108 protein-coding genes and 1 pseudogene (1 of these 109 cut by a window edge) are annotated in these 110993 nt (G+C 63.3%); 52 read left to right on the top strand and 57 right to left on the bottom strand.

The genetic code is table 11. The features are described 5' to 3' along the window. Nucleotides 1-271 carry the 3' end of an amino acid permease gene (locus tag OSW16_RS11560; RefSeq protein ID WP_241805863.1) on the top strand. It extends 1139 nt beyond the left edge of the window, so only the last 271 of its 1410 coding nucleotides appear in the window; the start codon falls outside the window, past its left edge; its stop codon occupies nt 269-271. Nucleotides 272-274: 3 nt separating this feature from the next. Here the strand turns inward: OSW16_RS11560 and OSW16_RS11565 are convergent, their stop codons facing one another. Beyond that, nucleotides 275-454 (bottom strand): hypothetical protein, encoded by a 180-nt coding sequence (locus tag OSW16_RS11565; protein WP_267823218.1) that lies wholly within the window; start codon nt 452-454, stop codon nt 275-277. 103 nt (nt 455-557) lie between these two features. Between OSW16_RS11565 and tam the strand changes: the two genes are divergently transcribed. After that, the gene (gene tam / locus OSW16_RS11570; protein WP_267823221.1) at nt 558-1334 is read left to right on the top strand and encodes a trans-aconitate 2-methyltransferase; all 777 of its coding nucleotides are present in this window, start codon (nt 558-560) and stop codon (nt 1332-1334) included. Here the strand turns inward: tam and OSW16_RS11575 are convergent. Then, the gene (locus OSW16_RS11575; RefSeq protein ID WP_267823223.1) at nt 1318-1698 is read right to left on the bottom strand and encodes a DUF2784 domain-containing protein; all 381 of its coding nucleotides are present in this window, start codon (nt 1696-1698) and stop codon (nt 1318-1320) included. The two genes, tam and OSW16_RS11575, sit on opposite strands and share 17 nt — an antisense overlap. Nucleotides 1699-1980: 282 nt before the next feature. Beyond that, entirely contained in the window at nt 1981-2850 is an 870-nt protein-coding gene (locus OSW16_RS11580; RefSeq protein ID WP_241805859.1) for a LysR substrate-binding domain-containing protein, read from the bottom strand. Between the two features lie 241 nt (nt 2851-3091). Here OSW16_RS11580 and OSW16_RS11585 point away from each other — a divergent pair, with 241 nt between their 5' ends. The 5 genes from OSW16_RS11585 (at nt 3092) to OSW16_RS11605 (ending at nt 9279) form a co-directional block, all read left to right on the top strand. Further along, nucleotides 3092-4408, top strand: a complete 1317-nt coding sequence (locus OSW16_RS11585) for an MFS transporter (protein ID WP_267823225.1) — start codon at nt 3092-3094, stop codon at nt 4406-4408. A 14-nt stretch (nt 4409-4422) separates the two neighbouring features. Continuing rightward, complete coding sequence (locus OSW16_RS11590) at nt 4423-5814, top strand: FAD-dependent oxidoreductase (RefSeq protein WP_267823227.1); 1392 nt, start codon at nt 4423-4425, stop codon at nt 5812-5814. A 95-nt stretch (nt 5815-5909) separates the two neighbouring features. Then, on the top strand, nt 5910-6620 hold the full coding sequence (locus OSW16_RS11595) for a YebC/PmpR family DNA-binding transcriptional regulator (RefSeq protein ID WP_267823229.1): 711 nt from the start codon (nt 5910-5912) through the stop codon (nt 6618-6620). A 189-nt stretch (nt 6621-6809) separates the two neighbouring features. Beyond that, nucleotides 6810-7754, top strand: coding sequence for a LysR family transcriptional regulator (locus OSW16_RS11600; RefSeq protein ID WP_241805856.1), 945 nt, complete (start codon nt 6810-6812; stop codon nt 7752-7754). A gap of 112 nt (nt 7755-7866) precedes the next feature. Continuing rightward, a complete protein-coding gene (locus tag OSW16_RS11605) occupies nt 7867-9279 on the top strand; it encodes a DOPA decarboxylase (protein WP_267823231.1) in 1413 nt (470 codons plus the stop codon). Nucleotides 9280-9314: 35 nt separating this feature from the next. Here OSW16_RS11605 and OSW16_RS11610 read toward each other — a convergent pair whose 3' ends face one another. Continuing rightward, on the bottom strand, nt 9315-10688 hold the full coding sequence (locus tag OSW16_RS11610) for an MFS transporter (protein WP_267823234.1): 1374 nt from the start codon (nt 10686-10688) through the stop codon (nt 9315-9317). 538 nt (nt 10689-11226) lie between these two features. Between OSW16_RS11610 and quiC the strand changes: the two genes are divergently transcribed. Together quiC and OSW16_RS11620 are read left to right on the top strand one after the other, a co-directional pair. Next, nucleotides 11227-13134, top strand: coding sequence for a 3-dehydroshikimate dehydratase QuiC (quiC, locus tag OSW16_RS11615; RefSeq protein ID WP_267823236.1), 1908 nt, complete (start codon nt 11227-11229; stop codon nt 13132-13134). A gap of 171 nt (nt 13135-13305) precedes the next feature. Then, nucleotides 13306-13977, top strand: coding sequence for a TetR/AcrR family transcriptional regulator (locus tag OSW16_RS11620; RefSeq protein WP_241805852.1), 672 nt, complete (start codon nt 13306-13308; stop codon nt 13975-13977). Between the two features lie 7 nt (nt 13978-13984). Here the strand turns inward: OSW16_RS11620 and OSW16_RS11625 are convergent, their stop codons facing one another. Further along, nucleotides 13985-14992, bottom strand: coding sequence for a GlxA family transcriptional regulator (locus OSW16_RS11625; RefSeq protein WP_267823239.1), 1008 nt, complete (start codon nt 14990-14992; stop codon nt 13985-13987). 139 nt (nt 14993-15131) lie between these two features. On the opposite strand from OSW16_RS11625, the gene OSW16_RS11630 reads away from it, so the two are divergent. The 4 genes from OSW16_RS11630 to OSW16_RS11645 all read left to right on the top strand — a co-directional run bounded on the left by OSW16_RS11630 (nt 15132) and on the right by OSW16_RS11645 (nt 18728). Further along, a complete protein-coding gene (locus OSW16_RS11630) occupies nt 15132-15611 on the top strand; it encodes an FAD/FMN-containing dehydrogenase (protein ID WP_267823240.1) in 480 nt (159 codons plus the stop codon). Between the two features lie 53 nt (nt 15612-15664). Continuing rightward, a complete protein-coding gene (locus tag OSW16_RS11635; RefSeq protein ID WP_241805850.1) occupies nt 15665-15877 on the top strand; it encodes a PLDc N-terminal domain-containing protein in 213 nt (70 codons plus the stop codon). A 120-nt stretch (nt 15878-15997) separates the two neighbouring features. Continuing rightward, entirely contained in the window at nt 15998-16492 is a 495-nt protein-coding gene (locus OSW16_RS11640) for a GNAT family N-acetyltransferase (protein ID WP_267823243.1), read from the top strand. Nucleotides 16493-16628: 136 nt separating this feature from the next. Continuing rightward, on the top strand, nt 16629-18728 hold the full coding sequence (locus OSW16_RS11645) for a putative bifunctional diguanylate cyclase/phosphodiesterase (protein WP_267823245.1): 2100 nt from the start codon (nt 16629-16631) through the stop codon (nt 18726-18728). A 25-nt stretch (nt 18729-18753) separates the two neighbouring features. Here OSW16_RS11645 and OSW16_RS11650 read toward each other — a convergent pair whose 3' ends face one another. Beyond that, on the bottom strand, nt 18754-19578 hold the full coding sequence (locus tag OSW16_RS11650) for an aldo/keto reductase (protein ID WP_267823247.1): 825 nt from the start codon (nt 19576-19578) through the stop codon (nt 18754-18756). A gap of 229 nt (nt 19579-19807) precedes the next feature. Between OSW16_RS11650 and OSW16_RS11655 the strand changes: the two genes are divergently transcribed. Further along, entirely contained in the window at nt 19808-20686 is an 879-nt protein-coding gene (locus OSW16_RS11655) for a DMT family transporter (protein ID WP_267823249.1), read from the top strand. Nucleotides 20687-20704: 18 nt separating this feature from the next. On the opposite strand, the gene OSW16_RS11660 is transcribed toward OSW16_RS11655, so the two are convergent. Further along, nucleotides 20705-21607 (bottom strand): LysR family transcriptional regulator, encoded by a 903-nt coding sequence (locus OSW16_RS11660; protein ID WP_267823251.1) that lies wholly within the window; start codon nt 21605-21607, stop codon nt 20705-20707. Between the two features lie 376 nt (nt 21608-21983). Here OSW16_RS11660 and katG point away from each other — a divergent pair, with 376 nt between their 5' ends. The 3 genes from katG to OSW16_RS11675 all read left to right on the top strand — a co-directional run bounded on the left by katG (nt 21984) and on the right by OSW16_RS11675 (nt 27136). After that, nucleotides 21984-24242: a catalase/peroxidase HPI gene (gene katG / locus OSW16_RS11665; protein WP_267823253.1), complete on the top strand. Its 2259-nt coding sequence runs from the start codon at nt 21984-21986 to the stop codon at nt 24240-24242. 239 nt (nt 24243-24481) lie between these two features. Further along, entirely contained in the window at nt 24482-25693 is a 1212-nt protein-coding gene (locus OSW16_RS11670) for a M24 family metallopeptidase (RefSeq protein ID WP_241805843.1), read from the top strand. A 108-nt stretch (nt 25694-25801) separates the two neighbouring features. After that, nucleotides 25802-27136 carry an MFS transporter gene (locus OSW16_RS11675; protein ID WP_267823255.1) on the top strand — a complete coding sequence of 445 codons (1335 nt, stop codon included), beginning with the start codon at nt 25802-25804 and terminating at the stop codon, nt 27134-27136. A 4-nt stretch (nt 27137-27140) separates the two neighbouring features. On the opposite strand, the gene OSW16_RS11680 is transcribed toward OSW16_RS11675, so the two are convergent. After that, nucleotides 27141-28133, bottom strand: a complete 993-nt coding sequence (locus tag OSW16_RS11680; protein WP_267823257.1) for a GlxA family transcriptional regulator — start codon at nt 28131-28133, stop codon at nt 27141-27143. A gap of 156 nt (nt 28134-28289) precedes the next feature. On the opposite strand from OSW16_RS11680, the gene pssA reads away from it, so the two are divergent. Both pssA and OSW16_RS11690 read left to right on the top strand, forming a co-directional pair. Then, nucleotides 28290-29618: a CDP-diacylglycerol--serine O-phosphatidyltransferase gene (gene pssA, locus OSW16_RS11685; protein WP_267823259.1), complete on the top strand. Its 1329-nt coding sequence runs from the start codon at nt 28290-28292 to the stop codon at nt 29616-29618. Between the two features lie 83 nt (nt 29619-29701). Further along, nucleotides 29702-30868, top strand: coding sequence for a GGDEF domain-containing protein (locus tag OSW16_RS11690; RefSeq protein ID WP_267823261.1), 1167 nt, complete (start codon nt 29702-29704; stop codon nt 30866-30868). A gap of 229 nt (nt 30869-31097) precedes the next feature. Here the strand turns inward: OSW16_RS11690 and ppnN are convergent, their stop codons facing one another. Continuing rightward, nucleotides 31098-32471 (bottom strand): nucleotide 5'-monophosphate nucleosidase PpnN, encoded by a 1374-nt coding sequence (ppnN, locus tag OSW16_RS11695; RefSeq protein ID WP_267823263.1) that lies wholly within the window; start codon nt 32469-32471, stop codon nt 31098-31100. A 50-nt stretch (nt 32472-32521) separates the two neighbouring features. Next, nucleotides 32522-33583, bottom strand: coding sequence for a YeiH family protein (locus OSW16_RS11700; protein ID WP_267823265.1), 1062 nt, complete (start codon nt 33581-33583; stop codon nt 32522-32524). 110 nt (nt 33584-33693) lie between these two features. Here OSW16_RS11700 and OSW16_RS11705 point away from each other — a divergent pair, with 110 nt between their 5' ends. Next, entirely contained in the window at nt 33694-34563 is an 870-nt protein-coding gene (locus OSW16_RS11705; protein ID WP_267823267.1) for a LysR substrate-binding domain-containing protein, read from the top strand. 142 nt (nt 34564-34705) lie between these two features. Here OSW16_RS11705 and OSW16_RS11710 read toward each other — a convergent pair whose 3' ends face one another. The 3 genes from OSW16_RS11710 to OSW16_RS11720 form a co-directional block, all read right to left on the bottom strand. Beyond that, the gene (locus tag OSW16_RS11710; protein ID WP_267823269.1) at nt 34706-34996 is read right to left on the bottom strand and encodes a stress-induced protein; all 291 of its coding nucleotides are present in this window, start codon (nt 34994-34996) and stop codon (nt 34706-34708) included. A gap of 180 nt (nt 34997-35176) precedes the next feature. Further along, nucleotides 35177-36376, bottom strand: a complete 1200-nt coding sequence (gene pncB, locus OSW16_RS11715; RefSeq protein ID WP_267823271.1) for a nicotinate phosphoribosyltransferase — start codon at nt 36374-36376, stop codon at nt 35177-35179. After that, nucleotides 36373-37023: a nicotinamidase gene (locus OSW16_RS11720; RefSeq protein ID WP_267823274.1), complete on the bottom strand. Its 651-nt coding sequence runs from the start codon at nt 37021-37023 to the stop codon at nt 36373-36375. The genes pncB and OSW16_RS11720 overlap by 4 nt, the downstream gene beginning before the upstream one ends. 138 nt (nt 37024-37161) lie before the next feature. Here OSW16_RS11720 and OSW16_RS11725 point away from each other — a divergent pair, with 138 nt between their 5' ends. Then, nucleotides 37162-37866, top strand: coding sequence for an NUDIX hydrolase (locus OSW16_RS11725; RefSeq protein ID WP_267823276.1), 705 nt, complete (start codon nt 37162-37164; stop codon nt 37864-37866). A gap of 297 nt (nt 37867-38163) precedes the next feature. Here the strand turns inward: OSW16_RS11725 and feoB are convergent, their stop codons facing one another. Both feoB and OSW16_RS11735 read right to left on the bottom strand, forming a co-directional pair. Further along, entirely contained in the window at nt 38164-39990 is a 1827-nt protein-coding gene (gene feoB / locus OSW16_RS11730) for a ferrous iron transporter B (RefSeq protein ID WP_267823278.1), read from the bottom strand. Further along, entirely contained in the window at nt 39990-40241 is a 252-nt protein-coding gene (locus OSW16_RS11735) for a FeoA family protein (RefSeq protein WP_267823280.1), read from the bottom strand. The genes feoB and OSW16_RS11735 overlap by 1 nt, the downstream gene beginning before the upstream one ends. A gap of 158 nt (nt 40242-40399) precedes the next feature. Between OSW16_RS11735 and OSW16_RS11740 the strand changes: the two genes are divergently transcribed. Then, complete coding sequence (locus OSW16_RS11740; protein WP_267823282.1) at nt 40400-41173, top strand: transporter substrate-binding domain-containing protein; 774 nt, start codon at nt 40400-40402, stop codon at nt 41171-41173. 55 nt (nt 41174-41228) lie between these two features. On the opposite strand, the gene OSW16_RS11745 is transcribed toward OSW16_RS11740, so the two are convergent. Together OSW16_RS11745 and OSW16_RS11750 are read right to left on the bottom strand one after the other, a co-directional pair. Next, nucleotides 41229-42641, bottom strand: coding sequence for a purine-cytosine permease family protein (locus OSW16_RS11745; RefSeq protein ID WP_267823284.1), 1413 nt, complete (start codon nt 42639-42641; stop codon nt 41229-41231). 287 nt (nt 42642-42928) lie between these two features. Beyond that, entirely contained in the window at nt 42929-43381 is a 453-nt protein-coding gene (locus OSW16_RS11750; protein WP_267823286.1) for an Lrp/AsnC family transcriptional regulator, read from the bottom strand. A gap of 109 nt (nt 43382-43490) precedes the next feature. On the opposite strand from OSW16_RS11750, the gene OSW16_RS11755 reads away from it, so the two are divergent. Both OSW16_RS11755 and OSW16_RS11760 read left to right on the top strand, forming a co-directional pair. Continuing rightward, a complete protein-coding gene (locus OSW16_RS11755; protein WP_267823288.1) occupies nt 43491-44105 on the top strand; it encodes a LysE family translocator in 615 nt (204 codons plus the stop codon). Nucleotides 44106-44201: 96 nt separating this feature from the next. Continuing rightward, nucleotides 44202-46367: a response regulator gene (locus OSW16_RS11760; protein WP_267823290.1), complete on the top strand. Its 2166-nt coding sequence runs from the start codon at nt 44202-44204 to the stop codon at nt 46365-46367. 6 nt (nt 46368-46373) lie between these two features. On the opposite strand, the gene OSW16_RS11765 is transcribed toward OSW16_RS11760, so the two are convergent. From OSW16_RS11765 to OSW16_RS11810, 10 genes are all read right to left on the bottom strand, one after another. Continuing rightward, complete coding sequence (locus OSW16_RS11765; RefSeq protein ID WP_267823293.1) at nt 46374-48557, bottom strand: ATP-binding protein; 2184 nt, start codon at nt 48555-48557, stop codon at nt 46374-46376. Nucleotides 48558-48659: 102 nt separating this feature from the next. After that, nucleotides 48660-49223, bottom strand: a complete 564-nt coding sequence (locus tag OSW16_RS11770) for an NUDIX hydrolase (protein WP_241805825.1) — start codon at nt 49221-49223, stop codon at nt 48660-48662. Nucleotides 49224-49225: 2 nt separating this feature from the next. Continuing rightward, on the bottom strand, nt 49226-49990 hold the full coding sequence (locus tag OSW16_RS11775) for a GntR family transcriptional regulator (protein WP_012314143.1): 765 nt from the start codon (nt 49988-49990) through the stop codon (nt 49226-49228). A gap of 88 nt (nt 49991-50078) precedes the next feature. Beyond that, nucleotides 50079-50468 (bottom strand): carboxymuconolactone decarboxylase family protein, encoded by a 390-nt coding sequence (locus OSW16_RS11780; RefSeq protein WP_012314144.1) that lies wholly within the window; start codon nt 50466-50468, stop codon nt 50079-50081. A 101-nt stretch (nt 50469-50569) separates the two neighbouring features. After that, entirely contained in the window at nt 50570-51055 is a 486-nt protein-coding gene (locus OSW16_RS11785; RefSeq protein ID WP_267823299.1) for a flavin reductase family protein, read from the bottom strand. 13 nt (nt 51056-51068) lie between these two features. Then, nucleotides 51069-52550, bottom strand: a complete 1482-nt coding sequence (locus OSW16_RS11790) for an aldehyde dehydrogenase (RefSeq protein WP_267823301.1) — start codon at nt 52548-52550, stop codon at nt 51069-51071. Beyond that, nucleotides 52547-53380 (bottom strand): alpha/beta fold hydrolase, encoded by an 834-nt coding sequence (locus tag OSW16_RS11795; protein ID WP_241805822.1) that lies wholly within the window; start codon nt 53378-53380, stop codon nt 52547-52549. Before OSW16_RS11795 ends, OSW16_RS11790 begins: the two co-directional genes overlap by 4 nt. Nucleotides 53381-53448: 68 nt before the next feature. Further along, nucleotides 53449-54045 carry an amino acid synthesis family protein gene (locus OSW16_RS11800; RefSeq protein WP_003256068.1) on the bottom strand — a complete coding sequence of 199 codons (597 nt, stop codon included), beginning with the start codon at nt 54043-54045 and terminating at the stop codon, nt 53449-53451. Between the two features lie 279 nt (nt 54046-54324). Then, nucleotides 54325-55368: an LLM class flavin-dependent oxidoreductase gene (locus OSW16_RS11805; RefSeq protein WP_241805821.1), complete on the bottom strand. Its 1044-nt coding sequence runs from the start codon at nt 55366-55368 to the stop codon at nt 54325-54327. 66 nt (nt 55369-55434) lie between these two features. Continuing rightward, nucleotides 55435-55920, bottom strand: coding sequence for a flavin reductase family protein (locus OSW16_RS11810; RefSeq protein WP_012314149.1), 486 nt, complete (start codon nt 55918-55920; stop codon nt 55435-55437). A gap of 317 nt (nt 55921-56237) precedes the next feature. On the opposite strand from OSW16_RS11810, the gene OSW16_RS11815 reads away from it, so the two are divergent. Further along, complete coding sequence (locus OSW16_RS11815; RefSeq protein ID WP_241805820.1) at nt 56238-57644, top strand: purine-cytosine permease family protein; 1407 nt, start codon at nt 56238-56240, stop codon at nt 57642-57644. Between the two features lie 270 nt (nt 57645-57914). Here the strand turns inward: OSW16_RS11815 and OSW16_RS11820 are convergent, their stop codons facing one another. From OSW16_RS11820 to argC, 3 genes are all read right to left on the bottom strand, one after another. Next, nucleotides 57915-59540 carry a methyl-accepting chemotaxis protein gene (locus tag OSW16_RS11820; protein WP_267823330.1) on the bottom strand — a complete coding sequence of 542 codons (1626 nt, stop codon included), beginning with the start codon at nt 59538-59540 and terminating at the stop codon, nt 57915-57917. A gap of 480 nt (nt 59541-60020) precedes the next feature. Next, a complete protein-coding gene (locus OSW16_RS11825; RefSeq protein ID WP_267823332.1) occupies nt 60021-60707 on the bottom strand; it encodes a GNAT family N-acetyltransferase in 687 nt (228 codons plus the stop codon). A gap of 80 nt (nt 60708-60787) precedes the next feature. Continuing rightward, complete coding sequence (gene argC, locus OSW16_RS11830; RefSeq protein WP_267823335.1) at nt 60788-61729, bottom strand: N-acetyl-gamma-glutamyl-phosphate reductase; 942 nt, start codon at nt 61727-61729, stop codon at nt 60788-60790. A 124-nt stretch (nt 61730-61853) separates the two neighbouring features. On the opposite strand from argC, the gene OSW16_RS11835 reads away from it, so the two are divergent. Together OSW16_RS11835 and OSW16_RS11840 are read left to right on the top strand one after the other, a co-directional pair. Continuing rightward, a complete protein-coding gene (locus tag OSW16_RS11835) occupies nt 61854-62735 on the top strand; it encodes a LysR family transcriptional regulator (RefSeq protein WP_267823337.1) in 882 nt (293 codons plus the stop codon). A 129-nt stretch (nt 62736-62864) separates the two neighbouring features. Beyond that, nucleotides 62865-63128, top strand: coding sequence for a hypothetical protein (locus OSW16_RS11840; RefSeq protein WP_241805815.1), 264 nt, complete (start codon nt 62865-62867; stop codon nt 63126-63128). 126 nt (nt 63129-63254) lie between these two features. Here OSW16_RS11840 and OSW16_RS11845 read toward each other — a convergent pair whose 3' ends face one another. Together OSW16_RS11845 and OSW16_RS11850 are read right to left on the bottom strand one after the other, a co-directional pair. Beyond that, nucleotides 63255-63905 (bottom strand): TIGR04211 family SH3 domain-containing protein, encoded by a 651-nt coding sequence (locus OSW16_RS11845; RefSeq protein ID WP_267823340.1) that lies wholly within the window; start codon nt 63903-63905, stop codon nt 63255-63257. A gap of 258 nt (nt 63906-64163) precedes the next feature. Continuing rightward, nucleotides 64164-65381, bottom strand: coding sequence for a hypothetical protein (locus tag OSW16_RS11850; RefSeq protein ID WP_267823342.1), 1218 nt, complete (start codon nt 65379-65381; stop codon nt 64164-64166). Nucleotides 65382-65632: 251 nt separating this feature from the next. On the opposite strand from OSW16_RS11850, the gene OSW16_RS11855 reads away from it, so the two are divergent. Next, on the top strand, nt 65633-66112 hold the full coding sequence (locus OSW16_RS11855) for a VOC family protein (RefSeq protein WP_267823344.1): 480 nt from the start codon (nt 65633-65635) through the stop codon (nt 66110-66112). 36 nt (nt 66113-66148) lie between these two features. Here the strand turns inward: OSW16_RS11855 and OSW16_RS11860 are convergent. After that, nucleotides 66149-66739: pseudogene (locus OSW16_RS11860) on the bottom strand (FAD-dependent oxidoreductase); the annotation flags it as partial. A gap of 261 nt (nt 66740-67000) precedes the next feature. On the opposite strand from OSW16_RS11860, the gene OSW16_RS11865 reads away from it, so the two are divergent. The 4 genes from OSW16_RS11865 to OSW16_RS11880 all read left to right on the top strand — a co-directional run bounded on the left by OSW16_RS11865 (nt 67001) and on the right by OSW16_RS11880 (nt 69073). Further along, nucleotides 67001-67888: an EamA family transporter gene (locus OSW16_RS11865; protein WP_267823346.1), complete on the top strand. Its 888-nt coding sequence runs from the start codon at nt 67001-67003 to the stop codon at nt 67886-67888. Nucleotides 67889-67980: 92 nt separating this feature from the next. Next, complete coding sequence (locus OSW16_RS11870) at nt 67981-68301, top strand: YbjQ family protein (protein WP_267823348.1); 321 nt, start codon at nt 67981-67983, stop codon at nt 68299-68301. A gap of 141 nt (nt 68302-68442) precedes the next feature. Continuing rightward, nucleotides 68443-68631, top strand: coding sequence for a hypothetical protein (locus OSW16_RS11875; RefSeq protein WP_012314238.1), 189 nt, complete (start codon nt 68443-68445; stop codon nt 68629-68631). Between the two features lie 142 nt (nt 68632-68773). Beyond that, nucleotides 68774-69073, top strand: coding sequence for a hypothetical protein (locus tag OSW16_RS11880; protein WP_241805809.1), 300 nt, complete (start codon nt 68774-68776; stop codon nt 69071-69073). Between the two features lie 57 nt (nt 69074-69130). Here OSW16_RS11880 and OSW16_RS11885 read toward each other — a convergent pair whose 3' ends face one another. Then, complete coding sequence (locus OSW16_RS11885) at nt 69131-69463, bottom strand: hypothetical protein (protein ID WP_241805808.1); 333 nt, start codon at nt 69461-69463, stop codon at nt 69131-69133. Between the two features lie 298 nt (nt 69464-69761). Then, nucleotides 69762-70901: a class C beta-lactamase gene (gene ampC / locus OSW16_RS11890; protein WP_267823352.1), complete on the bottom strand. Its 1140-nt coding sequence runs from the start codon at nt 70899-70901 to the stop codon at nt 69762-69764. Nucleotides 70902-71018: 117 nt separating this feature from the next. Between ampC and OSW16_RS11895 the strand changes: the two genes are divergently transcribed. Next, nucleotides 71019-72011, top strand: a complete 993-nt coding sequence (locus OSW16_RS11895) for a bile acid:sodium symporter family protein (protein WP_372490440.1) — start codon at nt 71019-71021, stop codon at nt 72009-72011. A 53-nt stretch (nt 72012-72064) separates the two neighbouring features. Here the strand turns inward: OSW16_RS11895 and OSW16_RS11900 are convergent, their stop codons facing one another. Further along, nucleotides 72065-72649 carry a DUF4157 domain-containing protein gene (locus OSW16_RS11900; RefSeq protein WP_267823356.1) on the bottom strand — a complete coding sequence of 195 codons (585 nt, stop codon included), beginning with the start codon at nt 72647-72649 and terminating at the stop codon, nt 72065-72067. After that, entirely contained in the window at nt 72636-73199 is a 564-nt protein-coding gene (locus OSW16_RS11905) for a TetR/AcrR family transcriptional regulator (protein WP_267823358.1), read from the bottom strand. Before OSW16_RS11905 ends, OSW16_RS11900 begins: the two co-directional genes overlap by 14 nt. Nucleotides 73200-73286: 87 nt before the next feature. On the opposite strand from OSW16_RS11905, the gene OSW16_RS11910 reads away from it, so the two are divergent. Together OSW16_RS11910 and OSW16_RS11915 are read left to right on the top strand one after the other, a co-directional pair. Beyond that, entirely contained in the window at nt 73287-74018 is a 732-nt protein-coding gene (locus tag OSW16_RS11910; protein WP_267823360.1) for an SDR family oxidoreductase, read from the top strand. A gap of 27 nt (nt 74019-74045) precedes the next feature. Then, the gene (locus OSW16_RS11915; RefSeq protein WP_267823362.1) at nt 74046-74639 is read left to right on the top strand and encodes a 2-hydroxychromene-2-carboxylate isomerase; all 594 of its coding nucleotides are present in this window, start codon (nt 74046-74048) and stop codon (nt 74637-74639) included. A 57-nt stretch (nt 74640-74696) separates the two neighbouring features. Here the strand turns inward: OSW16_RS11915 and OSW16_RS11920 are convergent, their stop codons facing one another. The 4 genes from OSW16_RS11920 to OSW16_RS11935 all read right to left on the bottom strand — a co-directional run bounded on the left by OSW16_RS11920 (nt 74697) and on the right by OSW16_RS11935 (nt 78183). Continuing rightward, nucleotides 74697-75242 carry a cupin domain-containing protein gene (locus OSW16_RS11920; protein ID WP_012314247.1) on the bottom strand — a complete coding sequence of 182 codons (546 nt, stop codon included), beginning with the start codon at nt 75240-75242 and terminating at the stop codon, nt 74697-74699. A gap of 74 nt (nt 75243-75316) precedes the next feature. After that, complete coding sequence (locus OSW16_RS11925) at nt 75317-76519, bottom strand: MFS transporter (RefSeq protein WP_267823366.1); 1203 nt, start codon at nt 76517-76519, stop codon at nt 75317-75319. 87 nt (nt 76520-76606) lie between these two features. Continuing rightward, nucleotides 76607-77140: a cytochrome b gene (locus OSW16_RS11930; RefSeq protein ID WP_267823368.1), complete on the bottom strand. Its 534-nt coding sequence runs from the start codon at nt 77138-77140 to the stop codon at nt 76607-76609. Continuing rightward, nucleotides 77137-78183: a catalase family peroxidase gene (locus OSW16_RS11935; protein ID WP_241805799.1), complete on the bottom strand. Its 1047-nt coding sequence runs from the start codon at nt 78181-78183 to the stop codon at nt 77137-77139. Before OSW16_RS11935 ends, OSW16_RS11930 begins: the two co-directional genes overlap by 4 nt. Nucleotides 78184-78312: 129 nt before the next feature. Between OSW16_RS11935 and OSW16_RS11940 the strand changes: the two genes are divergently transcribed. Beyond that, a complete protein-coding gene (locus OSW16_RS11940) occupies nt 78313-78834 on the top strand; it encodes a sigma-70 family RNA polymerase sigma factor (RefSeq protein WP_241805798.1) in 522 nt (173 codons plus the stop codon). Continuing rightward, entirely contained in the window at nt 78831-79580 is a 750-nt protein-coding gene (locus tag OSW16_RS11945; protein ID WP_267823371.1) for an anti-sigma factor family protein, read from the top strand. The genes OSW16_RS11940 and OSW16_RS11945 overlap by 4 nt, the downstream gene beginning before the upstream one ends. A gap of 334 nt (nt 79581-79914) precedes the next feature. Here OSW16_RS11945 and xthA read toward each other — a convergent pair whose 3' ends face one another. Then, nucleotides 79915-80727, bottom strand: a complete 813-nt coding sequence (gene xthA / locus OSW16_RS11950) for an exodeoxyribonuclease III (RefSeq protein ID WP_241805796.1) — start codon at nt 80725-80727, stop codon at nt 79915-79917. Between the two features lie 163 nt (nt 80728-80890). Between xthA and OSW16_RS11955 the strand changes: the two genes are divergently transcribed. The 3 genes from OSW16_RS11955 to OSW16_RS11965 are packed head-to-tail and all read left to right on the top strand — an operon-like array spanning nt 80891 to nt 87006. Continuing rightward, nucleotides 80891-81541, top strand: a complete 651-nt coding sequence (locus tag OSW16_RS11955; protein ID WP_267823373.1) for a GNAT family N-acetyltransferase — start codon at nt 80891-80893, stop codon at nt 81539-81541. Nucleotides 81542-81592: 51 nt separating this feature from the next. Continuing rightward, nucleotides 81593-83335, top strand: a complete 1743-nt coding sequence (locus tag OSW16_RS11960) for an autotransporter assembly complex protein TamA (RefSeq protein ID WP_241805927.1) — start codon at nt 81593-81595, stop codon at nt 83333-83335. Continuing rightward, entirely contained in the window at nt 83332-87006 is a 3675-nt protein-coding gene (locus tag OSW16_RS11965; RefSeq protein ID WP_267823376.1) for a translocation/assembly module TamB domain-containing protein, read from the top strand. Before OSW16_RS11960 ends, OSW16_RS11965 begins: the two co-directional genes overlap by 4 nt. Before the next feature lie 9 nt (nt 87007-87015). On the opposite strand, the gene OSW16_RS11970 is transcribed toward OSW16_RS11965, so the two are convergent. The 4 genes from OSW16_RS11970 to OSW16_RS11985 all read right to left on the bottom strand — a co-directional run bounded on the left by OSW16_RS11970 (nt 87016) and on the right by OSW16_RS11985 (nt 89479). After that, the gene (locus OSW16_RS11970) at nt 87016-87573 is read right to left on the bottom strand and encodes a DUF2589 domain-containing protein (protein ID WP_267823378.1); all 558 of its coding nucleotides are present in this window, start codon (nt 87571-87573) and stop codon (nt 87016-87018) included. A 72-nt stretch (nt 87574-87645) separates the two neighbouring features. Beyond that, a complete protein-coding gene (locus OSW16_RS11975) occupies nt 87646-88302 on the bottom strand; it encodes a DUF2589 domain-containing protein (protein ID WP_267823380.1) in 657 nt (218 codons plus the stop codon). A gap of 63 nt (nt 88303-88365) precedes the next feature. Beyond that, on the bottom strand, nt 88366-88746 hold the full coding sequence (locus tag OSW16_RS11980; protein ID WP_241805791.1) for a Mor transcription activator family protein: 381 nt from the start codon (nt 88744-88746) through the stop codon (nt 88366-88368). A gap of 232 nt (nt 88747-88978) precedes the next feature. Further along, nucleotides 88979-89479, bottom strand: a complete 501-nt coding sequence (locus OSW16_RS11985; RefSeq protein ID WP_267823382.1) for a hypothetical protein — start codon at nt 89477-89479, stop codon at nt 88979-88981. Nucleotides 89480-89629: 150 nt separating this feature from the next. Between OSW16_RS11985 and OSW16_RS11990 the strand changes: the two genes are divergently transcribed. Continuing rightward, complete coding sequence (locus OSW16_RS11990; protein WP_016394938.1) at nt 89630-89818, top strand: hypothetical protein; 189 nt, start codon at nt 89630-89632, stop codon at nt 89816-89818. A gap of 36 nt (nt 89819-89854) precedes the next feature. On the opposite strand, the gene OSW16_RS11995 is transcribed toward OSW16_RS11990, so the two are convergent. Further along, the gene (locus OSW16_RS11995; RefSeq protein ID WP_241805789.1) at nt 89855-90229 is read right to left on the bottom strand and encodes a fe2+ zn2+ uptake regulation protein; all 375 of its coding nucleotides are present in this window, start codon (nt 90227-90229) and stop codon (nt 89855-89857) included. Between the two features lie 220 nt (nt 90230-90449). Here OSW16_RS11995 and OSW16_RS12000 point away from each other — a divergent pair, with 220 nt between their 5' ends. Continuing rightward, nucleotides 90450-92741 (top strand): acylase, encoded by a 2292-nt coding sequence (locus tag OSW16_RS12000; RefSeq protein ID WP_267823943.1) that lies wholly within the window; start codon nt 90450-90452, stop codon nt 92739-92741. A 114-nt stretch (nt 92742-92855) separates the two neighbouring features. On the opposite strand, the gene OSW16_RS12005 is transcribed toward OSW16_RS12000, so the two are convergent. Continuing rightward, nucleotides 92856-93578: a UDP-2,3-diacylglucosamine diphosphatase gene (locus tag OSW16_RS12005; RefSeq protein WP_241805788.1), complete on the bottom strand. Its 723-nt coding sequence runs from the start codon at nt 93576-93578 to the stop codon at nt 92856-92858. Next, nucleotides 93575-94075, bottom strand: a complete 501-nt coding sequence (locus tag OSW16_RS12010) for a peptidylprolyl isomerase (protein WP_267823387.1) — start codon at nt 94073-94075, stop codon at nt 93575-93577. The genes OSW16_RS12005 and OSW16_RS12010 overlap by 4 nt, the downstream gene beginning before the upstream one ends. 248 nt (nt 94076-94323) lie before the next feature. Here OSW16_RS12010 and OSW16_RS12015 point away from each other — a divergent pair, with 248 nt between their 5' ends. Together OSW16_RS12015 and cysS are read left to right on the top strand one after the other, a co-directional pair. Continuing rightward, the gene (locus OSW16_RS12015) at nt 94324-96027 is read left to right on the top strand and encodes a glutamine--tRNA ligase/YqeY domain fusion protein (protein ID WP_267823389.1); all 1704 of its coding nucleotides are present in this window, start codon (nt 94324-94326) and stop codon (nt 96025-96027) included. 9 nt (nt 96028-96036) lie between these two features. Then, a complete protein-coding gene (gene cysS, locus OSW16_RS12020; protein WP_267823390.1) occupies nt 96037-97419 on the top strand; it encodes a cysteine--tRNA ligase in 1383 nt (460 codons plus the stop codon). A gap of 235 nt (nt 97420-97654) precedes the next feature. Here the strand turns inward: cysS and OSW16_RS12025 are convergent, their stop codons facing one another. The 5 genes from OSW16_RS12025 to OSW16_RS12045 all read right to left on the bottom strand — a co-directional run bounded on the left by OSW16_RS12025 (nt 97655) and on the right by OSW16_RS12045 (nt 101857). After that, nucleotides 97655-99046, bottom strand: a complete 1392-nt coding sequence (locus OSW16_RS12025) for a sensor histidine kinase (RefSeq protein ID WP_267823392.1) — start codon at nt 99044-99046, stop codon at nt 97655-97657. Continuing rightward, nucleotides 99024-99704 (bottom strand): response regulator transcription factor, encoded by a 681-nt coding sequence (locus tag OSW16_RS12030; RefSeq protein ID WP_241805783.1) that lies wholly within the window; start codon nt 99702-99704, stop codon nt 99024-99026. Before OSW16_RS12030 ends, OSW16_RS12025 begins: the two co-directional genes overlap by 23 nt. Before the next feature lie 206 nt (nt 99705-99910). Next, a complete protein-coding gene (locus OSW16_RS12035; RefSeq protein ID WP_267823394.1) occupies nt 99911-100930 on the bottom strand; it encodes a branched-chain amino acid aminotransferase in 1020 nt (339 codons plus the stop codon). A gap of 190 nt (nt 100931-101120) precedes the next feature. Continuing rightward, nucleotides 101121-101483, bottom strand: a complete 363-nt coding sequence (locus OSW16_RS12040) for a hypothetical protein (RefSeq protein ID WP_267823396.1) — start codon at nt 101481-101483, stop codon at nt 101121-101123. Continuing rightward, on the bottom strand, nt 101480-101857 hold the full coding sequence (locus OSW16_RS12045) for a glyoxalase superfamily protein (protein WP_267823398.1): 378 nt from the start codon (nt 101855-101857) through the stop codon (nt 101480-101482). Before OSW16_RS12045 ends, OSW16_RS12040 begins: the two co-directional genes overlap by 4 nt. Nucleotides 101858-102186: 329 nt before the next feature. Here OSW16_RS12045 and OSW16_RS12050 point away from each other — a divergent pair, with 329 nt between their 5' ends. The 8 genes from OSW16_RS12050 to ureG are packed head-to-tail and all read left to right on the top strand — an operon-like array spanning nt 102187 to nt 107735. Beyond that, the gene (locus tag OSW16_RS12050; RefSeq protein WP_267823400.1) at nt 102187-103020 is read left to right on the top strand and encodes an urease accessory protein UreD; all 834 of its coding nucleotides are present in this window, start codon (nt 102187-102189) and stop codon (nt 103018-103020) included. Between the two features lie 9 nt (nt 103021-103029). Next, nucleotides 103030-103332 (top strand): urease subunit gamma, encoded by a 303-nt coding sequence (locus OSW16_RS12055; protein WP_241805779.1) that lies wholly within the window; start codon nt 103030-103032, stop codon nt 103330-103332. A 19-nt stretch (nt 103333-103351) separates the two neighbouring features. Next, nucleotides 103352-103669, top strand: a complete 318-nt coding sequence (locus OSW16_RS12060; RefSeq protein WP_267823945.1) for an urease subunit beta — start codon at nt 103352-103354, stop codon at nt 103667-103669. Then, entirely contained in the window at nt 103666-105369 is a 1704-nt protein-coding gene (gene ureC / locus OSW16_RS12065; RefSeq protein WP_267823402.1) for an urease subunit alpha, read from the top strand. Before OSW16_RS12060 ends, ureC begins: the two co-directional genes overlap by 4 nt. A 10-nt stretch (nt 105370-105379) precedes the next feature. Further along, the gene (gene ureE / locus OSW16_RS12070) at nt 105380-105865 is read left to right on the top strand and encodes an urease accessory protein UreE (RefSeq protein ID WP_267823404.1); all 486 of its coding nucleotides are present in this window, start codon (nt 105380-105382) and stop codon (nt 105863-105865) included. A gap of 15 nt (nt 105866-105880) precedes the next feature. Then, complete coding sequence (locus OSW16_RS12075) at nt 105881-106426, top strand: HupE/UreJ family protein (RefSeq protein ID WP_267823406.1); 546 nt, start codon at nt 105881-105883, stop codon at nt 106424-106426. Then, nucleotides 106426-107100: an urease accessory protein UreF gene (locus tag OSW16_RS12080; RefSeq protein WP_267823408.1), complete on the top strand. Its 675-nt coding sequence runs from the start codon at nt 106426-106428 to the stop codon at nt 107098-107100. Before OSW16_RS12075 ends, OSW16_RS12080 begins: the two co-directional genes overlap by 1 nt. An 11-nt stretch (nt 107101-107111) precedes the next feature. Next, entirely contained in the window at nt 107112-107735 is a 624-nt protein-coding gene (gene ureG, locus OSW16_RS12085; protein ID WP_119688944.1) for an urease accessory protein UreG, read from the top strand. Here the strand turns inward: ureG and OSW16_RS12090 are convergent. The 3 genes from OSW16_RS12090 to OSW16_RS12100 form a co-directional block, all read right to left on the bottom strand. After that, nucleotides 107698-109278, bottom strand: coding sequence for a sensor domain-containing diguanylate cyclase (locus tag OSW16_RS12090; protein WP_267823411.1), 1581 nt, complete (start codon nt 109276-109278; stop codon nt 107698-107700). The genes ureG and OSW16_RS12090 overlap by 38 nt on opposite strands. Nucleotides 109279-109409: 131 nt before the next feature. After that, the gene (locus OSW16_RS12095) at nt 109410-110132 is read right to left on the bottom strand and encodes a DUF899 domain-containing protein (RefSeq protein WP_267823413.1); all 723 of its coding nucleotides are present in this window, start codon (nt 110130-110132) and stop codon (nt 109410-109412) included. A gap of 119 nt (nt 110133-110251) precedes the next feature. Beyond that, nucleotides 110252-110917 carry an HAD family hydrolase gene (locus tag OSW16_RS12100; RefSeq protein ID WP_267823415.1) on the bottom strand — a complete coding sequence of 222 codons (666 nt, stop codon included), beginning with the start codon at nt 110915-110917 and terminating at the stop codon, nt 110252-110254. Nucleotides 110918-110993 lie beyond the last annotated feature (76 nt).

A 110993-nucleotide genomic window follows, 5' to 3' on the forward strand; every position in this document is an offset into this window, starting at 1 on the left:
CGGCATGATCGCTTTGCTGGTGTACCTGGTCATTGCCTTCTCGCAGCTGCGCATGCGCCGCAAGCTGATTGCCGAGGGCAAGGAAGTCCGTTTGAAGATGTGGCTGTTCCCGTGGCTGACCTACCTGGTGATCGCCTTCATCGTCGCCGCGCTGGTGACCATGGCTTTCATGCCTGACTACCAGATCCTGGTGATCTCCACCGGTATTGCCGCGGCCGTCGTTGTGGCCATGGGTGTGGTGCACCAGATGCGCAGCGCCCGTAAGCACTAAGCGCTAGTGCTTGCCCGAAGCGGCCGGCTCCCTCGTGGACCCGGCCGTTTCGCGTTGATGGGCGGGGGTTTTCTCATCCGGCATGTGAAAGCGCCCGTTCATCCAGGGTGAGCCGAGCAGGGCGGCGGCAGCCATCAGGGCCAGAAGGGCCAGGGCCAGGAAGGGTTTCATCGGCATACGCATAAGAGGACTGACTTCAAGGATCCGCGAACAGTTCCCTCGACAGGGCCCGTACAGGCGACAGATGGCTTATGCTGAGCACATTGCCCGCCAAAAGGAGCCCCTCATGGCTTGGTCCGCCACCCAGTATTCCCTGTTCGAAGACGAACGCACCCGTGCGGTGCGCGACCTGCTTGCCGCGGTGCCGCCACGCCCGGTGCGCCATGCCACCGACCTGGGGTGCGGCCCAGGCAATTCCACCGAAATACTGTTGCAGCGCCACCCCGACGCCCAGGTGACGGCCCTGGACAGCGACCCGGACATGATCGACAAGGCCCGTGCACGCCAGCGCTTGCGCATCCCCAGGGTGCGTTGCGAAATCGCCGATATCGCCCAGTGGGCCGCCCCCGAACCGCAGGATCTGATCCTGGCCAACGCTTCACTGCAATGGCTGCCTGACCACGGTTCGCTCTACCCGCACCTGGTGCGCCAGCTCAGTGAGGGTGCAAGCCTGGCTGTGCAAACCCCGGACAACCTTGACGAGCCGGCCCACCGCCAGTTGCGCGAGATTGCCGGTCGTGGCCCTTGGGCCGATAAATTCGCCGACCTGAGTTTGCCGCCCCGGCATAACGCGGCGTTCTACTACGACCTGCTCAGCCCGCTGTGTACGCGGGTGGACGTATGGCGCACGACCTACCATCACCCGTTGACCGGTGGCGCCGAGGCGGTGGTGGAGTGGTTCAAGGGGTCGGCCCTGCGGCCTTATCTGGCCAGGCTGGACGAGAAAGAGCAGGCGGACTTCCTGCAGATGTACCTGCAGGCCATGCAGCACGACTACCCGGCGGCCACCGACGGCAAGGTGCTGCTGCCGTTCCCGCGGCTGTTCGTCATCGCAACCCGGTAGGTGAGCGGCGCCAGCGCCAGATCACACAGCCATAGATCACGAGGTTGACCAGCAGCACGACGCCGCCCAGCAGCCATTGGATCTGCGGGGTCAACCCGGCAGGGTAGATCAGCGGCCAGATGTAGTGCTCGACGAAGCCGCCGTGGTAGCCGGCACCGCCTGCGGCGAAGCGCATGCGGTTTTCCCAGTCGGTCAGCGGGCATTCCAGGTGCAGGCCCTCAACCGCCAGGCCCCAGGCCAGGGCGGGCAGGTGGATGAACAGGGCGGGGCGCCACTTGAGCACCAGCAGGCCGCCTGACAGTACCAGCAGGATGAAGGCCAGGTGCAGCAGCACCAGGGTGTCGGCGGCTAGACGGTAGAGCATGGGGTATGCATTTTGACAGGGATGTATACCCAGCATAGTTATGAAGGCTTCACTGGCCTATTGAACACGGCACTCAAAAGTGGAGGTGCTGGGCGTTTTCAAGCCAGGATGGCTTTTGCGGGGCTTTCTCTTGAGTCTTGCATTGGATTTACCGGCCCAATCGCCGGCAAGCCGGCTCCCACAGGGACTGTGCAACCCCCCGACCTACCGGTACAGCGCAAGCTCAACCACTGTGCGATCCAAGTGGGAGCCGGCTTGCCGGCGATGACGCCCGCAAGGCCGCTACAAGCTTTCCTGTACCACCTGCAGGAACGTGGCCACCACCCGCCGGGTACGCTGCTCGCTCAAGCACACCAGTGTCTCGGTGAGGTGCCGCTGGCAATCGACGATGGGCAGTGCACACACCCGCGCATCGGCGCCGAACTCGGCGGCCGACACCACCCCCACGCCAATCCCGACCACCACCGCCTCGCGCGCCGCCTCGCGGCCTTCGACCTGAATGGCGGGGCGAATTCGCAAGCCAGCGCGCTGCATTTCTTCCTCAAGCGTCTGCCTGGTCACCGAGCCAGGCTCGCGTAGTACCAGCGGCGTGTCGTCCAGGTCTGCCAGGCTGATCGAGCCACGGCTGGCCCAGGGGTGGTTGTGCGAGACGAACGCCACCATCGGGTCGCGGCGCAGCGGCACGCAGTGCAGGCGCTCATCGTCGACATCGCGCCCCAACAGTGCCAGGTCGGCCTGGTAGCTGAACAGCCGGGCCAGGGATTCATCGGTGTTGCCGGTCTCGACCTTGACCTGAATGCCCGGGTAGCGCTGACAAAAGCGGGCGATCTGGGGCAGCACGTGCACCGGCGCATCCACCGCCAGCACTAGGCTGCCGGTGTGCAGGGCACGGGAGTCTTGCAGCAGTTCGTGGGCTTCGGCCTCACAGGCGAACAGGCGCTTGCTGATGCCCAGCAGGCGCTCGCCCAGGTCGGTCAACTGCACCGAACGTTTGTTGCGGTGGAACAGCAACACCCCGAAGCGCTCTTCGAGCTTGCGCACCTGGTCGGAGACGGCCGGCTGGGTCAGAAACAGCTTTTCTGCCGCCCGGGTGAAGCTGCCGTGCACGGCCACTGCATGGAAGGCCTTGAGTTGAGCGTGGGACACCGACATGTCGACTCCAGTAACAAGCTGAGCTTATGTGTGAAATACGATAAATCGATTTTATTTATCAGTCACCAGCTGTTTCCATATTCATCAACCCCGGCGCTGCCACGAGCAGCTGTGGGACATGGCGCGCACCCCCGCGCCTTCTGACCAGATGACGAGCCACGTCATGCAGTGCGCAACACAAAAACAAGACAGGCGTTTATTCACATTCTGCCGGCACACTTGAGCAAGAGGTCAGACGCACATGAATCACTCTCTAGCCGCGTTGAAACGTTGGCGCATCCAGATTTTCGCGATCACCTGGCTGGCCTACGCCGCCTTCTACTTCACCCGCAAGGCCTTCTCGGTGGCCAAGCTAGGCATTGGTGAAGACCCGACATTCATGCTCGACAAGGCATCGATGGCCAACCTCGACGCCATCTACCTGGCCGCCTATGCGGTCGGCCAGTTCACCTGGGGCATGCTGGCCGACCGTTTCGGCCCGCGCGTGGTGGTGCTAGGGGGCCTGTTGATTTCGGCGGCGGCAGCCGTGGTGATGGGCAGCTACGCTACCTTCCCGATCTTCGCCACCTGCATGCTGATCCAAGGCCTGGCGCAGTCCACGGGCTGGGCCGGGCTGTGCAAGAACATCGGCAGCTTCTTCCCCGCCGTGCAGCGCGGCCGGGTACTGGGGTTGTGGAGCTCCTGCTATGCCTTTGGCGGCCTGGTCGCCTCGCCGTTCGCCGGCTGGTGGGCCTACACCCTGATCGGCACCTGGCATGCGGCATTCTTCTCCAGTGCCGCGGTGGTTGCTGCGGTGGCGGTGCTGTTCTTCTTCCTGCAGCGCAACAAACCCGAAGATGTAGGCTTGCCGGCGGTCGAGCCTGAGCCGCAGAGCATGGTGCCGGCCGGTAGCCTGTGCAGTGTCTGGGCGCCGCTGCGCGAGATCCTGCACAACCGCACGGTGTTGACCCTGGGCCTGGCGTACTTTCTTCTGAAACCGGCGCGCTACGCGATCCTGCTCTGGGGGCCGGTGATCGTCTTCGAGCAGATGCCCTCGGTGGGCAAGGTAGGCGCTGCGATCATCCCCACGGCCTTTGAACTGGCTGGGCTGCTGGGCCCGATCATCATTGGCCTGGCTTCGGACAAGCTGTTCGGCGCACGGCGCATGCCGGCCTGTGTGATCAGCCTGGTGCTGCTGACCGTGGCCCTGGCGGCGTTCATGGCCGCCATGCACAGCGGGAGCATCGTCATGGTGGTGGGTTTGCTGTTTTTCATGGGCCTGACCCTGTATGGGCCGGACTCGATGATCAGCGGCGCGGCGGCCATCGACTTCGGCACGGCCAAGGCCGGTGCCACGGCAGCCGGTTTCGTCAACGGCTGCGGCTCGGTGGGCGCGGTGCTTGGCGGCCTGCTGCCCGGTTACTTCGACAGCGTCACGGTGTTCATCGTGTTCGCTGGCTGCGCACTGTTCTCGGCCCTGGTGCTGCTGCCGCACTGGAACAGCCGGCCGGCCAGTGCAGCCCAGGCCAATGATGTGGCTCCCAACACCAGCATGGCGATCAAGCCACTGCGTACCTAAAGGAAAGCGAGCGAATGAGACCCTTCTGGCTGCAACAGGCCCTGGATTGTGAGCAGGACGCGGTATGCCCGCCGCTGCAAGGCGATGCCCGCTGCGACGTGTGCATCGTAGGCGGCGGCTACACCGGCCTGTGGACCGCGCTGATGCTCAAGGAGGCAGTACCGTCGCTGGACGTGCTGCTGATCGAGGCAGACATCTGCGGTGCGGGCGCCAGTGGGCGCAATGGGGGGTGTGCGTTGTCGTGGTCGGCCAAGTACTTCACCCTCGAACGTCTGTTCGGGGTGGCCGAAGCGGTACGCCTGGTAAGCGAGTCGGAGCGCAGCATCGGTGCCATTGGCGCATTCTGCACGGCCAATGGCATCGATTGCGACTACCGCCTGGACGGCACCCTGTACACCGCCACCAACCAGGCCCAGGTGGGCGCAACCGATGCGGTGATCGCTGCGCTGGAGCACAAGGGGATCAATTCATTCGAGCGTTTGCCACTGGACGAGGTGCAGCGCTTGGCCGGTTCAGCGCGGCACCTGGAAGGCTGGTTTTCGCCAGCCGCCGCCACCGTGCAGCCAGGCCGGTTGGTGCGCGGCCTGCGGCGGGTGGCGTTGCAGCGCGGCGTGCGCATCCATGAAGGCACAGCCATGACCGGCCTGGAGCACGGCGCTCCGGTGCAGGTGCGCACGGCCCATGGCACGGTGCGTGCCGACCGTGTCGTGCTCGGCCTCAATGCCTGGATGGCGCGAGCCTTCCCGCAGTTCGAGCGCAGCGTGGCGATCGTTTCCAGTGACATGGTGATCACCGAGCCGTGCCCCGAGCTGCTGCGCGAGATCGGCCTGAACAACGGCATCAGCGTGCTGGACTCACGGATTTTCGTGCATTACTACCACAACACTTCTGATGGGCGGCTGATGCTCGGCAAGGGTGGCAACACCTTCGCCTATGGCGGGCGCATGCTGCCGGTGTTCGATCAACCCTCGCCGTACCGGCCGCTGCTGCGTGAAAGCCTGGCCGATTTCTTCCCTGCCTTGGCCGAGGTGCCGCTGGCGGCCAGCTGGAACGGCCCCTCGGACCGCTCGGTGACCGGGCTGCCGTTCTTTGGGCGGTTGGACGGGCAGGGCAACGTGTTCTATGGCTTCGGCTATTCTGGCAGCGGGGTAGGGCCGTGCCACATGGGCGGGCAGATCCTCTCGTCCCTGGCGCTGGGGCTGGACAACCCGTGGACCCGCTCGCCACTGGTCAAGGGCCCGTTGGGGCTGTTCCCGCCGGAGCCGATCCGCTACCTGGGGTCGCTGATGGTGCGCAATGCCATTCGCCGCAAGGAGCGCGCCGAAGACCGGGGGCTGCGGCCACGCCACCTGGACGTACGGCTGGCCCGCTTCGCCGCGGCGGCGGGCAAGGCCGACAAAGCATGAGATTTCTTGTCGAACACTGGCCCGAGGGCGTATAAACTGCTCCCACTTTTTGGCCGGTCGCTTCCTGAACCGGCCGCTGAAACAAGAGAGTCGACATGGGCGCACAGTGGAAAGCCAAGCATAGAGAAACAGCTGCCAATGCCAAGGGCAAGATCATGGGCAAGCTGTCCAAGGAAATCCAGATCGCGGCCAGGTCGGGCGCCGATCCCGACATGAACCCACGCCTGCGCCTGGCCATCGTGCAAGCCAAGAAGGCTTCCATGACCCGCGAGACCCTGGACCGGGCGATCCGCAAGGGCGCGGGCCTGGACGGTGATGCCGTGCAGTACCAGGCGGTGACGTACGAAGGTTTTGCGCCGCACCAGGTGCCGCTGATCGTCGAGTGCCTGACCGACAACGTCAACCGCACCGTCGCGCAGATTCGCGTGCTGTTCCGCAAGGGCCAACTCGGTGCCAGCGGTTCGGTGGCGTGGGACTTCAACCATGTGGGCCTGATCGAAGCCATGCCCGACGGCGATGCCGACCCGGAAATGGCCGCCATCGAGGCCGGTGCCCAGGACTTTGAAGAAGGTGAGGAAGATGGCTCGACCCTGTTCATCACCGACACCACCGACCTGGATGCAGTGCAAAAAGCCCTGCCTGAGCATGGCTTCACTGTCTCCTCGGCCAAGATCGGCTATACCCCGAAGAACCCAGTGAGCGCTGCCAGCCTCAGTGCCGAGGCGCTGGCTGAAGTCGAGGCGTTCCTCGAAGCGATCGACGAGAACGATGACGTACAGAACGTCTATGTTGGCCTGACCGAGTAAAAAGCGGGGCCGCCTTGCGGCCCAATCGCCGGCAAGCCGGCTCCCACAGGGACGGTGCAAGCCTCAGGTTCCCGCGGGCGCAGCGCACCCCCTGGGTTCTTGCGGGCACACTGCGGGCCATGGGCCTGCGTGGTCCCTGTGGCCGGCTTGCCGGCGATTGGGCCTGTGATACAGCACAGGGAAGCCTGTATGAACCCAACCTTCGCCTCCCTCAGCCTCGCCCACCTGCGTACCCTTGACTGCCTCCTGCAGCTGAAAAACCTCAGCCACGCCGCCGAGCGCCTGGGCGTCAGCCAGTCGGCGTTGAGCCGCCAGCTGGCCCACCTGCGTGAAGCCTTCGACGACCCATTGCTGGTGCGCCAGGGCCGCGGCTACGTGCTCAGCGAATACGCCCAAGCCCTGGTCGAACCGCTGCGCCAGGTGCTGGAAGAACTCCAGGCCCTGCGCCAGCCCGCCGCGTTCGACCCGGCCCGTTGCGAGCGGCGCTTCTGCCTGGCCGCGTCCGATTACGTTGCCGAGCACATGCTGCCGCTGCTGGTGGCGGCGCTGGAGCAGGAAGCCCCCGGCGTCAGTATCGACTACCGCACCTGGCAGGCCGGGCAATACGCGTTGCTGGCCAGCGGCGAGATCGACCTTGCCACCACCCTGTTCGACGAGTCGCCGGCCAACCTGCACGGCCGCCTGCTCGGCGAGGACCGTGCGGTGTGCCTGATGCGCCGCGACCATCCGCTGGCGGCCTGCGAAGTGCTGAGCCAGGACGACTACCTGGCCTTCAAGCACGTGCGCATCTGTGGCGGTGGCGACAAGGACAGCTTCATCGACCGCCACCTGCGCGCCCAGGGGCTGCAACGGCGCATCAGCCTGGAGGTGCCGTTCTTTTCGGCCACCGTGCAGGTGGTGGGTAACAGCCAGGCATTGGCGACGTTGCCCGAGCACATTGCCCGCCAGCTCTGCCGGCTGCATGGCCTGGCCTGGCGCCCGTTGGGGTTTGTGGAGCATACCCAGCGCTACTGGGTGGTGTGGCACCAGCGCCTGCAGGCGTCGGCCGAGCACCGCTGGTTGCGCAACCGGGTGTTCGAGCTGTGGCGCCAATCACAGTTCGGCGTGCAGGGTGGGCATGCGGGTTCGCCATAGCAGGTATGCGCGAAGCGGGGTTATAGGCGTGGCGGTACGCGCCTAGACTGGGGCCCTTGAGCTGTTGGTGACGCCCCATCGCCGACAGCGGACAACCCACAGGAGACCGCGCGTGACCCCAGAACAATTCCGTCAATACGGCCACCAATTGATCGACCTGATTGCCGATTACCGCCAGACGGTCGGTGAACGCCCGGTGATGGCCCAGGTCGAGCCCGGCTACCTGAAATCTGCCTTGCCTGCCGGCGCCCCGCTGCAGGGCGAACCGTTCCAGGCGATCCTCGATGACGTCAACACCCTGGTGATGCCTGGGCTTTCACATTGGCAACACCCCGATTTCTATGGCTACTTCCCGTCCAATGGCACCTTGTCCTCGGTGCTCGGCGACTTTCTCAGCACGGGCCTTGGGGTACTGGGCCTGTCATGGCAATCGAGCCCGGCGCTGAGCGAGCTGGAGGAAACCACCCTGGACTGGGTGCGCCAGTTGCTGGGCCTGTCGGGGCAGTGGAGCGGCGTGATTCAGGACACCGCGTCGACCAGCACGCTGGTCGCGCTGATCTGTGCCCGTGAACGTGCCACCGATTACGCCCTGGTGCGCGGCGGCCTGCAGGCCGAAGCCAAACCGCTGATCGTCTACGTCAGTGCCCACGCCCACAGTTCGGTGGACAAGGCCGCGTTGCTGGCCGGCTTCGGCCGCGCCAACATCCACCTGATCGCCACCGACGAGCAGTTCGCCATGCGCCCCGATGCCTTGTTGGCGGCCATCGAACAGGACCTGGCCGACGGCAACCAGCCTTGCGCAGTGGTCGCCACCACCGGCACAACGACCACTACGGCGCTGGACCCCTTGCGCCAGATTGGCGAGATCGCCGAGGCCCAAGGGGTGTGGCTGCACGTCGACTCTGCCATGGCCGGCTCGGCGATGATCCTGCCCGAATGCCGCTGGATGTGGGACGGTATCGAGCTGGCCGACTCCGTGGTGGTCAACGCGCACAAATGGTTAGGGGTGGCGTTCGACTGTTCGATCTACTACGTGCGTGACCCGCAGCACCTGATTCGGGTGATGAGCACCAACCCCAGCTACCTACAGTCAGCGGTCGATGGCGAGGTGAAGAACCTGCGCGACTGGGGCATCCCCCTGGGGCGTCGGTTCCGGGCACTGAAACTATGGTTCATGTTGCGTAGCGAAGGGGTCGAGGCGTTGCAGCAGCGCTTGCGTCGCGACATGGACAATGCCCGCTGGCTGGCTGCGCAGATCGAGGCTGCAGGGGAGTGGGCGTTGTTGGCGCCGGTACAGTTGCAGACCTTGTGCATTGTGCACCGGCCTGCGGGGCTGGAGGGGCAAGCGCTGGATGCGCATACCAAGGCCTGGGCTGAGCGGCTCAATGCCTGCGGTGATGCTTATGTTACGCCGGCGACCTTGAATGGGCGCTGGATGGTGCGGGTTTCGGTGGGGGCGCTGCCCACTGAGCGTGAGCATGTCGAGCAGTTGTGGCAGCGCTTGCAGGCGGTGGTTGAAGGCTGAAATGCGTGGGGCCGCAGAGCGGCCCCGTGCATCTGTCAGTGGCTTGCTGTCTGCAGGCCGTCCTTGCGGCTGGCCTCGTAAGCTTGCTTGTCCATCGGCTTGGCCTGCGGGTTGCCCAGGTCTTCCATCGCCAGGCGGTGGGTTTCCGGTGCGATATAGGCTGCCAGGGCGCATATGCAGGTGATGAAGAACGCCAGGGCGCCAACGACCAGCGGGATGTTGTCCGAACCTGGTGGCGCCACCAGTGCGAACAGTGCCGGCAGCATGGCGGTCAGCATGGTGCCGATGTTCTGGGCGATGGCCATGGCCGAGACGCGGTAGCGGGTGTTGAACAGCTCAGGGAAGAAGCTTGGGAACACCGCGTTGTAGCCTTGGTAAACCATGCCCCACATGAGGATCGAGGTCGCGAAGGCCAGCGGTACGTTCTGGATGCTGATTGCATACAGGTACACGAAGGCCAGCAGGCCAGAGCCCAGGCAGCCGGCGATCATGGTCGGGCGACGGCCGATCTTGTCGGAAAGGTTGCCCACGAACGGGATCACCAGCACTGCAACGATGTTGCCCACTACCGGGATCCACAGGTACACGCTCTTGTCGAAGCCGATGCCGTAGGCCGGCTGTACGGCGTAAGCCGCGCCGAAGATGGTGGCAACCACCGGGATCACGTTCATCAACGCCATGAACATCACCAGCACCATGTGCTTCCAGCTGTGGCGGAAGGCCTCGCTGATTGGCGACTTGGCAACCTTGGCCTGTTTCTCTTCTTTCACGAAGGCCGGGGTTTCGTGCACTTCCTTACGGATGATGAAGCCTGCGATCAGCACGATGGCGCTCATCAGGAACGGGATCCGCCAGCCCCAGTCGTTGAACGCCTCGCTGGGCATGAAGTAGGCCAGTGGCAGGAACACGGCAGCCGCCATGACCTGGCCGGCCTGCACGCCCTGCAAGGTGAAGCTGGCATAGTAGCCGCGCCGCCCGAATGGCGCGTGTTCCATGATCATCGAACTGGCGCCGGAGATTTCACCGGCCACCGCAAAGCCTTGGACCAGGCGCAACAGCACCAGCAAGGCCGGGGCGAGCATGCCGATATCGTGGTAGGTAGGCAGCAGGCCCACGCCCATGGTGGAAATGCCCATCAGGAACATGCACAGCAGCAGTACGTTCTTGCGCCCGCGGGTATCACCCCAGTGGCCGAGCACGAAGGCGCCGACCGGACGGGCCAGATAACCCACGCCGTAAGTGGCCAGCGAGGCGATGATCGCCATCTTGGGGTCGGTGTTGGGGAAGAAGATCTGCGGGAAGATCAGTGCCGCAGCCTGGGCATAGATGAAAAAGTCGTAATACTCGAGTGCCGAGCCTATCCATCCGCTGGCGGTCGCTTTCTTGGCTTGAGAGCTGGAGTGAGCCATCGTTGTCTCCGTTGTTTTTGTTTGTCGCCGCACAGCGGGCGCCGTCAGGCGGCAGCCAGTGGGTGTGCGATCGCTATCGGGAGTAAGGGGTGCGCTTATAAAGCCGGCGATCGCTGGCGAAGTCTGCTAGGTGAAGACGAACCAGCAGGTGCGGGTTGCAAGGCGAGGGAGATGTGCATAGGTCGGTACCCGTTTTATTGAACTTATTATGTCGTGGCGCTGGGCTTGTGAGCGCAGGTTGCGCCGAACGGCCACTGGGCAGAAAGTGGTGGTCGGTGTGCCTGCGTCTGGTCTCATAGTTGCGCAGGGGTGGCAGTGAATCAATTCGCCAAAACGGGTTTTGTGCGATAATCGAACGCAAAACTAACCATTCCGTACAAAGTGATTGCTGCCATGACTTTACCTGCGAATAATTCATCATGCCAAGAAGTCTGATGATGAGCTGCCGGTCCCGGCCCTTCGCAGGTTCGCCCCAAGCGGCCGGTACCCACAGCACCACTCGCTTCCAGCCCTGTAGCCCATAACAAGGAATTCCACCATGCAGCGTTCGATAGCCACCGTGTCCTTGAGCGGCACACTGCCGGAAAAGCTCGAAGCCATCGCCGCCGCCGGTTTCGACGGCGTCGAGATCTTCGAAAATGATCTGCTCTACTATGCCGGCAGCCCCCGCGAAGTGCGGCAGATGTGCGCCGACCTCGGCATCGCCATCACCCTGTTCCAGCCGTTCCGCGATTTTGAAGGCTGCCGCCGCGACCGCCTGCAGAAGAACATCGACCGCGCCGAGCGCAAGTTCGACCTGATGCAAGAGCTGGGCACCGACCTGGTGCTGGTGTGCAGCAACGTGCAGGCCGACGCCCTGGGCGACGAACAACTGCTGGTGGACGACCTGCGCCTGCTCGCCGAGCATGCCGGCCAACGCGGCATGCGCATCGGCTACGAAGCCCTGGCCTGGGGCCGTCACGTCAACACCTACCAGCAAGTGTGGGACCTGGTGCGCCAGGCCGACCACCCGGCGCTGGGCGTGATCCTCGACAGCTTCCACACCCTGTCGCTCAAGGGCGACCCTGCTGCGATCCGCGATATCCCCGGCGACAAGATCTTCTTTGTGCAGATGGCCGATGCGCCGATCCTGGCCATGGATGTACTGGAGTGGAGCCGCCACTTCCGCTGCTTCCCGGGGCAGGGCGAAATGGACCTGGCCGGTTTCCTCGCGCCGATCCTGGCTACCGGTTATCGCGGCCCGTTGTCGCTGGAAATCTTCAACGACGGCTTCCGCGCGGCGCCGCCACGCCAGAACGCCGCCGATGGCCTGCGTTCTTTGTTGTACCTGGAGGAACAGACCCGTCTGCGCCTGCAGCAGGAAGGTACCGCCATCGAGCCGGGTGTGCTGTTCGCACCGCCCGCCGCCAGTGCCTACAACGGCGTGGAGTTCCTCGAATTTGCCGTCGACGAAGCGGTCGGCGCGCGGCTGGGCAGCTGGCTCAAGCGCCTGGGCTTCGCCGACGCGGGCAAGCACCGCAGCAAGGACGTACGCCTGCTGCGCCAGAACGACATCAACATCGTGCTCAATGCCGAGCCGTATTCCTTTGGCCACAACTTCTTCGAAGCCCATGGCCCGTCGCTGTGCGCCACCGCGCTGCGGGTCAAGGACGAGCACGCGGCGCTGCAACGCGCCACCGACTTCCGCGGCCAGCCGTTCCGCGGGCTGGTCGGCCCCAACGAATGTGAGGTGCCTGCCGTGCGTGCCCCGGATGGCAGCCTGATCTACCTGGTGGAGCAGGGCAAGGAAGGCCCGTCGCTGTACGACACCGACTTCCGCCTGGAGCCCAGTGCCAGCAGCACCGGTGGCCTGCAGCGCATCGACCACATGGCCCTGGCCTTGCCGGCCGAGTCGCTGGACAGCTGGGTGCTGTTCTACAAGAGCCTGTTCGACTTTGCCGCAGACGATGAAGTGGTGCTGCCCGACCCATACGGGCTGGTCAAAAGCCGTGCGCTGCGCAGCCAGTGCGGCAGCCTGCGCCTGCCGCTGAACATCTCGGAAAACCGCAACACCGCTATCGCCCACGCGCTGTCGAGCTATCGCGGGTCGGGTGTGCATCATATCGCCTTCGATTGTGCCGACATCTTCAAGGAAGTGGCGCGGGCGAAGGAGGCCGGTGTGCCGTTGCTGGAAATTCCGCTCAATTACTACGACGATCTGGCGGCTCGTTTCGATTTCGACGACGAGTTTCTCAGCGAGCTGGCGTACTACAACGTGCTGTATGACCGCGACGCACAGGGTGGCGAGCTGTTCCACGTGTACACCGAGGCGTTCGAAGACCGCTTCTTCTTTGAAATCATCCAGCGCAAGGGTGGCTACGCCGGCTATGGCGCGGCCAACGTGCCTGTGCGCTTGGCGGCGATGGCCAAGCGGCGCAGCGGGGCGGCGCGCAAGCCGGTGTTGTAACCCCCGCAGGGTTCACTGCCTGTGAAATCGGGCGCTGCTCGCGCGGCGCCTGATCCTGGCCACAGGCTGGCCCTCGCCAATCCTGCCCGCTCGATCAACAGCGCGCTTCCCCCCAACCCTCCACTCACGGATAATCCCGTCCAAATCCCAATAAATACCCCGTGAGCAGCTATGAGCAATCCCGTTGCCCCCCTCGGCCAGCCCGAGATCGAAGGGACACGCAAGTCGCGCAAGAACAACCCTGAAAAAACCCGCGAGGACATCCTCCAGGCCGCCATCAACGAGTTCGTCCAGCAAGGCCTGGCAGGCGCGCGGGTGGATGCCATCGCCGAGCGCACCGCTACCTCCAAGCGCATGATCTACTACTACTTCGGCAGCAAGGAGCAGCTGTACGTCGAGTGCCTGGTCAAACTGTACGGTGACATCCGCAAGACCGAACACCGCCTGGACCTGGAGTCGCTGCCGGCCGAGCAGGCCATCCAGCGCCTGACCGAGTTCACTTTCGATCACCACGACCGCAACGTCGATTTCGTGCGCATGGTCTGCACCGAAAACATCCATTACGGCGAGTACGTGAAGAAAACCCCGGCCATCCGCGAAATGAGCAGCCTGGTCCTTCAGGCGCTGGGCCGCACGCTGGAGCGTGGCGTGCAAGAGGGCGTGTTCCGCCCGGGCATCGAGGTCATCGACCTGCACATGCTGATGAGCGCGTTCTGCTTCTATCGGGTATCGAACCGCCACACCTTCGGCGACATCTTCCAGATCGATCTGCTCGATGATCAGGTAAAACTGCGTCACAAGGCCATGATCTGCGAAGCGGTGATGCGTTACATCCAGGCCTGAGTGCCGTTCACTCGCCCAGCCGTTGCTCACGTGACGGCGGGTAGCCGAAGTAGGCCGCGTAGCACTTGCTGAAGTGCGATACCGAAACAAAGCCGCAGGCCACCGCAACCTCCATCACCGACAGGTCGGAGTACTGCAGCAAGCGGCGGCTCTTGGTGATACGCAGCTCCATGTAATAGCGCCGTGGCGAGGTGCCCAGCTGGGCCTGGAACAAGCGGTCGATCTGCCGCCGGGAGCGGCCGCTGTAGGCCGCCAACTGGTCGAGGCTGAGGGTTTCCTCGAGGTTGTTCTCCATCAGCTCGACGATGGTACGCAGGTGCAGGCTCATCGACTTTTTCGCCCCCGGCCCAACCTGGCGGTGGCGCGCACCAGAGAACGAGAGGATTTCCTCGACGCCTTCTGCCAGGCCGTCACCGTACAGGCGGCGGACCAGGCCGAGCATCAGTTCCATGGCACCGTTGGGGCTGGCGGCGCTGAGCCGATCACGGTCCAGTGTAAAGCTGGCCGGGGTGATGCGTGTCTGCGGGCTGCGCTCGGACAGGCTGGCACGCTGCTCGGGGTGAATGCTGCAGCCGTAGTCATCCAGCACCCCGGCGCGGCCAAGGAACCAGGCGCCGTTCCACAGCCCGCCCAGGGCCTTGCCGTGGGCGGCGCAGTCACCCAGCAGGCGGTCCAGCTCGGGGTACTTGAGCGGTGTGCGCAAGCCGCCGCAGATGATAAGCAGGTCGAGTGCTTTCAGCTCGCTGGCAACCAGGTCAGTGGCCACCAGTTCCAGGCCCAGGTCGCTCAGCACCCGGTCACCGTCCAGCGACAGCGGGGTAAAGCTGAAGCTGTCGGCGCGCAGCAGGTTGGCGGTGACCAGCACGTCCATGGCCACGGTGAAACTGGCCATGGAGAAGTGCTTGAGCAGGACGAAGTCGACGCGATAGGGCACCTGGGGGCTGGCCGCGGTGGACTTGAGCCGTAGCATGTTGGTGGTGCTGGTCTTCTTGCTGAACTGGCGTGGGCTGGGCACTCTGGACTCCGCTTCCTGACTGGCCTGCAGAGTGTGGCCGGTGGCCTGTGGAAAGACAATCGCCCGGGTGGGCTTGTGGTAGTGGAGGTCGTATTGAGGCAACTGGGCTATGCTGGCGCCTCCCACTTGGAGAACCTCGATGAAATACGCCGTCGCCCTGTTGTTCAGCCTGCTGCCGCTGGTGGCGAACGCCCTGCAAACCGGGGAAAAGCTCGCCCCGTGGACGCTGCTCGATCAACATGACCAGCCCTACACCTTGGAGGCCGGCACGCAGGTGCTGCTGGTGGCCCGCGATATGGACGGCGCCAAGCTGGTGAAGGCGGCTCTGGCCGACCAGCCCAAGGGCTACCTGGAGTCGCGCCATGCGGTGTTCGTGGCGGATATCCAGCGCATGCCTGCGCTGATCAGCAAGCTGTTCGCCATCCCCGCCATGCGTGATTACAACTACCGGGTTATGCTTGATCGTGAAGGGCAGGTCGCCAGCCGTTACCCTGGGCATGAAGGCAAGGTGCTGTGGTTGCAGCTTGAGCAGGGTGCGCTGGTCAGCCAGCAGGAGTTCGCGGATGCGCCAGCGCTGAAGGCTGCGCTGGAAAAGGCGCAGCCAAGCAAATCCGAATGAACCCTTGCCGCTGGCAGTAACCCAACCCTTTACATGCCAACGGGAGAGTGCTCATGGAAATCGGTACGATCTGGATCATTGTTGCGGCCTTGGTCATCTTGCTGGAGATCTTCGCCATCTGGAACATCATCGGCAGCGAACGGCGCGCGGAGCGCAAGATGTTATGGATCGTCTTCGTCGTCTACGCCCCGTTCCCGGGGTTACTGTTCTGGGCCTGGCGAGGGCCGCGGGCAGTGAAGGGCAGGGCGGTACTGGAGGAAAAGTGAGGGGCACGGCGTCAGGTGCGCAGCGCCTGATGCCATTTGTGGTGGCGAGTTGAGCCATAATTCGGGGGCCGCTACTTTGTTGATGTAAGCCTTCGAACACTCTCTTGCCCCGAGCCCACCATGCTGCCCATCGAACTGCTGACCACTACCCCCGACCAGGCCGACCTGATCCGCAATCTCTATCAGTTCTATGCCTACGAGTCCTCCGACTGGGAGCAGGAAGACGTTGAGGTGGATGGGCGCTTCTACATCCACGAAGAGCACCTGCAGCGCTATTGGCTTGCAGACGGCTGGAGCGCCAACCTGGTGCTGGTGGATGGTTTCATTGCTGGCTTCGTGCTGGTCGAACGCAGCGAGCTGCCGGGCATCGATGCCAGTGAACTGGCAGACTTGTTCATCCTCAAGCGCTACCGCCGGCAGGGTATTGGCCGTGCGGTCGCGCTGCAGTTGCTGAGCGGTGCCGGCGACTGGCTGCTGCGTTGCTACGCGCCGGACCCCATCGCTGTCGCCTTCTGCAAAGCCGTCGTGGCCGACCTGCCGCGGCCGGTGCAGCCAATCATGCTGGGTGATGACCCGGACCTGCTCACCTATCAGGTAACGTCCGCTTACCACTGAGCGGGGTGGGCAAAAAATTGTGATCTACTTCACAAAATCCCGCCAAGCGGCATAATGCCATTACCTTGTATTCAAGACCCGGTCGCTCTGGCCTGGGGGTCCTTTTCGTGCGCGTTGCAGGTTCAGGGAAATTTTCATGTCGCTAGTCGCAAGCCCCGACGTCATGTACCGGCTGTTGATCCAGAGCGTGGTGGACTACGCCATCTACCTGCTCACCCCTGACGGTATCGTCGCTAACTGGAACCCGGGCGCCCAGCGGGCCAAGGGTTACCTTGCCGACGAGATCGTCGGCAAGCACTACTCGCTGTTCTACAGCGAAGCCGAGCGCGTCGCCGGTCTGCCCGAGCAGAACCTTGCACAGGCGCGTGACACTGGCCGCTTCGAAGAAATCGGCACACGCCTGCGCAAGGACGGCACGACCTTTCATGCCCATGTGGTGATCGAGGCCGTGCGCGATGACAGCGGGCGTGTGGTCGGCTTCGCCAAGGTCACTCGCGACATTTCTGAGCGGCATCAGCAGGAGCTGGAGCTGCTGCAGGCCAAGGAGCTGGCTGAACAGTACAGCCAGGAGATGACCAAGCTTTCGCAGTTCCTCGATTCGGTGATCGCCAACATTCCCGCCAGCGTCATCGTCCAGGACCTGGAAAGCCAGCGTATTCTGTTGGCCAACCAGCAGGCCGAACGCCTGTTCGGTGGGGGCGGGCGCAGCATGATCGGCCAGTTGCCAGGTGAGTGCCTGGCACCGGCTGCAGCCGATTACCTGGAACAGCAGCTCGCCCGCGGCGCGCGTAACCCCAAAGGGTATGCCGCTGAAACCCGCGTCGATACCGCCTGTGGTCCGCGGACCTTGCGCAGCCGCGCCTTGCTCAGCCAGAACCGCGAGGGCCAGGCCGACTATGTGCTGTTCGTGGCTGAAGACGCCACCGAGGAACTGGCCGCCCACGCCCAGATCCACCACATGGCCCATCACGACGCGCTGACCGGGTTGCCCAACCGCACGCTGTTCAACGAGCGGCTCAAGCAGGCGTTGGTGCGCGGCCACCAGAGCGAGAAGCTGACCGCAGCGCTATGCCTGGACCTGGATAACTTCAAGAACATCAACGATTCCCTCGGCCATGCCTTCGGCGACAAGCTGCTGCGTGCATTGGGCAAGCGCCTGCGCCGCGAACTGCGCGAACAAGACACCCTGGCCCGTTTGGGCGGCGACGAGTTCGCCGTGGTGCTGGCTGGCCTGGATGGCCGCGAGGCTGCCTGCAACACGGCGCGGCGCCTGATTGACGCGATTTGCCCGCCGTTCCAGATCGAAGGGCACCAGTTCACCGTGGGGGTGAGCATCGGCATTGCCATTGCCCCCGATGACAATGAACAGGCCGAACAGTTGCTCGGTTACGCCGACATGGCCCTCTACGAAGCCAAACGCAATGGCCGCAACCGCTTCGAGTGCTTCCACGTCGAACTGGATGTCGCCGCCCGCCAGCGCCGGCTGGTCGAAACCGACTTGCGTACCGCGCTGCACTTGGGGCAGTTGCACCTGCACTACCAGCCGATCGTGGATCAGCAGACCAGCAGCGTGACGGGCTACGAGGCGCTGTTGCGCTGGGAGCACCCCAGCCGCGGCATGGTGATGCCCATGGACTTCATTCCCATTGCCGAAGAGACCGGGCTGATCCACGAACTCGGCACCCGTGCTCTGAACCTGGCTTGCCAGGAGGCGGCCAGTTGGGACACTGAGCAAACGGTGTCGGTCAATCTGTCACCGGTGCAGTTCAAGAACGCCAACCTGGTGCATACCGTGGCGCTGGCCCTGGCCGACTCGGGCCTGGCGCCCCAGCGCCTGGAGCTGGAAATCACCGAATCGGTACTACTGGGCAACAGCGAGGAAAACGTGCGAACCCTGCGCGCGCTGAAGGCCTTGGGGGTGTCGATATCGCTGGATGACTTCGGCACGGGTTATTCGTCGTTGGGTTACCTGCGCTCGTTCCCATTCGACCGGATCAAGATCGACAAGTCGTTCGTGCATGACATGTGCGACAGCCGCGAGGCGATGTCGATCATCCGGGCGATCACCGAGCTGTCCAATAGCCTGATGATCAAGACGACGGCTGAAGGCGTGGAGTCCGAGGAGCAGATGCAGCGCTTGGCGGCAGAGGGCTGCTCGCACTTTCAGGGGTATCTGTACGGGCGGCCGGTGCCGGCGGGGGAGCGGTTGAAACAGGTAGCTGGGGCGGTGGGGTGAAAGGGCCGCACAGCGGCCCCGCTATTCAGCTGTTCCAGTCTGGCGCGAAGTCAGGGCTCACCACGCGCTGATCCTTCGGCAAACCGGCAATCAGTGCCCGGTCCTGATCATCCAGGTGCACATCCAGCGCCGCCAGGTTGCTCAGCTGGTTCTCGCGGCTGCTGGCCTTGGGGATCACCGCCACGCCGTCCTGGTCCAGCAACCACTTGAGCGCCACCTGGCTCGGCAACACGCCATGCTTGCGCGCGATGTCCTGGATCACCGGCTGCGCCGCCGCCCGCCCGCGGGCAAGCGGGGTATAGGCCGTGAGCAGCAGGTCATGCTGACGGGCGTAGTCGAGCAGCGGTTGCTGGCTGAGCAGCACGTGGTATTCCACCTGGATCGCCGCCAGTGGCGCGCCCAGCGCTTCGATCACCTGGCGCAGCAGCCCGAGTGGGAAGTTGGCCACGCCGATGCTGCGTACCTTGCCCTCGTCGCGCAGGGCCACCAGCGTCTCGATGCTGCGGGCCAAGTCCCAGTCTTTGCCGGGCCAATGAATATGGAACAGGTCGACCTGCTCGGTGCCCAGGGCACGCAGGCTGTTTTCCAGGGACTGGCGCATGGCCGCGGGCGCCAGGCTGTCCCACCAGACCTTGGTGGTCAGGTGAATCTGCTCGCGGGGCACGCTGCTGTCGCGCAGCGCCTGGCCGACAGCGGCTTCGTTGTCGTAGGCAGTGGCGGTATCGATGTGCCGGTAACCCAGCTCCAGTGCCTGGTGCACCGCACGCGTGCACTCGGCGCCAGTCATCGGCCAGGTGCCCAGGCCAATGCTGGGCAGGTCGAGGCCGTTGCGGGTGGTGAGCCTATGCATGAAAACTCCTTGTCCGGGTTTGAGGTTCCAGCGGCGATGGTGCGCGTTTCGACGGTCAGGGACCATGAGTAGCCACCAGAAAGTGGTCGATCAGCGAACGAAAAACACATTGCTCTGCACGCGCGTGCCGATTGGCCTTCCTCAAGTCGTCGTATCTCTTCTAGAATCCCTTGCAGTCGCACTGCCTTCACCTGGCGTTGCATGCCGCAACGCCGCCATCGAGAACGCCATGAGTTCCAGCACACCGTTGTCCGGAGTCAACCACCCCCTGCGCGGCATCGCCCTGGTGGTGGTGGCCACGTTCCTGTTCGCCAGCCACGATGCCTTGTCCAAATTCCTCGGTGGCCTGTACCCGATCATCATGGTGGTGTGGGCCCGCTACGTGGTGCACACGCTGCTGATGGCCGGCATATTCCTGCCCAAGTCCGGCCTCAATGTGCTGCGCACCCGGCGCCCGGTGCTGCAGACCTTGCGCGCGCTGAGCCTGCTCAGCACCAGCCTGTTCTTCACTGCCGGCTTGCAGTATCTGCCGTTGGCCGAGGCGACTTCCGTCAACTTCCTGGCCCCGGTACTGGTCACGGCGCTGTCGGCGCCGCTGCTCAAGGAGCAGGTCACACGTGGGCAATGGGTTGCAGTGGTGCTGGGCTTCGTCGGCGTGCTGGTGGTGGTGCACCCCGGTGGCGCGATGTTCACCCCGGCGATCCTGTTCCCCCTCGGCTCAGCGCTGGGCTTCTGCTTCTACCAGTTGCTCACGCGCATACTCGCCGCCTATGACAGCCCCACCACCAGCAACTTCTACGCCGGGCTGTGCAACACGCTGGTGATGAGTGCGTTGGTGCCGTTCTTCTGGGAGCTGCCGCGTTGGGACCATGCGCTGCTGATGCTGGCATTGGGTGGTTTTGGCATGAGTGCGCACCTGCTGCTGACCCAGGCCTTCCGCCATGCCGCGCCCGCTCTGCTGGCGCCGTTCAGCTATTGCCAGATCGTGTTTGCCGGCTTGCTGGGGGTGCTGATCTATGGGCAGGTGCCCGATAGCACCACCCTTGTGGGCATCGCCATCATCTGCCTGAGTGGGCTTGGGGCTGCCTGGATGCAGCGCAGGAAGTGAACAGAGCCCACGCCCGCACTACCTGGCCATGAACTGCAGAATCCGTTCGCGCAACCAGCGTTCGGCCGGGTCATTGTCCTGGGCGCCGCTCCATACCATGGACAGTTCCGCCTCGGTGATGTCGAACGGCGCCGGGTCGGCGCGCAGGCTGCTGTCGTCAGCCAGGGCGCAGGCGGCGTAGTCCGGCACGGTAGCGATCAGCTCGGTGTTGCGCAGCAGCGCGCGCAGGCTGCCGAACTGTGGCACGGCCAGCACCACCTTGCGGCAACGGCCGATGCGCGCCAGATCAAGGTCGATGTTGCCACTCATGTCTCCTGAAAACGACACCATCACATGCGGCCTGGCGCAGTATTCGTCCAGGCTCAGTGGGCCTGGGCGGCTGTCAGCGCGCAATACGCGCACGCCGATGTCACGCAGCTTGCGGCGCTTGGCCGTGGCTGGCAGGTCGGTGGTATAGCTGACGCCCACCGAGATCTCGCCGCTGGCCAGCAGGCCAGGCATCAACAGGAAGTTGGTCCGGCGCACCACTACGCTGATGTTGGGTGCTTCTTCGCGCAGGGCTTGCAGCAGGGCGGGGAACAGGCCGAATTCGGCGTCATCCGAGAGCCCCAGGCGGAAGACGTTGCAGCTGTTGCTTGGGTCGAACGCCCGGGCGCGGCTGATCGCTGAAGAGATGACGTCCATGGCCGGGCCCAGCTCGGCGAAGATCTGCATGGCCCGGGGGGTTGGCTCCATGGCCCGGCCGCTGCGAATCAGCAGCGGGTCATCGAACAGCTCGCGCAGGCGGGCCAGGCCGGCGCTGACGGTGGACTGGGTGATGAACAGCTTTTCGCCGACGCGGGTCAGGTTGCGCTCGATCATCAGCGCTTCGAAAACCACCAGCAGGTTCATGTCGACGCGGCGCAGGTCGTTGCGGTTCATGGGGCTTGGCTCACGCAGAAGGTTGGTTAGCGCTGTATTGAAGCACGGCGCGGGCCCGCGCGCCTTGTAGGGATGTGCGGCCAGGTGGCCGTACTGGGCACCTGACAGAGCCAACCTATCACCCCCCAATAGCCACTCTATTAGAAGTCTGCCCAAGCTCGACTAGTCTTGTCCGTGGCCCTGCGAATTCCCCTGCGGGCGGCGTCAGAGCACCTGGGTGCAAGACCTTGCCGCCACGCCGTGACAGTTTCGCAAGCCCCTGTCGGACGTGACCGACCGGACCTGATGAGGGGTAGGCATGAGCCCATGTGCTCAGCGCAGAAGAACAACTGGCACAGACCTGAAATCTGGATAACCGACCCAAAGGTAACAGCAGATGTCGAACGAATCGAAATGCCCGTTCCATCAAACCGCAGGTGGCGGCACCACCAACCGAGACTGGTGGCCTGACCAGCTCAACCTCAGAATTCTTCACCAACATGGCGCCAAGTCCGACCCGATGGACCCGGACTTTGACTACGCCAAGGCGTTCAAGAGCCTCGACTTCCAGGCGCTCAAGCAAGACCTGACCGCCTTGATGACCGACTCCCAGGACTGGTGGCCGGCCGACTTCGGCCACTATGGCCCCTTGTTCATCCGCATGGCCTGGCACAGCGCCGGCACCTACCGCATCGGTGATGGGCGCGGCGGTGCCGGCTCCGGTCAGCAGCGTTTCGCACCGCTCAACAGCTGGCCGGACAACGTCAGCCTGGACAAGGCCCGGCGCCTGTTGTGGCCGATAAAACAGAAGTACGGCAACAAGATTTCCTGGGCCGACCTGATCGTGCTCACGGGCAACGTCGCCCTGGAATCGATGGGCTTCAAGACCTTTGGCTTCTCCGGCGGCCGGGCAGATGTGTGGGAGCCGGACGAAGACGTGTACTGGGGCTCGGAAAAGGTCTGGCTGGGCGGCGACACCCGTTACGGCAAGGACCAGGTCAAGGCGCAGGCACCGGGGCAGGGTGACCTGGTGGCCGAACCTGCCAAGCACGGTGAAGAACAGAACCGCGACCTGGCCGCCGAACGCAACCTGGAAAACCCGCTGGCCGCCGTGCAGATGGGCCTGATCTATGTCAACCCGGAAGGCCCGGAAGGCAACCCCGACCCGGTGGCTTCGGGCAAGGATATCCGCGAAACCTTTGGCCGCATGGCCATGAACGATGAAGAAACCGTGGCGTTGATTGCCGGCGGCCACGCTTTCGGCAAGACCCACGGCGCAGGGCCGGCCGACAACGTCGGCGCCGAACCGGAAGCTGCCGGCCTTGAACTGCAAGGCCTGGGCTGGGCCAACACGTTTGGCACCGGCAAGGGTGGCGACACCATCACCAGCGGCTTGGAGGTGACCTGGACCTCGACGCCAACGCGTTGGAGCAACGAGTACCTCAACAACCTGTTCAACTTCGAGTGGGAGCTGACCAAGAGCCCGGCCGGTGCCCACCAGTGGCAGCCCAAGGAGGGCAAAGGCGCGGGTACCGTGCCGGATGCCCATGACCCGAGCAAACGCCACGCACCGTCCATGCTCACCTCTGACCTGGCCCTGCGCTTCGACCCGATCTACGAGCCGATAGCCCGGCGTTTCAAGGACAACCCTGACCAGCTGGCAGACGCCTTCGCCCGTGCCTGGTACAAGCTGATCCACCGTGACATGGGGCCGCTGGCACGTTATCTCGGGCCGGAAATGCCCAATGAGGAACTGCTCTGGCAAGACCCGCTGCCCAAGGCCGTTCAACCGTTACCCAGTGAGCAGGACATTGCCGCGCTCAAGAGCAAAATCCTGGCATCAGGGTTGAGTGTGGGTGAGCTGGTATCGACCGCCTGGGCAGCCGCGTCGACATTCAGGGGCTCTGACAAGCGGGGTGGGGCCAATGGCGGCCGCCTGCGCCTGGCGCCGCAGAAGGATTGGCCGGCCAACCAGGGCACGGGCAAAGTACTGGCGGCACTGGAGCAGATCCAGGGCGAGTTCAATAACGCTGGCAAGCACATCTCGCTGGCTGACCTGATCGTTCTGGCCGGTACCGCCGCCGTGGAAAAGGCCGCCAAGGATGCCGGCTACACGGGCAACGTGGCGTTCCGCCCGGGCCGGGTCGACGCCTCTCAGGAACAGACCGATGTCGAGTCCTTTGCCGTGCTGGAGCCACTGGCTGACGGTTTCCGCAATTTCAGCAAGGCGCGCTACAGCGTCAAGGCCGAGAAGTTGCTGCTGGACAAAGCCCAGTTGCTGACCCTCACCGCCCCGGAACTGACCGTGCTGATCGGCGGCCTGCGGGTGCTCGGTGCCAACCATGGCGGCAGCAAGGACGGGGTGTTCACCGACCAGCCAGGCACGCTGAGCAACGACTTCTTCCGTAACCTGCTGGACATGGGGGTAGAGTGGAAGCCCACCTCGGACGACAACGAAAACTTCGAAGCCCGCGACCGCAAGACCGGGCAGGTGAAGTGGACCGGCACCCGTGTGGACCTGGTGTTCGGCTCGCACGCGCAGCTAAGGGCGCTGAGCGAGGTGTATGGCAGCAGCGACGGCAAGGACAAGTTCATCAAGGACTTCGTCGCGGCCTGGGTGAAGGTCATGGAGCTGGACCGTTTTGATTTGAAATAGAGGTACTGGTTGGGGCTGCGTTGCTGCCCAAGCGCCGGCAAGCCGGCCCCCACAGGTACACCACCCAGCCTGACGGTGGTGGAGTGCTTGTGGGGGCCGGCTTGTTTGCAAATGGGGAAGTGGCCATCGCGCCAATTCCAGGTCGGGTAGGTACAAAAGCGTCCTCGTTCGTTCTGCTGCAATGCATCTCAGGCGGCCGGCCTGAAACAGCGTGCTCACAACGACAAGGAACACCGACTATGCAAATGCCCCAGACCCTGAAAATCCACAACGGCAACAAGGTCAAGCCGACATTTTCCGCACAGGAGTACGCCGCCCGGCATGCCCGGCTGAGGGCCTACATGGCCGAGCAGGATATCGAGGCGGCGATCTTCACCTCGTACCACAACGTCAACTACTACAGCGACTTCCTGTACTGCTCATTCGGCCGCCCCTATGCACTGGTGGTGACCCACGACAAGGTGGTGTCGATCAGCGCCAACATAGACGGTGGGCAACCCTGGCGTCGTACGGTTGGCACCGACAATATCGTCTACACCGACTGGCAACGCGACAACTATTTTGTGGCGATCCAGCAGGCGCTGCCGCTGGCGTCGCGTATCGGTGTGGAGTACGACCACCTCAACCTGCAGAACCATGCCAAGCTCGCCGCCTGTTACCCAAGGGCCGAACTGGTGGACATCGGTGCCCCCTGCATGCGCATGCGCATGATCAAGTCCGCCGAAGAACAGGCGCTCATTCGCCACGGTGCCCGGGTGGCCGACATTGGCGGTGCTGCGGTGGTCGAGGCGCTGCAGGACCAGGTGCCGGAATATGAAGTGGCACTGCATGCCACCCAGGCGATGGTCCGCGAGATCGCTCGTAGTTGCCCCGACAGCGAGTTGATGGACACCTGGACCTGGTTCCAGTCCGGGCTCAACACTGACGGTGCGCACAACCCGGTAACCAGCCGCAAGGTCAATCCGGGCGACATCCTCAGCCTCAACTGTTTCCCCATGATCGCTGGCTACTACACCGCGTTAGAGCGAACGTTGTTCCTAGGCCACTGCCCGGACGAGCACTTGCGCCTCTGGCAAGCCAACGTCGAGGTGCACGAGGCAGGGCTGAAGCTGGTGCGCCCGGGCATGCGCTGCTGCGATATCGCCCGCGAGCTGAACGAAATCTTCTTGCGTCATGACCTGCTGCAGTACCGCACCTTCGGTTATGGCCACTCATTCGGCACGCTCAGCCATTATTACGGCCGCGAGGCAGGACTGGAGCTGCGCGAGGATATCGATACGGTTCTGGAACCGGGCATGGTGGTGTCGATAGAGCCGATGATCATGCTGCCCGAAGGGCTACCGGGGGCAGGGGGCTACCGCGAGCATGACATTCTGATCGTCAATGAAACGGGGGCCGAGAACATCACCAAGTTCCCGTATGGACCGGAGCGCAACATCATTCGCAAGTGACTGCATGTGCCGGCCTCTGCGAGTGCGCAGGCCGGCGCAAACCACACAATAACAACTGTATGACCTTCAGACCCTGCCTCCAATTAGAAGAATCAGAGGGTATCCGTCATGTCCAGCACCACCCTGAATGCTCCCACCCTCGCCGGTGCCGCCCAAGGCGCCGAACGCCAGGCCCTGCGCAAGGCCGCCCGTGCCAGTTTCATGGGCAACTTCGTCGAATGGTTCGATTACGCCGCCTATGGCTACCTGGCGACCATCATCGCCGCCACCTTCTTTGCGCAAACGGACAAGACCAGCGGCCTGCTGGCGACGTTCGCGGTATTCGCCCTGTCCTTCCTCGTACGCCCGCTGGGCGGGATAGTGTGGGGTCATTTTGGCGATCGTTATGGCCGGCGTAATGCCCTGTCTCTGTCGATACTGATCATGTCGATTTCCACCTTCTGCATCGGCCTGTTGCCGGGGTATGCGCAAATCGGCCTGTGGGCACCTTGCCTGTTGTTGCTGATCCGCCTGGTGCAAGGTTTTTCCGCTTCGGGCGAGTACGCCGGCGCGGCGGCCTTTCTTGCCGAATATGCACCGCCTGGCCGACGGGGGCTGTACACCAGCATCGTGCCGGCTAGCACCGCCGCCGGGCTGTTGTTCGGTGCAGCATTCGTCGCCGCCTTGCATGAACTGCTCAGTACTGAAGACTTGCACAGCTGGGGCTGGCGCCTGCCGTTTTTGCTAGCGGCACCGTTCGGACTGGTGGGGCGTTATATCCGCATGAGCCTGCAGGACACCCCTAAGTTCCTGGAAATGGAACAGCGGTTGGAAAGTAAGGCCTGCATGACCCCGGCGCCGATCCGGGAACTGCTGAGCCATCACCGCCGTAGTTTGGCGATCGGCATTGGGGTTACCTGCCTCAACGCTGTGGCGTTCTACCTGCTGCTCAGTTACATGCCCACTTACCTGTCGAGCGAAATGGGTATGAACGAGCGTGACTCGTTCATCGCCTCGACGGTTTCGCTGACCACATACATTGGCCTGATTTTCCTGATGGGGCGCCTGTCTGACCACTTTGGCCGCAAAACCATGCTCGTGGTTGCTTCGTTGCTGTTCCTGGGGTTGACCGTGCCGCTGTTCAAGCTGCTCGATGGCCAGCCCCTGCTGGTGGTGCTGGCGATCCAGATTTCCTTCGGGGCGATGCTGGCGATGAACGACGGCACCTTGCCGTGCCTGCTGGCCGAAATATTCCCCACCCGAGTGCGTTTCAGTGGCTTTGCCTTGAGCTTCAACCTGGCCAACGCCTTGTTTGGCGGGACGGCACCGTTTATTGCTACCTGGCTGATTCATGTGACCGGTAGCAAATTGGCGCCTGCCGGGTACCTGCTGGCGGCGGCTCTGGTGGCGCTGGTGGCCATGTTGATGTGCCGGGAAACAGCTCATGGCGAACTGAAGGACTGAGGTATCAGTGCAACGATGCCTGTCGCCGCTCCCCAAGCGGCGATAGGCCAAAGAATCGGCTGTAGCTCTTGGAAAAATGCGCCGGCGAACTGAACCCGCATGCCAGCGCCACCTCCCGCACCTGCACGTCGCTGCGCAACAGCAATTCCCGCGCCCGTGACAACCGCAACTCTAAGTAATACTGGCTGGGCGTGCGCTGCAAATACTTGTGGAATAGCCGTTCAAGCTGGCGCACGGTAACCTCATTGAGGCTGGCCAGTTCCTCCAGTGCCAGTGGTTCCTCTAGGTTGGCCTCCATGATCGCCACCACTTGGCTAAGCTTGGGCTGGGCACTGCCCAGCAAGGTGCGCAACGGCACGCGCTGGGGCTCGCGCTCGCCGCGCACACGGTCGCACAGCAGCAATTCGGCCGCCTTGGCAGCGATGTCTGGGCCGTCGACTTCGCGGGCGACCAGTTGCAACATCATATCCATGGCCGCAATGCCACCGGAGCAGGTGTAACGGTCGCGGTCCAGTTCGAACAGCTGGCTGGAAATGACGATCCCAGGGAAATGTTCCTGCAGGGCCTCTATGTCCTCCCAGTGGATAGTGCAGCGATAGCCTTTGAGCAGATCGGATTTGGCCAGCAGGTAGCTGCCCGTACAGATGCCCCCCAGCGGGACGTGCTGGCGGGCCAATTGGCGCAGCCAGTCGATCAAGGGCCGGTTACCCCGGCTGCGGTCGATCGGGTTGGACCCGACCACGAACAGGGCATCCAGCGGCGGGGCGGTGGCGATGGCATGGTCAGGCAGGATGCGCATGCCGTTACTGGCCATCACCGGCGCTTCGCTGGCAGCGAGCAATACAGTGCGGTAGAGGGGCCGGCGGGCGGCCAGGTTAGCCATGCGCAGAGTTTCCACTGCCGACGCCAGGCCGATGGTTGTGAAGTTGGGCAGCACCAGAAAGCCGAAGGTCTTGGCTGGGCAAGGCGATACGATTGCAGATACGGGGTGGACCATTGCGATCTTCCTGTGCAAGCTGAGGCGTGATTCGTTGGGGGCAGTGAAAAGCAGGCCTCGCATGTTTCTTGTTGTTATGGATCGTTGCCGGGTCGATCTTACACCCCGGCGCGATAGCCAGGAATGGACCTCAATGCAGACAGAAGGTGAAACTATTTGAACCCCGAATCCATGCTGGCGGCGCTGCCGGGTTTCGCCATCGCGCCGCAGGCCATCCAGGTGTTGCCCGATGCCGCGGCCTATCGCACCTGCTTGCTTGAGCGCATCGGTGCCGCGACCCGGCGCATCGTCATCGTCGCCTTGTACTTGCAGGAGGACGAGGCTGGGCAGGAAGTGCTGGATGCCCTGTACCAGGCCAAAGCGGCGCGGCCGAGCCTGGAGATCCTTATCGTGGTCGACTGGTTTCGCGCACGCCGTGGCCTGCTCGGCGCCGGGCGCCAGCCGGGCAATGCCGCCTGGTACCAGGCCCAGCGCCAGTTGCGTGGGCTGGACGTGGTCATTCATGGCGTGCCGGTGCAAACCCGTGAGCTGTTCGGCGTACTGCACCTCAAGGGCAGCGTCATCGATGACTGCGTGATCTATACCGGCGCCAGCTTGAACAACGTCTACCTGCACCGTTTCGACCGCTACCGGCTGGACCGTTACCACCTGTTCCAGTCGCCTGCGCTGGCCGATGCCATGGTCGGCCTGGTACGCCGGCTGCTGCACCACACTGCAACGCCGCGCCTGGACCTGCCGGCGCCACCGACCAACCGCAGCCTGCGCGGCGATATCCGCCGCTTGCGTGCACGGTTGCGGCGCATGGCGTATGACGCACCGGCTGCCGTTGCAGGGCAGGGCATGCGGGTGATGCCGTTGCTCGGGGTTGGCCGCGGCAACCCGCTCAACCGCACGCTGTGCGCGCTGCTGGCCGCGGCGCGGTCGCAGATCATCATCAGCACGCCTTATTTCAACCCGCCCCGAGTATTGATGCGTGAGATCGACCACGCTCTGGAGCGTGGCGTGCGGGTGGAACTGATCATCGGCCATCGGACGGCCAATGACTTTTATATCGCGCCGGGCGAGCCGTTCAGCGCCAGTGGCGCCTTGCCCTACCTGTACGAGGACAACCTGCGTGCGTTCGTCCGGCGGCGCCAAACCGGCATCGTCAGCGGCCAACTGGTGGTTCGGATCTGGAGCGACCCTGGGCATACGTTTCATGCCAAAGGCGTCTGGGTCGATCAGCGTTACTCGTTGCTGACCGGCAACAATCTCAACCCACGCGGGTTCAACCTGGACCTGGAAAACGGGCTGCTGATCGACGACCCGCTGGGCGAGTGGACGGTGCCGCGGGAGGTGGAGCTGGAGGGTATTCGCCGGCATGCCCCGAAGATCGACTCGGCGCAAGCATTGGGGGTCAAGGCCGAGCACCCCAAAGAGGTGCGCAGGTTCTTGCGCCGCTTGCGATACAGCCGCCTGGAGCCGTTGATCAAGCGGGTGTTGTAAGGCGTTTTTTACCTCTCTGAAAAGTCATGGCAAACGAATACAATCAGCCGTTTTCCACGTTAACCAGATAGGCCAAAACTTTCATGGCGCTTGATCCACCCACGATGCTGACCATCACGATCGCCCTGGCTGCCGCTGCAGCCTTGTACCTGGCGATCGAGTGGCGCAGCGTCCGCGAACCCTCGCTGCTGTTCTGGAGCGCGGGTTTCGCTACCATCACCGTCGGCTCCACCCTGGCCCTGCTGCGCGGGATCGGCCTGCTGTTGATCGGTATCTGGTTCGCCAACGGTTTGCTGGTGGTAGCGCATGCGTTCTTCCTGCTGGGGGTGCTGCGCTTTACCCAGACCCGCCTGTCGCGGGCCTGGCTACTGATCGTCGTTGCCTGGTTCGCCTTGCTGCTGCTGCCCGTAGGGCCTCAGTGGTCCAAGGTCATGCTGATGGTCAACTCGCTGTTGGTGGCGCTGCTCACACTCAAGGCCAGCCTGCTGTTGCGTCCGCACGGCAAGTCGCTGAGCGTGGGGGCCGTGCAGTTGCGGTATGTACTGCTCATCCATGGCCTGTTCTATGTGATCAAGGCTGGCATCGCGGTGACGCCTGGCACGCTGATCGACCTGGCGACCTTTGGCGGCCTGATCATCCAGGTGTCGCTGGTCGAGGGGGCCATGGCAATCATGCTGATCGCCCTGTCGATGACCGGTACCGTGCGTTATCGGCGTGAAGAGCGGATCGCCCGGCTCGCTGCCCGCGATCCGTTGACGGCGCTGTACAATCGCCGCGCGCTGGAGGTCCGCGCCACGCCCCTGTTCAAAGACGTGAGCCCGGCCCGGCCTGGGGCGCTGCTGCTGATCGATATCGACAATTTCAAGCTGGTCAACGACCTGCATGGCCACGCGGCCGGCGACCGGCTGCTGGTCACGCTCAGCGAGATGATCCGTGCGGTGTTGCCAGAGCGGTCACTGGCGGCGCGGCTGGGTGGGGATGAGTTCGTCATCCTGCTCAGCGATACCAGCAGTGAGCGGGTGGTGGAGCTGGGTGGCGTTTTGCGTAGCCAGTTCCAGCAATTTGCCGAGCAGGCAATGCCGACCCCGCAGGCGGTGACCCTGAGTATCGGCGCCAACCTGTTCGACCAGCCACCGGCGAGCCTGGCGGCGTTGATCGAGCAGGGTGATGTGGCGCTGTATCAGTCCAAGCGTGGCGGGCGTAACAGTATTCGCCTGCTCGACCGCAGCGAGATGAACCCCGCCAGGTAGCGCGTCAACCGGCCCTTACAGGTGCAGTCATCCCAATGCCAGTGAGTCAGCTTCATTAGGGCTGCTACGCAGCCCATCGCTGGCAAGCCAGCTCCCACCGGTGCGGCGGGGGCTTCAATTTACTGGACTGCCCCAATACATTGGATTAGTGCCCAACTTCCTGGAGGCATTCCCCATCAGTGTGGGAGCCGGCTTGCCGGCGATGGGCCGCAGTGCGGCCCGTTTTTCTTCAGGTCACAACCTGATAGCAAGGCACATACTCCGCGCCACCCGGCAGCTTCATCCGGTGCTGGTCGACGAACGCCTGCAACAGTTGCCCCAGTGGCTCCAGTACCGCACTGTCGCCGCGGATCTGGTACGGCCCATGCTGCTCGATCAGGCGGATGCCCTTGTCCTTGACGTTGCCGGCAACGATGCCGGAAAACGCCCGACGCAGGTTGGCGGCCAGTTCATGCGGCGGCAGGTCGCGGCGCAGGGCCAGTTCGGCCATGTTGGCGTGGGTCGGGTCGAACGGGTGCTGGAAACCGCCGTCGATCTTCAGCAGCCAGTTGAAGTGGAACGCGTCGTTGCGCTCTCGGCGGAACTGCTTGACCTCCTTCAGCCCCTCGACCATCTGCCGCGCCACCTCGGCCGGGTCATCGATGATGATCTGATAGTGGCGCTGGGCGGCCTCACCCAGCGTGGCCCCCACGAAGGCATGCAGTTGCAGCAGGAACGCCTCGGCACTGCGCGGCCCAGTCAGCACTACCGGGAACGGCAGGTCTTGGTTGTCCGGGTGCATCAGGATGCCGAGCAGGTAGAGGAATTCCTCGGCAGTACCGGCGCCACCGGGGAAGATGATGATGCCGTGGCCGACACGTACGAAGGCTTCCAGGCGCTTCTCGATGTCCGGCAGGATCACCAGTTCGTTGACGATCGGGTTGGGCGCCTCGGCGGCGATGATGCCCGGTTCGGTCAGGCCCAGATAACGGCTGCCGTGCATGCGTTGCTTGGCATGGGCGATGGTGGCGCCTTTCATCGGCCCCTTCATCACGCCCGGGCCGCACCCGGTGCAGATGTCCAGCTTGCGCAGGCCCAGTTCGTGGCCGACCTTCTTGGTGTACTGGTACTCCTCGCTGCTGATCGAATGGCCGCCCCAGCACACCACCATTTTCGGCTCGACGCCCGGGCGCAGGGTGCGGGCGTTGCGCAGCAGGTGGAACACGTAGTCGGTGATGCCCTGGGAGCTTTCCAGGTCGATGCGCTGGCTGGCCAGCTCGCTTTCGGTGTAGACGATATCGCGCAGGGCGCTGAACAGCATCTCGCGGGTGCTGGCGATCATTTCGCCATCGACGAAGGCATCGGCGGGCGCATTCAGCAGCTCCAGGCGCACGCCGCGGTCCTGCTGGTGGATGCGTACCTCGAAGTCCTTGTAGGCCTCGAGGATGGTCTTGGCATTGTCGACATGGGCGCCGGTGTTGAGGATGGCCAGGGCGCACTGGCGAAACAGGGTGTAGAGGCTTCCGGTACCGGCTTCACTCAGTTGCTGGACTTCACGTTGCGACAGCGTCTCCAGGCTGCCTTTGGGGCTGACGGATGCATTGATGACATGGCGTTGGGGCATCTAAGTCTTTCCTGTGCAGGTAAAACATCCTTCTTTGACAACACCATAAGTCATGCGAAGAGCTTTTGCACACCCAGCGTAATCGCCAGCCCGCCACCGAGCAGCCACAGGTTGAGAATCGCACCGGTCACAAGCGCCCGAGGGCCGGCCTGGCGGATCTGGCTCAAGCGTGTCTCCATGCCCAATGCGGTCATGGCCATGGTCAGGGCGAAGGTGTCCAGGCTGTTGACCGCTTGCGTAACGCTGCCTGGCAAAACCTGCAGCGAGTTCACCAGCACCAGGGCGAGAAAGCCGAAGGCGAACCAGGGCATGGCGAGGCGACCGTTGCCTTGTGCCTGGCCCGGCAGGCGGGTACGGCTGATCCAGGCGCCCACCACCAGCAGCACGGGCACCAACAGCATCACCCGGGTCATCTTGACGATGGTCGCGACATGCGTGGCCTCGGGGCTGATATTGCTTGCCGCGCCCACCACCTGGGCGACCTCGTGCACGGTGCCGCCCAGGAACAGCCCGGCACCCAGGGTGTCGAGGTGCAACCAGCCGCTGTTGATCAGTAGTGGGTACAGGAACATCGACAGGGTGCCGAACAGCACCACGCTACCCACGGCCATGGCACTCTTGTGCGGCGCGCTGCGCAGCGCCGATTCGAAGGCCAGCACTGCTGCGGCGCCGCAAATCGCGCTGCCGGCGGCGGTCAACAAGGCGGTATCACGGTCCAGTTTGAGCAGCTTCATGCCACACCACAAGCCGACCAGCAGGGTGCTGACCACCACCAGCAGCGAGACTGTGAGGCCTGCCCAGCCGACTTCGGCGATTTCCTGCAGGCTGACACGCAGGCCAAAGAACGCCACCGCGATACGCAGCAGCCCGCGGGCAGAAAAATTGATGCCCGCCGCCCAACTGGCCGGTACGCCATCACGCAGCGCGTTGCCATAGAGGGCACCGGCGACGATGCCGACGATGAGCGGGCTGATGCCCAGGTTGGCGATGAAGGGCAGGGCCGCCAGTTGGGTGACGGCGAATGCGAACAATGCGACGAACAGGATGCCGTTGAGCCGCCCTCGGGTAGAGAGGGTAGGGGCAAAGGCAGGGTTGGAAGGTACCGTGGCCATGTGAGTCCTCCGGACAGTGGATCGACAAGGCCTACTTTAATTTGGTTATAAGCTTATAAAAAATCGTAATTCAGGATGGCAAATATCCGTGTAGCTGATATTTTGCATGGATGACCCCGGAACAACTGATAACGTTCGCCACCGTTGCCGAGCATGGCAATATCAGCCATGCGGCGTTGGCTTTGCACTTGTCGCAGCCGGCTGTCTCTGGCCAGCTCAAGCTGCTGCAGGACGCATTCGGCGAGCCTTTATACCAACGTGCCGGCCGCGGTGTGCGGCTTACCGCGGCCGGCGAACAGCTGCTGGCCCATGCCGAACGCTTGCGCGAAACCTTTCGCCAGGCCCAGGCACTGCGCGACGCCATGCGCGGGCTGGAGCGCGGCACCTTGCGCATCGGTGCCAGCACTACGCCCGCCAGCTACCTGCTGCCTTACTTGATCGCCGACTTTCACGCGCAGTATCCCGAGGTGCAGGTAAGCACCTTGCACGGCAACACCGCAGAGATCGTGTCGGCGCTGGGCAGTGTGGACATTGCCCTGATCGAAGGCCCGCCCGGGCAGGAGTTGCCATTGGGCACCAGTGTGACGCCGTGGCGCGAGGACGAGATCGTCGCCATCGTGCCCAGCGGTCACCCGTTGGCCAAACAATCGCGCCAGACACTGGAGGCCCTGGGCAGCTTCCCGTTGGTGCTGCGTGAAAGCGGCTCCGGGGTCCGGCAGGTTGTCGAGCGGGCGTTCGCGCGCAGTGGCGTGGCCATGCGCGTAGCATTAGAAATCGCCGGCGTCGAAGGGGTGAAGGAGGCGGTGCGGGCAGGGATGGGCATCGGTTTCGTTTCGGCGATGTCGATCAGGCATGAGGGGGGCGCCTTGCAGCGCTTGCACATTGGCCCACAGCCGTTGGTCAGGCATTTTTCCATTCTGCTGCCACACGCGGCCACGCCGTCGCGGGCAGCGGCGCGGTTCATGTCGCTGTGTACGTGACACCCATGTAGTGAAGGTTGCTTGAAGTTGCCTGAGTTGGCAGTCAGCTGGTGTTTTCGATACGGGATTGCTGAATGGCTGGATGCGACCGCGCTGTACAGGTTAACGGCCAGGGCGTTTCCTCCGCCCTGGCCTGTGAGGATCAGCGATCGTCCTTGTTCATGCCGCTGTCTTCTTCGTCATCGAGTTGTGGGTCGGAATCCATACCTTTCTCAACATCGGTGTCGGCGCGGCTACCAGAGCCATGGCCGCCGGTCGCTCCTTGCTGTGCACCACCCCCTGAACGCTGCGGATCGTTTTCCCACTTGTCATCGGGCATCTGGCCGCCTTGACGTCCCTCTTCCCATGCTTTGTTCGGGTCGTTGGAAACCTGGTCCGGGTTGTGTTGTGGAGTGCCGCCTTGTTGTCCACTTTTGCCTTGATCGTTAGCCATGATCTTGCACCTCGTGAATTCACACAGAAAAGGCTGTGTTTAATTCCGACGCTGGGTGCAAGGCACTCGCTCCCTCTACTTTTGTATTAACCGACGGGGTGCGCGAATGAATGTGAAGCTAGATGTATTGCGCCGTAAAAGCCGCTTGGCCAATAGGCCGGGCGGTGGCCATGAGCGTGTTCAGGCGACGTTGAAGACATGCCTCAGGTACGCCACGAAGTTCTCATCGCGGCATTGAGTCTTGCCTGGGCTGTCACTGATCTTGGCCACCGGCGCGCCGTTGCAGGCCGTCATCTTGATCACCATGTTCATTGGCTCGACGCCGGGGATATCGCAGGTCAGATTGGTACCAATGCCAAAGCTCACATTGATGCGACCGTGCAAGGCCCGGTACAGCTCAAGTGTCTTGGCGAAGTTGAGCCCATCGGAAAATATCAGCGTCTTGCCTTGCGGGTCGATGCCCAATTGCTCGTAGTGGGCGATGGCCTTTTCGGCCCAGGCCAGTGGGTCGCCCGAGTCATGGCGCAGGCCATCGAACAGCTTGGCGAAGTACAGGTCGAAGTCGCCCAGGAACGCGTCCATGGTGATGCAATCGGTCAGCGCGATGCCCAGCAGCCCACGGTATTCGCGCACCCAGCACTCGAGCGCGGCAGCCTGGCTGTCGACCAGGCGCGGGCCAAGTTGCTGGTGGGCCATGAACCATTCGTGGGCCATGGTGCCGATGGGCTTGAGCTCATATTCGCGGGCCAGGTGCACATTACTGGTACCAACGAAACGCCCCGGAAAATCGCGCTTGAGTGTATGTACCACGGCTTCCTGCACACGGTATGAAAAGCGCCGCCGCGTACCAAAATCGGCCAGCTGCAGGCCTGCCAACTCGTCGGCACTGGCTTGCGCCTTGAGCCAGTCCAGTTTCTGGTATAGCCGCTCGCCCACCTGTTCCATCACCACTTCGCGATAGCGGTAGCGGTTGCGCACCTCGCTGATGATGGCCAGCAGCGGGATCTCGTAGAGAATCACGTGCAACCAGGGCCCGCGCACGCGAATCGCCAGTTGCCCAGCGTCATCCAGGCCGACCTGGACATAGCGCAGGTTGAAGCGGAACAGGCTGAGGAAGCGGATGAAGTCCGGCTTGATGAACGGGATTTTCTCCAGATAGGCCAGTTGGTCGTGGGTGACTGTGACGTCGGCCAGTTGCTCCACCTGATAGCGAATCTCGGCCAGGTAGGGGGCGAGGTCCTCGCCGTTACGGCAGCGAAACTCCCATTCCACCTCGGCGTTGGGGTAGTTGTGCAGCACCGCCTGCATCATGGTGATCTTGTAAAAGTCGGTATCCAGCAGGTTCTGGATGATCCGTGGGCCGAAAACGCTTTCGCTCATGGGTGGACGTCCTTGATCAGAGAGAGCTGATGGTCGAGCGCGGCCTCGTCGCCGCAGAGGATGACGCCCTCTGCAGCCAGCGCGCCGCAGGCGGTAATGGCGCCTTCCTGAGTGAGGGCGCGGCAGGCCGGCAGGTACAGCAGCACCTGAAAGCCTGCCTGGCGTAGCTGCCGGGCGGTGGTCTTGACGCAGTAGTCCAGGGCCAGGCCACCGACGATCACCGCGCCAACCTGCTGCACTTTGAGGTATTCGATGACTCCTGTGGAGCGCCGCTCGGCCAGGTCGTGGTAGCAGGCACCGTAGGGATGCAGGTCGGGTTCGACGCCTTTCCACACGAAGTAGTCGTAATCGATGGGGGCGGGCAGGCCGGGCAACAGTTCGAAGCCCGGCGTGCCTGGCACGCAGTGGCTGACCCAGGTCAGGTCGGCATTGGCCAGCGCCAGGGGTTGCAGCATTTGCCCAGGTTCTGTGACCACCCACGCAGCATTGGCTGGGTGCGCGTCCTTGCTGCCCAGGCGCAGGTCGGCGCGTCGGGCCATTGCATTGAGGTCGGCGGCAATTTCATTGCCTTCGGGCACCGGCAATTCCTGTGGGGCATTGGCGGTGAAGCCGTTTTGCGCGTCGACATCGAAACTGGCGATTTTCATGGGGCTCTCCTCGCTGGGCTGGTCATATATTCCACCTGGTGGTGTAAGTATGTCAAGTGCATATCCTGCTTGGAAAGATGCTTGCTCTAGTTAAGTGCTCTGGTGGAATATTGCACCATTGAACAGTGGAGTCTTTTGGTGAGTACAGCCGAAGTCCTGGCCAGCGTCGATATCGTCGCTCTGCGTCTGGCCCACGAAGCCCAGCATCTGCAAGTGTTGTTGCATCGCCGCGAGCGCGAGCCCCATGCCGCTCAGTGGGCTTTGCCCGGGGTGCTGGTCAACGGCCGCACCCCGGACACCAGCCTGCAGGCCGCTGCCGAGCGCGCACTGGGTGAAAAAGCCCGGGTGCAGCCGCGCTACCTGGAGCAGGTCGGTACTGAAGGCAACGCGTTCCGGGACCCGCGTGGCTGGTCGTTGAGCACCTATTACCTGGCCTTGCTCGAGCCTCAGCAGCAGGTCGAAGGTGACCAGTTGGCCTTTTTTGACCTGGACAGTGTGTTGGGCCGCAAGGTGCTGCTGCCGTTCGATCACAACCTGCTGGTAGAACGTGCCCGCGAGCGGCTGGCGAGCAAGACGGTGTACAGCAGCCTGCCGCTGAACCTGCTGGCCGAGAAGTTCACGGTGCTCGATGCATTGGGCGCGATGCAGGCGTGCCTGGGCCAGGCGGTGAACAACACCTCGCTGCGCAAGCGCCTGGAGCGACTTCGCGAGCTGGGTTGGGTGCGCGATACGGGGGAGAAGAATCAGCCACGGCTCGGCCGGCCGCAGCAGTTGTATCAATATACGCCACAAGGTGACCGGCCGTTCATGTTCGACCGTAGCCTGCTGCCGGAGGGCTCATAGTGTTCAGCCCCCGCGCGTTTCACTCGATGGCCAGCGGAGAGCGACACAAACCCTGAGCAGCCTGCGCCGCCCAGGGTGGTAGAAGGCCTGCCCGTCACGGCGTTTGGTCGGAGCTTCCCTTGCTCGGCGTTGGCAGATTTTCAGCCGGTATCCTTTGCGCTGGCTGACACCCTGCAGAGCAGCTGCCACACGCGTCACTTGCGCAACCACCAGTTGCCGACGATCTCAAACGGCGCCACAGGCTGCGCGCGCAGCCGAGCAGCACGAGCGCTACGATGGCGTATTGCACCAGGAGGCTCATGAGGCGGCCCGAACGATGCTGTAGGTCAGCCACGCCATGACGTAGGCCACAACGAACATGTAGCCAAACGCCAAACCCACCTGCCGCCAGCTGGCAGTCTCCTTGCGGATCACCGCCAAGGTCGACATGCATTGAGGCGCGAATGCGAACCAGACCATCAGCGACAGCGCGCTGGCCATCGAGATCTGCGCCGACAACACGTGGCCAAGTGACGACACATCCTCGGCGCTGGCCACTGAATACACCGTCGCCAGCGTTGCCACCGCCGTTTCCCTGGCTGCGAAAGCCGGGATCAGTGCCAGGGTAATCTGCCAGTTGAAACCCAGCGGAGCAAAAAGCGGCTGCAGGGCTTTGCCCAGATAGCCCGCCACGCTGTAATCGATCGCGGCCCCGGCTGCACCGGCGGGGGGCGCTGGGAATGTCGAGATGAACCACATGACGACGGTGAGGGCCAGGATCACCCCGGTGAGTTTCTTCAGAAACAGATAACCACGCTCCCACAGTCTCTGGGCCAGGTCCCTTGCGCAGGGCATCCTGTAGGCCGGCAGCTCCATCAGTAGCAGTGGTTGCGCCATGGCCGTGGGCCTCAGGCGCTTGCATACCCAGCCTACGGCCATGGCGCCGACGATCCCCAGCACATACAGCGCAAGCAGTACCAGCCCCTGCAAGCCGAGCACGCCTGCTATGGTCTTGTCGGGTATCACCGCGCCTATCAGAAGGGCATACACCGGCAAGCGTGCCGAGCACGTCATCAGCGGCGCTACCAGTATGGTTGTGAGCCGGTCGTAGCGGTCGCTGATGCTGCGTGCCCCGATGATGCCCGGGATGGCGCAGGCAAAGCTCGACAGCAAAGGGATGAACGAGCGGCCCGACAGGCCCACCCCTCGCATCAGTCGATCGAGTATGAACGCTGCGCGGGGCAGATAACCGGATTCCTCCAGAACGAAAATACAGAAGAACAGCACCAGAATTTGCGGCATGAAACCCAACACGGTGCCCAGGCCACCGATCAACCCGTCGCACAGCAACCCTTGTAGCGGGCCGGCAGGTAGAAGGGTGCGGGTCAGCGTTGCCAGCAGGTCGAAACCGTCAGCGATGGCGTCAGTGATGGGTTTACCCACCAGGTAGACGCTTTGGAAAACCACCAGCATGACCGTCAACAGCACTAAAGGGCCCACCAGGGGGTGGATCAGCCATCGGTCAATGGCATCTACGCGTGTATCACCCACCTGCGGGGTTACCACGCAGGTGGCGAGAATCTGACGAACCCGGGTGTGCAGGTCCTCTTCCATCGGTACCGCTGCAACCTGGTGTTCGCAGGGTGCATCGAGCGCCTTGAGCAGCTCGTCAGCCCCGTCGCGACGAACGGCGATGGTTTGCACGACAGGCGCATTCAGCGCCGCTGACAGCTTGCGGGTGTCGATGCATATACCGCGCTTGCGCGCAGCATCGGCCATGTTCAAGACCAGGATGATGGGGATGTCGTAACGTTGGACTTCAAGGACGAAACGCAGGTGCAAACGCAGGTTGGTGGCGTCTACGACGCACAGCAGCAAATCGGGGCGAGCCTCGCCGGGGTAGTCGCCCTGAAGCACGCGCAGTGTCACCCGTTCATCGTCGCTGACGGCAGACAGGCTGTAGGTGCCCGGCAAATCGAGAACCCGGCATGCGCGGCCTGACGCTGTGCGAAGCACGCCCTCTTTGCGCTCGACCGTCGCGCCAGCATAGTTCGCCACCTTTTGCCGCGCACCGGTGAGCACGTTGAAGAGGGCTGTCTTTCCGCAATTCGGGTTGCCGACCAGGGCTAAGCGGGTCCCGGACATCAGACGCCTACCTCCACCACGATGCGCATGGCTTCATTACGGCGCAGCGCGAAGCGGGTGCCGGCAACCTGTACCAGAATGGGGTCTGCTCCCCACGGTGCGCGCGCCACTACCGTTACAGGTTCACCGGGGACAAATCCGATATCCTGCAGGCGCTGGCTGAGGCAATCAGAGGTGTCCGCCTTCAGAACCTCGGTGACGAACGCTTTTTGCTGATGCGGCAAATCGCACAGATACATCGAACTACCCATGATGTTAATGATTCGGATTTGCGTTGATGCTATTGGCCGCGCAGGCCAGATACAAGGAATGTGAAGATATCTTCACGAAAGCCAGGCACCTGGTGTATCTGGTTTGAGCGCGAGGCGCAGATGACGTTTATCAACCCTGCTCACAAGGACCTGACCGCATGAAAGCACCCTTGACCTTCTGCCTGCTGGCAGCCATGACCGGCACGGCCCTGGCCGCGCCCCCCGTTTCGCGCCTCGATGAGGTGCTTCAGCGCGGTACGCTCAAGGTCTGCACGACGGGCGACTACAAGCCCTATTCTTCCCTGCGTGCGGACGGCAGCTATGAAGGCATCGACATTGCCATGGCACAGTCCCTGGCCAAGAGCCTCGATGTGAACATTCAGTGGGTGCCCACCACCTGGAAAACCCTGATGCCGGACTTCCTGGGCCAAGGCTGTGACATTGCAGTCGGGGGCATTTCGGTGTCACTGGAGCGGCAGAGGAAGGCATTTTTCAGCGAGTCACTGGGCGTCGACGGCAAGATCCCGCTGGTACGCTGCGCCGATGTGCAGCGTTATCAGACCGTGGCGCAAATCAACCAGCCCCAGGTCAGCGTGATCGAACCCGCTGGTGGCACCAACGAGGCGTTCGCACGGGCGCATCTGGGCCAGGCGAGCATACGCCTGCACGATAACGTGACGATTTTCGACGAGCTGCTGTCGGGCAAGGCCGATGTGATGATCACTGACGCCAGCGAAGCCCGTTATCAGCAGAAGCTCAAACCCGGGTTGTGCGCGGTCAACCCGGAGCGCGCCATGCAATACAGCGAAAAAGCCTTCCTGCTGCCTCGTGATGATGTGGCCTGGAAAGGCTACGTCGACCAGTGGTTGCACCTGAGCGTGGCCAACGGCAGCTACGACAGCATCACTGCGCAGTGGCTGGCGGCGCCCTGAGGCTGCCACAACCGCCCGTTTCCAGGCGATTGTGATCGTTGCGCCCTCTGCCAGGTCAGACAGCGGCGGCGAGCTTGGCGCTGGTCTGGCGACGGCGATAGGCACTGTCGCGGCTCGCCAGCCACCAGTACAGCGGCGAAGTGATCAGCAGGCCCACCAGCCAGGACAGGTCGGCGCCGTTGATGTGCTCGGAGATCGGCCCCACGTACAGCGGCGTGTTCATGAACGGGATCTGCACCACGATACCCACGGCATAGGCGGCCAGCGCCTGCGGGTTGTAGCGCCCGTAGATACCGCCATCGACCTTGAAGATCGACTGGATGTCGTAGTCGCCCTTGTGAATCACATAGAAGTCGATCAGGTTGATCGCAGTCCACGGCACCAGCACCACCAGCAACACCAGCACCATGTCGACGAAGTGGCCGATGAAGTCGGCTGAGGCAAACACTGCCACTACGCAGCAGGCCACCAGCACGATCAGCGACAGTACCGCACGGCTCTTGGCGGTGGGGATCCAGCGGTAGGCGAAGGTCTGGATCAGGGTGATGATCGACAGCACTGCGCCGTAGAGGTTGAGAGCGTTGTGGCTGATCACGCTGAGCAGGAACAGCACCAGCATGATCGGGCCGAGGGTGCCGGTGGCGAGCTTGACCGCATCCATGGTGTCCATGCCGGCGGGGATCGCCAGCACCGCGACGGCGCCGAAGATGAACGATAGGCTCGAGCCCAGCGCCGACCCCAGGTAGGTGGTCCAGAAGGTCGAAGATACCTTCACGTCAGCCGGCAGGTATCGCGAGTAGTCCGACACGTACGGGGCGAAGGCGATCTGCCACAGCGCCGCCAGCGACACCGTGGCCAGCCAGCCGGCCAGGTTGAAGCCGCCGCGGGTCAGGAAATCGTCGCTCTGCACGTGGCTGAAGATGTAGCCGAAGCCGACCACGATGCCGATGCCCAGTACCCAGGTGCCGATGCGGTTGAGTACGTGGATGAAGCGATAGCCGATGATGCCGATGATTCCCGAGCCCAGCGCGCCGATGACGATACCCACCGGTACCGGCACGCTGTCTACCACGCCATGCAGCGATTTGCCGGCCAGGACGATGTTGGAGGCGAAAAAGCCGATGTACATCACCCCGGCGATCACCACCACCAGCAGTGCCCCGAGCGAGCCGAACTGGGCGCGGCTCTGGATCATCTGTGGGATGCCCATTTGCGGGCCCTGCGCCGAGTGCAGTGCCATCAACACGCCGCCGACCAGGTGGCCGACCAGAATGGCGACGATGCCCCACAGCAGGTTCAGGTGAAACAGCTGCACGCCGAGCGCGCCGGTGACGATGGGCAGCGGCGCGATGTTGCCGCCAAACCACAGCGTGAACAGATCCCTTACCTTTCCATGGCGGTCTTGTGGCGGCACGTAGCCGATCGTGTGTTTTTCTATGAGGGGTGCCGAATTGGCTGCACTGGTCATGACTGACTCCAAGGCAAGGTGGGGCATCGGGTGCTGCCCGGGTGCGTGCCGGCGAAGGGCGACGCGTTCTTGTTGGAGCGATGATGCGGGGAGCGGGGGGAAGGAGAAATTAGTAAATATGTGCCCATAAACCTTAAAAAACCTAAGGCTGACAAAAGGTTAAGAGGCCAGTGGTAGCAAAGAGCGCGCCACCGGGCTGGAAGGCGCGGGCTTGGCCGGTTCGGGCAGGCATGCGTGCATACGGGTGGGCGGTGTTGGTGCGAACTGCCCGATTGCAGTGCGCCCGGTTACATCGGCAGTATCCGGTCCTGAATCACCTCTTTCATCACCAGGGTCGAACTCAAGCGCTTGACGTTGGGGATGCTGGTCAGTTGTTCGTCATACAGTTTCTGAAACGCCGGCAGGTCTTTTGCCACGACATGCAGCAGGTAGTCCGGATCTCCGAACAGCCGCTGCGCCTCGACGATCTGCGGTATTTCGCCCAGAGCCGCCTCAAAATCCGCCACTGGCTGACGGGTGACTTCGCGCAACGTGACGAACACCAGCGCGGCGAAGTTCAGCCCCAACGCGCTGGGTGCCAGGCGTGCGTGGTAACCGAGGATCGCCCCTGATTCCTCCAGCGCCTTTAGCCGCCGATGGCAAGGTGACAGGCTCAGCCCCACGCGATCGGCCAACTCGGTAACCGACAAACGACCATCTTTTTGCAGCTCGGCAAGTATCTTGCGGTCTGTCCTGTCCACGGGGAAAATTCTTCCACTAATAAGGCGTTGAGGGGGAATATACGAAAGATAATGCCCCGCTGGAATCCGTACGCTTTCCTCACTCCAAATTCAGTGAAGGAAGTCTGACGTGTCAATCAATGTGCTGGCGGCGTTCTGGGCCGTGTCATTGCTGTTCGTGATCACCCCCGGTGCAGACTGGGCTTACGCTATCTCGGCCGGCATGCGCGGGCGCTGGGTGATGCCAGCGGTCGCCGGCATGCTGTCCGGGCATTTTCTGGCAACACTGATCGTTGCGGCTGGCGTGGGGAGCCTGGTTGTCGGGCACCCACAGGCATTGTTGTTGCTGACCTTGGCGGGTTGCACCTACCTGCTCTGGCTGGGCGGCAACCTGTTGCTGAGCCCGGCGGTGCCACAAGGGGGGCCGAGTGATTCAAGCGATAGCGGCTCGCGCTGGGCGTTCAGAGGCTTTTGCGTGAGCGGGCTCAACCCCAAGGTATTCCTGTTGTTCCTGGCCTTGCTGCCGCAATTCACGGACCCTCAGTCGAGTTGGCCGGTACCTGTACAGATCCTGCTGCTGGGGCTGGTCCACCTGTGCAGCTCGCTGGTGATCTATCTGCTGGTAGGTTATGGCGCCAAAGCCGTCCTGAGTACCCGGCCGGAGGCGGCGAAGAGGGTGGGGCGGTTATCGGGAGCGGCGATGATCCTGGTGGCGCTGGGGTTGATGGTGGGGCAATTCGGCTGAGGGGCCAGTGACTAACGGCGAGTAGCGGGGAACGAACTGTTTATTGCACATCTCTTATCCTCAGATGGATGGCAATGTGCCCGGGACTCCCCAGAGATGAAACCGCTTCAACGACACGAAACCCCAACGCCGCTACCGCACTTTCTGCTCAATGGCGGTGCCATCGGCACACGGCTGCAGACGATGGACTGGAGCGATTCACCGCTCGGCCCGCCGCAATCCTGGTCGCCCCACCTGCAGGCGGTGATGGCCACATTACTGCCGGCCCAGGCCCAGTTCGTGCTGTTCTGGGGGGAGGCTTTTGCAGCGCTTTACAACGACGCCTACGCGCCGACCATTGGCAGCAAGCATCCCCACGCTTTAGGGCGCCCAGCCCAGGAATACTGGCGCGAACTGTGGCATGACCTCGAACCGTTGCTGCGTGGCGTGCGAGAGACTGGCCAGACCTTTTCGGCCAAGGATCGCCCCTTTTATATAGAGCGCCACGGATCGGGCGAAACGGTGTACTTCGACGTGTCGTATTCCGCAGTGCGTGAGGCCGATGGCAGTGTCGGCGGGGTGCTGTGCCTGGTCACCGAGACCACCGAGAGGGTACGCTTGCAGCAGAATCAGGCGTTTTTGCTGGAGTTGAGCCGCACGTTGCCTGGGTTGGGTGAAGCCGATCGCATCGAAGCCTACGTGGTGAGCCGCCTGGCTGAGCACCTGGGTGCGACGCAGGTCTGTTTCGCTGAGGATCAGGGCGACGGCGTAGGGTTCAAGGTTGCGCACGACTGGGCTGATGGCGTGCCATCGCTGGTCGGGCAACACCGCTACGCGCGCTACGGCGCTGCGCTGCATGAGCGACTGGCGGCAGGGCAGGTGGTGCAGCAAGCGTATGACAGTGCAACGTCACCCCTGGGCGGCCTTTGCTCGACGTTGCATGTGCCGGTGCTGCGTGGCGGTCGCCTGGAAGCCATGCTCGGCGTGCATTGTCATGGCCCGCGCCAGTGGCTTGAAGAGGAATGCCGCTTGGTGGAGGAGACGGCCAAGCAAGGCTGGGCGGCCATCACCCATGCCCGCGCAGAACGCGCCCTGCACCTGCTCAACGACAGCCTGGAGGAGCGCGTCACGGCGGCACTCGCCCAGCGTGAGGCCGCGATGCTGCAGTTGCACGAAGCGCATAAGCTGGAAATGATCGGGCAACTGACGGGCGGTATTGCCCATGACTTGAACAACATGCTCACGCCTATCATCGGCTCTTTCGAACTGCTGCGCCGGCACTCACAGTCCGACCGTGCCCCGCGCCTGATCGATGGGGGGCTGCAGGCTGCCGAACGGGCACGCAATCTGGTCGCGCGCTTGCTCAGCTTCGCCCGTCGGCAAACCCTCAAGCCCCAGGCAGTTTCGCTGGCCGCTCTGGTAGAGGACATGCACGAGATGCTGGCCCGATCACTGGGGCCGACCATCGCGGTGAGCGTGCAGATTGACCCGGCTTTGCCTGCGGTGGTCGTAGACCCTCATCAACTTGAGCTGGCGCTGCTGAACCTGGCGGTCAACGCACGCGACGCCATGCTCGAAGGTGGCGCCCTGAGCATCTGCGCCGGGCTTGAGGGCGAGGGCCCCGAAAGGCCGGCGACTCTGGCGGCGGGACAGATGGTGTGGCTGCAGGTTCGCGACAGTGGCAGTGGCATGGATGAAGATCAGTTGCGCCGTTGCGTCGAACCGTTCTACTCCACCAAAGGCGTCGGCAAGGGCACCGGCCTTGGCCTGCCGATGGTTCAGGGGCTGGCCGTACAGTCCGGTGGCGGCTTCGAGATACGCTCGCAGCAAGGGCAGGGTACGGTTGCCACGTTGTGGCTGCCGAGCAGCGATGGGGTTGCGGTGTGTCGTGACAGTGAACGGGCAGAGGTGCCGCTGGCAGACCCTACGCGTCGGGTGCTGCTGGTGGACGACGAAGAGATCGTGCGCCATGCCACAGCCTTGCAATTGCGCGACCTGGGGTATCAGGTGACCGAAGCGGCCAGTGCCGCTGCAGCGTGGCAGTTGGTAGAAAAGGGCTGGTGGCCTGATGTTCTGGTGACCGATCATGTCATGGCGGATATGACCGGGGTGCGGTTCGCTCAACGGATGCGCGAGCGCCAGGCTGACCTGCCCGTGCTGATCATAACCGGCTATGCCAACCTGACACCGCGCGAACTCAAGGGCTTCGAGGTGTTGCGCAAGCCGTATCGGCGCGCAGAACTGGCGCAGAGGGTGGCGCGCCTGCTTACCGGCAGGCCTTGACGGCCTTCAAGGCGCCAGCACCTTGCCAAGCAACTGGCATACTTGCTCGACCGAGTACGGCTTTGCCAGAAAGGTGAACCCTTCGTGGCCGCCTTCGGCAATCGCGTCGCTGTAGCCGGAGGTGAGGATCACCGGCAATTGCGGGCGCTGGCGGCGTAGCTCGCGGGCCAGGGCCAGGCCGCCCATACCGGGCATGACCACATCGGAAAATACCGCATCGAAGTCGCCTGCCGGCCCTGCCAACTCCACCAAGGCGTGCTCCGCTGAGTTCACCCAGCAGATTCGGTACCCGTGGTCTTCGAGGATCTGCGCGGTGAAATTGCCCAGATCGGGGTTGTCTTCCACCACCAGTATCCGCCGCCGCGCGCCGTTCACCTGAGGGGCGCTGAACTCGGCGGCCCTATCGGCGTGCTCGGCAGGCGGTTCCTCTTGCGGCAGGTACAGGGTAAAGGTCGTCCCCTGGCCCGGGATGCTGGCAACCTCCACATCCCCCCCGGATTGCTTGGCAAAACCGAACACCTGCGATAGGCCGAGCCCCGTGCCTTCCCCGGGTGCCTTGGTGGTGAAGAACGGGTCGAAGATGCGCTCGAGCAGTTCATCCGGGATACCAGCACCGCTGTCCACCACTGAGATGGCGGCGAACGGCCCGTCGTGTGCCTGCTGGTCGCGCAGGCCAGGCATGCGTTGGTTGGGCAGCAGGCGCAAATGCAAGGTGCCTTCGCCGGCCATGGCATCACGGCCATTGAGCATCAGGTTGATCACCGCGGTTTCCAGTTGGCTGAGGTCGGCGCGGATGTGGCATGGCGTCGGCGGCAACTCCAGTGCTACCTGGATCCGCGCCCCCGTGGCGGTGTCGAGCATGTCGGCCATGGCCTGCAGGCGCGCCCCGGCTTCGAATAGCTGGGGGCTCAATGCCTGACGGCGGGCAAAGGCCAGCAACTGGCCTGTCAGCTTGGCGCCGCGGTCGACAGTGTCGGCCATGGTCTTGAGGTAGCGTTCGCGGCGGCTTTGCTCGAGGTTGGGGCGCTGCAGAAAGTGCAGCGACGAGCGGATGATGGTGAGCAGGTTGTTGAAGTCATGGGCGACGCCACCGGTCAACTGGCCGATGGCTTCGAGCTTCTGGGCCTGGCGGAGCACGGCCTCGGTATGCAGCAGTTGGGTAGTGCGTTCTTCGACGCGGTGCTCCAGGGTGGCGTTGAGCGATTCGAGCGCAGCCAGCGCCTCCCGCACTTCGGCGTGGGACTGGACCCGCTGGATATGCGCCCAGCAACGCTCTGTCACTTCCCCGATCAGCGCCTGTTCGTAGCCCGTCCACTGCCGTGGCATTTTATCGTGGATGGCCATCAGCGCGGTGAGTCGGCCGTCCTTGACCAATGGCATGCAGATGGTGGCGGTAATGCCGATGGCCTGGAAGGTGGCAGCTTCGTCACTGGCCAACTCGTTCAGGTTGTCGTTGATCACCAGCGGCAGGCCGTTGCGCAGTTGGCTGACGGCCAGGCGGCCGAAGTCAGCCAGGCGGTATTGGCCCAGCAGCCGTGGGGAACCCGGGGCGACAGCGTCGCCGCAGATCGTGAAGCCATCTTGGTCGGCATCCATCACGGCATAGGCGCAACTGGACAGCTGCAGGTGCTCCACCAGCATGCCGGTGGTGATGGCCATTACCCGGTCCGGATCCGTGGCATTCGCCACGGCCCGCCCCAGGTCGTCAAGAAATGCCAGCCGCTGGTTGGTGACCACACTGCTGGTCGTCTCGGTGACCGTGTCGAGCATGCCCACCACTTCGCCGTTCTGGTCACGAATGGGGCTGTAGCAGAAGGTGAAGTAAGCACGCTCCGGGCCGCCGTTGCGGTCGATGGTCAGCGGGAAGTCTTCGATATAGACGGCTTCGCCGCCCAGGGCGCGTTCGGCCATGGCCGAGATGTCGGCCCAGGCTTCTTGCCACACTTCGCGAAACGGCTTGCCCAGCGCACCGGGTTTTCTGCCAAGGATTGGCAAGAACGCGTCGTTGTGCAGGGTAAGCAGGTCGGGGCCCCAGAGAATCGCCTGAGGAAAGCGCGAGGCCAGGCACAGGGCCACGGTGGTCTTGAGTACGTCAGGCCATCCCTCGATCGGGCCCAGGGAGGTCGTGGTCCAGTCGTGATTGCGAATGCGCTCGGCCATCAGCCCGCCGCCGTCCAGCCATTTAGCCATGTGTGCTCCGCCCATCCTTTTGCCGGGGATGCCAAGGGTGCACCGAGCATAACCGATTGGCGAGGGCTTTATGCTGCATGCCGGTGATCAGCCGCAGCAGGGTCAACGAATGAAGTGCACCTTGCCGGTGTCGTCATTGCCCATGTAGATCCCGTACACCCCAGCCTGCCGCTCGAGGATGTAACGCTCGAGAATCTGCCGTATCGCCGGATAGTAGATCTCGTCCCAAGGGATCTGGTCGGGTTCGAAGAACGTGTAGGCCAGCGTTTCTGGCCCGTACTGGCCGGTCTCCTCGGTGGCGATCGCGCGAAAGATGATGTACACCTCGCTGATTGTCGGCACGCTGAAGATCGAGTAGGGTGAGACGATTTCGGCACGCACGCCGCTTTCTTCCCACACCTCACGCAGCGCTGCCTGCTCGGTGGTTTCGCCCGCTTCCATGAACCCGGCCGGCAGCGTCCAGGTGCCGGGGCGCGGCGGGATCGCCCGCTGGCACAGCAGGTACTTGCCATCGCGTTCGATGATGCAGCCGGCGATGATCTTCGGGTTGATGTAGTGGACATAGCCGCACCCGGTACAGTGCAGGCGCTCATGGGTGTCGCCATGGGGAACGCCCCGGGCCAGTTCTGTGGTGCAGTGCGGGCAGTAGCGCGGGGCGTTGGGCATGGTCAGCGGCCTATGCGGGGTTCTATACGGGGTTCCTTGAGGGCCAGAGGCTCGACCATGTCGCGCACCTTGGTGTTGTCGTCCTGCTTCTGGCGCAGGTAGTCCAGGGCCACCTTGGCGGCGGCGCGCACATGGTCGACCGAGGCCTGGTGGGCCACCAGCGGGTCGCCACTCTTGATGGCGTCGACGATCTTTTCCATTTCAAGGTTGCTGGCGCCGCGGCGGTTCTGCTGCGACACCGAGGTGGCGCGCAGGTAGCTGATGCGCGCCTGCAACTGGCGCAGCTGCTGCGCTGCGACCTGGTTGCCGGAGCCTTCGAGCAGTACCTCGTAGAAGCCTTGGACCGAGTCCAGCACCTGCTGCAGCTCGCCTTCCTCGAGTGCCTCGCGGTTGACCTCAAGCGCCCGCTCCAGGGCCCGGATGTCCTTGGCTTTGGCATTGAGGGTGAACAGCTGCACGATCAGGCCTTCGAGTACACAGCGCAGCTCGTAGATATCGCGGGCGTCTTCCAGGGTGATGATGGCCACGCGTGGCCCCTTGGCATCGGCGAATTCCACCAGGCCTTCGGACTCCAGGTGTCGCAGGGCTTCACGCACCGAGGTACGGCTGACACCAAGGCGGTCGCAGAGGTCGCGCTCGACCAGGCGATCGCCGGGGAGCAGGTGGAAATTCATGATCGCGCCGCGCAGCTTGTCGAGCACGATTTCACGCAGTGTTACGGGGTTGCGGTTGACCTTGAAGCTGTCGTCGAGTGGCTGGCGTTTCATCAGGTGCGCTCTTTATGAGGCTGTTTCGCCAACATCGCGGAACACCCCGAACCGAGGTGCTCCCTGCAGTGGTTCGAACAGCCCGTTGTTAACGGGTTGACTCCGCATCGGCTTCGGCGAACGCTTCGCGGGCCAGGCGGAAACTGTCCACCGCCGCGGGCACGCCGCAATAAATGCCGACCTGGAGCAGGATCTCGCGAATCTGTTCACGGCTCAGGCCATTACGCAAGGCGCCGCGAATATGGAGCTTGAGCTCGTGGGGCCGGTTGAGCGCGGAAATCATGGCCAAGTTTATCATGCTGCGCTCTTTGAGCGATAAGCCATCGCGGCCCCAGACGTGGCCCCAGCAGTACTCGGTAACCAGCTCCTGCAAAGGCTTGGTGAAGTCGTCGGCGTTCTGGATCGAGCGGTTAACGTAGTCCTCGCCCAGCACCTGGGTACGGATCTGCAAGCCTTTTTCGTACTTTTCGTTGCTCATCGTCTGGCTCCGAATCAAAAGAGGGGCCGCAACCAAGGGTGAGAGGGTCGCGCGGCCCCTGAAAAAAGAACTGTCGGAGCCGCTTTGCGGCCCCGAGGGCATCAGCCCAGCGGGGGCAGGGCGCCCAGTTTGCCTTTGTGGTAGACCATCGGGGTCACCGGGTCGGCGGGCAGCACCAGGTTCTTCACCGCGCCGACGATGATCGCGTGATCGCCGCCGTCATACTCGCGCCACAACTCGCACTCGATGATCGCCGTGGCCTTGCTCAGCAACGGGTTGCCCAGCTCGCTCAGGTGCCACTCGATGCCTTTGGCCTTGTCCTTGCCCTTGCCGGCGAAGGCGTAAGCCTCGGCAGTCTGCTCGGCGGACAGCAGGTGGATCGCGAACTGCTTGCTGTCGCGCAGGATCGGGTAAGTGTCAGAGGCGTAGTTGGGGCAGAACAGCACCAGCGCCGGGTCGATCGACAGCGCACTGAATGCGCTGGCGGTGATGCCGACAATGCCGCCGTCGGCGTCCAGCGTGGTGACCACCGTGACCCCTGACGGGAAGGAGCCCATCACGTCTTTGTAGATGCCTGGTTCGATCATCGTGTATTACCTCTTAGCGCATCACAAACGGGTCGGGCATCGGCGCGGTGGACAGGTTGATCCACACGGTCTTCAGCTCGGTATAGGCCAGCACCGAATCGATGCCGCTTTCACGGCCGTAGCCGCTGTTCTTGAAACCGCCGATCGGCGCCATGGCCGACACGGCGCGGTACGTATTGACCCAGATGATCCCCGAACGCACGTCACGGGCCAGGCGGTGGGCGCGGCCCAGGTCGCGGGTCCAGATGCCGGCAGCGAGGCCGAACTGCGAGTCGTTGGCGATGGCAAGGGCCTCTTCCTCGGTCTTGAAGCGGATGACCGCGGCGACCGGGCCGAACACTTCTTCCTGCATGATGGTCATCGAGTTGCTGTCGCACTCGAACAGCGTCGGTTCGTAGAACCAGCCTTCGCCCTCCACGTCGGCACGTTTGCCGCCCATGTGCAGCGTGGCGCCTTCGGCCTTGGCCGCAGCAACCAGGCTTTCGACCACGGCCAGCTGCTGGGCAGTGGCCATCGGGCCCATTTCGCTGGCGTCGTCCTGGGGGTTACCGATGCGGATGCGCTTGGCCCGCTCGATCAGGCGGGCGACGAATTCGTCGAAGATCTCGTCCTGCACCAGCAGGCGCGAACCTGCCACGCAGCTTTGCCCGGAGGCCGCGTAGATGCCGGCCACTGCGCCGTTGATGGCACTGTCCAGGTCAGCGTCGGCGAAAATGATGTTCGGCGACTTGCCGCCCAGCTCAAGCGACAGCTTGGCGAAGTTCTCGGCGCTGCTGCGCACCACGTGGCGAGCGGTGGCGGCGCCGCCGGTGAAGGCGATCTTGCGCACCAGCGGGTGGCGCGTCAGTGCCGCGCCGGTGCTGGGGCCGTAGCCGGTGACCACATTGACCACGCCGGCAGGGAAGCCCGCTTTCAGGGCCAGGCGCGCCAGCTCGAGGATGGTCGCCGAGGCATGCTCGGAAGGCTTGAGCACGATGGTGTTGCCGGCGGCCAGGGCGGGCGCCAGTTTGATCGCGGTGAGGTACAGGGGGCTGTTCCACGGGATGATCCCGGCCACCACGCCGATCGGCTCGTGCACGGTGTAGGCGAACAGGTCCGGCTTGTCCAGCGGCAGGGTGCCGCCCTCGAGCTTGTCGGCGAGGCCCGCGGTGTAGTGGAAGAACTCTGGCAAGTAGCCGACCTGGCCCCGGGTTTCGCGGATCAGCTTGCCGTTGTCACGGCTTTCCAGCTGAGCCAGGTGTTCTTTGTTTTCGGCGATCAGGTCACCCAGCTTGCGCAGGAGCTTGCCCCGCGCGGTAGCGGTGATGCTGCGCCAGGCTTTGCTGTCGAACGCACGCTGGGCAGCCTGAACGGCCAGCTCCACATCGGCTTCATCGGCGTCGGGCAGTTGCGCCCAGGCCTGGGCGGTGGCCGGGTTGAGGCTATCGAAGGTCTTGCCGCTCTGGGCATCGAGCCATTGGCCGTCGATGCACATCTGGAAACGAACGAGGGTCATGCAACAATCCCCTTGGCGGATTCGGTGAGGGTGCGGGCCTGGCTGAGGAAATCCAGCAGCATCTTGTTGACTTCTCGGGGGGCCTCCACCGGCATCATATGCCGTTGCTCGGCGAGGACCACACTTTGCGCGCCAGGAATGCTGGCAGCGAGCTGGCGGGTCATGGCCGGGGTGGAGCCCGTGTCGAGTTCGCCGGTGGCGATCAGTGTCGGTACCTGGATGCTGCCCAGATCAGCGGCGCGGTACATGTCCTGGGTGGCGAACAGCGAGTAAGTGGTGTGATAGCCCTGCGGGTCGTTGCTCGCCAGCACCTGGCGAATCGCGGCGACCTGCGCCGGGTTGGCTGCCTTGTACTCCCGGCTGAACCAGCGGTCGAGCGCGGCGTCGACGTTGGCGTCGGGGCCTTGCTGGGCCGCCTGGGCTGCGCGCGCGATGACCCCGGCGCTCTGTTCCGGGCTGCGGTTGAACACGCTGTTGAGCACCACCAGCGCGGACAAACGCTGCGGGTAGTTCAGGGCAAAGGCGCGTGCGACCAGGCCACCCATGGAGAAGCCGATCACGGTCGCCTGGGCGATCTGCAGATGGTCGAGCAGTTCTGCCAGCTGGTCGGCGTAGCCTTCCAGGCCGGTATCGGCGGCAGGCAGTGCGCTCTGGCCATGGCCGAGCATGTCGTAGGCAATGACGCGGTAGTCGTTGGCCAGGCCCACGAACTGCCCGCCCCACATTTCCTTGTTCAGGCCCACGCCGTGGATCAGCACCACGGGTTGGCCCTGGCCTTGGGCCAGGTAACTGGTCCCGGCCGGTGTACGTTCAGCGACAGGCTGAATCATGGAGGGCGCTCCTTGAAGGTCGGGCGCGGCGGGTAAGCACGCCACGCCCCGGCCCGTCTTGGTTGTTGTTATTGAGCGTTGGCTTTTTCGGCAGCCAGTTCTTCCAGGTCGATGTAACGGTTGCCGATGCGCGGGTGCAGGCGGCCGCCGTCGGCAGCGCCCAGTACCACGACGATTTCGTCGGCACGCGGGGCGTCTTCGATCTGCATTTCCAGGGTGATGTAGTGCGAGCGCAGGCCTTCGTCGTCTTTCTGCATCATCGGGATCTGGATCGAGGTGCCGGGGCCGCCGCGCTTGTTGGTGAAGCTCAGGTAGCTCTTGGCTTGTACGGCTTCGCGGTAGTGGTTGCCGAACCGCAGGGTGTGGATCACCGCCGAAGCGTGTTCGATCTCGCCATCGGCGCCGACCACGGCAGCTTTACCGTAGGCTTCGATCTTGTCGGCACCGCCAATGGCAGCGGTGAGGCGCTCGACCATCAGCGCACCCAGCTCGGAGCAGTTGGCGCGGATTTCTGGCTTGAGGTCTTCAACGAAGCCGCGGCCGGCCCATGGGTTCTTGATCACCACGGCCAGGCCGACCATGGTCACCGGCTTGTCGGTGGCCTTGCCGCCTTCGATGCGGGTCTCTTCGGAGTAGGTGACGATCTTGCGGATTTCGAAACTCATGAGGGGCTCCTGGTGAGGGTTATCAGCTCTTGTTGTCTGATGGTATACCATAATATTTGTTGTGCAAGAGCCCGCTGAAAATTTCTCCAAGCAGGAGACGAAAGGCGGCCGCAAGCCGCAAGCCGCAAGCTGCAAGCGCCGAGCTCACGGCCGAGCACGTACGCTGTTACTTGAAGCTTGAAGCTTGTAGCTTGCAGCTAAAAAAAACGCCCACGCCCGAGGGCCTTGGCGGCCTCCGGGGAGCGGGCTGTTCCAGCAACGCTTTCAGGTAAGGGGAATTCAGGCGAACGCCGGCACCACTTCCTTGATAAACAGCTCGAGCGATTTCTTCTTCTCGGCGTGGGGCAGGCTGTTGTCGCACCAGAAGCTGAACTCGTCGACGCCCAGTTCCTGGTAGTACTTGATGCGCGCGATGATTTCTTCCGGCGTACCGATCATGGTGTTCTTGCGGATGTTCTCCAACGCGAAGGCCGGCACCTCGGCGAACTTCGACTCCGGGCTCGGCTCCAGGAAGCCGTTGACCGGGACCGTCTTGTTGCCAAACCAGGCATCGAAGGTGCGGTAGAAGCGCGAGATGGCCTGGGCGCCGACTTTCCAGCCCTCGGGCTCCGACGGGCTGTGCACGTGGGTGTGGCGCAGCACCATCAGTTGCGGACGCGGTACCTCGGGGTTGTTGTCCAGCGCAGCCTGGAACTTGTTTTTCAGGTCCAGTACTTCTTCATCACCCTTCATCAACGGGGTGACCATCACGTTGCAACCGTTTTTCACCGCAAAGTTGTGTGAGTCCGGGTCGCGCGCAGCGATCCACATCGGCGGCATGCCATGCTGCACCGGCTTGGGCACGCTGGTGGAGGTCGGGAAATTGTAGACCTCGCCTTCATGGGCGTAGTCGCCTTCCCACAGTTTGCGTACCGCCGGCACCATTTCGCGCAGGGCCTTGCCGCCGTCGGTGGCCGGCATGCCATTGGCCATGCGGTCGAACTCGAACTGGTAGGCGCCGCGGGCCAGGCCCACTTCCATGCGACCGTTGCTGATCACGTCGAGCAGGGCGCACTCGCCGGCCACGCGGATCGGGTTCCAGAACGGCGCAATGATGGTGCCGGCGCCCAGACGGATCTTCTCGGTGCGCGCGGCCAGGTAGGCCAGCAGCGGCATCGGGCTGGGCGAAATGGTGTATTCCATGGCGTGGTGTTCGCCGATCCATACGGTGCTGAAACCGCCGTTTTCGGCCATCAGGGTCAGTTCGGTGAGGTCCTCGAACAGCTGGCGGTGGCTGACCTGTTCATCCCAACGTTCCATGTGTACGAACAACGAAAATTTCATGGGGCACTCCTCGCAGCTTGAAAGTCTCGCCTGGCGTGCCAGGCGTCAGTAATAACGTCAGGCGCCTCAGGCGAAGGCGGGCAGGCTGGCCATTTTGCCGCGGCAGTAGACCATGGGCCGTGGTGCCTGCTCGGGAACGATCAGGTTGTGCACCTTGCCGACCATGATCGCGTGGTCGCCACCTTCATATTCACGCCACAACTCGCATTCGATCACCGCAGTGGCCCCTGCCAGCACCGGGTTGCCCAGTTCGCTCAGGGTCCACTCGATGCCCGCAGCCTTGTCCTTGCCTTTTTTGGCGAAGGCGTAGGCTTCAGCTTGCTGTTCGCCAGAGAGCAGGTGAATGGCAAAGCGCTTGTTCTTGATCAATACCGGGTAGGAATCGGAACTGTAGTTGGGGCAGAACAGCACCAGCGGCGGGTCCATCGACAGGGAGGAAAAGGCGCTGGCGGTCAGGCCGACGATCGAGCCGTCGTCGTCCAGTGTGGTGATGACGGTGACGCCTGAGGGGAAGGAGCCCAAGACGTTCTTATAGACGGTTGCGTCGATCATGGCGTGTACCTCGAAAGGGGGTAGCGGTGAGCCGCTTTTTATCGTTGATGTGTCTGATGGTATACCGTAATACTCGTTTTGCAAGCGGAATTTTCAGGGCTGGGTAAAACACGATGAATGGCTAAAAGCCGCATGAAATGGGGCTTTGCTCAAAGCATGAAGGCCTGGCCGAGAGTGCTGAACCGGATCAGTCGGGCTTTTTTAAACCGAATCAGTGTTGTCAAAAGTTTGGAATACCATAATATGGTCCGCAGCTGAGAGGCCGCCTAGACGCGGTTTCCTTACAAAGATAAAAACGACCTTTCGAGCTGAAAACCATGTCCCAACCGTCATCGCAACACCAGTTTGTCGAGAATCACACGGTCGATTACGTTCCACCTGCCGAGCGCCACGGGAAGGCCCGCGACCTGTTCACCCTCTGGTTCAGTACCAACATCGCGCCACTGCCCATCGTCACCGGCGCCATGGTGGTCCAGGTGTTCCACCTGAACCTGTTGTGGGGCCTGATCGCCATCGTGTTGGGCCACCTGATCGGGGGTGTGGTCATCGCCCTGGCCTCTGCGCAGGGACCGCAGCTGGGCATTCCACAGATGGTGCAGAGCCGCGGCCAGTTCGGGCGTTATGGTGCCCTGCTGATCGTGTTCTTCACGGCATTGATCTATGTTGGCTTCTTCATTTCCAACATCGTATTGGCAGGCAAGTCGATCCACGGCATTGCGCCGAGCGTGCCGATGCCTACGGCGATCGTCATCGGTGCGCTGAGCGCCACGGCGATCGGTGTCATCGGCTACCGCTTCATTCATAGCCTCAACCGCATCGGCACCTGGGTGATGGGGTCGGCGTTGCTGGCCGGTTTCATCATGATGTTTACCCAAGAGTTGCCGGCCGACTTCTTCAGCCGGGGCGCGTTCAACCTGTCCGGCTTCATCGCCACCGTCTCGCTGGGCACCATCTGGCAGATCAGTTTCTCGCCGTACACTTCCGACTACTCGCGCTACCTGCCCAAAGAGGTCGGTATCGCCAAGCCGTTCTGGGCGACGTATTTCGGCGCCACCCTGGGCACCATACTGTGCTTCAGCTTCGGTGCAGTGGCAGTGCTGTGCGTGCCCCAAGGCACCGACGCGATGGACGCGGTCAAGCAGGCCACCGGCTGGCTGGGCCCGATCCTGATGGTGCTGTTCCTGCTCAATATCATCAGCCACAACGCGCTCAACCTGTACGGCGCGGTGCTGTCGATCGTCACGGCCATCCAGACGTTCTTCGCCCAATGGACGCCTAGCATCAAGGTGCGGGTAATGCTGGCTGCGGTGATTCTGGTGGCGTGCGGGATGGTCGCCCTGAATGCATCGGCGGACTTCATCGGTCACTTCATCGGGCTGATCCTGGCGCTGTTGCTGGTGCTGGTGCCGTGGGCTTCGATCAACCTGATCGACTTTTACCTGATCAAGAAAGGCGAGTACGACATCGCCTCGATCTTCCGCGCCGATGGCGGGATTTACGGGCGCTTCAACCCCCACGCGATCATTGCCTATGCGTGCGGGATTCTGGTGCAGTTGCCGTTTGCCAACACATCGCTGTATGTAGGGCCCTATTCGAACATCGTCGAGGGCGCGGATCTGTCCTGGCTGTTCGGCCTGATCGTGACGGTGCCGCTGTACTACTGCCTGGCCACGCGCGGCAAGGCTGCCGAGCAGGCGGGGCGGGTTGTGAGTGTCAACGACTGAGAGATTGCGGTTGCTGTAACAGGGGCTGCGCAGCAGCCCCCATAACGGAGCTGTAATCGCCTAAGCGCGCTCGACGGCACCCGCGAGCATTTGGGGCCGCTTTGCGGCCCATCGCCGGCAAGCTCGGCTCCCACATGAATTGCACCGTCTTTTAGAGATTGGGCAAGACGGTTGCTGCCACAAGTACAGAGCAGGTCTGAAGAACTGCGTGGTTGGGGTGGGAGCTGGCTTGCCGGCGATGGGCCGCACCGCGGCCCCGGCTCTGTCCGATCAAACCTTGAACTGCGCCACCATGCCATTCAGGTCCACCGCCAACCGCGACAAGTCTTGTGCCGCCGCGCTGGTCTGGTTGGCGCCCGCCGATGTCTGCATCGCCAGGTCGCGGATGTTGACCAGGTTGCGGTCCACTTCCCGCGCCACTTGTGCCTGTTCTTCCGAAGCACTGGCGATCACCAGGTTGCGCTGGTTGATCGACGCGATCGCCTCGGCAATCACTTCCAGCGCCTGCCCGGCACCTTGTGCCACTTCCAGCGTACCGGTGGCACGCCCCTGGCTGCTGTGCATGGCCGTGACCGCCCGCTCGGTACCGTTCTGAATCCCGGCAATCATCTGTTCGATTTCGGCGGTGGACTGCTGGGTGCGGTGGGCCAGGGCGCGCACTTCATCGGCGACCACGGCAAAACCACGGCCCGCCTCACCGGCGCGCGCAGCTTCGATGGCAGCGTTGAGGGCCAGCAGGTTGGTCTGCCCGGCAATCGAGCCAATAACATCGAGCACGCGGCTGATCTCGTTGGCGCTGCTGGCCAACTGCTCGATTTCGGCAGAGGTGCCGGTCACGTCATCGACCAGGTGCTGGATCGAGGCCAGCGCCTGGTTGACCTGATCGCGGCCATCGCGCGTGCTGCGGTCGGCGCCCTGGGACGCATCGGCAGTGCTCACCGCGTTGTTCGCCACTTCTTCCACGGCGGCAGTCATCTGGTTGACGGCCGTGGCCGCCTGGTCGATTTCCGCGCTCTGTTGGTGCAGGCCACGGCTGGTATCTTCGGTAACGGTGTGCAGCTCTTCCGAGGCCGAGGCCAGCTGGTCCGACGAGGCCGCAATCTTGCGAATGGTATCGCGCAGGCTGGCCTGCATGCGGCTCAGGGCGCGCAGCAGCAAGGCTGGCTCATCGCGACCGGTAACCGTGATTTCCCGCGTCAGGTCGCCCGTGGCCACACGTTCGGCCACGGCCACGGCATCTGCCAACGGCACGACGATGCTACGGGTGAGCACGGTGGCAATGGCTACCAAGGCAATCATGATCACCAGCAATGAACCGATAATGGCCGCAAAGGCTTCGTCGGCCACGTCGCTGCTGCGCTGGGAGGCCTGTTCGGCGCCGGTGCTGTTGTAGGTGGTCAACGCCGACAGCGCTTTCATCATGTTATCGGCATACTGCGTGAGTGGGCCGCTGATCTGTTGCCTGGCCTCGGCCATCCGACCGGCAGCGATGTCTTTGAGTACCTGTGCCTGCAGGTCGAAATACTGTTGATGGGCCGCGATCAGTGCGTTGAACAGGGCACGGTCATCGGCGGCGATGATGGTGGCCTCATACTCTTTCAGGCCCTTGTCGAGCTGCTCATTGATGCCTTTGAACAACTCGATGTTGCGCATGCGCTCAGTGGGGTTGTCATCCAGCGCAGCGCGCATGGTGATAGCACGGGCGCGGCCAAGGTTGGTGCTGACGTCACCGAGGGCGACCACGGCAGGCATCCAGGTGACGCGGATTTCGTCCGTAGCCGCGTCCATCTGCCGGGTTTCATAGAGGGCGATAAGGCCCATGAACAGGACCAGGGCGCCCAACAGGGCAAATACGCTGGCAGCGCGAATGCCGATCTTCATATTCCGTAACTGCATGGAATGTTCCTTGAGGGTGGTGCGCAATCAAGACCATGGGCAAACCCCGCTCACCGACGGTGCCATGCTCCTAATGTGCTGCAATATAGTGATGGGACTCACCTCTGATTCTTGTTTTTCAGAATAGTGCCACATTGCCATCATTATTGACCAGGCATTCAATCTAACGTCATCTGCTGGTAAATCCGTCATTTATTGACGGATCTGTCAGGAAAATGTGGTCAAACCGCCGGAATCAATGGGGCGATAGTATTCCGGGCGAAGGGCCAGGCTCTGGCTTTTGACGCAAATGGCCGCTCGCCAGATAGGCCGGCCATGGCCTCGTTGCCAGGGTATCGGCCCATGTCTTGTTGGGCAGGCGAGCGGCGCGCAGTGCGCGGAGAGGGGAGCGGTGCGGGGGCGGGGGGACAATCCGGTGAGCCAGGCCAAGCTCAAGTGCTGGTTCAGGCTGTTCTTGGGGCCTGCAACGAGGCCCGGGGGTCAATGCACTGTCTTGCGTTGCCTCACACAGGCGCGAGCCTGTTCAGTCAGCTCATCCAACCACTCATCGCGCTGTTGCTCGGCTTCGATCATCGCATCTTCACCCTGCTGATTGAGCAGGTAGGTGTGAATCTGGTGCACTTCAGTGGCCTGGTAAATCGGCGCGATATCAAGCCGGCCGATCAGCGCGCCGCTGGCCTGGCCGGTGCTGCTCATCAACACTTGCGGCCCGCTGGCGGCTACCACCTGCATGCCCCGCGCTTCGAACCAAGGCACCTGGTTGGCAAACGCGTTCAGTTCGACGCTGGCAAAGCGCGCCTGCACATCGGCCAGCAAGGCGCGGCCGATACCGTGGCGGCGATGCCCGGGCACAACGGCGAGAAAGGCCAGTGCACAGGCCTGCGGAGTGTCCTGGGCTGGCAACGTCAGGGCGAAACCGAGCATCTGGTCGGGGGCTTCGGCGTCCAGCGCCAGGGTCAGCTGCACGGCCAGGCCGCGAGTGCCGTCCATGGCCTGCAGGTACTGATGCACCTCCATGCCGACGCCGTACTGGTACAGCGGGTACAACGGATTGTCGGCACGAATGGCGACGCTGCTCAGTTCACCGACATGGTGGATCACTAGGTCACGGATCTGATTCTGGAAAGATTCGGGCGGCACGCTGTCAAGGCGGCTCAGAATGAACATCGGTGGACGGGCTCCGGCGGCTGTTGAATCGCCCCGCACCGGTTGATGCGGGACGCACAGTCTACCCCTTTTTTTACCTGTCAGCCTTGGGCCTGCAGCGCGGCAAGCATCAGCTCGAGGTTTTGCACCGCCGCACCCGAGGCGCCCTTGCCCAGGTTGTCGAACACTGCCGTGAGCAGTACCTGGCCGTGTTCGGGGTTGGCGTACAAGCTCAGGTGCAAATCGTTGCTGTCGTTCAATGCCTCAGGGTCCAGCGGTGAGGCCGGCCCCTGCTGGTGCAGGGGTGCGACGGTCACATGGCGTGCGCCCTGGTAGTGCTGTTCAAGGCAGGCCTGCAAGTGCTCGGCGCGGATCTGCCCTGGCAACAGGCGCAACTGCAGCGGGATGCTCAGCACGATGCCCTGGCGATAGGCCGCGTAGCCAGGCAAGAACACCGGCCGGGCTGCCAGGCCGGCGTGCAGCTGGATTTCCGGCACGTGCTTGTGCGCAAGCTCCAGGCCGTACATCTGCAACGTCGGCGCGCGCTGAGCCCCGGGCTGCTCATGGCGCTCGACCGCCGCACGGCCACCGCCGGAATAGCCGGAAATGGCATGGATGCTCAGCGGGTAGTCGGCGGGCAACAGGCCGGCCTGCACCAGCGGGCGCAGCAGGGCGATGGCGCCAGTGGGGTAGCAGCCAGGGTTGCTGACCCGCTTGGCCAGGGCAATGCGCTCGGCCTGCCGCTCGTCCAGTTCAGGCAGCCCGTAGACCCAGCCCGGGGTGGTGCGATGCGCGGAGCTTGCATCGATCACCCGCAGCGCTGGGTTGCGGATGGCCGACACGGCCTCGCGCGCAGCGTCGTCGGGTAGGCAGAGCAGGGCGATGTCGGCGCTGTTGATGGCGTCGCTGCGCCGTTGTGGGTGCTTGCGTTCTGCCTCGGGCAGGGTCAGCAGTTGCAGATCGGTGCGCCCTTGCAGGCGGGCATGGATCTGCAGGCCGGTGGTGCCTTGGTCGCCGTCGATGAAGACAATTGGGGTACGCATGGTCGGGTCCGGTCACAAGAAAGGTGGCCTATGCTCGCCTGTCGCCGTGGTAAAGAAAATTTGAATATCATGATGCAGACCTTCATATTTTCTGAACTAATGTCATTCTTAAGCGGCCCAGCCCATGCGTGAAATCAGCCTCGATCGCCTCCGCACCCTTGTGGTCATCACCGACCTCGGGTCTTTCGCCGAGGCCGCGCGCCAGCTCAACCTGGCGCCGCCTACCATCAGCCTGCACGTGGCCGAACTCGAGGCGCGGGTGGGGGCGCCGCTGTTGACCCGCAACCGTAACCAGGTACGCCCCACCGCCATTGGCGAAACCCTGCTGGTACGCGCCCGCCGCCTGTTGGCCGATGCCGATCTTGCTCTGGATGAAGTGCGGCGGCAGGTCGAAGGGCTGGCAGGACGGGTGCGCCTGGGCGCCTCGACCGGCGCCATTGCCCACCTGTTACCGCAGGCATTGGAGCACCTGCGGGTGGCACATCCCGGTATCGATGTGCAGGTGCAGGTCCTGACCTCCCAGGCTTCGCTGGTGCGCCTGCGCGAAGGCGCCCTGGATATCGGGCTGGTGGCCTTGCCGCAGGTAGCGGGCAAGGGCATCAAGGTCACCGCCTGGCGGCGCGACCCGATCCTGGCCTACGTGCCGGCAGACTGGCAGCCGCCTGCCCGGGTCACCCCGGCCTGGCTGGGGCAGCGAGCGCTGATTCTCAATGACAGCAGCACCCAGCTTTCGCGGGTGACCGCAGAATGGTTCGCTGCCGCCGGGCTGTATCCTGAGCCGCGGATCGAGTTGAACTACAACGACGCGATCAAAAGCCTGGTGGGGGCCGGTTATGGCGCTACCTTGCTGCCCCAGGAAGGCGAGATGGCCGAGCTGGACCGGCGCATTGCCCGCCGGCCGCTGCGCCCTGGGTTGTGGCGGCAACTAGGGATTGCCTGTCGGGAAGGCGAGGTCGAGCGGGCGACGGGGTACGTGCTGCAGGCGCTGGAGCGGTTGCGCCAGTAGCTGGCGGCCGGCACAGGGCTGCGACCGCAGGGCCGAGCCCAGGCGTCAGTGCGCTTGGCCGACTATGCTATGTGCTGCGTCGAGCCAATGCCTCTCGATGACCTTTCCGATTTCCGAGGAGAACGCTCCATGAAATCCATGACAGTTCTGGTGATTGCTTCTGTGCTGAGTTTTGCCGCCCATGCCGACCCCGCCAGCAATTGCGATGCGAAGATCAAGGAACTGGAAGACATGCACAAGGCCAGTGGTCAGGCAATGCACGGTGGCATGGCCCATGACTTCAAGGTGCATATGCAAAATGCCAAAGATGCCCGCGATGCCGGTGACATGACCAAATGCCAGTCCTCAGCCGACCAGGCCAAGACCATCTACAACAAGGCACGCAACAAATAGCAGGCAGATCAGGTTGGCCTGGCCCGCTGGCAAGCCGCGCCACAGGTTCCGCATTCTGGGCCTGTGAGAGCCGGCTCGCTGGCGATCAGGCCGGTACTGCCAACCCGGTGCCTGGTCGGGCAGGCTTCAGAACCAGCGGTCGTTCTTCTTGCGGCCGCGGGTCAGCGCCGGCAGGATCAGCCCCGCCAACAGGCCCGCGCCGGCAATGCTGCCGCCGTAGACCATGTAGCGCATCATGACTTGCTTGTTCTCATCGCCCAGGCGCGCCTGCGCGTCGCGTAGGTTCGACTGGGCCTGATCGAGCTGTTCGTTCAATGCCTGGTTGCGTGCTTGCAGTTCGTCGGCCAGTTTCTTGCGCGAGTCGAGGGTTTCCTGCATACCCTGCACGCGGTTCTTCCAGCTGTCGTCGATGGTTTTCAGCTGCTCGGACAACTGCGCCACTTGTGCGTCAAGTTCAGGCAAACGCTCGCTTTGGCCCGGGACCGATTGCAGGTCGCTGGAGAGAATCCACACCAGGTCACCGTTCTGCCCGCGCACCTGGCTGTAGTTGCCCTGGGTGCCGATCAGGGTCAGCTTCTGTCCGGATTTGAGTGTGCCGACGATGCGGTGCCCGTCGGTGGGGCCGCTGCGTACATAGGTGCTCAGGCTGTCGCTGACCCAGCGCGCATCGCTGGCCGGCTCTTGGGCATGCGCGGGGGCGGCAAGCGCCACAAGGGCGGCGATCAAGCTGCCGCGCAGGGCAGGGAGGGCGAGGGAGGCTGGGCGGGATTCAGGCATGTTGGGTCTTCGCTGCATCAGGAAAAATAGGCCCGGTGACGTTTGCGCGTCAGTTGGGCCGGCGAACCGGTCGGTGAATTGACCGTCAGCGAAAGACCTCATTTTTGAAGGCAGGTTCACTGCTGGGTGTGGGAATTGTCTGCAGGATGTTGCAAAAGGCGAGCTAGAGCCCTCGCGGCGAACAGGCTGCTTTGCGTGTCGCAAGCGGCCTATTCGCGGGGCGTCATGTGCCTGGCAACAGCCTTGAAGTGGCTGCCGTCATGTGCCACGACGGGGGAGCTCCACGATGTACTCGGCAATCCTGCGCCGCAGGCCGTGGTCGTCCTGTCGCAGCAGCACATCGAACAGCACGCGGCTATAAGCGCTACGCGCTGCGCTGCTGGCGTAGCTGCACGGGCCGAACTGCCACTGCTCCCTCACGGCCCGCTCAGCCGCCGCCAGCATGTTGGCAGGAATGGTGCTGCTGGCGTGATGCGGCGTGACATGGCTGCGCGCTATGTAGGTAAGCGCGCTGTGCACCGCGTCGTCGACCAGCGACAGGGCAGACGCCACCGGCAGCATACCGAGCAATTGCGCGGCAACCTGCGTGGCCTTTTCCCGGGGTTCGAAAGGCAGGCCATGCGCTGCACAGCGCGAGGCGATGCAGGCACACACATGTTCAATCGATAGGGCCGTGATTGCCTCGCTAAGCTGTTCGCGCCATTCGGGGCGGGGGCCTACGCCCAACAGGTCAAGCAGCACGCGACGCAACGGCATCAGGCCCGCACGTTGGTGCCCGTGCAGGCTTACATTCACCACCCAGTACACTTTGTCACGCCACGCCTTGGGTGTTGGGTCATTGCTGAACGATGCCGGTGGGGAATCCGGGTCGACCAGCAGAATCAGGTCCTCTTGCAAAGCCTGCAGCAGGCTTGCATCCATGGCCTTCGAAGGGCTGACATGTTCCTCGCCAGTGGGGTGCTCGGCCGGAAGCAGCCGCTCGTGTTGTTTGTCCATCCGCACCTCGAGCAGCGCCAACAGTTGCAGCTTGCGGGTTATCGAAAGGCTGCGCAGAGGTATCGGCTGGCGTCTGGCCAGTGACCAGTGTTCCCTGATGCGTTGGCGCTGCTGTGCTTGCAGCTCCAGCCTGGCTTGCTGACGCGCCGCCAGGCATGGCTGGCACGCGCAAACACGGCGCCACTTCGTAGGCCCGGGGAAGTAATGGCGGTGGTCGCAGGTTTTGCAGAATGCCATGTTGTCGTGGCAGCTGGACGCCGTGCGGCTTTTGCGCCGCTCGAACAGGCTGGTTTTGCAGTAGGGGCAACGCAGGGCGGCGCAGGGAAGGGGTGGAAAGGCCTTGATCAGGCTGCTGGGTGCTACGTCGATGGCGTAGCGCTCGAGCAGGTGTGCAATCTTTTCACCGCTGATGTATTCGCTGTACAGCGCCTCGACCTGTTCGGCGCTAAGGTGCTGCAGCTTTGCTTGGAAGTCCGACAAACCTGAATCTCCCTGAAAAGTCGGTAATAGCCCGCTTTGAGGATGATCGTGCTTGCCGAATGGATAAGTGAAGCGCGCAAAGGCTGGATAATTCTCCGCTACGTGTAGGGCGTTTCTGATTTGCCCGGAGATCGGCAATCCTTGCGCTTGACGCGCTGCGTTCAAGCGTGCGCTCTGCCCATCGTCGTGCCGTGCCCAAGGGTGCCCAAGGGCTACACTGAACGTTTCCGGCCTATCCATGGAGCCATGCCATGACTGCCAAGAACACGATTTGCCTGTGGTTCGATCACGACGCGCAGGACGCTGCGCACTTCTACGCCAGTACGTTTCCCGACAGTGAGGTGATCGCGGTGCACCAGGCACCGAGCGACTACCCCTCAGGCAAGGCGGGTGATGTGATCACGGTCGAGTTCACCGTCATGGGCATCCCTTGCGTGGGGCTCAATGGCGGCAAGGCATTCAGCCACTCAGAGGCGTTCTCGTTCCAGGTCAGCACTGAGGACCAGGCCGAGACCGATCGACTGTGGCACGCCATCGTCAGCAATGGTGGGCAAGAGAGCGTCTGCGGCTGGTGCAAGGACAAGTGGGGGATATCCTGGCAGGTCTGCCCAAGGGTGCTGATCGAGGCCATTGGCAACCCGGACAGGGCGGCAGCAAAGCGGGCCTTCGAGGCGATGATGGGCATGGGCAAGATCGATGTGGCCGCCATCGAGGCGGCGCTGCGCGGCTGAAGGAAAAGGGCCCAAGCCTGGGCCCTGTGTGCCGGCTCAGGCCACTGGGATGGTCGGGTCTGCCGCTGCCAGTGCGGCCTGGCGGTCCTCGGCTGCCGGCGGGTAGATCCAGATCGAGTTGATCTGCAATTTCAGCACCTTGGCTTCGGCCTTGTCTGTCGGCGGCGAAACCTTGCGCTCCCAGCCTTCGGTGTACACCGCACCCCAGGCTCCCAGGTCGAGGCATTCGATACCCAGTGACTCGCACGCCTGTTCGATGGCGGGGCGAATGCCGTCACCCAGGGCTGCACCGATCTTCACGCCGCGGTCGACCACCACCACACGCAGCCGTGCCTGCTCGCCAAGGATGTTGCGCAAGCGCGATGGCAGCTCGGTCGCAGTCTCGATGCCGGTGAAGCCGCCCCCCGCAACCACCACGGTATTGCGTGCCGGGGTGTCGGGCAGGCTGGCCAGGGATTTGAGGTGGGTCTCAAGACGTGCGGCGCTGTCGATCTTGTCGACGTCGAACATATGTTCGATCCCGACCATGTCCGGTCGGTTGAGTACGCTGCCACAGGCCATGATCAGGCGGTCGTAGGGCAAACGGCATTCGGTACCACTTTGGATGCGGTAGCCCACACGTTTTGCCCTGCGATATCGGTCATGGTTTGGCCTGATTCAACGAAAAGTGGCGCTTGACTATTAGGGTAACGCAACGGCCTTCCAGGGCTTCAACTGCTCGCGCAGGGCAACGTTACAGGGACTTCGCGGCGGGGTGAATGCCCAGGCCGGATGCCGATTATCTGTACTGTTGCGTAAGGCCGAAGCCTAACTGTGCCGGTCCAGGCTGGGCAAATGGCTTTATGCTGTAACCAAATATGTCTAGTACGCCTGAAGAAGGAAGCTGCAATGCCGCTCAAGGACCTGCTGATCGCCCTGGTGGTGATCGTCGCCTGGGGAGTCAATTTCGTGGTCATCAAGGTAGGCCTTGATGGTCTGCCGCCGATGTTGTTGGGGGCGCTGCGCTTTCTGCTGGTTGCGTTCCCGGCGATCCTGCTGGTCAAACGGCCTAACCTGCCATGGGGCTGGCTGATCGCCTATGGCGCCACGATCTCCCTGGGCCAGTTCGCTTTCCTGTTCCAGGCCATGTACAGCGGCATGCCGCCAGGCCTGGCGTCACTGGTGTTGCAGTCCCAGGCTTTCTTCACCCTTGGCTTTGCCGCGCTGTTTCTAGGGGAGCGCTTGCGCCTGGCAAGCCTGCTGGGTTTGCTGGTGGCAGCCAGCGGGCTGGCGTTGATCGGCAGCGAGGACAGTGGCCACGTGCCAATGGTGGCGCTACTGCTTACCCTGTGTGCAGGCGCCATGTGGGGCATGGGCAACATCATCACAAGGCGTTTTGGCTCGGTCGACCTGGTTGCGCTGGTGATATGGGGCGGGCTGATCCCGCCGCTGCCGTTCCTGGCCTTGTCGTGGTGGCTGGAAGGGCCGGAACGCATCGGCCATGCGTTGGCCAATATCGGCTGGAGCTCGGTGCTGGCGCTGGCTTACCTGGCGTTCGTAGCCACCATGCTCGGCTACAGCCTGTGGAGCACCCTGCTGTCGCGGCACCCGGCGGGCAAAGTTGCGCCGTTCTCGTTGCTGGTGCCGGTAATCGGCTTGAGTTCGTCCGCCTGGTTGCTGGGGGAGCGGCTCACGGCGGTGCAGGGGTGGGGGGCGCTGCTGGTGATGCTCGGGTTGCTGGTCAATGTGTTCGGACCCAAGCTTGGCCAGCGCTTACGGGCCGCCAGCGCGCAATAACGGTTGTGTAGAGCCGTTCGGCCCTCCCGGGTAAACCCGAAGGGCCGATGCTTTGTTAGACTCGGGCTCTTTGTCACGCCACCGGAGCCCCCATGATCATCTCCACCACCAGCCAGCTCGAAGGCCGGCCAATCGCTGAGTACCTTGGCGTAGTCAGCTCCGAATCGGTGCAAGGCATCAACTTCGTGCGCGATTTCTTTGCACGCTTTCGCGACTTCTTCGGCGGCCGTTCACAGACGCTGGAGGGCGCGCTACGCCTTGCCCGCGAGCAGGCGACCGAGGAGCTGAAAGTCCGGGCACGGCAGTTGCAAGCCGATGCAGTGGTGGGTGTGGATTTCGAAATCAGCATGCCCTCAGTGCAAGGCGGCATGGTCGTAGTGTTCGCCACGGGCACCGCTGTGCGCCTGAAATAAAGGCATTGTGCCACTGGTCGGGTCCCGCTGTTTTGCCCGGGCAGTCCGTAAATGACCGGCTAGTCTCACTTTCACAGGCTGCGTTTTTCAGGCAAAACCCTTCCTTTGCCGACGCGGTCGCCACTGAAATGGAGACAGGGCATGAGCGAGTCCTTTTTCGAAGACATGAATGATGCGTTCCCCATCAACAGCCAGGTGCGTTGCGGTCAGGCAGCGTTTCGGCTGGGCTTTGCCCACATGACACTGGATGATTCGGAGCAGCTGCAACCGGCGCATCTGCAGCGCAGCAAAAAGGGCCGCTTCACGCCGAGGGTCGCGCCGAGAAAGTGACCCCGTTCACATAACCCCGCACCTATCGCGGGGTTTTTTTATGCGTTGTTTGACCTTGCTCATGGTAACGCTCGGTTGTGCTCGCCGAATCGATGCCGCTGTGGTCTTCTGCCAGGGGATCTCAGCAAAGGAGCACCGCTGTATGCGGGTCAGGGAAGAAACTTACTGGCAGTGGGCCGACGCACAATTGCACTGCCGCAGCCACGATGAAGCGCTGAGCGATGGCACCACCATCGATGTGCAGGTACGCCTGTCTCGGCTGGGCGCCACGCAGCTGTTCCTGGGGCTGTACGGCCAGGGTGGCAAAGCGTTGCTGGAAGAGTACTACCCGGCACGCCCGGGTGAGACCATGACACGTGCCTTGGTATGGGGCGTGGAGCGGGCCAGGGCGCTGGCGACCGGCGCATTGGCGTTGCCGCAGCAGCAGCGTCGCCAGGCATGAAAAAGCCCGGCCTATGCGGGCCGGGCTCAGGAAGTGGTGCGGCAACTCAATGAAGGGTCAGTTGAGCGGCTCGATCACCTTGACTGCCTGCCGCTCACGGGCGGCGGGCCATTCTTGTTGCAGGGTCTGCAGCACGCGGCCAACGAACTCGGTGTCGGCGGCGGCCTTCTTGCCGACGTAGCCCTGGCCACGGCGGTAGACCTTGAAGCGGGCACGCATGCTGGGCAGGTGCTCTTCGAATTCATCTTCTACGGTATTCGGCGGCAGGCGGTCGAGGCGCACTTCGCCGGTTTGGCTGACCCACAGCAAGTGGTCGTCGAGGCTGTCCTTGCGCATGGCGAACAGCTGGGCCAGTTGGTCAATTGTGGGATTGTTGTTCAAGTTCATCATAAAGCCCCCATTACCCGTTTTTGTTGGTGATTTTCACAGTTGGCGCTACCGCATGTAGCGCACTACCTAGGCTGCTACAGCAGCATCGCAACAGGGGCTTTCTCACGCTGCCTTTTGGACAGTTCCCTCTCCACGGATGGCCTGCGTTACCGCGCAGGCCATCTGGAACACCCTTGCCACCGCTCCCGATCGGGGAGACGGCTTCATCATGCCCAAGCGCGATGAATGGCGTCAACCGTTTTGTAGTGAATATTTTTGGTCACTACATCTTGTCCGACAATCCTGCTCGAGGCGCCTGTCAGCGGCCAATACGGGAGAGGATCCGGTAGGCTGCACGCACACGTTCCTCGTTGGGATAATTACGGTTTGCGAGAAGCACGATGGCCTTGCCTTCGGCCGGAATGAACGCGGCATAGGCACCAAAACCGCTTGTGGAACCGGTCTTGTTGTACCAGGCCTGGGCCAGGGCGGGGCGCGTCGGGGTAAGGCGCTGGGTGGGCTGAGGCTCCCGAACCATCCGTGAGCTGTTGCCATCGACCAGCGTATCGAGCGCTGTGGGGTAGGGGTAGCGTTCCCATCCCAGGCCTTGGGTCATTGCGCCGACCTGGAAATAGCCCGACTGGGTGATGGCGGCCGCGTTTCTCAACGCAGGCGATAGCTCGGCTGGCTGCATGTGCAGCCGCACGTAGCGCAGCAGGTCGCTGGCGCTGGTCTTGATTGCATAGGCCTGATCGGCATACGGGCCCGGGTTGACGTGCACCGCCCGGTTTTGCGCGTCATACCCTTGGGCATAGAGGCCCTGCGCGCTGGCAGGTACCTGAAGGTAGGTATGCTTCAGGCCCATTTGCGGCAACAGGCTTTTGCTCATCAGTTCAGCGAATGGCTGCTGCTGCGCACGTGCCGCCAGGTCACCGAACAGCCCAAGGCTTGGGTTCGAATAGCAGCGTTGGGTGCCGTGTGCGGCACGAGGCTTCCAGGTTCGGAAGAACTCCAGCGCTTGCGCATCAGTCTGCACAGTGTCAGGGAACTGCAGGGGCAGGCACGCGGCGCTGTAAGCCCCCAGTTCGAGCACGCTGGCCTTGCCCAGCGCCGTGCCGGCAAGCGCTGGCTGGTAGCGTTGGGCCGGGGCGTCGAGATCGAGCTTGCCTTCGGCGCTGGCCAGTGCGGCAAGGGTGGCGGTGTAGGTTTTGCTCAGGGAACCGATCTCGAACAGCGTATCGGCGGTGATAGCCCTGTCGTCGGCCTTGCTGGCCACGCCGTAGCTGAAGTAGTGCGCTTTGCCGTCGACGTACAGCCCTACGGCCATGCCGGCGATGTCCTGCTCCTGCATCAGTGGGTGGATGATGGCGTCCACCTGAGCCTGCAGCGGATCGGCTGCGTTTGCAGGGGCGGCAATCAAGGCCAGCGCGGCGGCGGCAGTCAGGGAAGCGAAGTGCATACGAAGATCCTTTCAGGCTGTGTCCGTTCAGCGACACCGATGGGGGTTCCGGCGTTAGCGGAATAAAGCCCGAAACCTTATCGTCTGCCCTTGCACAACGACAAGATGGAAACTGTTATGAAGCATTTGCGCATGTTGTTCGACAACTTCACCCTGGCCCTGCTCGGGGTGGTGCTGATCGCCACCGTGCTGCCCTGTTCTGGCGATGGCGCGGTGTATTTCGGTTGGTTGACCAACCTGGCCATCGGCCTGCTGTTCTTCCTTCACGGTGCCAAACTGTCACGCGAGGCGATTATCGCCGGGGCGGGGCACTGGCGCCTGCACTTGCTGGTGTTCTCCTGCACCTTCGTGTTGTTCCCATTGCTTGGCCTGGCGTTCAAGCCACTGTTCGTGCCACTGGTGGGCAACGAGTTGTATCTGGGCGTGCTGTACCTGTGCGCTTTGCCGGCCACCGTGCAGTCGGCGATCGCCTTCACGTCGTTGGCCCGCGGCAACGTGCCGGCAGCCATTTGCAGTGCAGCGGCCTCCAGCCTGATCGGGATCTTCCTGACACCGCTGCTGGTGATGCTGTTGCTGGGGGCCGGAGGGGAAACCGGTTCGGGGCTGGACGCCGTGCTGAAAATCACCCTGCAACTGTTGGTACCCTTCGTCGCCGGGCAGATCGCGCGCCGCTGGATCGGGGCCTGGGTCAAGCGCAATGCGCGCTGGCTCAAACTGGTCGATCAGAGTTCGATCCTGCTGGTGGTCTACACCGCGTTCAGTGAGGCGGTGGTGACGGGCTTGTGGCACACCGTATCGCCACAGCATCTTGCAGGCTTGTTCGCCGTGTGCGGGATCCTGCTGGCGGTGGTGCTGTTCGGCACGCGGCTGCTGGGCAAGGTGCTGGGGTTCAGCCTTGAAGACCGCATCACCATTCTGTTTGCAGGGTCCAAGAAGAGCCTGGCTACGGGCGTGCCAATGGCGCAGGTGCTGTTCGTGGGCAGTGGCATCGGGGCCATGATCTTGCCGCTGATGCTGTTCCATCAGATCCAGTTGATGGTGTGTGCGGTGCTGGCGCAGCGGTATGCAAGCCGAGTGGAGGAAGGCGAGGCGGCTGCAGCTTCCTCGTGATGAGTCATCGATACCGGCCTGGGTGGGCCTGGCTCGGACCAGGCCGGTATCGACTAACGCGCCTGCCCCGAACTGCGCTGACGCAAGGCTTTGCTCACCTCTGCCTCGACCTTGTAGGCGGGCTCTTCCAGCGCCTGGTAGTTGCGCGTATAGCGCCGGGCGAATTCCTCTACCCCCAGTTCCTGATACTGCTGCACATGCTTGAGTTCATGCGCCCACAGGGCCACGTTGTCCTCGGCATCGCGGGCATGGCGGAAGATGATCGTGTCGATCAGCGTTACCGCGTTCACATCCGGGTTTTGCAGCAGGGCGTTGGCAGCGCTGATCTGCTGCTCGTCGCCCACCCGAAAGCGCGCGGCATCGAGCACGGCGAAGTCATACCAGCCTTCGAGCTGGGCCCGTATGTGCAAGGGGATCGGTTCACTGCCGCTGGCGGTTGCTTCATCGCGCGCCTGGCGCAAGCCGAAGGCCAGGCTACTGGCGGCCATGACCTCGACGTCCTTGAGCACCTGGCCGGGGTCGATCGGCGCACAGAAGCAGCCCATCAGGCAGACTGGGTACTGCCCCGGTGGGCACACCTGTTCGGCAGAGGCCGCAGTGCTCAGCAGCAGGGCGCACAGCAGGCTAGCCGCTCTCATTCAGAGCCCTTTCGACGTGGCTTCGGCTGGCCTCTAGAACTTGGCTTTGAACCGTCTCGCTAGCCAGCATCCGCCCGACCACCAGCGCCCCGACACATTGGCTGATCAATACCCAGGCCAAGGCTTCATCCTCCAGCGTCTGGCTCCATGCACTGTGCAGGCTCACCAACCAGTGCTCGGCTTCTTCACGTACCGGCCGTTCAGCGCGGGCGATCTCCACCCCCAGCGGCGGCAGCGGGCAGCCGCCCTCGGCATTGTGCAGATGTGCCAGGCTCAGGTACTGCTGCAGGCAGCGCGCCAAGCGCTCGCGGCTGGCGCCTTGGTCGGCCAGGCGTGCCAGCGGGCTGTTGCACAGCTCCTGGCGGACCACTTCGGTAAACAAGTCGTCCTTGGACGGGAAGTGGTTGTAGAAGGCACCGCCGGTCAGGCCGATGGCCTTCATCAGCCCGGCCACGCCAGTGCTGGCAAAACCACCACGCTTGGCCAGCGCGCCGCTGCTGGCAAGCAGCTTGTCACGGGTTTGTTGCTTGTGGTCGGTTGAGTAGCGCACTTGAAACCCTCACGCGCAGCTTGACGATGGCGGTGATCATAACATAGCGTTCGTTTACTAAACGATCGTTCACCAATGGGGGCACGCATGACAGAACAACGAAAAGTGGTGCTGGTGGTCGGTGCGGGGGATGCCACTGGCGGCGAAATCGCCAAGCGGTTTGCCCGTGAGGGGTATTTCGCCTGCGTCACTCGGCGCCAGGCCGACAAGCTGCAACCGCTGGTGGACGAGATCCGCGCTGCAGGCGGGCAGGCACGGGGTTTCGCCTCCGATGCACGCAAGGAAGACGAGGTCGCTGAGCTTGTCGAGACCATCGAGCGCGACATTGGCCCGATCGAAACCTTTGTTTTCAATATCGGCGCCAATGTGCCCTGCAGCATCCTTGACGAAACACCGCGCAAATACTTCAAGATCTGGGAAATGGCCTGCTTCGCGGGCTTTCTGACCGCCCAGGCGGTGGCCAGGCGCATGGTCGTGCGTGAGCGCGGCACGATCCTGTTCACCGGTGCCACCGCTGGCACCCGTGGCGCAGCCGGGTTTGCAGCCTTTGCCGGTGCCAAGCATGGCCTGCGGGCCTTGGCGCAAAGCATGGCGCGTGAGTTAGGGCCGCGCAATATCCACGTTGCCCATGTGGTAGTGGATGGCGGCATCGACACCGCGTTCATCCGCGACAGTTTCCCCGACCTTTACGCCCTCAAGGATCAGGACGGTGTTCTGGATCCGGCGCACATCGCCGACAACTACTGGTTCCTGCACGCGCAGCCACGCGACGCCTGGACCTTCGAGCTCGACCTGCGCCCGTGGATGGAGCGCTGGTAAGGCCTACCCTCAAAAGGAGTGCGTTGCATGAGCAAGACCGTGGAGTTTTTCTTCGATCTGGGTAGCCCCGCCAGCTATCTGGCCTGGACCCAGCTACCGGTACTGTGCGCCCGCCATGGCGCAACGTTGCAGTACCGGCCGATGTTGCTGGGCGGTGTGTTCCAGGCCACAGGCAACGCGTCGCCAGCGATGATCCCCGCCAAGGGGCGATACATGTTCACCGACCCGGGGCGGTTCGCCGCGCGCTATGGGGTGCCGTTCGGGCTCCCGCCTGGCTTCCCCATCAACACCTTGGCTTTGATGCGCGGCCTGGTGGGCACGCAGCTGCGCGCCCCGGAACGCTTCGAAACCTTGCTGGCGGCGCTGTTCAACGGGTTATGGGTTCAACGGCGCAACCTGGGGGATGCCGCCGTATTGGAGCAGGTGCTGGCAGATGCGGGGTTTAGCGCCGCTGAATTTCAGGTGCTGATTGGCGACGCAGAGGTGAAGGCGGCATTGAAACAGACGACAGAGGAGGCTGTGGAGCGAGGGGTGTTCGGCGCACCGACCTGTTTTGTCGACGGGCAGATGTACTTTGGCCAGGATCGTCTGGATTTCGTGGCCGATACACTCAAGCCTTGAGCGCAGCGGGCTGTTCGCGGCGTCACACGCGAACAGCCCGGACCATTGGCCCTTGGGTCAGAAGTTGGCCGGTGTGTTGGCGCTGATGATCTCCGCCTCGTCCTGACCAATGTTCTTGAAGCTGTGCGGCAGGGTGGTGGGGATGTAGTAACCATCGCCAGAGTTGAGAACGCTGACCTGGCCATCGACCCACAATTCCACGGTCCCTCGTGTGACCAGCCCGCATTCCTCGCCTTCGGCATGCACTATCGGTTCACCCGAATCGGCACCTGGCGCATACAACTCACGCAGCATGCGCATCTGCCGTGCCTCGACGCTGGCACCGACCAGCAGCATGCGCAGGCCATTGCGGCCCAGGTCAGGCTGCTCGCTGGCGCGAAACACGAAGCGCTCTTCTCGTACCGGCTCGTCGAAACTGAAGAACTCTGCCAAGGTCATGGGGATGCCTTCGAGCAGTTTCTTCAGGGAACTGACCGACGGGCTGACGCGGTTTTGCTCGATCTGCGAGATGGTCGAGTTGGTCAGCCCGCTGCGGCGGGCCAGTTCGCGTTGGGAAAGGTTGTTGCGTTCACGCACCAGTTTGAGTCGTGTCCCCGTGTCCATAGCCGCCTTGTAATCAGAGGTGTTAAAAATAATTGGCGCATTAAAACACACTCTGCACGCGCGCGCTGTGCTTGTCAGGCCCGCGCACGCGGCATCGGCCACAGCCCGACCAGCAGCAACAGCACAGCCACGACCAGGAAGGGCAGGCGCGGGTCGAGGGCGTAGATCAGTGTCCCGGCCAGCGGGCCGATCACCGCCCCCATGCCTTGAGCGGCACCGATGGAGCCGGCAGTGGCGCCCTGTTCTGCGGCGTTCATGGCATTGGCGGCGAGTGCCGAGAACGCCGGGAAAACAAAGCCCATGCCGGCGGCGGCGACAAAATAGCACCCCCACAGCCATGGCGCGGTGGTAGCCAGCGAGCCGGCGGCGAAGCCCATTGCCGAAACGCTGGCGCCGACGCGGATCATCTTCAGCGGTGGCCATTCCAGCTGGCGCAGGATGACCTGTGACAGGATCAGTGCCACCCCGACGGTGGTCAGGGCGATGCCGGCGGCTTGGGCGGCCTCCGCCGGCCCCAGTTGCAGGCGGTCTAGGGCGAAGAAGCCGACGATGATCTGCGACACCGTCACGCTGAGCATCGCGCTGAAGGCCACCAGCAGCGGCCGGCGCAGGCGCGGGTCGCTCAGATGCACCGGACTGGGCGTATGGCGATGTGCGAGGGGTTGCGGCTTGAGTTTGAACAGCAGGACCAGAAACGCGCTGGCAGGTAGCAGCGACATCACATGAAAGGGCAGGCTCAAGCTGTGCCGTGCCAGCAAGGCCGCCAGCGCCGGCCCCAATACCAGGCCTACAGCATTCGCTGCCCCCAGCGATGCCATGGCCCGGGCACGCTGCTGTGGCCCGACATGGTCGGCGATCAGCGCATTGCAGCCCACCGGAATGGCCGCGTAGAAGGCGCCGATACAGCCGCGCGCGAGCATCAGGCCGACGAACGCCAAGGTAGCCCCTGGCAGCCAGCGCAAGGCGCCTTCGACGAACAGGCACAGCAGCCAGTACGCCAGCGTGAAGCCAGCACTGCCCAGCAACAGGATGCGGCGGCGGCCCAGTCGATCAGCTGCGCGCCCCCATGGGCGGGCCAGCAGCACCCAGACCACACCCGATACAGTCACCGCTGCGCCGGCTTGCCAGGTGGCCATGCCGAGCAGGCGGGCGATGGGCCCGATCAAGGCGACGAAGGCCATCATCGCCATGGTGCAGGCCATGTTGGCCAGCAGCAACGGGCGCGTGTCCAGTGTGCTGGCGGTGGTCAGGGTGGCAGGGTCCTTCGCGACATTCATCGGGCATTCCAGGGCAGTTGGGCAGACGGCGTGCAAATGGATGGGAACATTCATCGGTTGTCGGGGCTGCCCATGCACCACCTGCCGTCAGTCACTGCGGCGCAGCGGCCCTGGCCACATGCTACGCAATACCCCGTCCCGGCGCACCAGCGCATGCATCAGCGCGGCGCCCAGGTGCACCAGCACCGTAGCGAACAGCAGGTAGCCGGCCCAGCCATGCGCCTGGCGCAGTATTGCGTACAGTTGCAGGTCGTGGGGGGCGATCGCGGGCAGTTGCAGTGGGCGAGGATACCCGCCTGCCGAGAGCATGGCCCAACCCAATAGCGGCATTGCCAGCATCAACGCGTAGAGCAACAGGTGCGATGCGCCCGCAGCGAGTCGCTGCAGCGCGGGCAGCTCCTGTGGCAGAGGCGGGTGGGGCAGGCTCAGGCGCAGGCCGATACGCACGATTACCAGAAGCAGCAGGGCCAGGCCCGTGGCCTTGTGCAGCTCTACCAGCACCGGGTGGCGCAACGAGAGGTCGCCCACCATGCTCACGCCAATGAACAGCATGGCGATGATCAGAACCGCCATCAGCCAATGCACCAGGCGGGCCAGGGGGTGGAAGGCTTCAGGTTTCATGGGCGGGCTCCTGCGCCGAGGGCTTCGCGGCTGCGGCGGTTGAAGGATTCCGAGTAGGCCGCCGAACGGGCAGCGAGGATCGGGTCATTGGAGGGCTGGATGCCGCTGGGCAGGATCAACGGGTCGAAATTCACGTCACGGCAGGCGCCTTGCTCCGGCGCATCCACCTGTTCGATGACCAGGGTGCCGGCATCGACGCTGCGCCGCTCGGCGGGCCAGGGCTGGGCCGGGTCGTCCTGCGCATCGCCGGGGTTGGCCAATACCAGGCGCAGGGTCCAACGCAACGGGCCTTGGTTCAGGCGTTGCTGCAGGTCATGCTGCAGGAACTGCTTGTCGTCGACCTTGCCGGGCAAGGCCGCAAAAGGCGTTTGCGGCTCCAGCTGCCAACGCACTGGGTGCGCAGCGCCACTGGCATCGATCAGGCGGAAGGCATTGATGCTGTGGTACTGGGTGTTGGCAAAACTGTCGCTGGGTTTGTAGCTTGCGGCCCATTGGCGGAAGGCGGCGCTTTCCGGGTGGGCGGCAAAGAAGGCCTGCTGCTTTGCCGGGTCCGGCTTGCCGGTAGCAGGGTCGGGCGCGTTGGCCAGCACCTGGTCGTAAAACCCTTGTGGCGTGCTGATCGCCAGCACGGGCGGATTGTTCATCCCAGTGCGCCAGACTTGACCGTCGTCGGTGCTCAGCTCAATGGCCAGGCTGCGCACCGGGACGCCGGTATCGGGGGCGAAGGGGTTGGCGCCACCGATGGCGAAACGGCCGATGACCGGTACGCGATCCTGGGTGAACGCGCGTGCTGTCGACAGCGCGGCGGCCTGGCCGCTGGGCTGGAAATAGCCGCTCACGCACAGGCCCTTGGCGTGGTTCTTGCGATAGCCGGGATAGTGGCCGGCCTGGGCTTCGAAGGTGTCGATGATGCGTTGCGGGGTCAGCTCTGGCCCGCCGATCCAGCCTGCGGCGTAGGCAAAGCCTGCGCCCAGGGCCAGCATCACGGCGCCAATGCCGGCCAGGCGCAGGGCCTTGTCCGGGCCGTGCAAGGGTGAGTTCATGGTGTTCATCCGGTTCTGTGAAGATGCCGGTACGACGGGGCTGGGAAATATTTATTCCATGGGTGGGAATATATTTTGTGGCGGAGCGTCTGCCCCATACACTGACCACCCCCGAGCCGGTACCTTGCCATGCACGACCTGGACGAACAGCAGTGGCGCGAGTTGCTGCAGCGCCTGCGCCGCTTTGCCTTGTGGCTGAGCCGCGAACCGGGCAGCGCCGACGACCTGGTGCAGGCCACGGTGGAGCGAGCCCTTAGCCGCAGCACCCAGCAACGTGATGCCGATGCGCTGCGTGCCTGGTTGTTCACCATTCTTTACCGGCTGTTTCTTGACGGTAAACGCCGTGAGCGCCTGCACAACCGCTGGTTATCGTGGTTCGGCCGGGCGGAACAGGAAAGCGAAGCACTCGGCGGCAACATCGAAAGCATCGTTCTGGCCCAGGCCGACCTGCAAGCCTTCGCCCGGCTATCGACCGAGCAGCGTGCCTTGCTGCTGTTGGTGAGTGTCGAAGGGCTGAGCTACAAAGAGGCGGCCCAGACACTCGGCATCCCCATCGGCACGGTGATGTCGCGCCTGTCACGTGCCCGTGCCGCCCTGCGTGAACTGACCGAGGGCAACCCCCAGCCCCCGGCTCTGCGGAGACTGAAATGACGCGCCTGATACCCAGCGAAGACGAGTTGCATGCCTACGTTGATGATCGACTCGAGCCGACGCGGCGTGCCGAGGTGCAGGCCTGGCTGGCGGCCAACCCTCAGCAAGCTGCACGTATAGAGGGCTGGCTCAACGACGCTCGGCGCTTGCGCACGGCCCTGGCCGGTTTCGGTGATCAACCCGGGGCGCAGTTGGATCTCGGCCAGTTGCAACGGCGTGTGCGTCAACGGCGCCAGCGGCGCCTGGCGTCGGCTGCAGTGCTGCTGCTGGCCCTGGGCGTGGGCGGGGTGGGTGGTTGGCAGGCGCGGCAGGTCACGTTGGCAGGGAGCGCGTTGCCCATGGCCGATGCGGTCCAGGCGCATCGTTTGTTCGCCGGCAGTGAGGCGCTGGATATCCAGGCCAGTGACCCCACGCAGTTGCGCGACTGGCTGGGCAGGCATTTCAGCAGGGTGGGGCAATTGCCTGACTTGACCGGTTACGGGTTCCAGCCTGTTGGGGCACGATTGTTGAGCAATGAGCAAGGGCCTGCGGCGTTGCTGGTGTTCCAGGACCGCCAAGGGCAGCGCATCAGCCTGTTCCTGCGCTCACCTGGCGAGCGTTTCGAACGCATGCCGCAAGGGCAGCGTGTCGATGGCCAACTGGAAGCGAGGTACTGGTCGCATGGGGCCTACAACTTTGCCTTGGTAAGCGCGGCGGATGATGTGCGCGGGGCCGGGGTGGGGGAGGCCTTGCGTTCGGGCCTTTAGGGTTGGGTAAGCCCGGTCACGGGCCATTGAGCAACGTGTGCGCTGGAGTAACAGCCTTACCCAATTTCTGGAAGTTGACGCAACTTCTGTGAGAGCGGTTGGCCCGGAAACTCGTTGGTCTTGCCGGTTAGTCGGTCGCTGGCAGGGCGGGCCTCATCGCCGGCAAGCCGGCTCCCACAAAAAGAATCGCGTCAACTTTTAGCAATTGGGTACGACAGTCCCCCCCTGTGAGAGGAATCGAAAAGCTGGCGCGATCCTTGTGGGAGCCGGCTTGCCGGCGATCACCGGCGAAGCCGGTGCCATTCACCACAGTGCCCGCATCGCGCCAAGCCGGTCAGCTCAACTCCAGCCAGATCGGCGCATGGTCGGAGGGTTTTTCCATCGCGCGCAGCTCATAGTCCACACCCGCTGCCTTGATCCGCGGCACCAGGTGCTGCGAAGCCATGATCAGGTCGATGCGCAGGCCACGCTTGGGTTCGTCCTCGAAGCCGCGGCTACGGTAGTCGAACCAACTGAAGCGGTCCGTTACCTCGGGATGCAGGTGGCGGAAACTGTCCACCAGCCCCCAGCCCTTGAGGCGCTCCATCCACTCGCGCTCCTCGGGGAGGAAGCTGCACTTGCCTGTTTTCAACCAGCGCTTGGCGTTGTCAGGGCCGATACCGATGTCGCAGTCCTGGGGCGAGATGTTCATGTCGCCCATCACCAGCACGGGCTGGTCGTGCTTGAACTGCCCCTCCAGCAACGCCTGCAGGTCGCTGTAGAAACGCTGCTTGGCCGGGAATTTGGTGGGGTGGTCGCGGCTTTCGCCCTGCGGGAAGTAACCATTCATGATGGTGATCGGTGTGCCATTGGCATCAGCGAACGTACCCCAGATGAAACGGCGCTGCGCGTCTTCTTCGTCCGTGGCGAAGCCTTTGAACAGGCTCAGCGGCGCCTGGCGCGAAAGCAGGGCGACGCCGTAGTGGCCTTTTTGCCCGTGGTAGTGCACGTGATAGCCCAAGGCCTGAACGTCGGCCAAGGGAAACTGATCGTCGCTGACCTTGGTTTCCTGCAGGCCGATCACGTCCGGCTGGTGCTTTTCGATCAGGGCCGCCAGCTGGTGCGGGCGGGCCCGCAGGCCGTTGATGTTGAAACAGACGATCTTCATGGAAAGACAATCCCGGTAAAAGGCCGGATGCTAGCCGACATCGCCCCTGATCACCAGCGTGGCGGCTTCGCCGAGGCGCTGCTAACGTGCACTCACGGGGGGAACGATGCGCCGCCGGGCTCCTCCAAGGCACTGTATGCCCACTCCAGGAGGTCTGCCCGCAATGCCCGAAGCCACCGCCGCCCAGGCTCGCGTCTGCACACTCGATGACGGCTACAGCCGTGAGGCCCGCTCACTGCTGTACAACGCTTATCTGAACGACCCCACCTTCGCCTACATCTTCGAGGCCCAGCGCCCTGGCTACGAACGACGGTTGCGCGTGATGGTGCGCGAGTGGGTTCGCCAGCATTTCTATCTGCAGTTGCCAGCCATTGGCCTGTTGCTGGATGACCGCCTGATCGCATTGGCACTGATCGTACCGCCGCAGCGCCGCCTGGGCGTGGCCGACAGCTGGGCCTGGCGCCTGCGCATGCTGCTGGGCACCGGGCAACGCTGCACGCGACGTTACATGGAGTACCAGGCGGCGCTGGTCGGCTGCCTGCCAACACCGCAGGTTCACATGTTGCCGCTTCTGGGGGTGCATCCAGCGTTTCGCGGTCAGCACTACGGCGAACAATTGTTACAAGCCGTGCACGACTGGTGTGCAGAAGACCCCAACACTCAAGGCGTGGTGCTGGATTCGGGTAACGAGCATTACCTCCCGTTCTATGAGCGCCAGGGGTATCAGGAGATTGGCGAGGTGGCTGTAGGGCCAATCCGTGAACGGGTGTTTTTTCATCCCTGTCCGGTATCTTCAGTTTCCCCGACTGCTTGAAAGCTCGCCAGGCGGCTCCCTTGAGCGCCTGGCTCTGGTAGCATGCGCCGCATGACGTATTCAGGAAGACTGACTTGGGGCCTGGTTTTCTGGGTTGCCAGTTTCACAGCATGGGGGCAGAGCGAATTGCTGGTGCAGGTAAAGCCTGCCAACAAGGCGCTCAAAGCCAATGTCGAAGGCTATGTAGGTACCCTTGGGGACCGCGATGAAGAGGCGCTGTTGCGCTTCAGTCGCGGGGCTCAGGAGCAGGCGCGAAAAGCGGCGCAAGCGCTGGGTTACTACCAGGCGCAGATCGATAGCGAGGTCAGGCCTTCTGCCAGGGCCGACGAACCTGCGAAGCTGATCCTTCATATCGAACCGGGCGAGCCTGTGCGCCTGCGCAACGTGACCGTGCGCATCGAGGGGCCTGCCAGCGAGATGAAGGCGTTTCGCGTACCTGACAGCAAAGCCCTGCGCGCTGGTGAGCAACTCAACCATGGGCTTTACGAGGATGCCAAGCGGCTGATCCAGAACCAGGCCTCACGCTACGGCTTCTTCAGCGGGCATTTCACCCGCCAGCGCCTGGCCGTCGACCCGCAGGCCGGGGTGGCCGATATCGAACTGGTGTATCAGAGCGGCCCACGCTATCGCTTGGGGGCGGTCAGGTTCAGTGGTGATACCCCGCTGGACGAAGACCTGCTGCAGCGGATGGTGTCGTTCAAACCGGGCACGCCCTACGACTCCGAGTTGATCGCGGAACTGAACAATGACCTGCAGTCCAGCGGTTATTTCGAAGGTGTAAGGGTCGATGCCGCGCCCACTGCAGCAGTGGCCGAGCAAATTCCTGTGGACGTACGCCTCGATACCCGCAAACCGCGGACCATGGGCCTTGGTCTGGGCTTCTCGACGGATGTCGGGCCGCGCGGCAAAGCCAATTGGACGCGCCACTGGGTCAACGCCCAAGGCCATAGCTACGGTTGGGAGACAGAGCTTTCTGCCCCCCGGCAAAACGTGGGGCTGTGGTACGACGTACCCCTTGACCCACCCCTGACCGACAAGTTGCGTTTCGCTGGCGGCTATCAGAATGAAGAGATCGCCGGCACAGACACGCTCAGCAAGCTGCTGACCGTGGGGCCCGAATGGCACAGCAAGCTGCCCAGTGGCTGGCAGCGCGTGATCTCGCTCAAGTACCAGCGTGAAGAGTATCGCCTTGGCGACGATTCAGGCCTGAGCAACCTGCTCATGCCGGGCGTAAGTTTCTCTTACTTGCGCAGCGACAACCGCATTGACCCGCACAACGGCTACCGCCTGCAATTCGATACCCAGGTGGCCAAGGAAGGGCTGGTGTCCGACACCAACCTGTTGCATGGCAACGTACTGCTCAAGGGCCTGACCACGCTCGGGCACAACCACCGCTTGCTCGGCAGGTTGCAGTTTGGAGGCAGCGCCACCAACGGTTACAAGAACAATATCCCGCCCTCGCTGCGCTTCTTCGCCGGTGGCGATCAGAGCGTGCGCGGCTACGACTATCAGACGCTGTCGCCTAAGAATAGCGACGGCGACCGTATCGGTGGCCGTTATCTGGTCGCTGGCAGCGTCGAATACCAGTATTCGCTGACCGAGAAGTGGCGTGTGGCGACGTTCGTCGACCAGGGTAATTCGTTCAACACACTGGAGCTGCCGAGCCTCAAGACCGGGGTCGGTTTCGGCGTGCGCTGGGTTTCGCCGGTCGGGCCATTGCGCCTCGACCTGGCCAAGGCCCTCGATGACGACGGTGGTATCCGCCTGCATTTCTCCATGGGGCCAGAGCTGTGATGCGTGTGTTCAAATTCATTCTGCTGGGCCTGCTCGGCAGCGTGTTGCTGGTTGTTCTGGCGCTGGGGGCATTACTGGCCACCGAAGGTGGCAGCCGTTGGGCACTCGGGCGCGTGCCAGGTTTGCAGGTCAGTGATTTTCAAGGGCACCTTGCAGGCCGCTGGCAGGCGAGCCAGTTGACCTGGGTTGACGGGGGCAACCGCGTCGACGTGCAAGCTCCGCTGCTGAACTGGACACCTGGCTGTTTGTTGCGGGCAACGCTGTGCATCGATCAACTGCATGCCCAGCGGATCGACATGGCATTCGCGCCGAGCGATCAACCTGCCGATAGCGGGCCGCTGCAGTTACCGGTTTTGCGGCTGCCGGTGGCCATCGAGCTGGGGGATGTCAAGGTTGGCCAGGTACGCCTCGATGGCAGCGACCTGCTCGGCGATCTGCACCTGGCGGCGCACTGGACCGCGACAGGGCTGAAGATCGACAGCCTGCAACTGCAGCGCGACGACCTGCACGTGAATGTGCAGGGCGATCTGGAGCCCGAGGGTGACTGGCCGGTGCAACTGCAGGGGCAGGTGCAACTGCCAGCCGTGCAAGGGCAGGCCTGGCAACTTGCACTTACCGCCAAGGGCGAGTTGCAGAAAACCCTCGAACTGGATGCGACCAGCAGCGGCTATCTCAACGCGCGTCTGACCGGTGAGTTGCAGGCACTGGCCGAGCACTTGCCAGCCAGGTTGCAACTGCGCTCCGATGCCTTCAAACCCGCGCAGACGCTACCGGATACGCTGCAGCTCAACCAGCTCAAGCTCGACGCCGAGGGCGATCTGCTCAAGGGGTATCAGGTGTCTGGTAGCGCCAGCCTGCCGGCCAAAAAGGCACCGATCGCCTTGCTGCTCAACGGCAAGGTAGATGCCAAAGGGGCGAACATCCAGGCGTTGGACCTTTCTGCAAGCGACGCCCAGCACCTGAAGCTGCAGGCCAGCGCCGACTGGCAGCAAGGCCTGGCGGCCAATGCCCAGCTCGACTGGCAGGATTTCCCTTGGCTGCGTTTGTACCCATTGGACACGCCGCCAGAGGTCACGCTCAAGCGCTTGACCGCGCAGGTGCAATACCGCGATGGCAGTTACCAGGGTACTTTCAATGGCGACCTCGACGGCCCGGCTGGGGCCTTTACCCTGGCCAGCCCCTTCGAAGGTGACCTTGGCCAGGTGCGCCTGCCGCAGTTGGCCCTGACTGCCGGGCAAGGCAAGGCTGCCGGCAGTGTCGCGGTGCGCTTTGCCGATACCTTGGCCTGGGACGTTGACCTGCAGCTGTCGGCACTCGACCCTGCCTACTGGCTCGCCGAACTGCCCGGCACCTTGGCTGGCCCGTTGCGCAGCAAAGGTGAAATGAAGGGTGAGCAGCTCAACCTCGATGCCCAGCTTGACCTGAAGGGACGCCTGCGCGGCCAGCCGGCAATGCTCAAGGTACAGGCCGAAGGCGCCGGCCAGCGCTGGACCCTCGGTACGCTGGCTGTGCAGTTGGGCGACAACCGCATCAACGGCAGTGGCAGCCTGCAACAGCGCCTGGCCGGGCGTGTCGACCTCGACCTGCCCCGGCTCGGGCAGCTGTGGCCCGGGCTGCAAGGCCAGGTAAAAGGGCGGCTGGATGCCAGCGGCACGCTCAGCGCTCCCCAAGGTACCCTGACCCTGCAAGGCCAGCAGTTGGCGCAGGAGCAGAACCGGATCCAGCGTCTTGACCTCAGTGCACGCCTGGACAACGCCCAGCGTGGGCTGGTCGACCTCAAGGCTAGTGGCATCCGCCTGGGCGATACGGTGCTGGGCACCTTGCAGGCCAACGGCAAGGGCGATATCCGCCAGCAAGCCCTGACCCTGGGGCTCGATGGCCCGTCGCTGAAACTTGACCTGGGGCTCGACGGCCAGTTGAGCAAGGGCGACTGGCGTGGGCGGCTGGCCAGCGGCAGAGTCCAGGCCGGTGGCCAGGACTGGCAATTGCAGGCGCCGGCTCGCCTGCAGCGCCTGGCCAGCGGCCAACTGGACTTCGGCGCCCACTGCTGGCGCTCCGGTCAGGCCAGCCTGTGTGGCGAGGATCAACGCCTGGCACCGGAGCCGCGCCTGCGTTATCACCTCAAACAGTTCCCGCTGGACAGCCTGGCTCAATGGTTGCCGAAGGATTTCGCCTGGCAGGGGCTGCTCAACGCTGACGTCAATCTGGACATCCCGGCCAGCGGCCCCAAGGGAACCGTGCGCGTCGATGCCAGCGGCGGCACGCTGAGGGTGCGGGACAATGGGCGCTGGATCGATTTCCCTTATCAAGCGCTGCGCCTGGACAGTACCCTGGCGCCTCGGCGCATCGATACGCAGCTGAATTTCCGTGGCGAGCGCCTTGGCGAGTTGCGCCTCAACGCCCGTCTCGACCCGCTGGGCAAGGACAAGCCCTTGTCGGGTGACTTCCGCCTCGCCGGTCTGGACCTGTCGGTTGCCCGGCCTTTCGTACCGATGGTCGAGCGGCTGGCAGGCCAATTGAATGGCAGTGGCCAGTTGTCCGGCACCTTGCTGGCGCCCAAAGTCAACGGCAACCTGATGCTCAATGGTGGCGAGGTCAGTGGTGCTGAGTTGCCCGTCAGTTTGCAGGACCTGTCGCTGCAAGCCTTGATCGCTGGCGAGCAGGTTCAGCTGAACGGGGGCTGGCGCAGTGGCGAGGCGGGCCGTGGCCGGCTGAGCGGCGACCTGACCTGGGGCCAGGCCCTGGGCATGAACCTGCGCCTGCAGGGCCAGCAGTTGCCGGTGACCGTAGAACCCTATGCAACGCTTGAAGTCGCGCCCGATTTGAACCTGCGCCTGATCGACGACAAACTGGCGGTGTCCGGCAAGGTGCAGGTGCCCAAGGGCAAGATCACGGTGCGCGAGCTGCCGCCATCGACCGTGAAGGTATCCGACGACACGGTCATCGTCGGCCACCAGACCGAGGAAGGCAAAACGCCGATGGCGATGGCCATGGACATAGATGTCGAAGTGGGGCAGGACAAACTGTCGTTCAGCGGGTTTGGGCTTACCGCCAACTTGCTCGGCCATGTACACATCGGCGATAACATGGACACCCGTGGTGAGTTGAGCCTGGCTGACGGACGTTACCGCGCCTATGGTCAGCGCCTGACCATCCGCCGAGCGCGCTTGCTGTTCGCCGGGCCCCTCGACCAGCCCTACCTGGACATCGAGGCCATCCGCCAAGTCGATGACGTGATCGCCGGTATCCGCCTGAGCGGTAGTGCCGAGCAGCCTACTACCCAAGTGTTCTCGGAACCGGCGATGAGCCAGGAACTGGCGCTGTCCTATCTGGTGCTGGGCCGCCCGCTGGGCACGTCGGGCGAGGACAACAACATGTTGGCCGAGGCGGCCCTGGGCCTGGGCCTGGCGGGCAGCGCAGGGGTTACCGGCAGCATCGCGTCCAGCCTGGGGATTGACGACTTCCAGCTGGACACCGAGGGCTCGGGCAATACCACCAGTGTGGTGGCCAGCGGCAACCTGACCGAGAAGCTGAGCCTGCGATATGGGGTAGGGGTGTTCGAGCCGGCCAATACCATTGCGTTGCGCTACAAACTGAGCAAGAGGGTTTACCTTGAGGCGGCGAGCGGCCTGGCCAGTTCGCTGGATATTTTCTATAAGCGCGACTTCTGAAGGGCGCCATCAACGCACGGTGGCGGCCTCGATGAACTCGTTGGTATCAGGGCCGGGCGCAGCAGGTGGCTTGCGGGTGGGGTTGATCAGTTTGGTGTATTCCTCGATCAGGCGGTTCAGCGCTTCGGGGGGGTCGCTGGCCTGAAACTGCATGCGGATCTGCACCTCGTCCGGGTCTCGCGTTTCGCCCTGGCGGCCCTGGGCGCCGATCGTGACCTTGAATGCCGCTGCGCCGCCGGCCTCAGCGTTGGCCTGCATCGCACGCAGCGCCTCCGTGCCGTTGACGCGCACCGAGAGGTCGACTTGCATGCGCTCCAAGGCCAGCCCCTTGGGTGATACCAGGGCGAACAACGGCACGGGTATCACATGCTGGTCGTCCATGGCGACCTCGACCATCTTGGCCTTCATAGGTGCCCCGAGCGCCTGGGGGTCGATGTCGAAGAAGTGGTCGAACAGATTGATGTACTGCTGGGCAATCAGGCTATTGGTGGCCGCTGCGGCCTCCTGCAGGCCACGGGTGATATCCCGCAGGTCGATCGCGGTCATGGGGGCAGGGTGATTGTCCACTCACTTGTCTCCTTGGTACACGGGAGCCCCGCTGTGCTCAGCGAGGCGGACATTTTGAGACAGGGCTAAGCGTCAGGGCGTGCTGGGACTTGGGGAGGGGGTGTTCGCTGTATCGCCCTTCAGTACGTCGGCATTGGAAATCGTATCGGTGCTCACCAGGGTCGAGTTAGGTACCACCGTTGGTTTGGTGGCGGCATCGGTGAGAAAATCGATGACTCTCATCACGGCCTCTGGCGGGTCCTGGCGGCGTAAGGTGGTATTGAACGCGTAGCGGGCGCGGGTATCGGTCTTGCGGGTCTGCGTGGACTTGTGGCTGATGCTGCCCTTCATGTCCAGCTTGAAAGGGCCCCAGCCGAGTGACCCAGCCACTTCGCCACTTTTGCTCGACTCACTGAAATCCTCAGCCGCTTGGCTGATGGTCAGCTCAAAGTCGACCGTTCCTTCTTCGATGACAATGTTGGGGTGGGTGATGGCCGCCAGCAGCGGCACCTTCATGGACTTGTTGACGACACCTTTGTATTCGCCCTGTTCGTTGACGATGGTCTCGTCATAGTCGAACTGGATGGCGACCGCTTTGCCATCCTGTACGCAGACCTGCATGAGGAAGTCCGCATAGGACTTGCTCGCAGTGACCTGCGCCTGAACCATGGCTTGTAGTGGCCCGGCGATCATCCGGTCCATGGGCAAGGCATTGATGACCGATCCGATTAGGCTGTTGTCGATGGACATAGCTCGATTCTCTTTTTAATGGGTGCTGCAAAGACGGCCGTCAGTGCGGCCGGGTGGATGTCGTCAGCGCGTGCAAGGCTCCTGGCGACGGATATTGCCGATCTGGCGCAGGCTCAGGCCGTACTTGTCGGCCAAGAGGCTGCGTGACAGGCCCTCGGCGCTTTCTTTCTGGATTTGCAGGTTGCGCAATTGCCGCAGGAAGTGGTCTGGCTTGGGAATTTCCAGCGCCACACCGGCAAAGCGCTTGATCAGGGCGTCGAGGGCCTCACCCGGGAGTATCTCGGCGAGCTTGGTTCGCTCGCGGTGCTTGGGGATGTACTTGGGTCTGCCGCCAAAGGCACAGGTGAGCTGGTAGGCGTTTTCGATGCCGATACACTCGATCAGGGACTGCAGCGAATGCGGTAGCTGGCTGATGTCTATGGCTGTGAGATCTTGCAATTCCATATGTGGCTCCCTCGCGGTTGGTGGGGCGCGATGCTTGGATATGCCGCAATGACGTGTCGGCGATTAGCATCGGCGCTCTGTCGCTGGCATGAGCGGATTGTCAGTGAGTGACGAAGACTGTCGCTAGGCGCCAAGTGGTCCAGCTGTTGTAGCCTCAAGGTGCAGGATTTGAAGGCAACGATTTCGCGCGTTGTAGGACATCGCTCTGGCGTTGCCCTACAGGCGTTGATACTCAGGGGGGCGCTTTTCCGTGAGGCAACTGGGTGCCAGTACCCTCAACGCAGGGGTAAACATGCATCAAGCTCACGTTGGCGAGGTAGGCGTGGGGCCGACTGGCCATGGTTTGAGGCAGGCTGCGCCAATCCACCACGAGGCAGAGTGCACTGAGCGATTGTTTGTCGTGCCGGCCCAGTACCTTATCGGGGAAGGACCTGCGGTAGAGCGCCAGGGTCTTGCCTACGGCTTCGACCTGCCCGGCGCCGGCCAAGGTTTCGTAGGCGAGCTTGGGCAGCTGCGGCTGCTCGAGGGTGAAATGGGCGTGGCCAGGCTCGGCGTTCAGGTGCCCGGACGCCCTCGTTCGCTGCCATAACTGCTGCCATTGACTGCTGCCGGCGTGGGCCGCCAGTTCGCGGCCCAGTTCGAGCAATCGTTCAGGCGGTATCTGGCGGACATCCAGCGCGTGGGTGGGCAGAGCGGGGAGTAACAACAGAATGAGCAGGGCGGGCTTGAGCATGGAGCCTCCAACAGGGGGGTGGGGAGGCCAATGCTTTCAGGCTTGAGGGGCCGCGCTAAGCAGGAAATGCAGCGCCAAAAGCCACGGGCGTTGTATCATGGCGCCGGCTCGTTGCGAGCCATTTGCCCCCGATGTTGCAAGGAACTATCGATGACACACGTGCAGCGCCTCAAATATTCGATTCTGATCATCCTGGTGGTGCTGGGCCTCATGCTGGGCCTGTCGCACCTGCAGAAACAGGGCACCATCAGCGAACAGACCTTCCAGATGCTGGCCATCGCCATTGCAGTAGTGGTGGTCGTGATCAACGGGATTCTGCGGCGCAAGGTCAAGCCCTGACCCTTGCCGGCCGGCCAGCGATGGCCGGCCTTGCGCTCAGCGCGAAGAGGGCTGCTCGAGCACAGCGCGCGCTTGCGGGTTGAGGCTGTAGCACTTGTCGTTGCCCAAGTGGATCACGCCCTCTGCGCACAGTCGCTTGAGCACCTCCCGCACACTGAGAAACGACAGCGGAATATCCAGTTGTTCCAGATGCGCGTGCACCCCGCGCACGCCAATGCTGCGCCCGGCGCGGCCGGCGCTGTGCAGGGCATCGATCACTTTGAGACGAATCAGGCTGGTACGCAGCCCATAGGTGCGCAGCAACTCGCGGATCTGCTCGTTGCCGACACGCTCTTCCCCGCAGGCGTCCTGTCCATTGGCCGCCTCGGCCGGGGTTCGCCCGGGCTGAAGTGAAGGTTGCGGGTTGTACATGTGAATGCTCCTTTTCGTGGACTGTCCCGAAATATGGGTGCCTCACTTACTAGGACGAATGAGCGCGGAGAAACTGCAGCTTTTGCGCAAAAAAAATCGCTGCCTGTGTCATGAAGACGAATCTGATGCGCCTGCTGCGTAAAATTTTCATCTGGGTGTTCGTCTGATTGGGAATGATCCCAGAAGCCCAGGAGTGCCCGTGCTCTCAATTTCAAGACCTATGACCTGCGTTGGCCTTGCGGCCGCGTTGGTTGCCTCAAGCCTCGCCGCGCAGGCGCAAGCGGCCAGTAGCGATGCCAGTGCGCAAATCCGGCGCACCAGTTTCGGCGTGCCGCATATCGTGGCCAAGGATGAGCGCGGTCTGGGTTACGGCATCGGTTATGCCTATGGCCAAGACAATCTATGCCTGCTGGCCAATGAAGTGCTGACGGTCAACGGAGAACGTTCGCGCTTTTTTGGCGCGCAGGGCAAAACCCTCGAGCAGCGCGATAACCTGGCCAGCGACCTGTTCTTCACCTGGCTCAATACGCCGACCGCGGTCAACAGCTTCCTCCAGGCCCAACCCTCTGAGGTGCGCGATTTGCTGGAAGGCTATGCCAGTGGTTTCAACCGTGCCCTGGCCGAGCGCCGTAGCCAAGGGCTGCCGGCAGAATGCGGGGATGGCCAGTGGTTGCGGCCGATCACCAGCCTGGACCTGATCAAGCTGACCCGCCGTCTGCTGGCGGAGGGCGGGTTGGGGCAATTCGCCGAAGCGTTGGCGGGTGCTCAACCGCCACAGTTGACCAGCCAGCAGGCAGCGCACACTTTCGGCGAGGCACTTGCCCAGCAACAGCGTTTCGCTTCTGAACGGGGCAGCAATGCCGTTGCCGTGGGCGCAGAGCGTTCGGCCAACGGCCGCGGCCTGTTGCTGGCCAACCCGCATTTCCCCTGGAGGGGCGGGATGCGCTTCTACCAGATGCAGCTGTCCATCCCAGGCCAGCTGGACGTGATGGGGGCCGCACTGCCTGGTTTGCCGGTAGTGAACATTGGTTTCAACCGTCATCTGGCCTGGACTCATACGGTCGATACTTCCAAACACTTCACGCTCTATAAACTGCAACTGGACCCGCAAGACCCGACGCGGTACGTGTTCGATGGCAAGTCCTTGCCCCTGACCCGGCAGGCTGTGAGTGTCACGGTCAAGGCTGAAGATGGCACACTGAGCCAGGTGGAGCGCCAGGTCTACAGCTCGAAATTCGGGCCCGTGGTGCAGTGGCCAGGCCGCCTGGACTGGGACAGCAAAACCGCCTACAGCCTGCGTGACGCCAATCTGGACAATACCCGTGTGCTGCAGCAGTGGTATCGCATCAACCGTGCCGATAGCCTGGCGGCACTGCAGGGCTCGATCGAGCAGCTGCAAGGCATACCCTGGGTCAACACCTTGGCTGTCGATTCGGGCGGTAAGGCGCTCTACCTTAACCAGTCGGTGGTGCCCTACGTGGACCAGCAGTTGCTCAGCCAGTGCAGCAACCCGGCGGCGCAAGGCCCGCTGGTAGTGCTCGATGGCTCGCGCAGCGCCTGCCAGTGGAAGGTCGATGCCCAGGCGGCGCAGCCTGGCATCTTCCCGCCGCGTCTGTTGCCCAGCCTTGCGCGCAACGATTTCGTGCAGAGCTCCAACGACCCGGCGTGGATGACCAACCCCGCCCAGCCGTTGACCGGTTACTCACCGCTGATCAGCCGCAGCGACCAGCCATTGGGTATGCGCGGGCGCTTCGCGCTCGAGCGCCTGCAAGGCAAGGCCAAGCTGGGCGTGGAGGACCTGCAGCGTATGGTGATGGATGACGAGGTCTACCTGGCCAGCCTGGTGCTTCCAGACTTGCTGCAATGGTGCAAAGGCGCTGAGGCCGATTTGCAGGCGTTATGTACGAGCCTGGCAAGCTGGGATGGCAAGGCTGACCTTGACAGTGGGATTGGCCTGGTGCATTTCCAGAACATCGTCGAACACATGGCCAGGCATCCGCAAAGCTGGCGGGTGGCGTTTGATCCGGCAGACCCGCAACACACCCCCCGCGGGTTGGCAGTGGAGCAGGCCGCGGTGCGCAAGTTGCTGCGCGAAGCGGCGCTGGCCTCCCTGCAGCAGGTCGCCAAAGCCGGGGTTGCTGAAGGCAGCCGTTGGGGGCAGATCCAGCAGGCGGCCGATGGCACGCCGGTACCGGGCGGCGCGCAGGCGATGGGGGTGTACAACGCGATCTACAGCGTCCCGCATGGGCCGGGCAAGCGCTTGGTGGTCAGTGGCACCAGTTACCTGCAACTGGTCAGTTTCACCGAGGATGGGCCGCAGGCGCGGGGGCTGTTGGCCTTCTCGCAATCCAGCGAAGCCGCTTCGGCCCATTCGAGCGACCAGACCAAGGCCTTCTCGGCCAAGCAATTGGCGCCCATTCCGTTCACCGAGGCGCAAATCAAGGCTGACCCTGAGTATCGGCAGTATGTGATCAGCGAAGGTGACAAGGCGGCGGTGGCGAGCCGGCCATGAGTTGCAAACCAGTACCGGTCTGATCGCCCGCAAGCCGGCATCTACAGGTTCGCCACAGCGTATTTGTAGCGCCGGCTTGCCGGCGATCAGGCCGGTATGGCCAAGCCATCCGTTTCAGGAAAACTCGAAGGGTTCCAACTGAAAGCCCTGCGCATCGACCTGCAGAGTCCAGCCGCGACGGTCCCAATCGCCCAGCACGATGCGCCGGGCCGGCTCCCCGTTCACCACCAGCTTGTGGATCGCCGGCCGGTGAGTGTGGCCATGCACCAGCGTTTTCACACCGTGCGCCGCCATCACCGCTGGCACTTCTTCGGCTGTGACATCGACAATGTCGGTGGCTTTCATGCGCGTCTGGGCACGGCTTTCGCTACGCAGCTTGCGCGCCAGCTTCTGCCGGGTGGCAAGCGGCAAGTGCCGTAGAACCCACAGGCTCAACGGGTTGCGCAGATAGCGGCGCATTTTCATGTAGCCGATGTCGCGGGTGCACAGGGTGTCGCCATGCATCAGCAAAACCTGCTCGCCGCCAAGGCTGATCACGCTGGGGTCGGCCAGCAAGGTGCAGCCGGCCGCTTGGCAGAAGCCCTCGCCAATCAAAAAGTCGCGGTTGCCGTGCATCAGGTAGACGGCCGTGCCGCTGTCGCTCAGCCGGCGCAGGGCCTGGCAGATCGACTGCTGAAAGGGCGTCATGGCATCGTCGCCGATCCAGGCTTCGAAGAAGTCGCCGAGGATGTACAGCGCATCGGCGTGGCGTGCGCGGCCGTCGAGCAGATCAAGAAACGCCCGGGTGATGTCCGGGCGTTCTTCTTGCAGATGCAGATCAGAGATCAGCAGTATCACTCAACGATCTCGGCTTTCTCGATGATCACGTCGTCTTTAGGTACGTCCTGGTGGCCAGCGTTGGAACCGGTGGCAACCTTTTCGATGGCGTCGACGATTTCACGGCCTTCGGTTACTTCGCCGAACACCGCGTAGCCCCAGCCCTGGGTGTTCTTGCCGCTGTGGTTGAGGAAGTCGTTGTCGGAGGCGTTGATGAAGAACTGGGCCGAGGCCGAGTGCGGGTCCATGGTGCGGGCCATGGCGATGCTGTACTTGGTGTTCTTCAGGCCGTTGTCAGCTTCGTTCTGGATGCTGGCGCGGGTCTTCTTCTGGCTCATGCCTGGCTCGAAGCCGCCGCCCTGGATCATGAAACCCTTGATCACACGGTGGAACACGGTGCCGTCGTAGTGACCGTCCTTGACGTACTGAACGAAGTTTTCCGTGGTGAGCGGCGCCTTTTCGGCGTCCAGTTGCAGGACGATAACGCCGTGGTTGGTGGTCAGTTTGACTTTGGACATGCTGGAATTCGCTCTTTCAAGGCATTCGGGAATTAGGGTGCGCAGTGCGCCTGTAGTCACCTGACGCAGGATCGGGCGACCGCGACACATGGCGCGCACTGGCCATTTTGCCAGGCCGCGACAAAAAGCTACGATAAATCACGGCAGTTTGTCCGAGCCTGGCTGTCAGCAGCTTGACTGCTTCGGCTATGATAGGCCCTTTGATTCAATCGGCCTACCCAGGCCGGACACGTGCATTCAAGGATCCTATGAGCAAGCCCACTGCCGACAACGCGCCCAACGCCGCTGCCAAAGGCGCCCCCGCCGTCCCTGCGAACTTCCTGCGGCCGATCATCCAGGCCGACCTGGACTCGGGCAAGCACAGCAGCATCGTCACTCGTTTTCCGCCGGAGCCCAATGGCTACCTGCACATTGGCCATGCCAAGTCGATCTGCGTCAACTTCGGCCTGGCCAAGGAGTTCGGCGGCGTCTGTCACCTGCGCTTCGACGACACCAACCCGGCCAAGGAAGACCAGGAGTACATCGATGCCATCCAGCGCGACGTCAAATGGCTGGGCTTCGACTGGGCCGGCGAGGTGCGTTATGCCTCGAACTACTTCGACCAACTGCACGATTGGGCCGTTGAACTGATCAAGCGTGGCAAGGCCTATGTCTGCGACCTGACCCCTGATCAGGCCAAGGCCTACCGTGGCAGCCTGACCGAGCCTGGCCAGAACAGCCCGTTCCGTGAGCGCAGCGTCGAAGAGAACCTCGACCTGTTCGCCCGCATGAAGGCTGGCGAGTTCAAGGATGGCGAGCGCGTGCTGCGGGCCAAGATCGACATGGCCTCGCCGAACATGAACCTGCGCGACCCGATCCTGTACCGCATCCGTCATGCCCACCACCACCAGACCGGTGACAAGTGGTGCATTTACCCCAACTATGACTTCACCCATGGTCAGTCCGATGCCATCGAAGGCATCACCCACTCGATCTGCACCCTGGAGTTCGAAGGCCATCGGCCGCTGTACGACTGGTTCCTCGAGAACCTGCCGGTACCGGCGCACCCGCGTCAGTACGAGTTCAGCCGCCTCAACCTGAACTACACCATCACCTCCAAGCGCAAGCTCAAGCAGCTGGTCGACGAGAAACATGTCAGCGGCTGGGACGACCCGCGCATGTCCACCCTGTCGGGCTTCCGCCGTCGCGGTTACACCCCGGCCTCGATCCGCAACTTCTGCGAGATGGTCGGTACCAACCGCTCCGACGGCGTCGTCGACATGTCGATGCTCGAATTCAGCATCCGTGACGACCTCGACCGCACCGCGCCACGCGCCATGTGCGTGCTGCGCCCGCTCAAAGTGGTCATCACCAACTACCCTGAAGGCCAGGTCGAGCAGCTCGAACTGCCGCGCCACCCCAAGGAAGACATGGGCGTGCGCGTGCTGCCCTTCGCTCGCGAGCTGTACATCGACCGCGACGATTTCATGGAAGAGCCGCCAAAGGGTTACAAGCGCCTGGAGCCGGCCGGTGAAGTGCGCCTGCGTGGCAGCTACGTGATCCGCGCCGACGAAGCGGTCAAGGACGCCGATGGCAACATCGTCGAGCTGCGCTGCTCCTACGACCCGGAGACCCTGGGCAAGAACCCCGAGGGCCGCAAGGTCAAGGGCGTGATCCATTGGGTGCCGGCAGACGCCAGTGTCGAATGCGAAGTGCGCCTGTACGACCGCCTGTTCCGCTCGCCGAACCCAGAGAAGGCCGAGGAGGGCGCCAGCTTCCTCGACAACATCAACCCGGGCTCGCTGCAAGTGCTGACCGGCTGCCGTGCCGAGCCGTCGCTGGGCCAGGCGCAGCCTGAAGACCGCTTCCAGTTCGAGCGCGAAGGCTACTTCTGCGCCGACCTCAAGGACAGCCAGCCGGGCCGCCCGGTGTTCAACCGCACCGTCACCCTGCGTGACTCCTGGGGCAGCTAAGGAACCGCCGTGCTTACCATCTACAACACGCTGAGCAAAACCAAGGAAGTCTTCAAGCCGCTCGATGGCAACAAGGTGCGTATGTACGTGTGCGGCATGACCGTGTACGACTACTGCCACCTGGGCCATGGCCGCAGCATGGTGGCCTTCGACCTGGTCACCCGTTGGCTGCGCAAGAGCGGCTATGAGCTGACCTATGTGCGCAACATCACCGACATCGATGACAAGATCATCAACCGGGCCAACGAGAACGGCGAAACCTTCGACGCGCTCACGGCCCGCATGATCGATGCGATGCACGAGGACGAACGGCGCCTGAACATCCTCAAGCCGGACCAGGAACCGCGTGCCACCGACCATATCGCCGGCATGCACGCGATGATCCAGACCTTGATCGACAAGGGCTACGCCTACGCGCCCGGCAATGGCGACGTGTACTACCGGGTCGGCAAGTTCGTCGGCTACGGCAAGCTGTCGCGCAAGAAGATCGAGGACCTGCGCATCGGTGCCCGCATCGAGGTCGATGAGGCCAAGCAGGACCCGCTCGACTTCGTCCTGTGGAAGGGCGTCAAGCCGGGCGAGCCGTACTGGGATTCGCCGTGGGGGCCGGGCCGTCCGGGCTGGCACATCGAGTGCTCGGTGATGTCCACCTGCTGCCTGGGCGAGAGCTTCGACATCCACGGTGGCGGCAGCGACCTGGAGTTCCCGCACCACGAGAACGAAATCGCCCAGAGCGAAGCGGCGACCGGCAAGCAGTACGCCAATGCCTGGATGCATTGCGGCATGATCCGCATCAATGGCGAGAAGATGTCCAAGTCATTGAACAACTTCTTCACCATCCGTGACGTGCTCGACGTATACCACCCGGAGGTGGTGCGCTACCTGCTGGTGGCCAGTCACTACCGCAGTGCTATCAACTACTCCGAAGACAGCCTGCGTGATGCCAAAGGTGCCTTGGAGCGCTTCTATCACGCACTGCGGGGTTTGCCGCGTGTGGCAGCCAAGGGTGGCGAGGAATTCGTCGAGCGCTTCAGCGTGGCGATGAACGACGACTTCAACACCCCCGAAGCCTGTGCCGTGCTGTTCGACCTGGTGCGCGAGATCAACCGCCTGCGCGACAGCGAGCCGGATGCGGCTGCTGGCCTGGCCGGTCGCCTGCGCGAGCTGGGTGATGTGCTGGGTGTGCTGCAGCTGGAGGCCGATGACTTCCTGCGTGCAGGGGCTGAAGGCAAGGTCGATGCGGCTGAAGTGGAGGCGCTGATCCAGGCGCGTCTGCAGGCGCGTGCCGACAAGAACTGGGCAGAGTCCGACCGGATCCGTGACCAGCTGACCGCCATGGGGGTGGTGCTGGAAGACGGCAAGGGTGGCACTACCTGGCGTCTGGCTGACTGATTAACGGGGGCCGCTTAGCGGCCCCATCGCCGGCAAGCCGGCTCCCACAGGTATTGCGCAGGGGTTGAAGGTTGCGTGGTGGTGAGAGCCGAACAAGCTCACAGGTATTGCGCAGGGCTTGAAGGTTGCGTGGTGTTGGTGAGAGCTGAGCAAGCCCACAGGTATTGTGCAGGGCTTGACGGTTGTGCTGTCGTGGTGGGCTTGCCGGCGATGGACTGCACAGCAGTTCCCGCTTTTACCTCGGCAACCCCGCCAATGGGCAATGCAAGACCAGCTTGGCCCCGCCCAGCTCACTGTCACCCACCTCCAGCCCAAACCCGTGCAAGTCGACGATCGCCGCAACGATCGACAAACCGAGGCCGAATCCCGGGTGGCGGTGGCCTTCATCGCTGCGATAGAACCGCTTCAGCACTGCAGTGCGCTCTTGTTCCGGAATCCCAGGTCCGCTGTCCTCGATAGCGATATGCACGCCTGTCTCGTCCTGCGTCGCGGTAATGGCTACCCGGCCACCTTCTGGCGTGAACTTGATGGCATTGCCCACCAGGTTGGCCAGCGCTTCGAACAGCAACTCACGGTCCCCATGCAGCGCCGCCAGGTGCTCAGGCTGCTGCAGCTGCAGGCGGATGCCGCCATCTTCAGCCAGGGGCAGGTAGAAATCGTGCAACTCCACCAGCAACTCACGCGGGTGAAGCTCAATGAAGCCGGCGCGGCGCTGGCGATCCTCCAGCTCACTGATGCGCAACAGGCCACGAAAACGTGCCATCAGGGTATCGGTTTCGCCGATGGCCTGGTCCAGTGCTTCGGCTTGCGCTGAGTCCAACCCGCTCTGCTGGCGGATGCGGTACAGCTGCGCTCGCAGGCGGGTGAGCGGTGTGCGCAGGTCGTGGGCAATGTTGTCGCACACGCCCTTGACCTCGTGCATCAGCCGTTCGATCCGGTCAAGCATGGCGTTGACGATGGCCGCCAGCATGTCCAGTTCGTCGCGCCGGGCCGACAGTGGCAGGCGGTGGGTGAGGTCGCCGGCGACGATCAGCTCTGCCTGCGCCTGTATCGCGCGAATGCGTTTCAAAGGCCTGCGCCGCAGCATGTACCAGCCAGCGAAGCCAGGGATGAGTGTCAGCGATATGCCCCATAGCAACGCGTGCAGGATGATGCGTGTCACCACGAACAACGAGCCGTTGTCGCGCAGCAGGACCAGCCAGCGGCCGTCCTGAACCTTGATTGCCACCGCGTCGCAGCTGTCACGCGGCATGTGCGGGTCATCGGCGTCCAGGCAGCGCTCGAGTTCATGCACCTTGCCGTCCAGGCCCAGTTCCGGCGGGATAGCACGGATGCGCCCGCCGATCGGGTTGAGCTGGGCGTCGAACAGGCCGTAGGCATCGAAGGCACGCTCCTCGAATGCCTGGCTGGCGATCAGGGCGTCGTCCAGCTGCTTGCCGCTCATGTGTGCGAAAAGGTGCTGGCGCTGCAGCATGGAGTGGCGGGTAAGCTTGTTCAGGTAGCTGGACACCTCGAAATACAGCACCCCCATGAGGATGCTGCTCCAGGCCACGAAGAGGAAGCTGTACAACGCCAGCAGGCGGCTGGTCGAGGAGCTCCAGCCCTTAGTTGGGTTCAGCAATGGCATAGCCGGAGCCCCGTACGGTACGGATCAGCGGCGCTTGCCCGGGGGAATCGATCTTCTTGCGCAGGCGGCCGATATGCACATCGATCAGGTTGGTGCCAGGGTCGAAGTGGTAGCCCCAAACTTCCTCGAAGATCATCATCCGCGTGATCACCTGGCCGCTGTGGCGCATCAGGTACTCCAGCAGTTTGTACTCGGTTGGCAACAGGTTGAGCGTCTGGTCGCCGCGGCGGGCCTCATGGCTGATCAGGTCCAGTTGCAGGTCGGCGACCTGCAGTCGGGTCTGGGTCATCGGCACGCTGTTGCGCCGCAGCAGCACTTCCACCCGTGCAGCCATCTCGTCGGAGGCGAACGGCTTGGTCAGGTAGTCGTCGCCACCGGCACGCAAGCCTCGGACACGCTCATCGACGTCGGACAGAGCGCTGATCATCAGGATTGGCGTTGCGATTTTAAGGTTGCGCAGGGTGGTGACGATGGTCAGGCCATCGACCTCAGGCAGCATGCGGTCCAGGGTGATCAGGTCATAGCCGCCGCCGATGGCTTTGGCCAGGCCTTCACGGCCATTGTCTGCCCAATCCACTTCCAGACCGTGGCTGGTGAGTTCGGCGACGATTTCCTGGCCGGTGACGGCGTCGTCTTCGATGGTCAGTACGCGTGGCATGCTGGTTCCTGGGCGTCTAGTGGAGGCTTGATTGTGCCAAAGAATAGACTGCCGGGAATTTAAGAAAAATTCATCTGGCTGCAGATTTGCAAAGTTGACGCAATTGCGGGGGAGGCGGCCTGCCAGTGATGAGGCCGGTCCTATCAGGCAGAAAAAAGGGCATGCCAGCGTCTGGCATGCCCTGCGGTTCAGCGTTGCGCGAAGGCTCAGGCGACCTTGACGATCCAGCCAGCCGGTGCTTCGACGTCGCCACTCTGAATGCCAGTCAGCTCGTTATAGAGCTTCTGGGTGACCGGGCCGACTTTTTCCAGGTCGTGGAACACGTGCAGCTTGCCGTTGTACTCGATGCCACCGATCGGGGTGATCACCGCGGCGGTGCCGCAGGCACCCGCTTCGATGAAGCGGTCGAGCTTGTTGATTTCGACATCGCCTTCGATCACGGTCAGGCCCAGGCGCGAGGACGCCAGTTCCATCAGCGACAGGCGGGTGATACCTGGCAGTACCGAGGCCGATTTCGGGGTGATGAATTCATTGTTGGCGGTGATGCCGAAGAAGTTGGCCGAGCCGACTTCCTCGATCTTGGTGTGGGTCAGCGGATCGAGGTAGATGGCGTCGGCGAAGTTGGCTTTCTTGGCTTCAGCACCTGGCTGCAGGCTGGCTGCATAGTTGCCGCCGACCTTGGCGGCGCCGGTGCCCTGTGGCGCGGCGCGGTCGAAGCTGGAAATCTGGAAGTTGTGCGGCTTCATGCCGCCTTTGAAGTACGAGCCAACCGGGATGGCGAATACCGAGAAGATGAACTCGGGGGCGGTGCGCACGCCGATGTTATCGCCGGTGCCGATCACGAACGGGCGCAGGTACAGGGCACCCTTGCCGTGTGGCGGGACGAATTTCTCGTTGGCCTTGACCACTTGCTTGCAGGCCTCGATGAACACATCGGTCGGCACCTGCGGCATCAGCAGGCGAGCGCAGCTGCGCTGCATGCGGGCGGCGTTCTGGTCAGGGCGGAACAGGTTGATCGAGCCGTCTTTGCAGCGGTAGGCCTTCAGGCCTTCGAAGCACTGCTGGCCATAGTGCAGGGCAGTGGAGCCTTCACTGATGTGCAGCACATTGTCTTCGGTCAGGGTGCCTTTGTCCCACTCACCGTTGCGCCATACGGACAGGTAGCGCTTGTCGGTCTTGATGTAGTCGAAACCCAGCTTGTCCCAGTTAATGCTTTCGTTACTCATGACACCCTCGATTGTCTTGCAAGTGCCCGATCGCTCGGGCTGCTGTTATATGCGCACCTCGCCACGATAATACATCCGCCGCGGATCGGGAACGCCCAGTCACGAATTGGGGGCGCGGGGCTGGCGATGGATTCGCGGTGTCCTTGGGGCCGATCAGGGCCAGCATTGCGCCATGTGACTGCCTCCAGCGCTAGCGCGCAGCACCGAGCCGCCTGTTCCAATCCCCGCCATGGCTTCGCTCACACGCCTCTTCGCTGTCAAAGCGCACATGCCATGCCGGGTGATCCAGCGCTACACCTGCTTCGTCCAGCGCCTGGGCTGTCAACTTGAGCATGCGTGCCTTGGCATCACCCGCCAGCGCTGCGGCCTTGTCGACTTCGCGCTCGAAGACCCAGGTGATGCGCAAGCTGGCAGGGAACTGTTCAGGGTCCAGGCGATGGGTCAGCCAGCTGAACCCGACGATCTGTGCCTTGGCCGTTTCGCATGCGTCGGTCAGGCATGCCACCAGTTCACGCTCAAGGCGAGCCAGTTCGCGTTTGCCCAATGCTTTCATGGCGCGGCCTCGTCATCGATCTGCTGGCAGAAACGCAGCAAGTTGCCGAACGGGTCGCGTATCTGCATCTGTAGGCCCCAATCGACGCGCTCAGCCTGTGGGCGGGCATAGCCGTACTGCTTGTCCTGCAGTTCACGTTGCAGTGCCAGCAGTTCGTCGGTGCGGGCAAACACCGACGAGCCTGGGCACGCGTCGCCGTGGTGCTCGCTCAGGTGCAGGATCAGGCCGTCGCGATGAATTTGCGCATACAAAGGCAGGTCCGGGCTGAAGCGGTGCTCCCAGTCCAGGGTGAAGCCGAGGAAGTCGAGGTAGAACTCCTTGGCCTTTTCGACCGAGAAAATACGCAGGATGGGGATGGCAGGGGCGAGAGGCATGGCGGTTCCTTGGCCGTGGACGGTATGTGACTGGGTTGCCAGTCTACCGATTGTGGCGGCGGGCTGTCCTGTTCGCGGGGAAACACCCTGGCTGATTCGAGCACCGAAACAGGGCTGATGCGTGCCCTCGTGTCGTGCGCCATGAGCGGGCATGCCCCACGCCAGAGCCTTGCGCTTTATGTTTCATGTGGCTTCACCTGCGTAGTTGGCCCGCAAACTGCTATATCCCAGCCAATCGAATTTGATCGAGTGGTCAGGCCTGCAGCACGTCAGTGCGCGGCGCTGGTGCTCGCAACGGCCATGAGGCCGTGAAAATCAGGGGCTATAGGATGTTGCTGGCGGAGCGCGTCGAAAAATCTGAAGATGATGCAGGCTGGAGCGCCTACCTGCAGTTGCGCTTTGTCGAGCGTGCTGGCGTGACCCGCCTTGGTGCGCGTCGTCATTTTGGCCCGCTTTTGGTGCAGCGGCCGTTCTACCCGGAAGGTGCGCCGTGCCACGTCTATGTGCTGCATCCGCCAGGGGGCATCGTTGCCGGTGATCGCCTGGAACTGGATCTTCAGCTAGAGCCTGGCAGCCATGCATTGCTGACCATGCCCGGCGCCAGCAAGTTTTATCGAAGTATCGGCCCCACCGCATGGCTGACCCAACGTTTTCATCTGCAAGCGGGCAGCACCCTGGAGTGGCTGCCCCAGGACAGCATTTTCTTTTCCGGTGCACGGGCCAGCCTCGACAGCCGCTTCACCCTCGAGCCCGGTGCTCGCCTGCTGGCCTGGGAGACGCTCTGCCTGGGCCGACCGGTGATGGACGAGCGTTTCGCTCAGGGCGCGCTGGACAGCCGTCTTAGCATCGAGGTGCCCGACGACCCTGGCTTGAGCGAGCGCCTGCGCATCACCGGTGGCCAACTCGACAAACTCGGCGGGCACCCCTTGCTCGCTACTTTCTGCGCGTACCCGGCAGATCCGGCCTTGCTGGAAAAGGTGCGGCCTCTGCTCGATGAACTGAAAACGCCGGGCGGCGCCACCTTGCTCGGTTCGCTGCTGGTGATTCGCCTGCTGGACCACGACAACCAACATCTGCAACACACCCTGCAGCGCCTCTGGCACGTCCTGCGGCCGGCCGTCCTCGGCCTGCCGGCGTGCCCGCCGCGCATCTGGGCCACTTGAGAGAGCGCCATGGAGCTGACCCCGAGAGAGAAAGACAAACTGCTGCTGTTCACTGCCGCGCTGTTGGCGGAACGGCGCCTGGCCCGTGGCCTGAAGCTCAACTACCCCGAGGCGGTGGCGCTGATCAGCGCCGCAGTGCTCGAAGGCGCCCGTGATGGGCGTACGGTAGCCGAGCTGATGAGCCTGGGCCGGGAAGTGATCGGCCGCGAGCACGTCATGGACGGTGTGCCCGAGATGCTCCATGACGTGCAGGTCGAAGCCACCTTCCCTGACGGCACCAAGCTGGTGACCGTGCATGACCCCATCGTCTGACCTGGCCGAGGAGCCCAGTATGATCCCAGGTGAAATCCAGGTCGCCGCCGGCGACATCGAACTCAACGCCGGCCGCGAAACGGTCAGTGTCAACGTGGCCAATCATGGCGACCGGCCGGTGCAGGTGGGCTCGCATTACCACTTTTACGAGGTCAACGATGCCCTGGTGTTCGACCGCGAGCCTAGTCGCGGCTTTCGTCTCGACATTCCGGCCGGCACTGCCGTGCGCTTCGAGCCGGGCCAGGCGCGTACCGTGCAGCTGGTCGCCTACGCCGGCAAGCGCGAGGTGTATGGCTTTCAGGGCAAAGTGATGGGCGCACTGGAGGGCCAGGCATGAGCCGTATTTCACGTCGGGCCTATGCCGACATGTTCGGCCCTACTGTCGGCGACCGTGTACGGCTGGCCGACACTGCGCTGTGGGTGGAGGTGGAGAAGGACTTCACGGTTTACGGCGAAGAGGTCAAGTTCGGTGGTGGCAAGGTCATCCGCGACGGCATGGGCCAGGGCCAGATGCTTGCTGCCCAGGCCATGGACCTGGTGTTGACCAACGCCTTGATCATCGATCATTGGGGTATCGTCAAGGCCGATATCGGCGTCAAGCACGGGCGTATCGCTGCCATCGGCAAGGCCGGCAACCCTGACGTGCAGCCGGGCGTGACCGTGCCAGTGGGCCCAGGCACCGAAGTGATCGCGGCCGAAGGCAAGATCGTCACCGCCGGGGGCATCGATTCGCACATTCACTTCATCTGCCCTCAGCAGGTGGAAGAAGCGCTGACCAGTGGCGTCACCACGTTCATCGGCGGTGGCACCGGGCCGGCCACCGGTACCAATGCCACCACCTGCACCCCGGGGCCCTGGTACCTGGCGCGCATGCTCCAGGCGGCCGACAGCCTGCCGATCAACATCGGCCTGCTGGGCAAGGGCAATGCCTCGCGTCCTGACGCGCTGCGCGAGCAGATCGCTGCGGGTGCGGTGGGCCTGAAGTTGCACGAGGACTGGGGCTCTACCCCGGCCGCCATCGACTGCTGCCTGGGCGTTGCCGAGGAAATGGACATCCAGGTGGCGATTCACACCGACACCCTCAATGAATCCGGCTGCATCGAAGACACCCTGGCCGCCATCGGTGACCGCACCATTCATACCTTCCACACCGAAGGGGCCGGCGGCGGCCATGCACCCGACATCATCCGTGCGGCAGGGCAGGCCAACGTGCTGCCATCCTCGACCAACCCGACCCTGCCTTATACGGTCAACACCGTAGATGAACACCTCGACATGCTGATGGTCTGCCACCACCTGGACCCGAGCATCGCCGAGGACGTGGCGTTCGCCGAGTCACGCATCCGCCGCGAAACCATCGCCGCCGAAGACATCCTGCATGACATGGGCGCGTTCGCCATGACCTCGTCCGACTCCCAGGCCATGGGCCGCGTCGGTGAGGTGGTGCTGCGCACCTGGCAGGTCGCCCACCAGATGAAGGTGCGCCGCGGGCCTCTGGCACCGGACAGCAGCTACAGCGACAACTTCCGGGTCAAGCGCTACATCGCCAAATACACCCTCAACCCGGCGCTGACCCATGGCATCGCCCATGAGGTGGGGTCGGTGGAGGTGGGCAAGCTGGCTGATCTGGTGCTGTGGTCGCCGGCCTTCTTCGCGGTCAAGCCGGCACTGGTCATCAAGGGCGGGATGATCGTCACCGCGCCCATGGGCGACATCAACGGCTCGATTCCGACCCCACAGCCGGTGCATTACCGGCCCATGTTCGGGGCGCTCGGTGCTGCCCGCCATGCCACGCGCATGACCTTCCTGCCCCAGGCCGCCATGGACCGTGGCCTGGCCCAGGAACTGGGCTTGCAGAGCCTGATCGGCGTGGCCCACGGCTGCCGCCAGGTACGCAAGGCCGACATGGTCCACAACACGTTGCAACCGGTGATCGAAGTCGATTCGCAGACCTACCAGGTACGCGCCGACGGCGAACTGCTGGTGTGCGAGCCGGCCAGCGAACTGCCGCTGGCTCAGCGTTATTTCCTGTTCTGAAGGAGCGAAGATGATTGTCCTGACCCGCCGGATCGATGCATCCGACACTATCACCGGCACCGTTACCCTGGACGTCGATAGCCGTATCAAGAGCCGCTTGCGGGTTGCCCTCGACGATGGCCGGGAGGCGGGCCTGATGCTTGAGCGCGGCCACCTGCTGCGCGGTGGCGAGCTGCTGGCCGATGCCGCGGGCAGCCAGGTGGTGCAGGTACTCGCAGCGCCCGAGGCAGTATCGACCGTGCGTTGCAGCGACCCGCACCTGCTGGCGCGTGCCGCGTACCACCTGGGCAACCGCCACGTCCCCCTGCAGATCGAGCCGGGCCTGCTGCGTTACCAGCACGACCACGTGCTTGACGACATGCTGCGCGGCCTGGGCCTGACGGTCGAGGCCGAGCAGGCACCGTTCGAGCCAGAAGCCGGGGCCTACCAGAGCGCGCCGCACAGCCACAGCCATGGGCACGATCACCCCTTCGTGCGCCTGCCAGCCCATTCCTGAACCTTGGAGCTCACAATGAAAAAAACGCTTGCCCTTGCGCTGCTGCTGGTTGCTCTGCCGGCCTTCGCCCACCCGGGCCATGACAGCAATCCGCTGCACGATGGCCTGCTGCATCCGCTGACCGGCCTCGATCACCTGTTGATGCTGTTGGGTACCGGTGTGCTGGCGGCCTTGACCCGACGCAACCTGGCCTTGCCGCTGGCAACCTTGACGGCGATGTTCGCTGGCGCCGTGTGTGGCCACCTGTTCGGTGATGTGCTGGGCATGGAGACCATGATCGCCGTGTCGGTGCTGGTGGCAGGCGTCGCCGTACTGCTGCCTAGCCGCCAGTTGCTGCTGGCGCTGGCCATGCCTGTGTTTGCCCTGTTCCATGGCTGGGCCCATGGCGTTGAGGCCACGCCCAGCGCCTTCTGGCTGTTCAGCGCCGGTTTCGTCACCGTCAGCGGCTTGCTGCTGGTCGTGGGCTTCGCTGTCGGTTGCCTGCTGCGCCGCCATAGCGCGCTGCAGAAAGCCTTTGGTGGCGGCATGCTTGCCGGCGCCGCAGTGGTGCTGGCCGGTTGATGAACAGCGACCTGGCATTGCTGCGCCTGCTGCAGCTGGCCAGCCCCGGCTTGCCGGTGGGGGGCTTTACCTACTCGCAAGGCCTTGAGTGGGCCGTTGAGGCGGGGTGGGTGCGAGACATCAAAAGCTTCAGCGCCTGGCAGTGCGAGCAGATGCACGACACCCTCGCTTACCTGGACTGGCCGGTCCTGGCGCGCCTGTACCACGCGTGCCAGGCCGATGATGCTGGCGCGTTTGCGCGCTGGAGCCGCTTTCTGCTGGCCAACCGCGAAACTGCCGAGCTGCGCCTTGAAGAGCAGCAGCGTGGCGCGGCGCTGGCGCGCTTGCTCGATGGTTGGCAGTTGGGCCAGGCCCCGGCCTGGCGCCCAAGCCTGGAACTCAGCCAGTTGGGCGGCATGGCCTGGCTGGCCGTGCACTGGTCGATCCCGTTGCGCCAGCTTGCCCTTGGGCATGCCTTCGCCTGGTTGGAGGGCGCGGTCATGGCTGGGGTCAAACTGGTGCCGTTCGGCCAGCAGGCGGCCCAGACCCTGCTGCGCGACCTGGGTGAGACACTGCCCGGCATCATCGACCACGCCCTGGCGCTTGGTGACGACCAGCTCGGTGGCGGCTTGCCGCTGCTGGCCATTGCATCATCGCGTCACGAAACCCAATACACCCGTTTATTCCGTTCCTGAGGACTGCCTTAATGCAAAGCTATCAGCAACCCCTGCGCGTCGGTGTCGGCGGCCCGGTCGGCTCTGGCAAGACCGCGCTGCTCGAATGCTTGTGCAAAGCCATGCGCGACCACTACCAGATCGCCGTGGTCACCAACGATATCTACACCAAGGAAGACCAGCGCATCCTTACTGAGGCCGGTGCGCTGGAGCCCGAGCGCATCGTCGGCGTCGAAACCGGTGGCTGCCCGCACACCGCCATCCGTGAGGATGCCTCGATGAACCTGGCTGCCGTGGAAGCGTTGGCGCGCAAGTTCGGCAACCTTGAAGTCATCTTCGTGGAAAGCGGTGGCGACAACCTCAGCGCCACCTTCAGCCCTGAGCTGGCCGACCTGACCATCTACGTGATCGACGTGGCCGAAGGCGAAAAAATCCCGCGCAAGGGCGGGCCTGGCATCACCAAGTCCGATTTTCTGGTGATCAACAAGACCGACCTCGCGCCCTACGTCGGTGCCTCGCTGGAGGTGATGGAGCGTGATACCCAGCGTATGCGCCCGGAGCGCCCGTGGACGTTCAGCAACCTGAAGAAAGGCGAGGGCCTGCAGGCGGTGATCGACTTCATCGTCGAGCGGGGGATGCTGGGGGTGAGGGGCTGAGGTCAAGCACTTCGACGCGGTTGCGGCCGTTGTGTTTGGCTTTGTACAACTGCCCGTCGGCTTGCTTGAGCACGCTGTCGGCCTGATGCGTATCGGGCCGGCGGCAGGCCACGCCGATCGACACGCTGAGCTTGCCCACATGCGGTGCGTCGGCCTGTTCGACCGCGGCGCGTATGCGTTCGGCAATGCGCCGGGCATCGGCCAGGCCAGTGTCCGGCAGCAGCATGGTGAATTCCTCGCCGCCGACCCGGCAGGGCAGGTCGTCGTGGCGTGAATTATGGCGCAACAGCTCGGCGAGGTGTTTGAGCACCTCATCGCCCGCATCGTGGCCAAAGTTATCGTTGACCTGTTTGAAATGGTCGATGTCCAGGGCCAGCACGGCGAATGCTCTTGGGCTCTGCATCAAGGCGTCCAGCGTCAGTTGCATGGCACGCCGGTTGGCAAGGCCGGTCAGGGCATCACTCTGAGCCTGTTGGCGCAGCTTGCCGAATTTTTCCTGCAACAATTGCTCGCCTGTCAGCAAGGCGCGGCGGATGGCTGCGACCTCCACGTACCACGCATCGATTCGGCGCAGCTGATCGCCGGTCTGGGTGGCGGACAGGTGGCTGGCGCTGTGTGCCAGTTGGCGTAACGGCAAGGTCAGGCGGTAGGTCATCCAGAGCATCAACAGCAAGCCGATGATGCTGACCGGCAGGATATAGAGCAGCACCTTGCGAGTCATTTCGCCCAGGGGCGCCAAGGCCAGGTCCCGCGGTGTCTGCACCACCACTGCCCAGTGCGCTTCAGGCACCGGGGCAAAGCCCGCAAGCATGGGAACGCCGGCAGAGTTGGGCACTTCGAGGGTGCCTGTCTGGCCACGCAGCGCCGCGCTGATCGTTGGGCTGTCGCTGACCTGGGTGCCAATGCGCGCATGCTCGGGGTGGTGCAGCAGGCGTAGGTCGGCGTCGGCGACGAAGGCGAAGGTGCCGTCCTGTTGGTAGTGCAGGCCGATCAACGTATGCAATGCGCTTTCTTTCTTGAGAAACACCGAACCGCCGACAATGCCCAGGTAGCGGCCATCGGCGGCAAAGATCGGCTGCGAAACGAAGATCACCAAATCGCCCCCGCGCGAGGTGTAGGCGGAACTGACCCACGGCTGGCGGGCTTGCACGGCTTGGCGGATTTCGCTGGAGTGCTGGTGGTGGCTGGTGACCTGTTCTATGTCCGGATGCGCCACCAGCACCTGGCCTTGGGCGTTGACGATGACGATGGAGTTGAAGTCCTTGTCCTGCACCTGCAGCCGCTCGGCTTCACTTTGCAGCGCGGCCAGGTCGTCCAGGCCGCCGCCCAGTTGCCCGGCACTGTAGGACAAGTGGTTGCGTGCCGAGCGCAGGAACTCGTCGATATCCGATGCCAGTTTGCTCGCATAGGCTTGGTTGGCCTTGAGCTCCAGGTCGACCAAGGCGCGGTGCTGTACCCGGTAGGCGACCGCGAGGGTGTTGCACAGGGTTGCCAGGCACGCCAGCACGACAATGCCAACGACCAGGGTGCGTAGGTGGAACATGGGCAAGCGCTTGAGCATGGGGGGCCTGTAATGCGAGGGCGACGGGCTCAAGTATGGCCGTATTCTGCCGAACTGCTGCCATTGCGCCGCCCGGCTGGCTCAGCCATGGCGCAGGCGGCGCTGTGGCCTGTTCAGTCATGGCAGCAATGCGGTTTGCCGGGCTGGATTTCGTAGCGATCGTGATGCCGCACCCAGTCCATGGTGCCTTCCTCGTTGCGCCCCAATGGCGCAATGTCGAGGAAATTGTAGGTATTGACCAGGATGTCGAGCCCGCGCGCATAGGTTGAGTAGGTATGAAAGACGCTGCCGTCCTGGTCCCGGTAGAAGGCGCTCAACCCAGGCAGCTCGCTGTCGTTGCCGGTGTAGGGTTCGTAGTTGTAGTGGCTGTTGCCGTCAGTGGCGACACTGACGCCGAAATCTTCATTGAAACTGCTGCCGTTTGACGAGTACCAGGGAAAGCGCCAGCCCATGCGCTGGGCAAATGCCTGGAACTCAGCGCGGGGCGCACGCGAAACGGCGACCAGCGAAACATCGTGATGCGCCAGGTGCAGGTTGGCGCCGTCGAAATGGTCGGCGAGGAACGAGCAGCCGGGGCAGCCTTCGCTCCAGCCCTCGGCAAACATGAAATGGTAGACCAGCAACTGACTGCGCCCGGCGAACAGGTCGCCTAAGCTCAGCTCGCCGTGCGGGCCTTGAAAAGTGTAGGGATGCTCCAGCTTGACCCAGGGCAGGGCGCGGCGGGCGGCGGCCAGTTCGTCGCGCTGGTGGGTAAAGGCTTTTTCATGCAGCCATAGCTGACGGCGGGCGGCCAACCATTGGCTGCGCGAGACGATGTCGGGCTTTTGAGGGTTCATGGGGATGACTCCACACGTGGGGTTCAAGTGTGGTCGAGCGGGCAGGGAGGAGATCGACAGCAGGCCCTGTGCTCGCGACGAGTGGTCAGGGCCCGGCAAGTCCAGTCACAGCATGAGGCTCAAGCGCTGCACTGCATCGCTTCTATCACCTCCCACAACCGCGGATCGTCAAAATCATCCACCACAAGGCTGGCCCCCGCAGCCATCAGCCGCTCTGCCGTCTGTGTCGTGGCAACCCCCACGGTAAAGATCCCGGCGCCGCTCGCCGCTTTCACACCTGGCAACGAATCCTCGAACGCCAGCGCCTCCCCGGCCGTTGCCTCCAGGCGCTGCAAGCCGGTCAGGTACGGCAACGGGTCAGGCTTGGGCCGTGCCAGTTCCTCGGCCACCAGCACATGCTCGAAGTGTGCGCCAAGGCCCATGGCAGTGAGCATGTGCTCGGCATTGAGCCTTGGTGCGTTGGTCACCACGCACATGCCGATACAGCGTGCCCGGGCATAGTCCAGCAGGCGCAGCAGCCCCGGCATGGGTTCAAGGGCAGGGGCCAGCTCGCGGAACAGCGCTTCCTTGCGATCAGCCAGCGCCAGGCATTCCTGCGCGCCGGCGTTTGGGAACAGCTCGGCAAACAAGGGCCCATTGGCCCGGCCGCTGATCTGGGCATCGAACTGGGCCTGGGTCAGCTCACGGCCATCATGGTCGCGCAACAACTGACGGAAAGCCTGCAAATGCAGGGTGTCGGTGTCGGTGAGGGTTCCGTCGAGGTCGAACAGCAGTGCAGTCAGCATCAGGCATCCAGGCAGTAGAAAACACACGTCGGGGCATCATAACCAAACCCAGCGACGAAGGGGGCTGTTCAGTCTT

This window comes from Pseudomonas putida, assembly GCF_026625125.1.
GTDB classification, from domain to species: domain Bacteria; phylum Pseudomonadota; class Gammaproteobacteria; order Pseudomonadales; family Pseudomonadaceae; genus Aquipseudomonas; species Aquipseudomonas putida_X.

Bases quoted from the DNA above. Each gene is read 5' to 3' on its own strand.
- OSW16_RS12045 (WP_267823398.1), bottom strand. From the start codon at position 101,857: ATGCCTCTCGCCCCTGCCATCCCCATCCTGCGTATTTTCTCGGTCGAA.
- argC (WP_267823335.1), bottom strand. From the start codon at position 61,729: ATGCGTACCCCAATTGTCTTCATCGACGGCGACCAAGGCACCACCGGC.
- OSW16_RS11700 (WP_267823265.1), bottom strand. From the start codon at position 33,583: ATGGCCACGGTACCTTCCAACCCTGCCTTTGCCCCTACCCTCTCTACC.
- OSW16_RS11670 (WP_241805843.1), top strand. From the start codon at position 24,482: ATGCAAATGCCCCAGACCCTGAAAATCCACAACGGCAACAAGGTCAAG.
- OSW16_RS11935 (WP_241805799.1), bottom strand. From the start codon at position 78,183: ATGAACTCACCCTTGCACGGCCCGGACAAGGCCCTGCGCCTGGCCGGC.
- OSW16_RS11910 (WP_267823360.1), top strand. From the start codon at position 73,287: ATGACAGAACAACGAAAAGTGGTGCTGGTGGTCGGTGCGGGGGATGCC.
- quiC (WP_267823236.1), top strand. From the start codon at position 11,227: ATGCAGCGTTCGATAGCCACCGTGTCCTTGAGCGGCACACTGCCGGAA.
- OSW16_RS12080 (WP_267823408.1), top strand. From the start codon at position 106,426: ATGAACAGCGACCTGGCATTGCTGCGCCTGCTGCAGCTGGCCAGCCCC.
- pncB (WP_267823271.1), bottom strand. From the start codon at position 36,376: ATGAGCGAAAGCGTTTTCGGCCCACGGATCATCCAGAACCTGCTGGAT.
- OSW16_RS12040 (WP_267823396.1), bottom strand. From the start codon at position 101,483: ATGAAAGCATTGGGCAAACGCGAACTGGCTCGCCTTGAGCGTGAACTG.
- OSW16_RS11835 (WP_267823337.1), top strand. From the start codon at position 61,854: ATGCGTGAAATCAGCCTCGATCGCCTCCGCACCCTTGTGGTCATCACC.
- OSW16_RS11865 (WP_267823346.1), top strand. From the start codon at position 67,001: ATGCCGCTCAAGGACCTGCTGATCGCCCTGGTGGTGATCGTCGCCTGG.
- OSW16_RS11640 (WP_267823243.1), top strand. From the start codon at position 15,998: ATGCTGCCCATCGAACTGCTGACCACTACCCCCGACCAGGCCGACCTG.
- OSW16_RS11630 (WP_267823240.1), top strand. From the start codon at position 15,132: ATGAAATACGCCGTCGCCCTGTTGTTCAGCCTGCTGCCGCTGGTGGCG.
- OSW16_RS11675 (WP_267823255.1), top strand. From the start codon at position 25,802: ATGTCCAGCACCACCCTGAATGCTCCCACCCTCGCCGGTGCCGCCCAA.
- OSW16_RS12090 (WP_267823411.1), bottom strand. From the start codon at position 109,278: ATGTTCCACCTACGCACCCTGGTCGTTGGCATTGTCGTGCTGGCGTGC.
- OSW16_RS11765 (WP_267823293.1), bottom strand. From the start codon at position 48,557: ATGGCTAAATGGCTGGACGGCGGCGGGCTGATGGCCGAGCGCATTCGC.
- OSW16_RS11805 (WP_241805821.1), bottom strand. From the start codon at position 55,368: ATGAAATTTTCGTTGTTCGTACACATGGAACGTTGGGATGAACAGGTC.
- OSW16_RS11600 (WP_241805856.1), top strand. From the start codon at position 6,810: ATGAACCCAACCTTCGCCTCCCTCAGCCTCGCCCACCTGCGTACCCTT.
- OSW16_RS11885 (WP_241805808.1), bottom strand. From the start codon at position 69,463: ATGATGAACTTGAACAACAATCCCACAATTGACCAACTGGCCCAGCTG.
- OSW16_RS11990 (WP_016394938.1), top strand. From the start codon at position 89,630: ATGACACACGTGCAGCGCCTCAAATATTCGATTCTGATCATCCTGGTG.
- OSW16_RS11565 (WP_267823218.1), bottom strand. From the start codon at position 454: ATGCGTATGCCGATGAAACCCTTCCTGGCCCTGGCCCTTCTGGCCCTG.
- OSW16_RS11875 (WP_012314238.1), top strand. From the start codon at position 68,443: ATGAGCGAGTCCTTTTTCGAAGACATGAATGATGCGTTCCCCATCAAC.
- tam (WP_267823221.1), top strand. From the start codon at position 558: ATGGCTTGGTCCGCCACCCAGTATTCCCTGTTCGAAGACGAACGCACC.
- ppnN (WP_267823263.1), bottom strand. From the start codon at position 32,471: ATGCCCCAACGCCATGTCATCAATGCATCCGTCAGCCCCAAAGGCAGC.
- OSW16_RS11645 (WP_267823245.1), top strand. From the start codon at position 16,629: ATGTCGCTAGTCGCAAGCCCCGACGTCATGTACCGGCTGTTGATCCAG.
- OSW16_RS11880 (WP_241805809.1), top strand. From the start codon at position 68,774: ATGCGGGTCAGGGAAGAAACTTACTGGCAGTGGGCCGACGCACAATTG.
- OSW16_RS11650 (WP_267823247.1), bottom strand. From the start codon at position 19,578: ATGCATAGGCTCACCACCCGCAACGGCCTCGACCTGCCCAGCATTGGC.
- OSW16_RS11585 (WP_267823225.1), top strand. From the start codon at position 3,092: ATGAATCACTCTCTAGCCGCGTTGAAACGTTGGCGCATCCAGATTTTC.
- OSW16_RS11720 (WP_267823274.1), bottom strand. From the start codon at position 37,023: ATGAAAATCGCCAGTTTCGATGTCGACGCGCAAAACGGCTTCACCGCC.
- OSW16_RS11790 (WP_267823301.1), bottom strand. From the start codon at position 52,550: ATGACCCTCGTTCGTTTCCAGATGTGCATCGACGGCCAATGGCTCGAT.
- OSW16_RS11580 (WP_241805859.1), bottom strand. From the start codon at position 2,850: ATGTCGGTGTCCCACGCTCAACTCAAGGCCTTCCATGCAGTGGCCGTG.
- ampC (WP_267823352.1), bottom strand. From the start codon at position 70,901: ATGCACTTCGCTTCCCTGACTGCCGCCGCCGCGCTGGCCTTGATTGCC.
- OSW16_RS11985 (WP_267823382.1), bottom strand. From the start codon at position 89,479: ATGCTCAAGCCCGCCCTGCTCATTCTGTTGTTACTCCCCGCTCTGCCC.
- OSW16_RS12030 (WP_241805783.1), bottom strand. From the start codon at position 99,704: ATGCCACGCGTACTGACCATCGAAGACGACGCCGTCACCGGCCAGGAA.
- ureG (WP_119688944.1), top strand. From the start codon at position 107,112: ATGCAAAGCTATCAGCAACCCCTGCGCGTCGGTGTCGGCGGCCCGGTC.
- OSW16_RS12015 (WP_267823389.1), top strand. From the start codon at position 94,324: ATGAGCAAGCCCACTGCCGACAACGCGCCCAACGCCGCTGCCAAAGGC.
- OSW16_RS11575 (WP_267823223.1), bottom strand. From the start codon at position 1,698: ATGCTCTACCGTCTAGCCGCCGACACCCTGGTGCTGCTGCACCTGGCC.
- OSW16_RS11995 (WP_241805789.1), bottom strand. From the start codon at position 90,229: ATGTACAACCCGCAACCTTCACTTCAGCCCGGGCGAACCCCGGCCGAG.
- OSW16_RS11960 (WP_241805927.1), top strand. From the start codon at position 81,593: ATGACGTATTCAGGAAGACTGACTTGGGGCCTGGTTTTCTGGGTTGCC.
- OSW16_RS12060 (WP_267823945.1), top strand. From the start codon at position 103,352: ATGATCCCAGGTGAAATCCAGGTCGCCGCCGGCGACATCGAACTCAAC.
- OSW16_RS11770 (WP_241805825.1), bottom strand. From the start codon at position 49,223: ATGCCCAACGCCCCGCGCTACTGCCCGCACTGCACCACAGAACTGGCC.
- OSW16_RS11895 (WP_372490440.1), top strand. From the start codon at position 71,019: ATGAAGCATTTGCGCATGTTGTTCGACAACTTCACCCTGGCCCTGCTC.
- OSW16_RS11900 (WP_267823356.1), bottom strand. From the start codon at position 72,649: ATGAGAGCGGCTAGCCTGCTGTGCGCCCTGCTGCTGAGCACTGCGGCC.
- OSW16_RS11595 (WP_267823229.1), top strand. From the start codon at position 5,910: ATGGGCGCACAGTGGAAAGCCAAGCATAGAGAAACAGCTGCCAATGCC.
- OSW16_RS11930 (WP_267823368.1), bottom strand. From the start codon at position 77,140: ATGAAACCTGAAGCCTTCCACCCCCTGGCCCGCCTGGTGCATTGGCTG.
- OSW16_RS11920 (WP_012314247.1), bottom strand. From the start codon at position 75,242: ATGGACACGGGGACACGACTCAAACTGGTGCGTGAACGCAACAACCTT.
- OSW16_RS11660 (WP_267823251.1), bottom strand. From the start codon at position 21,607: ATGAACCGCAACGACCTGCGCCGCGTCGACATGAACCTGCTGGTGGTT.
- OSW16_RS12050 (WP_267823400.1), top strand. From the start codon at position 102,187: ATGTTGCTGGCGGAGCGCGTCGAAAAATCTGAAGATGATGCAGGCTGG.
- OSW16_RS11610 (WP_267823234.1), bottom strand. From the start codon at position 10,688: ATGGCTCACTCCAGCTCTCAAGCCAAGAAAGCGACCGCCAGCGGATGG.
- OSW16_RS11800 (WP_003256068.1), bottom strand. From the start codon at position 54,045: ATGAGTTTCGAAATCCGCAAGATCGTCACCTACTCCGAAGAGACCCGC.
- OSW16_RS11845 (WP_267823340.1), bottom strand. From the start codon at position 63,905: ATGCCTGAATCCCGCCCAGCCTCCCTCGCCCTCCCTGCCCTGCGCGGC.
- OSW16_RS12000 (WP_267823943.1), top strand. From the start codon at position 90,450: ATGACCTGCGTTGGCCTTGCGGCCGCGTTGGTTGCCTCAAGCCTCGCC.
- OSW16_RS11740 (WP_267823282.1), top strand. From the start codon at position 40,400: ATGAAAGCACCCTTGACCTTCTGCCTGCTGGCAGCCATGACCGGCACG.
- katG (WP_267823253.1), top strand. From the start codon at position 21,984: ATGTCGAACGAATCGAAATGCCCGTTCCATCAAACCGCAGGTGGCGGC.
- OSW16_RS11635 (WP_241805850.1), top strand. From the start codon at position 15,665: ATGGAAATCGGTACGATCTGGATCATTGTTGCGGCCTTGGTCATCTTG.
- OSW16_RS11735 (WP_267823280.1), bottom strand. From the start codon at position 40,241: ATGGGTAGTTCGATGTATCTGTGCGATTTGCCGCATCAGCAAAAAGCG.
- OSW16_RS11705 (WP_267823267.1), top strand. From the start codon at position 33,694: ATGACCCCGGAACAACTGATAACGTTCGCCACCGTTGCCGAGCATGGC.
- OSW16_RS12035 (WP_267823394.1), bottom strand. From the start codon at position 100,930: ATGAGTAACGAAAGCATTAACTGGGACAAGCTGGGTTTCGACTACATC.
- OSW16_RS11855 (WP_267823344.1), top strand. From the start codon at position 65,633: ATGACTGCCAAGAACACGATTTGCCTGTGGTTCGATCACGACGCGCAG.
- OSW16_RS12095 (WP_267823413.1), bottom strand. From the start codon at position 110,132: ATGAACCCTCAAAAGCCCGACATCGTCTCGCGCAGCCAATGGTTGGCC.
- OSW16_RS12075 (WP_267823406.1), top strand. From the start codon at position 105,881: ATGAAAAAAACGCTTGCCCTTGCGCTGCTGCTGGTTGCTCTGCCGGCC.
- OSW16_RS11945 (WP_267823371.1), top strand. From the start codon at position 78,831: ATGACGCGCCTGATACCCAGCGAAGACGAGTTGCATGCCTACGTTGAT.
- OSW16_RS11780 (WP_012314144.1), bottom strand. From the start codon at position 50,468: ATGAGCAACGAAAAGTACGAAAAAGGCTTGCAGATCCGTACCCAGGTG.
- OSW16_RS11680 (WP_267823257.1), bottom strand. From the start codon at position 28,133: ATGGTCCACCCCGTATCTGCAATCGTATCGCCTTGCCCAGCCAAGACC.
- OSW16_RS12025 (WP_267823392.1), bottom strand. From the start codon at position 99,046: ATGCCATTGCTGAACCCAACTAAGGGCTGGAGCTCCTCGACCAGCCGC.
- feoB (WP_267823278.1), bottom strand. From the start codon at position 39,990: ATGTCCGGGACCCGCTTAGCCCTGGTCGGCAACCCGAATTGCGGAAAG.
- OSW16_RS11820 (WP_267823330.1), bottom strand. From the start codon at position 59,540: ATGCAGTTACGGAATATGAAGATCGGCATTCGCGCTGCCAGCGTATTT.
- OSW16_RS11940 (WP_241805798.1), top strand. From the start codon at position 78,313: ATGCACGACCTGGACGAACAGCAGTGGCGCGAGTTGCTGCAGCGCCTG.
- ureC (WP_267823402.1), top strand. From the start codon at position 103,666: ATGAGCCGTATTTCACGTCGGGCCTATGCCGACATGTTCGGCCCTACT.
- OSW16_RS11795 (WP_241805822.1), bottom strand. From the start codon at position 53,380: ATGATTCAGCCTGTCGCTGAACGTACACCGGCCGGGACCAGTTACCTG.
- OSW16_RS11870 (WP_267823348.1), top strand. From the start codon at position 67,981: ATGATCATCTCCACCACCAGCCAGCTCGAAGGCCGGCCAATCGCTGAG.
- OSW16_RS11925 (WP_267823366.1), bottom strand. From the start codon at position 76,519: ATGAATGTCGCGAAGGACCCTGCCACCCTGACCACCGCCAGCACACTG.
- OSW16_RS11825 (WP_267823332.1), bottom strand. From the start codon at position 60,707: ATGTTCATTCTGAGCCGCCTTGACAGCGTGCCGCCCGAATCTTTCCAG.
- OSW16_RS11590 (WP_267823227.1), top strand. From the start codon at position 4,423: ATGAGACCCTTCTGGCTGCAACAGGCCCTGGATTGTGAGCAGGACGCG.
- OSW16_RS11810 (WP_012314149.1), bottom strand. From the start codon at position 55,920: ATGATCGACGCAACCGTCTATAAGAACGTCTTGGGCTCCTTCCCCTCA.
- OSW16_RS11690 (WP_267823261.1), top strand. From the start codon at position 29,702: ATGGCGCTTGATCCACCCACGATGCTGACCATCACGATCGCCCTGGCT.
- xthA (WP_241805796.1), bottom strand. From the start codon at position 80,727: ATGAAGATCGTCTGTTTCAACATCAACGGCCTGCGGGCCCGCCCGCAC.
- OSW16_RS11655 (WP_267823249.1), top strand. From the start codon at position 19,808: ATGAGTTCCAGCACACCGTTGTCCGGAGTCAACCACCCCCTGCGCGGC.
- OSW16_RS11815 (WP_241805820.1), top strand. From the start codon at position 56,238: ATGTCCCAACCGTCATCGCAACACCAGTTTGTCGAGAATCACACGGTC.
- OSW16_RS12100 (WP_267823415.1), bottom strand. From the start codon at position 110,917: ATGCTGACTGCACTGCTGTTCGACCTCGACGGAACCCTCACCGACACC.
- OSW16_RS11620 (WP_241805852.1), top strand. From the start codon at position 13,306: ATGAGCAATCCCGTTGCCCCCCTCGGCCAGCCCGAGATCGAAGGGACA.
- OSW16_RS11915 (WP_267823362.1), top strand. From the start codon at position 74,046: ATGAGCAAGACCGTGGAGTTTTTCTTCGATCTGGGTAGCCCCGCCAGC.
- OSW16_RS11785 (WP_267823299.1), bottom strand. From the start codon at position 51,055: ATGATCGAACCAGGCATCTACAAAGACGTGATGGGCTCCTTCCCGTCA.
- OSW16_RS11710 (WP_267823269.1), bottom strand. From the start codon at position 34,996: ATGGCTAACGATCAAGGCAAAAGTGGACAACAAGGCGGCACTCCACAA.
- OSW16_RS11975 (WP_267823380.1), bottom strand. From the start codon at position 88,302: ATGTCCATCGACAACAGCCTAATCGGATCGGTCATCAATGCCTTGCCC.
- OSW16_RS12055 (WP_241805779.1), top strand. From the start codon at position 103,030: ATGGAGCTGACCCCGAGAGAGAAAGACAAACTGCTGCTGTTCACTGCC.
- OSW16_RS11775 (WP_012314143.1), bottom strand. From the start codon at position 49,990: ATGAAACGCCAGCCACTCGACGACAGCTTCAAGGTCAACCGCAACCCC.
- OSW16_RS11760 (WP_267823290.1), top strand. From the start codon at position 44,202: ATGAAACCGCTTCAACGACACGAAACCCCAACGCCGCTACCGCACTTT.
- ureE (WP_267823404.1), top strand. From the start codon at position 105,380: ATGATTGTCCTGACCCGCCGGATCGATGCATCCGACACTATCACCGGC.
- OSW16_RS11840 (WP_241805815.1), top strand. From the start codon at position 62,865: ATGAAATCCATGACAGTTCTGGTGATTGCTTCTGTGCTGAGTTTTGCC.
- OSW16_RS11745 (WP_267823284.1), bottom strand. From the start codon at position 42,641: ATGACCAGTGCAGCCAATTCGGCACCCCTCATAGAAAAACACACGATC.
- OSW16_RS11980 (WP_241805791.1), bottom strand. From the start codon at position 88,746: ATGGAATTGCAAGATCTCACAGCCATAGACATCAGCCAGCTACCGCAT.
- OSW16_RS12010 (WP_267823387.1), bottom strand. From the start codon at position 94,075: ATGTCCAAAGTCAAACTGACCACCAACCACGGCGTTATCGTCCTGCAA.
- OSW16_RS11955 (WP_267823373.1), top strand. From the start codon at position 80,891: ATGCCCGAAGCCACCGCCGCCCAGGCTCGCGTCTGCACACTCGATGAC.